Source organism: Pantoea sp. SGAir0215 (assembly GCF_043543215.1).
The window spans coordinates 3,514,046-3,629,388 of the sequence record NZ_CP028031.1; the positions used below are offsets into that span (position 1 = coordinate 3,514,046).

Annotated in this window: 107 protein-coding genes (2 of these 107 running past the window's edge); 32 read left to right on the plus strand and 75 right to left on the minus strand. The window is 53.3% G+C overall.

Annotation, left to right across the window (positions count from 1 at the left end; translation table 11 throughout):
* The 38 genes from C1N64_RS16355 to C1N64_RS16540 form a co-directional block, all read right to left on the minus strand.
* Positions 1–48 carry the 5' end (the start) of a hypothetical protein gene (locus tag C1N64_RS16355; RefSeq protein WP_394514968.1) on the minus strand. It extends 336 nt beyond the left edge of the window, so only the first 48 of its 384 coding nucleotides appear in the window; it begins with the start codon at positions 46–48; its stop codon lies off the left edge, out of view.
* Between the two features lie 83 nt (positions 49–131).
* Complete coding sequence (locus C1N64_RS16360; protein ID WP_394514969.1) at positions 132–755, minus strand: tail assembly protein; 624 nt, start codon at positions 753–755, stop codon at positions 132–134.
* A complete protein-coding gene (locus C1N64_RS16365) occupies positions 748–1,467 on the minus strand; it encodes a C40 family peptidase (protein ID WP_394514970.1) in 720 nt (239 codons plus the stop codon). The genes C1N64_RS16360 and C1N64_RS16365 overlap by 8 nt, the downstream gene beginning before the upstream one ends.
* 1 nt (position 1,468) lies before the next feature.
* Positions 1,469–2,206 carry a phage minor tail protein L gene (locus C1N64_RS16370; protein ID WP_394514971.1) on the minus strand — a complete coding sequence of 246 codons (738 nt, stop codon included), beginning with the start codon at positions 2,204–2,206 and terminating at the stop codon, positions 1,469–1,471.
* 51 nt (positions 2,207–2,257) lie between these two features.
* Positions 2,258–2,599, minus strand: coding sequence for a phage tail protein (locus C1N64_RS16375; RefSeq protein WP_394514972.1), 342 nt, complete (start codon positions 2,597–2,599; stop codon positions 2,258–2,260).
* Between the two features lie 2 nt (positions 2,600–2,601).
* Complete coding sequence (locus C1N64_RS16380; protein ID WP_394514973.1) at positions 2,602–5,943, minus strand: phage tail tape measure protein; 3,342 nt, start codon at positions 5,941–5,943, stop codon at positions 2,602–2,604.
* A 250-nt stretch (positions 5,944–6,193) separates the two neighbouring features.
* Complete coding sequence (locus tag C1N64_RS16385) at positions 6,194–6,559, minus strand: phage tail protein (protein ID WP_394514974.1); 366 nt, start codon at positions 6,557–6,559, stop codon at positions 6,194–6,196.
* A gap of 53 nt (positions 6,560–6,612) precedes the next feature.
* Complete coding sequence (locus C1N64_RS16390) at positions 6,613–7,065, minus strand: phage tail protein (protein WP_205956687.1); 453 nt, start codon at positions 7,063–7,065, stop codon at positions 6,613–6,615.
* Between the two features lie 32 nt (positions 7,066–7,097).
* Positions 7,098–7,499 (minus strand): HK97-gp10 family putative phage morphogenesis protein, encoded by a 402-nt coding sequence (locus C1N64_RS16395; protein ID WP_394514975.1) that lies wholly within the window; start codon positions 7,497–7,499, stop codon positions 7,098–7,100.
* A complete protein-coding gene (locus C1N64_RS16400) occupies positions 7,496–7,873 on the minus strand; it encodes a hypothetical protein (RefSeq protein ID WP_324030067.1) in 378 nt (125 codons plus the stop codon). The genes C1N64_RS16395 and C1N64_RS16400 overlap by 4 nt, the downstream gene beginning before the upstream one ends.
* On the minus strand, positions 7,863–8,207 hold the full coding sequence (locus C1N64_RS16405; protein WP_324030066.1) for a phage head closure protein: 345 nt from the start codon (positions 8,205–8,207) through the stop codon (positions 7,863–7,865). The genes C1N64_RS16400 and C1N64_RS16405 overlap by 11 nt, the downstream gene beginning before the upstream one ends.
* Positions 8,207–8,539, minus strand: a complete 333-nt coding sequence (locus tag C1N64_RS16410) for a head-tail connector protein (RefSeq protein WP_394514976.1) — start codon at positions 8,537–8,539, stop codon at positions 8,207–8,209. The genes C1N64_RS16405 and C1N64_RS16410 overlap by 1 nt, the downstream gene beginning before the upstream one ends.
* Before the next feature lie 34 nt (positions 8,540–8,573).
* A complete protein-coding gene (locus C1N64_RS16415; RefSeq protein ID WP_394514977.1) occupies positions 8,574–9,731 on the minus strand; it encodes a phage major capsid protein in 1,158 nt (385 codons plus the stop codon).
* A gap of 1 nt (position 9,732) precedes the next feature.
* Positions 9,733–10,410: an HK97 family phage prohead protease gene (locus C1N64_RS16420; protein WP_394514978.1), complete on the minus strand. Its 678-nt coding sequence runs from the start codon at positions 10,408–10,410 to the stop codon at positions 9,733–9,735.
* A gap of 17 nt (positions 10,411–10,427) precedes the next feature.
* Positions 10,428–11,702 carry a phage portal protein gene (locus C1N64_RS16425; RefSeq protein ID WP_394514979.1) on the minus strand — a complete coding sequence of 425 codons (1,275 nt, stop codon included), beginning with the start codon at positions 11,700–11,702 and terminating at the stop codon, positions 10,428–10,430.
* Complete coding sequence (locus tag C1N64_RS16430; RefSeq protein ID WP_394514980.1) at positions 11,702–13,216, minus strand: terminase large subunit; 1,515 nt, start codon at positions 13,214–13,216, stop codon at positions 11,702–11,704. Before C1N64_RS16430 ends, C1N64_RS16425 begins: the two co-directional genes overlap by 1 nt.
* A 6-nt stretch (positions 13,217–13,222) precedes the next feature.
* Positions 13,223–13,708, minus strand: a complete 486-nt coding sequence (locus C1N64_RS16435; protein ID WP_082999236.1) for a terminase — start codon at positions 13,706–13,708, stop codon at positions 13,223–13,225.
* A gap of 151 nt (positions 13,709–13,859) precedes the next feature.
* A complete protein-coding gene (locus tag C1N64_RS16440; protein WP_394514981.1) occupies positions 13,860–14,060 on the minus strand; it encodes a hypothetical protein in 201 nt (66 codons plus the stop codon).
* Positions 14,060–14,401: an HNH endonuclease signature motif containing protein gene (locus tag C1N64_RS16445; protein WP_324028809.1), complete on the minus strand. Its 342-nt coding sequence runs from the start codon at positions 14,399–14,401 to the stop codon at positions 14,060–14,062. The genes C1N64_RS16440 and C1N64_RS16445 overlap by 1 nt, the downstream gene beginning before the upstream one ends.
* On the minus strand, positions 14,398–14,988 hold the full coding sequence (locus C1N64_RS16450; RefSeq protein ID WP_324030652.1) for a hypothetical protein: 591 nt from the start codon (positions 14,986–14,988) through the stop codon (positions 14,398–14,400). Before C1N64_RS16450 ends, C1N64_RS16445 begins: the two co-directional genes overlap by 4 nt.
* The gene (locus C1N64_RS16455) at positions 14,970–16,427 is read right to left on the minus strand and encodes a glycosyltransferase family 2 protein (RefSeq protein ID WP_394514982.1); all 1,458 of its coding nucleotides are present in this window, start codon (positions 16,425–16,427) and stop codon (positions 14,970–14,972) included. Before C1N64_RS16455 ends, C1N64_RS16450 begins: the two co-directional genes overlap by 19 nt.
* Before the next feature lie 25 nt (positions 16,428–16,452).
* On the minus strand, positions 16,453–16,989 hold the full coding sequence (locus C1N64_RS16460; protein WP_394514983.1) for a hypothetical protein: 537 nt from the start codon (positions 16,987–16,989) through the stop codon (positions 16,453–16,455).
* A gap of 394 nt (positions 16,990–17,383) precedes the next feature.
* Positions 17,384–17,836: an Rz lytic protein gene (locus C1N64_RS16465; protein ID WP_394514984.1), complete on the minus strand. Its 453-nt coding sequence runs from the start codon at positions 17,834–17,836 to the stop codon at positions 17,384–17,386.
* Positions 17,833–18,258, minus strand: coding sequence for a lysozyme (locus tag C1N64_RS16470; RefSeq protein ID WP_394514985.1), 426 nt, complete (start codon positions 18,256–18,258; stop codon positions 17,833–17,835). The genes C1N64_RS16465 and C1N64_RS16470 overlap by 4 nt, the downstream gene beginning before the upstream one ends.
* Entirely contained in the window at positions 18,242–18,592 is a 351-nt protein-coding gene (locus C1N64_RS16475; RefSeq protein ID WP_394514986.1) for a phage holin, lambda family, read from the minus strand. The genes C1N64_RS16470 and C1N64_RS16475 overlap by 17 nt, the downstream gene beginning before the upstream one ends.
* Before the next feature lie 395 nt (positions 18,593–18,987).
* A complete protein-coding gene (locus C1N64_RS16480; RefSeq protein WP_082999240.1) occupies positions 18,988–19,389 on the minus strand; it encodes an antiterminator Q family protein in 402 nt (133 codons plus the stop codon).
* A 21-nt stretch (positions 19,390–19,410) separates the two neighbouring features.
* Positions 19,411–20,424 (minus strand): DUF968 domain-containing protein, encoded by a 1,014-nt coding sequence (locus C1N64_RS16485; protein WP_394514987.1) that lies wholly within the window; start codon positions 20,422–20,424, stop codon positions 19,411–19,413.
* Positions 20,421–21,299 carry an ORF6N domain-containing protein gene (locus tag C1N64_RS16490; RefSeq protein ID WP_394514988.1) on the minus strand — a complete coding sequence of 293 codons (879 nt, stop codon included), beginning with the start codon at positions 21,297–21,299 and terminating at the stop codon, positions 20,421–20,423. Before C1N64_RS16490 ends, C1N64_RS16485 begins: the two co-directional genes overlap by 4 nt.
* 123 nt (positions 21,300–21,422) lie before the next feature.
* Positions 21,423–21,788: a RusA family crossover junction endodeoxyribonuclease gene (locus tag C1N64_RS16495; RefSeq protein WP_394515511.1), complete on the minus strand. Its 366-nt coding sequence runs from the start codon at positions 21,786–21,788 to the stop codon at positions 21,423–21,425.
* Positions 21,788–22,084 (minus strand): hypothetical protein, encoded by a 297-nt coding sequence (locus tag C1N64_RS16500; RefSeq protein ID WP_394514989.1) that lies wholly within the window; start codon positions 22,082–22,084, stop codon positions 21,788–21,790. Before C1N64_RS16500 ends, C1N64_RS16495 begins: the two co-directional genes overlap by 1 nt.
* Entirely contained in the window at positions 22,081–22,707 is a 627-nt protein-coding gene (locus C1N64_RS16505; protein WP_394514990.1) for an MT-A70 family methyltransferase, read from the minus strand. Before C1N64_RS16505 ends, C1N64_RS16500 begins: the two co-directional genes overlap by 4 nt.
* A complete protein-coding gene (locus tag C1N64_RS16510; protein WP_394514991.1) occupies positions 22,707–23,528 on the minus strand; it encodes a ParB/RepB/Spo0J family partition protein in 822 nt (273 codons plus the stop codon). The genes C1N64_RS16505 and C1N64_RS16510 overlap by 1 nt, the downstream gene beginning before the upstream one ends.
* A complete protein-coding gene (locus C1N64_RS16515) occupies positions 23,525–23,647 on the minus strand; it encodes a hypothetical protein (RefSeq protein WP_394514992.1) in 123 nt (40 codons plus the stop codon). The genes C1N64_RS16510 and C1N64_RS16515 overlap by 4 nt, the downstream gene beginning before the upstream one ends.
* Positions 23,644–24,075: a PerC family transcriptional regulator gene (locus C1N64_RS16520; protein WP_394514993.1), complete on the minus strand. Its 432-nt coding sequence runs from the start codon at positions 24,073–24,075 to the stop codon at positions 23,644–23,646. Before C1N64_RS16520 ends, C1N64_RS16515 begins: the two co-directional genes overlap by 4 nt.
* A 9-nt stretch (positions 24,076–24,084) precedes the next feature.
* Positions 24,085–24,963, minus strand: coding sequence for a conserved phage C-terminal domain-containing protein (locus C1N64_RS16525; protein WP_394514994.1), 879 nt, complete (start codon positions 24,961–24,963; stop codon positions 24,085–24,087).
* Entirely contained in the window at positions 24,960–25,142 is a 183-nt protein-coding gene (locus tag C1N64_RS16530) for a DUF4222 domain-containing protein (RefSeq protein WP_394514995.1), read from the minus strand. The genes C1N64_RS16525 and C1N64_RS16530 overlap by 4 nt, the downstream gene beginning before the upstream one ends.
* Before the next feature lie 287 nt (positions 25,143–25,429).
* Positions 25,430–25,966, minus strand: coding sequence for a YmfL family putative regulatory protein (locus C1N64_RS16535; RefSeq protein WP_394514996.1), 537 nt, complete (start codon positions 25,964–25,966; stop codon positions 25,430–25,432).
* Between the two features lie 24 nt (positions 25,967–25,990).
* Positions 25,991–26,227 (minus strand): helix-turn-helix domain-containing protein, encoded by a 237-nt coding sequence (locus tag C1N64_RS16540; RefSeq protein WP_394514997.1) that lies wholly within the window; start codon positions 26,225–26,227, stop codon positions 25,991–25,993.
* Positions 26,228–26,324: 97 nt separating this feature from the next.
* On the opposite strand from C1N64_RS16540, the gene C1N64_RS16545 reads away from it, so the two are divergent.
* From C1N64_RS16545 to C1N64_RS16605, 13 genes are all read left to right on the plus strand, one after another.
* Positions 26,325–27,017, plus strand: a complete 693-nt coding sequence (locus C1N64_RS16545) for an XRE family transcriptional regulator (protein WP_394514998.1) — start codon at positions 26,325–26,327, stop codon at positions 27,015–27,017.
* A 517-nt stretch (positions 27,018–27,534) separates the two neighbouring features.
* Positions 27,535–28,053, plus strand: a complete 519-nt coding sequence (locus C1N64_RS16550; protein WP_394514999.1) for a hypothetical protein — start codon at positions 27,535–27,537, stop codon at positions 28,051–28,053.
* Positions 28,040–28,198 (plus strand): DUF1317 family protein, encoded by a 159-nt coding sequence (locus C1N64_RS16555; protein ID WP_394515000.1) that lies wholly within the window; start codon positions 28,040–28,042, stop codon positions 28,196–28,198. The genes C1N64_RS16550 and C1N64_RS16555 overlap by 14 nt, the downstream gene beginning before the upstream one ends.
* 11 nt (positions 28,199–28,209) lie before the next feature.
* The gene (locus tag C1N64_RS16560) at positions 28,210–28,674 is read left to right on the plus strand and encodes a hypothetical protein (RefSeq protein WP_394515001.1); all 465 of its coding nucleotides are present in this window, start codon (positions 28,210–28,212) and stop codon (positions 28,672–28,674) included.
* Complete coding sequence (locus C1N64_RS16565; protein ID WP_394515512.1) at positions 28,674–28,886, plus strand: hypothetical protein; 213 nt, start codon at positions 28,674–28,676, stop codon at positions 28,884–28,886. Before C1N64_RS16560 ends, C1N64_RS16565 begins: the two co-directional genes overlap by 1 nt.
* Positions 28,883–29,554: a hypothetical protein gene (locus tag C1N64_RS16570; protein WP_394515002.1), complete on the plus strand. Its 672-nt coding sequence runs from the start codon at positions 28,883–28,885 to the stop codon at positions 29,552–29,554. The genes C1N64_RS16565 and C1N64_RS16570 overlap by 4 nt, the downstream gene beginning before the upstream one ends.
* Before the next feature lies 1 nt (position 29,555).
* Positions 29,556–29,813: a hypothetical protein gene (locus C1N64_RS16575; RefSeq protein WP_394515003.1), complete on the plus strand. Its 258-nt coding sequence runs from the start codon at positions 29,556–29,558 to the stop codon at positions 29,811–29,813.
* Entirely contained in the window at positions 29,803–30,396 is a 594-nt protein-coding gene (locus tag C1N64_RS16580; RefSeq protein WP_394515004.1) for a hypothetical protein, read from the plus strand. Before C1N64_RS16575 ends, C1N64_RS16580 begins: the two co-directional genes overlap by 11 nt.
* A complete protein-coding gene (locus tag C1N64_RS16585) occupies positions 30,389–30,913 on the plus strand; it encodes an HNH endonuclease (protein ID WP_394515005.1) in 525 nt (174 codons plus the stop codon). Before C1N64_RS16580 ends, C1N64_RS16585 begins: the two co-directional genes overlap by 8 nt.
* Positions 30,906–31,250, plus strand: coding sequence for a hypothetical protein (locus tag C1N64_RS16590; RefSeq protein ID WP_394515006.1), 345 nt, complete (start codon positions 30,906–30,908; stop codon positions 31,248–31,250). Before C1N64_RS16585 ends, C1N64_RS16590 begins: the two co-directional genes overlap by 8 nt.
* Positions 31,251–31,300: 50 nt before the next feature.
* Positions 31,301–31,510, plus strand: a complete 210-nt coding sequence (locus tag C1N64_RS16595) for a hypothetical protein (protein ID WP_064365979.1) — start codon at positions 31,301–31,303, stop codon at positions 31,508–31,510.
* A gap of 1 nt (position 31,511) precedes the next feature.
* Positions 31,512–32,690, plus strand: a complete 1,179-nt coding sequence (locus tag C1N64_RS16600) for a phage integrase Arm DNA-binding domain-containing protein (RefSeq protein WP_394515007.1) — start codon at positions 31,512–31,514, stop codon at positions 32,688–32,690.
* A gap of 2 nt (positions 32,691–32,692) precedes the next feature.
* Positions 32,693–33,448 carry a hypothetical protein gene (locus C1N64_RS16605; protein ID WP_394515008.1) on the plus strand — a complete coding sequence of 252 codons (756 nt, stop codon included), beginning with the start codon at positions 32,693–32,695 and terminating at the stop codon, positions 33,446–33,448.
* Positions 33,449–33,689: 241 nt separating this feature from the next.
* Here C1N64_RS16605 and C1N64_RS16610 read toward each other — a convergent pair whose 3' ends face one another.
* The 3 genes from C1N64_RS16610 to C1N64_RS16620 all read right to left on the minus strand — a co-directional run bounded on the left by C1N64_RS16610 (position 33,690) and on the right by C1N64_RS16620 (position 37,251).
* Positions 33,690–35,204 (minus strand): arabinosylfuranosidase ArfA, encoded by a 1,515-nt coding sequence (locus C1N64_RS16610; protein WP_006119989.1) that lies wholly within the window; start codon positions 35,202–35,204, stop codon positions 33,690–33,692.
* Positions 35,205–35,245: 41 nt separating this feature from the next.
* On the minus strand, positions 35,246–36,649 hold the full coding sequence (locus tag C1N64_RS16615; RefSeq protein WP_394515009.1) for a glycoside-pentoside-hexuronide (GPH):cation symporter: 1,404 nt from the start codon (positions 36,647–36,649) through the stop codon (positions 35,246–35,248).
* A 395-nt stretch (positions 36,650–37,044) separates the two neighbouring features.
* A complete protein-coding gene (locus C1N64_RS16620; protein WP_044242209.1) occupies positions 37,045–37,251 on the minus strand; it encodes a hypothetical protein in 207 nt (68 codons plus the stop codon).
* On the opposite strand from C1N64_RS16620, the gene C1N64_RS16625 reads away from it, so the two are divergent.
* Together C1N64_RS16625 and C1N64_RS16630 are read left to right on the plus strand one after the other, a co-directional pair.
* The gene (locus tag C1N64_RS16625; RefSeq protein ID WP_039338178.1) at positions 37,250–38,503 is read left to right on the plus strand and encodes a mechanosensitive ion channel family protein; all 1,254 of its coding nucleotides are present in this window, start codon (positions 37,250–37,252) and stop codon (positions 38,501–38,503) included. The genes C1N64_RS16620 and C1N64_RS16625 overlap by 2 nt on opposite strands.
* Positions 38,504–38,756: 253 nt before the next feature.
* Positions 38,757–38,960, plus strand: coding sequence for a hypothetical protein (locus tag C1N64_RS16630; RefSeq protein ID WP_006119987.1), 204 nt, complete (start codon positions 38,757–38,759; stop codon positions 38,958–38,960).
* Between the two features lie 162 nt (positions 38,961–39,122).
* Here the strand turns inward: C1N64_RS16630 and C1N64_RS16635 are convergent, their stop codons facing one another.
* The 3 genes from C1N64_RS16635 to apbE all read right to left on the minus strand — a co-directional run bounded on the left by C1N64_RS16635 (position 39,123) and on the right by apbE (position 42,556).
* On the minus strand, positions 39,123–40,775 hold the full coding sequence (locus C1N64_RS16635) for a multidrug ABC transporter permease/ATP-binding protein (RefSeq protein WP_058708437.1): 1,653 nt from the start codon (positions 40,773–40,775) through the stop codon (positions 39,123–39,125).
* A gap of 85 nt (positions 40,776–40,860) precedes the next feature.
* The gene (alkB, locus tag C1N64_RS16640) at positions 40,861–41,502 is read right to left on the minus strand and encodes a DNA oxidative demethylase AlkB (RefSeq protein WP_110268202.1); all 642 of its coding nucleotides are present in this window, start codon (positions 41,500–41,502) and stop codon (positions 40,861–40,863) included.
* A 13-nt stretch (positions 41,503–41,515) separates the two neighbouring features.
* Positions 41,516–42,556, minus strand: a complete 1,041-nt coding sequence (gene apbE / locus C1N64_RS16645; RefSeq protein ID WP_033740598.1) for an FAD:protein FMN transferase ApbE — start codon at positions 42,554–42,556, stop codon at positions 41,516–41,518.
* A 145-nt stretch (positions 42,557–42,701) separates the two neighbouring features.
* Here apbE and C1N64_RS16650 point away from each other — a divergent pair, with 145 nt between their 5' ends.
* Both C1N64_RS16650 and C1N64_RS16655 read left to right on the plus strand, forming a co-directional pair.
* Entirely contained in the window at positions 42,702–42,815 is a 114-nt protein-coding gene (locus C1N64_RS16650) for a hypothetical protein (RefSeq protein WP_006119983.1), read from the plus strand.
* Between the two features lie 147 nt (positions 42,816–42,962).
* Positions 42,963–43,118, plus strand: coding sequence for a hypothetical protein (locus tag C1N64_RS16655; RefSeq protein WP_006119982.1), 156 nt, complete (start codon positions 42,963–42,965; stop codon positions 43,116–43,118).
* Positions 43,119–43,149: 31 nt separating this feature from the next.
* Here the strand turns inward: C1N64_RS16655 and ompC are convergent, their stop codons facing one another.
* From ompC to C1N64_RS16680, 5 genes are all read right to left on the minus strand, one after another.
* Positions 43,150–44,277: a porin OmpC gene (ompC, locus tag C1N64_RS16660; protein ID WP_006119981.1), complete on the minus strand. Its 1,128-nt coding sequence runs from the start codon at positions 44,275–44,277 to the stop codon at positions 43,150–43,152.
* Positions 44,278–44,860: 583 nt separating this feature from the next.
* The gene (locus tag C1N64_RS16665) at positions 44,861–46,030 is read right to left on the minus strand and encodes an HlyD family efflux transporter periplasmic adaptor subunit (RefSeq protein WP_033740600.1); all 1,170 of its coding nucleotides are present in this window, start codon (positions 46,028–46,030) and stop codon (positions 44,861–44,863) included.
* A complete protein-coding gene (locus C1N64_RS16670; RefSeq protein ID WP_033740601.1) occupies positions 46,027–48,165 on the minus strand; it encodes a type I secretion system permease/ATPase in 2,139 nt (712 codons plus the stop codon). The genes C1N64_RS16665 and C1N64_RS16670 overlap by 4 nt, the downstream gene beginning before the upstream one ends.
* 26 nt (positions 48,166–48,191) lie before the next feature.
* On the minus strand, positions 48,192–49,547 hold the full coding sequence (locus tag C1N64_RS16675) for a TolC family outer membrane protein (RefSeq protein ID WP_033740602.1): 1,356 nt from the start codon (positions 49,545–49,547) through the stop codon (positions 48,192–48,194).
* A gap of 502 nt (positions 49,548–50,049) precedes the next feature.
* A complete protein-coding gene (locus C1N64_RS16680; RefSeq protein ID WP_394515010.1) occupies positions 50,050–62,874 on the minus strand; it encodes an Ig-like domain-containing protein in 12,825 nt (4,274 codons plus the stop codon).
* A 680-nt stretch (positions 62,875–63,554) separates the two neighbouring features.
* Between C1N64_RS16680 and C1N64_RS16685 the strand changes: the two genes are divergently transcribed.
* From C1N64_RS16685 to rcsB, 3 genes are read left to right on the plus strand one after another with little or no spacing between them, the layout of a single operon-like run.
* Positions 63,555–64,709, plus strand: coding sequence for an MFS transporter (locus C1N64_RS16685; protein WP_394515011.1), 1,155 nt, complete (start codon positions 63,555–63,557; stop codon positions 64,707–64,709).
* Positions 64,710–64,728: 19 nt separating this feature from the next.
* Positions 64,729–67,392: a phosphotransferase RcsD gene (gene rcsD, locus C1N64_RS16690; protein ID WP_033740607.1), complete on the plus strand. Its 2,664-nt coding sequence runs from the start codon at positions 64,729–64,731 to the stop codon at positions 67,390–67,392.
* 1 nt (position 67,393) lies between these two features.
* Positions 67,394–68,044, plus strand: coding sequence for a response regulator transcription factor RcsB (gene rcsB, locus C1N64_RS16695; protein WP_006120001.1), 651 nt, complete (start codon positions 67,394–67,396; stop codon positions 68,042–68,044).
* A gap of 43 nt (positions 68,045–68,087) precedes the next feature.
* Here rcsB and rcsC read toward each other — a convergent pair whose 3' ends face one another.
* Both rcsC and gyrA read right to left on the minus strand, forming a co-directional pair.
* On the minus strand, positions 68,088–70,934 hold the full coding sequence (gene rcsC, locus C1N64_RS16700; RefSeq protein ID WP_033740958.1) for a two-component system sensor histidine kinase RcsC: 2,847 nt from the start codon (positions 70,932–70,934) through the stop codon (positions 68,088–68,090).
* A 221-nt stretch (positions 70,935–71,155) separates the two neighbouring features.
* Entirely contained in the window at positions 71,156–73,798 is a 2,643-nt protein-coding gene (gyrA, locus tag C1N64_RS16705; protein ID WP_058701328.1) for a DNA topoisomerase (ATP-hydrolyzing) subunit A, read from the minus strand.
* A 176-nt stretch (positions 73,799–73,974) separates the two neighbouring features.
* On the opposite strand from gyrA, the gene ubiG reads away from it, so the two are divergent.
* The 4 genes from ubiG to yfaE all read left to right on the plus strand — a co-directional run bounded on the left by ubiG (position 73,975) and on the right by yfaE (position 78,917).
* The gene (ubiG, locus tag C1N64_RS16710; RefSeq protein ID WP_058701327.1) at positions 73,975–74,703 is read left to right on the plus strand and encodes a bifunctional 2-polyprenyl-6-hydroxyphenol methylase/3-demethylubiquinol 3-O-methyltransferase UbiG; all 729 of its coding nucleotides are present in this window, start codon (positions 73,975–73,977) and stop codon (positions 74,701–74,703) included.
* A gap of 456 nt (positions 74,704–75,159) precedes the next feature.
* On the plus strand, positions 75,160–77,445 hold the full coding sequence (gene nrdA / locus C1N64_RS16715; RefSeq protein WP_033740614.1) for a class 1a ribonucleoside-diphosphate reductase subunit alpha: 2,286 nt from the start codon (positions 75,160–75,162) through the stop codon (positions 77,443–77,445).
* A gap of 78 nt (positions 77,446–77,523) precedes the next feature.
* Positions 77,524–78,654 (plus strand): class Ia ribonucleoside-diphosphate reductase subunit beta, encoded by a 1,131-nt coding sequence (gene nrdB / locus C1N64_RS16720; RefSeq protein WP_006120006.1) that lies wholly within the window; start codon positions 77,524–77,526, stop codon positions 78,652–78,654.
* A gap of 2 nt (positions 78,655–78,656) precedes the next feature.
* Positions 78,657–78,917: a class I ribonucleotide reductase maintenance protein YfaE gene (yfaE, locus tag C1N64_RS16725; RefSeq protein ID WP_006120007.1), complete on the plus strand. Its 261-nt coding sequence runs from the start codon at positions 78,657–78,659 to the stop codon at positions 78,915–78,917.
* 71 nt (positions 78,918–78,988) lie between these two features.
* On the opposite strand, the gene C1N64_RS16730 is transcribed toward yfaE, so the two are convergent.
* Positions 78,989–79,378 carry a RidA family protein gene (locus C1N64_RS16730; protein WP_006120008.1) on the minus strand — a complete coding sequence of 130 codons (390 nt, stop codon included), beginning with the start codon at positions 79,376–79,378 and terminating at the stop codon, positions 78,989–78,991.
* Positions 79,379–79,523: 145 nt separating this feature from the next.
* Between C1N64_RS16730 and C1N64_RS16735 the strand changes: the two genes are divergently transcribed.
* Positions 79,524–80,111, plus strand: a complete 588-nt coding sequence (locus tag C1N64_RS16735) for a TetR/AcrR family transcriptional regulator (RefSeq protein WP_006120009.1) — start codon at positions 79,524–79,526, stop codon at positions 80,109–80,111.
* A gap of 75 nt (positions 80,112–80,186) precedes the next feature.
* On the opposite strand, the gene C1N64_RS16740 is transcribed toward C1N64_RS16735, so the two are convergent.
* Positions 80,187–81,383, minus strand: a complete 1,197-nt coding sequence (locus tag C1N64_RS16740) for a nicotinamide mononucleotide deamidase-related protein YfaY (RefSeq protein ID WP_006120010.1) — start codon at positions 81,381–81,383, stop codon at positions 80,187–80,189.
* A gap of 170 nt (positions 81,384–81,553) precedes the next feature.
* The gene (elaB, locus tag C1N64_RS16745) at positions 81,554–81,865 is read right to left on the minus strand and encodes a stress response protein ElaB (protein ID WP_033740963.1); all 312 of its coding nucleotides are present in this window, start codon (positions 81,863–81,865) and stop codon (positions 81,554–81,556) included.
* Between the two features lie 332 nt (positions 81,866–82,197).
* Here elaB and C1N64_RS16750 point away from each other — a divergent pair, with 332 nt between their 5' ends.
* Positions 82,198–83,856, plus strand: a complete 1,659-nt coding sequence (locus C1N64_RS16750; protein WP_006120012.1) for a glucan biosynthesis protein D — start codon at positions 82,198–82,200, stop codon at positions 83,854–83,856.
* Between the two features lie 122 nt (positions 83,857–83,978).
* Here the strand turns inward: C1N64_RS16750 and C1N64_RS16755 are convergent, their stop codons facing one another.
* The 16 genes from C1N64_RS16755 to lrhA form a co-directional block, all read right to left on the minus strand.
* The gene (locus C1N64_RS16755; protein ID WP_039339662.1) at positions 83,979–84,440 is read right to left on the minus strand and encodes a GNAT family N-acetyltransferase; all 462 of its coding nucleotides are present in this window, start codon (positions 84,438–84,440) and stop codon (positions 83,979–83,981) included.
* 41 nt (positions 84,441–84,481) lie between these two features.
* Positions 84,482–85,387, minus strand: a complete 906-nt coding sequence (locus C1N64_RS16760; protein WP_394515012.1) for an alpha/beta hydrolase — start codon at positions 85,385–85,387, stop codon at positions 84,482–84,484.
* Between the two features lie 193 nt (positions 85,388–85,580).
* Positions 85,581–87,038 (minus strand): NADH-quinone oxidoreductase subunit NuoN, encoded by a 1,458-nt coding sequence (nuoN, locus tag C1N64_RS16765; RefSeq protein ID WP_006120015.1) that lies wholly within the window; start codon positions 87,036–87,038, stop codon positions 85,581–85,583.
* Positions 87,039–87,044: 6 nt separating this feature from the next.
* The gene (nuoM, locus tag C1N64_RS16770) at positions 87,045–88,565 is read right to left on the minus strand and encodes an NADH-quinone oxidoreductase subunit M (protein ID WP_033740623.1); all 1,521 of its coding nucleotides are present in this window, start codon (positions 88,563–88,565) and stop codon (positions 87,045–87,047) included.
* 209 nt (positions 88,566–88,774) lie between these two features.
* Entirely contained in the window at positions 88,775–90,610 is a 1,836-nt protein-coding gene (gene nuoL, locus C1N64_RS16775; RefSeq protein ID WP_394515013.1) for an NADH-quinone oxidoreductase subunit L, read from the minus strand.
* Positions 90,607–90,909 carry an NADH-quinone oxidoreductase subunit NuoK gene (nuoK, locus tag C1N64_RS16780; protein ID WP_028724970.1) on the minus strand — a complete coding sequence of 101 codons (303 nt, stop codon included), beginning with the start codon at positions 90,907–90,909 and terminating at the stop codon, positions 90,607–90,609. The genes nuoL and nuoK overlap by 4 nt, the downstream gene beginning before the upstream one ends.
* Entirely contained in the window at positions 90,906–91,457 is a 552-nt protein-coding gene (gene nuoJ, locus C1N64_RS16785) for an NADH-quinone oxidoreductase subunit J (protein WP_006120019.1), read from the minus strand. Before nuoJ ends, nuoK begins: the two co-directional genes overlap by 4 nt.
* 10 nt (positions 91,458–91,467) lie before the next feature.
* A complete protein-coding gene (gene nuoI, locus C1N64_RS16790; protein WP_006120020.1) occupies positions 91,468–92,010 on the minus strand; it encodes an NADH-quinone oxidoreductase subunit NuoI in 543 nt (180 codons plus the stop codon).
* A gap of 10 nt (positions 92,011–92,020) precedes the next feature.
* Positions 92,021–92,998, minus strand: coding sequence for an NADH-quinone oxidoreductase subunit NuoH (nuoH, locus tag C1N64_RS16795; RefSeq protein ID WP_394515014.1), 978 nt, complete (start codon positions 92,996–92,998; stop codon positions 92,021–92,023).
* Entirely contained in the window at positions 92,995–95,718 is a 2,724-nt protein-coding gene (gene nuoG / locus C1N64_RS16800; RefSeq protein WP_033740631.1) for an NADH-quinone oxidoreductase subunit NuoG, read from the minus strand. Before nuoG ends, nuoH begins: the two co-directional genes overlap by 4 nt.
* Positions 95,719–95,829: 111 nt before the next feature.
* On the minus strand, positions 95,830–97,170 hold the full coding sequence (gene nuoF, locus C1N64_RS16805) for an NADH-quinone oxidoreductase subunit NuoF (protein ID WP_394515513.1): 1,341 nt from the start codon (positions 97,168–97,170) through the stop codon (positions 95,830–95,832).
* Positions 97,171–97,172: 2 nt separating this feature from the next.
* On the minus strand, positions 97,173–97,688 hold the full coding sequence (nuoE, locus tag C1N64_RS16810; protein WP_006120024.1) for an NADH-quinone oxidoreductase subunit NuoE: 516 nt from the start codon (positions 97,686–97,688) through the stop codon (positions 97,173–97,175).
* A gap of 2 nt (positions 97,689–97,690) precedes the next feature.
* A complete protein-coding gene (nuoC, locus tag C1N64_RS16815; protein WP_006120025.1) occupies positions 97,691–99,490 on the minus strand; it encodes an NADH-quinone oxidoreductase subunit C/D in 1,800 nt (599 codons plus the stop codon).
* Positions 99,491–99,605: 115 nt separating this feature from the next.
* On the minus strand, positions 99,606–100,283 hold the full coding sequence (locus tag C1N64_RS16820) for a NuoB/complex I 20 kDa subunit family protein (RefSeq protein WP_006120026.1): 678 nt from the start codon (positions 100,281–100,283) through the stop codon (positions 99,606–99,608).
* A 15-nt stretch (positions 100,284–100,298) separates the two neighbouring features.
* Positions 100,299–100,742, minus strand: coding sequence for an NADH-quinone oxidoreductase subunit A (locus C1N64_RS16825; protein WP_006120027.1), 444 nt, complete (start codon positions 100,740–100,742; stop codon positions 100,299–100,301).
* 638 nt (positions 100,743–101,380) lie between these two features.
* Positions 101,381–102,304, minus strand: a complete 924-nt coding sequence (gene lrhA / locus C1N64_RS16830; RefSeq protein ID WP_033740635.1) for a transcriptional regulator LrhA — start codon at positions 102,302–102,304, stop codon at positions 101,381–101,383.
* 961 nt (positions 102,305–103,265) lie between these two features.
* Between lrhA and C1N64_RS16835 the strand changes: the two genes are divergently transcribed.
* Positions 103,266–104,483 (plus strand): pyridoxal phosphate-dependent aminotransferase, encoded by a 1,218-nt coding sequence (locus C1N64_RS16835; RefSeq protein ID WP_033740636.1) that lies wholly within the window; start codon positions 103,266–103,268, stop codon positions 104,481–104,483.
* Between the two features lie 70 nt (positions 104,484–104,553).
* Positions 104,554–105,153: a 5'-deoxynucleotidase gene (gene yfbR, locus C1N64_RS16840; RefSeq protein ID WP_058701323.1), complete on the plus strand. Its 600-nt coding sequence runs from the start codon at positions 104,554–104,556 to the stop codon at positions 105,151–105,153.
* A 30-nt stretch (positions 105,154–105,183) separates the two neighbouring features.
* Here yfbR and C1N64_RS16845 read toward each other — a convergent pair whose 3' ends face one another.
* The 3 genes from C1N64_RS16845 to yfbV all read right to left on the minus strand — a co-directional run bounded on the left by C1N64_RS16845 (position 105,184) and on the right by yfbV (position 106,943).
* Positions 105,184–105,843, minus strand: a complete 660-nt coding sequence (locus C1N64_RS16845) for a sugar phosphatase (protein WP_172912902.1) — start codon at positions 105,841–105,843, stop codon at positions 105,184–105,186.
* Between the two features lie 13 nt (positions 105,844–105,856).
* Entirely contained in the window at positions 105,857–106,351 is a 495-nt protein-coding gene (locus C1N64_RS16850; RefSeq protein WP_006120032.1) for a YfbU family protein, read from the minus strand.
* Positions 106,352–106,493: 142 nt separating this feature from the next.
* Positions 106,494–106,943 (minus strand): terminus macrodomain insulation protein YfbV, encoded by a 450-nt coding sequence (gene yfbV / locus C1N64_RS16855; RefSeq protein WP_006120033.1) that lies wholly within the window; start codon positions 106,941–106,943, stop codon positions 106,494–106,496.
* A gap of 333 nt (positions 106,944–107,276) precedes the next feature.
* Here yfbV and ackA point away from each other — a divergent pair, with 333 nt between their 5' ends.
* Together ackA and pta are read left to right on the plus strand one after the other, a co-directional pair.
* Entirely contained in the window at positions 107,277–108,479 is a 1,203-nt protein-coding gene (ackA, locus tag C1N64_RS16860) for an acetate kinase (RefSeq protein ID WP_033740641.1), read from the plus strand.
* 69 nt (positions 108,480–108,548) lie between these two features.
* Positions 108,549–110,696: a phosphate acetyltransferase gene (pta, locus tag C1N64_RS16865; RefSeq protein WP_006120035.1), complete on the plus strand. Its 2,148-nt coding sequence runs from the start codon at positions 108,549–108,551 to the stop codon at positions 110,694–110,696.
* Positions 110,697–110,751: 55 nt separating this feature from the next.
* Here pta and C1N64_RS16870 read toward each other — a convergent pair whose 3' ends face one another.
* Positions 110,752–111,837 (minus strand): ABC transporter ATP-binding protein, encoded by a 1,086-nt coding sequence (locus C1N64_RS16870; RefSeq protein ID WP_039339690.1) that lies wholly within the window; start codon positions 111,835–111,837, stop codon positions 110,752–110,754.
* 264 nt (positions 111,838–112,101) lie between these two features.
* Positions 112,102–113,595, minus strand: coding sequence for a MocR-like pyridoxine biosynthesis transcription factor PdxR (locus C1N64_RS16875; RefSeq protein ID WP_394515015.1), 1,494 nt, complete (start codon positions 113,593–113,595; stop codon positions 112,102–112,104).
* 117 nt (positions 113,596–113,712) lie between these two features.
* On the opposite strand from C1N64_RS16875, the gene C1N64_RS16880 reads away from it, so the two are divergent.
* On the plus strand, positions 113,713–114,975 hold the full coding sequence (locus C1N64_RS16880) for a 4-aminobutyrate--2-oxoglutarate transaminase (RefSeq protein ID WP_205956785.1): 1,263 nt from the start codon (positions 113,713–113,715) through the stop codon (positions 114,973–114,975).
* Between the two features lie 113 nt (positions 114,976–115,088).
* Positions 115,089–115,343 carry the 5' portion of an ABC transporter substrate-binding protein gene (locus C1N64_RS16885; protein WP_033740647.1) on the plus strand. It continues 771 nt past the right edge of the window, so 255 of the gene's 1,026 nt are visible here — the first part of the coding sequence; the start codon lies at positions 115,089–115,091; its stop codon lies off the right edge, out of view.

Below are 115,343 nucleotides of genomic sequence, written 5' to 3' on the forward strand. Positions count from 1 at the left end.
ACCGACTATCGTAAAAGATAAAATTAAAACTGAAATAATTTTATTCATATCCCTATCCCCATTAGTAGAAAATCAAATCCTACCATTAGTGGATAAAGTCGAAAGAATTATAAATAAAATCTGTTCAAATTTTATTGCTGATCGCTTGTAAAACTTCCTGCGCTGATTATTGCGCCACCAACCTCACGTTCTCCGTAAAGAACGGGTACAGGATATCCCATCGCAACGGTGTTAACTGGCGCGCCGAACGCATAGTTCGGCTTATTGTCAGTACTTGATGAAGCCCCAACGTTAAATTTAGGCTGTGGGGTCAGCATCTGAACCACACCGCCGAGCAACATACTGATACCCAGGCTGGTCAGTGCTGTTGTCGCTAACCCTGCTGCCGTCGCGGTGCCAAGCGCCGCGCCATAGGCTGCAAGAGATGCACCCGCTGTAAAAAATGCGGCCACAATAGCAACAGCACCAATAATAATTTGCAGCGTGCCGCCGCGCTTGGAGCCTTCAATAACCGGTTCCATTTCAAACTCAGCAGATGCTGAGCACATATCAAATTCCTGTAGCGAGATATTGTCTCTGCCACTGAAAAATGCGAAACGGACCCCGTTAAGATGCGCGTTAGATACGTACTTTTTGAAGCCCGGCACCTGTGAACACATAGCGCGGATAAGCTCGCGCAGGTCTGCAACGTGGAAACGGTGAACCGGCCCAAACTTTTTTGCCATGACCCCTTTCAAACGCATCGTTTTAAGCATCTGTAAACTCCTTTCGGCGCACGACACGCACGGTACGGTTACGCCAGTAATCGCCATAGGGAACGCGCGTGGATAAATTGCCCGAGTTATGATGAAGAATGAGGTTGTTACCCAGGTAAATTGCCGCATGATTGGTGACGGGCGACTGAATGCGCATCATGATCATGTCGCCTTCGCGCATGTCCTGAAATGGCACTTCGATAAATCCCTCAGCCTGCCAGTTATCGTCATAACGGTTTTCTTTGCCGTCCAGCCACCATTCATAATCCACCGACCAGTTATTCAGCGTGATGCCGTGTTCCTGACGGTAGTAATCCATGATAAGCGTCCAGCAGTCAGCAAAGCCCAGCACCCACTGACGCCCGACAAGCTCACGTTCACCCCGAGGGCTGATTGTGCAGAAATCGCCGTCCGGCCAGGACATGATCCCCCACTCGACGCCGGAATAGTCGCACTGCACCCGGTCGCGCTCAGACGGGATAAGCTGGGGCACATCAGGGTGAGAGTGAATAACCATCAGAACTGACCCCTGCTGCTCAGCCTGGCGCTTTTCCTCTGGTGAAATTGCAAAATGCTCGGTCGGATTATCTGAAATGTTTTTGCAGGGGATATATATCTGCGCCCTGCCTGACTGAACCACCAGCCCGCAGGCTTCTTTTGGGTATTCTGCGGCTACGTGTTCACGTATTGCCGTCATCAGCTTTTCGCGCATCCTATTTCCCCTGAAGGTTGGCAGCGGGGAAGCCCCCGAATGGCAGCGGTTCGCTGTCACCAAAGCGCGCCTTACAGTCAGCCAGGCGACCTCCGCAAACGTCCTTTGACGGGTCTGATGTTGCGGAGCCGTCTTTGGCAAAATAACGGGTACCGGCATAATCGCAGCCGGTTCCCGTCCGGTACCAGCCACGCATACACCAGGTACAGACGGGCGTAATCTGACGGGAAGGTAGTTGCAGGCTCTGAATATCAAAGGGGGAGCACAGCTCAAAATCAACCTGATTACGGTTTTCGGCGGTCTTGGCATTGACGTAGAAAACCTGAAGCCGTTCTTCCTGTGGGTTAGCGTTAGGGTTGCCCGCCGTCCAGTTTGCCGCATCCAGATACTTCACCATCGTGGTATGTATTTTGACTTTGGCCTTAACCAGGTCATCGAACTGAAGGCAAAGCGCAGTGACGTAGTTACCCACGTTTCCAACCGAAAGTTTTGGTGTTGGCTGCGTCCCTGAGCTGGTCATTTCAACCCCTGTCAGCTCATAGGGGTGAGGATCGTACTCATGTCCCTGCCAGATTATGGAGGGTAGGTTTTCAGCCGCGAAGGATTTCCACCCTTCTGATGCAATGTTGTAGGCGTGAAAGCGAAGTACGGTATCAAGCCCAAAACTGGTGCCGTCAATTTCAATCAACTGCACCAGACTGCCTGGCTCAAGGGTCTGTACATCCTGATTAAAACTCATGTTTCACCCATAAAAAAAGGACGCCGGAGCGTCCTGTGATATCGTGACCTGTCACGGAGCAAATGCCTGTTCAAAGGTAAAAGTGACCTCTACAAAATCACCGTTGATAAACTTAGGATTTATCGAGTCAAACTTTACCCTGAACAGCTTTTTCTCACCCCAGGGATTGGTCCACCAGAAAGAACGGGTAACGTGCGTTTTGAGAAATGCCCTCAGCTCAGCAATGACGGCCTTCATGCCGTTACAGGTAAGCGCCCAGCTTTCAGACTCATCATTGATACCGCGCCCGGACACCTGCTTGTAACCGTCGCCAAACTGCGCGGCATTGGTTGCCACGTTAATCTGCTCACTGGCCTGTATCCTGACTTCCCATGTAAAAGTGTCTGTCGCCATCGTTACTGCCGCCCGTTATAAAGCACCCCACCAGGGGTCATTTGTGATTTGGCCCAGTCGTTTACTTCTTTGCGGATTATGCCCTGTAGCTGTTTTGCGGCTGATGCAGTTTTTTCAGTGCCTGCATCAACAGTCTCAGACGATCCGCTTATATGAACAACCGTATCGCCAATATTGATTACCGGAGTGCCTCCACCAGAACGCGCTGTGCCGGACGCTACAGGCCTCTCTGTGGGTGCAGTAACCAGACCGCCGTCGGCATATCCGCGCATCATGTCGTAAAGATTTGAAACGCCAATACGCTCCGTTGCCTCTTTGGTGAAAACGAATTCACCTTTGTGTACCACACCCGCCGGATCGTTCTTGCCACCAACGCCAGTGAAGCCACCGACGTCATATCCCTGGAAACTTGTACCTAGCCCCATTGCACCTGTTGAAACTGACGATGCTGCCGAGCCAGCAACTGAAGCGCCTCCGCCAAAACTCATACATGAAGACAGAATAGTTTTGGTCAGAATTGCCTGTGTTGCCATTTCCACAAGGCTTTGAATGACGCTCTGAGCCAACGAAGCAAACAGATTTGAAAGGCTCTCTTTGAATGTCTGCGTTCCGGTAAGTAGCCCGGTAAGAGAATTAGTAGTTCTCTCACGGACGGCATCAATCAGGCTTATATAGCCCTTATGCAGTCTGCTTTGTCCTGAATACAAGTTCAGTGCAGCCTGATACTGCGCATCTGCTGAATCCTGACTAGATTTCTGCATCAGCGCTTCATAGGTTTCCTTACTGATTTTTCCGTTGGCATAGTAGGCATCGTAAAGACTTTGCTGCTGCACTAACTGATTCTGGAGCTGTGCGACCGGATCAACTTCACCCGCTATGTTCAGCTTCGGAGCAGCCGTGCGGCTGGCCTGTGCCTGAATGAGCTTTTGAGCGGATTCATTTGCAAGCGTAATACGCGCTGACTGATACTCCTGCTCAGTCATCAGAAGTGCAGCATAAAGCTGCTTAAGGTCCCTGCTTGCCTCTGACTCCTGACGCATTACCGCTTTGGCCGGAGAATACTGCTCAGCCAGTTCCTGACGCTGCTGCTGGTAGTTTGCTGTGTTGAGGGTCAGCACGCGCTGAATTTCAGCCTGACTAACACCCGACGCCTTAGCCTCCTTCAGGATTTTTTCCTGCGATACCTTTTCCTGAAGGTTGATTTTTTCCAGGCTGGACGCGTGCGCCTGCTCTATTTCATTGCGCAGCGACTGAAACTGCTTGAGCGCCTGCGCGGCCTTTTTATCAGCCTTAGCCGGGTCCTCACCGCTCCAGGGGGATTCAACTTTACCCGCATCAGCCGCAGCCGCTGTCGCCGCCTGAATATCGCTTTTCAGGTTTTTAGCAGAATCGGCTATGCCCGTTTTAACCAGAAAACGCGCCTTATCGACATTTTCCATGTTGTCTTTGAGCGTTTTGAGGCCAGTGTTTACCGACTCAAGGTCGGCTTCTGCGCGGGTCTTACCTTTCTCTACACCCGATAGCTGACCAAACGGATCAAATCCCTTCAGGCTGTCGATGCGACTGTCAGCATCCTGAATTTCTTTAATCAGTTGGTTTCGCTGAGTGACCTGATTTTCGTACTGGTCCTGCAGATCGAGCTGCTTAACTGAAAGCTGCTTGTCAGATAACTGCATAAGTGCAGCCGTTGTTTCAATAACCGCGCCCTTCAAATCAAGCGCTGACTGACGGGCCTGCTTCGCCTGCTCATGAAAATAAAGTAACGCAGAACCGGCGAGCATCGCCGCACCCACCGGGCCACCAATGAGTGAGAACGCCCCCCGCGCCAGCCCTGAAGCGACTGATGCCGCCCGCGCACTGAGAGAAAGCTGTGAATTAGCCGCCGCAAGCCGCTCTGTAGCCGTCGTTTCAGCGATTCTTGACTCTCTGATCGTGCGACTAAGCGCGACCTGTTCTTTCTGGTACCCGACATTGATGCCCGCTGCCGCGTTTGCCGCTGAACGCGTGCCAAGGTAACGGGCCTCTTCCTGAGCCTGCAACCGCGTGGCCTGCGCTGCCGCAATGGTCTGCTTAGCGATTTCGGCCTGCTGTAGTGCGTTTCTCCTGACGGCCATTTCGTTAGCAGCCCAGGAGGTCACGCTTTCCCTGAGCCCGGCTGTCAGTTTGGTTGAGATAACCGGAATCAGCGTATAAAGCGCGACTGAAGCAACCGTATTGAAGTTATCAGACAGGGCGTTGACGGATTCTGTAATGCTCTGAACACCGGAGCGCAGCGGACCATTACCAGACTGACCGACCTTGATGATCAAACCTTCAAAGGCACTCGTCAGCCCCATCAGATCGCCGTTCAGGTTATTAACCCTGACAGCGGCCTGTTCGTGGGCAGTCTGTGTGCCGGTAAGCGATTTGGTCAGCTCATCAAGTTTGCCTCGGTTGCTGGTAAGAATGGAGGCGGCGTTGATGTTTTCTACACCAAACAGCTTAACGGCCTGCGCCGTAGAGAGGTTTTTGCCTGCCAGATTCTCCAGCGCTTTGCTCAGCCCGACAACAGAGGGCTTTAGCGTCTTATCCGTGCCTTTTTCAAGGTTCAGGATGATGTTACGAAGGGCGGTACCCGCTTCACCACCTTTGATTTCACGCGATGCCAGCACCTGAATAGCGCCATTGAGCGTTTCAAATCCGATACCGGCCTGCGCGGCGGCCACACCACCATTTTTAATAGCGGCGGCGGTATCGTTGATTTCAGATGCACCGAATTTAGCACCCGCAGCCAGCACATTAATATAACGATCTGCCTGCTCCGCACCCGCGCCGAACTGGTTGAGGGACAGTGCAAGCGTGCGGGTTGCATCAGGCAGCGTACTGCCGCCAGCCTGAGCTAACAAGAGTGCGCTGTTAGTCGCCTTTTGCAGCCCGTCAGCCGTTTCAAGCAGTTCCGGCTTAGCCGAAGCCATCAGCTTCAGCGCCTCAACCGCCTGGCTGGCACTGTACTCTGTGGTCCGGCCCATCTGCTGCGCGGCCTGATCGAGGGCACGGAGCTTGTCACCCGTTGCGCCGGTAATAGATGACAGGTCAGACAATGCCTGTGAGTACTGCCGCGAAGTCTGGATAATCGCACCCAGCGAAAACCCGACGCCAGCCAGACCGGCGATGCGACCAGCAAGGCCACTTACCGTGGAGGTTACGCGCTTATAGGCCTCTTCAGTCTTTTTGGCATCATCCTGAGCCTGTCGGTTGAACTGGCGCGACTGTTTGTTGGCATCACCATACGCGCCGATAAGCTGCGTTTTGAAGTTAGCCGCATTGAGGTGAAGCCCTACGGCAAGGGAAGCGACATCAGCCATTACATTAACGCCCTCATGACAGCATCACACTGCTGACTGACGTCAGGTGCAGTTACGTCACCTGCCGGGTGATGCGGGGTTGCGACAGAAGAAGTGTTTTCAGGGCCTGGCTGTTTCAGAATTCCCTGTTGAAGAAAGTACGCCCGCCAGTGGTTTAGTACGTCACAGGGCAACGCCGCTATGACGGAGGGGTCAGGCTGCCCCCACCTGTCAGCCAGCCAGAAGATAAGCTGGAGCCACGACGAGCCCGTCAGTTTTTTTCCGCTTCTTCCAGCTTGCCGATAGCGTGCGTTTTAACGCGCTCAATCGCTTCCATCAGGGCTGGATTGTCATGCGATTCAATCAGCTCAGCCGCCGTTGGCAGTAGATGTGCGGGAATGGCTGAACCGTCAGCATTGACCAGACTGTCAATGACAAGCTGAACGCTCATTTCTGAGATAGCGCGGACGCTGCCGCTTTCCTGCGCCTTATCAAGTGCCTCTTCATAGCTGATAAGCTCGCCAGCGGTGCGGCGGCGGATATAAACAGGGGTACCGAACATTTCAGTTTTTACGGCGGTGTTCTTTGGCTGCAACAACAGTGACTTGAGCTTTGAAATATCGAAATTATCTGACATCAGATTTTACCTGCTGAGGGATTAAAGCCGCCATGACAGCGGCGATGTTAAAATTAAGAGCCGGAAGCAACGCCCCACTGGATGTTGTTTTGCTTGCCCTGAACGGTGATCTGAATGACTTCACTGGCAGGCGCGGTGATTTCATTCATCTGCCAGCCAGACAGCGCCAGCACCATGTTGGCGGTGCGACCGTTTGGGAGTTCGACGTAAAACTGCACCGTCTGACGGTTTTGCGCGGCGTTAAGGAAGGCCGCAAAATCGGTGTTAGACGGGTCGTCCACAAAGCCGAGTGACTTTTCAGGCCCTTCAGGCAGGTCAGAAATAAACTGTTTGCTGGTATCAATGAGCGTGGTGCAGTCAACGAAGCCGCCCGTCTGGCCCGTTGCGCCGAGCGCTTTACAGTTAATCAGCGGTTTCATCGCGGAAACCGCTGCGCCAGCCGCGCCCCACATGACCACGGTGCCAGCAGGCAGCATCGCGTATTCTGGCGAAGTTTTATCAGCCATGATTTATCTCTCTGTTGAAGTGGTAGCGGCTGCTACCCGTTGTTTTGAATGCGGTCCCGTATTTCAACCGCGAGGATTCTGAGGACGCGGGATTTGTTGTAATCCAGCGCCGGACGGATAAAGGGGGAAGGTACCTGTTTCACTGTGCCGAACTCCTGAGCCAGCGCTTTAATGAAGTGCTGCTTACTGGGTCCGACACGAAGCACGACGACTGCATTGCCTTTGGTACGGGTTGTGGAACGGATTTTGATGGAGTCACGCATGTGCGGGCCCTTTGCGGACTCGTCGTAACCTGCGTGCTCCTTCATGTCCTGCTCAACGATTTCAAGTGCAGCGCGGCCAGCGTCACGCAAAACTTTTGTACCGGCTTTTTCACCCAGGGCGATAAGCTGGCGTTCAAGCTCATCAAGCCCGGTTACCTGCATTGTGATCATGACGCACTCTCCGGGCAGTAAAAAATAAAGTCCCTTGCACGACGATACTTTCCACCATCATCAGGATCGAAACTTTCAGAAATCCCTCGCTTTTCGACATACTGAACCGGATACCCACCAATGTGACCGTGAACAACATTGCGCCAGGCAGACCAGAGAGCAACCTCCATTTCCTCTGTTCGCCTGTAGGAAGACGAAATGAAACTTATCTGAAAGCGAGCCGCTATTGGCCCGGTTCGTACCAGACCTGTTTCAACTGAGGGATCGCTGATTAACTGCATGGTGACAAACTCAGATTCACTCTGAGGACCGATGAGTGGATAGACCTTCACGCCAATCAGATGCTCAATATCACTTTTAAATTCACTGAACACGGCTGAAATCCTCCGTACAAAGTAATTCAATATTACGCCTGTCTCTTGTTGGAAGCGGCGCAGTGACGGTGAAAACCCTACCCTCTCCTTTACCTGTAAGTTCGACAAGACGCGTTGTCGTAGCACGAAAATCGAAAGCGTAACGCATATAAATTTTGGTTGTGACTGAGGACCTTTCCGCATTGCCGCTTATAAAATCACGCCCGGTAACAGAGCGAATATCAGCCGATACCACAGGAGCTATAACTTTCCAGCCAACAGGCTGGCCGTATTCATCCCTGTCATCACTTTTGACTTCTATCCTTACCCTGTGTCGTAAACGTCCAGGCTCCATCAGCTTCCCTCCTCTGGTCTGGTATCGGCAATACCACGCCAGTTACGGTGAGTAAACATCATTCGCTCAGCCGCTTTATTTTCGTAAAGCTGTACTTCTCCCTGCGCCGTGCGGTGTTCAAACATGTCAGCAAAAACAAGGAGGACTGCACCCTTTACAGCAGCGGGGATGTCAGAAGGAAGCTTCCAGGCAGGCTCATCACAGTACCGGACGCAGTAATCTAAAGCGGCCTGCCCGTAAAGTGTAATCAGCTCATTGCGATCATCGCCTTCAAACTCAATCTGCTGCTTCAACAGATTCAGGCTTATCACCTGTAGTACATCAATCGCCATACGTTAAAAAGGCGGGTTTCCCCGCCTTCCCTCATCAGGAGCCTGAAGCAAAAGAGCCCTTGATGATGGCTGTAGGGCGATAGTGAGCCAGAGCAAGACGCTCTTCACACAGGATGGTCAGCATGTTTTTAACAAAGTTGTCCCGGTCTTCACGGCTGACCTCAACCGTTGCATCCATGCGGTCCCAGACCTGCGAGGCCATATCAAAACCACCGACAGTAAATGTGCCGCTGACCTGAGAACGCGTAGGCACGACAGGCAGGCCCCACATGTTGTTGCTGGTGAACGCCTGCGGACCGCCAAAGATATAACGACCGTCACGGTCTTTTAGCAGTGCGATGCTGTGCCAGTCACGGGGGTTAAGGATAATACCGGACGCGCTGAACTCAGACTCAGTAACCTGGTAGATGGCATGAGCAATGATGTCAGCACGCGTATCCCCGGATGCATTCAGAGAAACGTCATACGCTGTGGCCACTGCGTTGAGACCTTCCAGGTTGTCGCCTTTGCCGTCTCCGTTCAGCAACTGACCTTCTTCTTTCAGCGCCAGCCCGTACATCAGGCGGTTGTTAACGTAAGACTGCAACATCGGCGCATCGTCCATCACCTGACGGGATGCCTGCACCCAGTGCGCGATGGTTTTTACGTTGGCGGTCTGTTTGCTGAAGGTGATATCGGATTCAGGTTTCAGCGCTTTTTCAGCAACAACATCGGCGTTGTTGGTGAACAGCTCTTCACGAACATACTCCAGGGAATTACTTGAAATACGGCCCTGCGCCAGTAAATCACGGATAGTCAGGCGACGCAGACCGGGCATAACAATGCCTGGCACCTGCATTGGCTGAATCAGGCTGCCAGCAGAACCCGCATCGCTCCCCAGCGACTTGTTAAAAGTTTTGGCGTCAAACGTACCTTTGCTGCCGTTCCATGATTTCTGTAGCTCTTCGGCGGCACGCTCCGAGAAAGATTTTTTTTCACCCGGATTTTCCGCCCCTGACGCAAGTTTCTGCTCTAGGTCAAAAAGACGCGAGCCTGACTTCTGCAACTCTTCGTTAACCTTTGACAGATCGTCCTGAAGCTGTTTGGAAATTCGGCCAGAGCTTTCGATTTCTGATTTCTGAGCATCGAAAAGTTGAGACATCTTCTGTTGTGACTCTTCGATAGCCTTCTGAATTTGAGCGAGTTCGGACATGTTATTTACCTAAATTTGATGGAAAAGATTTGATGCTCTGAAGCAGAGCGCTGATTTGTGCTTCGTTTTCGCCGCTCCCGGACTCGCTCCGAATCGCTGACTTAAACCGGGCGATTAACCCGACTGCCTGTGACTTAGTGAGGCCGACTGAATCCCTCAGCCAGTTCTCCACGTCACGAATGGTTTCGATGCCGTCAATGCTTTTCATGGCAGACACGCCAGCAAGCTCGTTGGCCGGAAAGGTGCAGACGCTGATTTCACGCAGCGCCGCGATGTTTTTGAAAATTCGCCCGCTGGTACCCAGCGAGTAATCGTCTTTGGTGACGGAAAAACCGACTGACATGCCGTCAACCGTGCCATGCTGCATTGCTGCCTTCAGGTCAGCCGCGCCGCTGTGCCCCGGCGTCAACTGGCCGCGTACATACAGCCCCTTATCGTCTTCCGCCAGGCTGTCCCACTTACCCACCGGCAAATCCCACGTTTTATGATTAAAAAACATGGCAACCTTGCGACTCTGGTTGGTCAGGGCATTTTTGAATGCGCCGGGCAGAATAATGTCGCCGTCTGAATCCGTGTTGTTGAACACGGAGGCGTAGCCCTCAAAAATCCCCTGCTTGCCGTCACCGGAAAACTTAATTTCGGTTTCTTCAAACGCCAGCGTTTTTACGATCTCAGCCATCACGGCCCCCATAAAAATTAAGCCCCGTCAGTGCGGGGCTCTTTGTTGGTACCTAAATCGGTGATTGGCACATACTGTGACTGGCGCATTGCCACATCTCCGCCTGGCAGCGGAGGCAGGTTATCAGTTCGCCGCATTTCGTTGATGGTACGTAACCCGGCCTCGCCCATGGCCTTCATGAAGGCGGCGCGTGAAGCGGAATCACCACGGAGCAGGCCGTCAAGATTATGCTCTGCGTGGTAACGGCCAACATCAGCAGGCGGAATAAGCCAGCGGAGGATGCTGTTTTCCCACCGAGATATGTATGGCTGTAGCGTGTACTGAAGAAACCCAAGGTTTTGCTGTTCAATGCCGCTGCCCCAGCTCGTGGATTTTTCCACATCGCCGACCAGGTGCGGCGGAACCCCAAAGAACCGCGCCAGCTCACTAACCTGAAACTTTCTGGAGGCCATCATTTCAGCATCCTGCGGTGTTACCCCAATTGCTGAGGTTGAAAACCCGGCTTCAAGTATCCAGAGGCGCTTTTTAACCGGTCCACCAGCAATCTCTTTAAAGTTTTCTTCAACCTGAGAGCGCTGCGTTTCGGTCAAAACTTTTTCACCCGTTGAGAGAATCTGCGGCGATTTTGCCCCGTTCGCAAAGAAGTCACGCTGCTGATCCTCCATCGCAACGGCCACGCCCGCCGATTTACAGGCAAAAGCTATTGGTGACAGTCCCGTAAGCCCGGTAAAGCCAAAACCTTTAAGATGAAAAATCTCTTTTTGCGCGAAGTCGGCATAACTACCGTCTCGCTGATAGCGGTAAACGAGCCTTTTACCGTCCATCCTTACGTCCATATTGGCCGACTGAAGCGGTAACAGGCTGATAACGTTTCCTGTACTGTTTCTTTCGACCAGCGCATACGCATTTCCGTAGAAGCAGAGCTGCATCGTCATGGCCTCCCGAAACTCCTGGGCGGTCATATACTGGTTAGGTGAATAGCGCAACAGCCGCGCCAGAGGGTTGCTCATATCAACCTTGTTTCGGTTGTTTTCTTTATCCGTCTCGAACACATCCAGTGGCAGACATGATGTCAGCGTTGAAATCAGACTCACACAACGCCAGACCGTCGATATCTGTAAAATTCGTTCGTCGTTGACTGCGGAATCGCCAAGGTGCCCGGATGCAGACACCGGACCCGACTGCGAGCCCTGATTAGGCGTAACTAAGCGCCCACCGACGAACCATGACTGAAGCTTTGCCCACAGACCGTTATTGGTCCGTAGATCAATTGTATATTTCGGTTCTTCCATCACATGCTCAGCGGTCTGAAAATGAAGTCTTCAAAGTCACCACCCTGCACAGTGACCTCCCCGTTAGCCGCGCCAATAGACATGGTCATTGCGACCATACCGTCAATGCGGCCTGTTGCTTTGGATTTGTCCAGCTTTCTGTTGCCCGCTGCGTCTTTGACGATCACGGCATTAACGGCGCACATCGTCAGCACCGGGTTCATGCCGTGCCGCACCCGCCCGTTAAGCATGAGCGATTCAAGTGTGTCTACTGCTGGTCCCATGTCTTTAAAGCCCTGACCAAACTCAACAAGAGGGAGTGTAAGCCCAATGTCGTCGGCTTCTTTCCTGAACTGGTCTATACGCCATCGGTCAAAGGCCATTGAGCTGATATCGAAATCGCTGATGATTTCGGCGATGTCGCTCACCACAAATGAGTAATCAACAGAAGCGCCGGGCGTTGTGCGTAACAGCCCCTGCCTGACCCATACGTCATAAGGGACGCGGTCAGTTTTGGCCCGCTCGGCCAGCGTTTTTTCTGGGGTCCAGAAGAAAGGGAATACATCCCATATGCCGTCTTCGGCCTCACCGGCTATCACAAGCGCGGTTAAGTCGTTCCGCGCCGACAGGTCCAGTCCCGCATACCACTTGCGCGGTGTATTTACCGCCTCAGCGCCGCACATCTCCCAGATGATTCGGGAAATAAACGGCGACACGGTAGACACACGCTGATTCAGGTTGAGATTACGGAAGGTGTTTTCAAAGCTCGGCATTCGCCCTGCTTTCTCAGCCTGGCGGGCCATGTCTTTCTCTGACCTGAAGGTGCCAAGCGCGGGATTAGCAGCCAGCCAGGATTCCCGCTTACTGATATCCGCTTCTTTTGGTGCCTCATAAACATGGCAGACAATATGCGGGTCTTTCGATTTGACCGCGTCGTCTATCCAGATGCTTAACAGGTCAGCGTCATTTGCTGCCTGCGTGCTGATGACAATAAGCAGTGGATTTTCATGTGCGCCCTGCGCAGTGGTGATCGCATCAATGAAATCGTCCTGCGACCCGCGCACCTGTCCGGTTTCATCCAGGATTGCGAGTATCGGGGAAAGACCGTGGGTAGTTTTTCCCTCAGCCGACAGAGCCTTATATTCGACGTTGCAGGGAAGCCCGATAAGCTTTTTACCACTTGGGGTAATATGCACAATGTCCTGAAGTTTTGGATTCAGGTTGACCATCTTTACTGCCAGGTTAAAAACGATTGCCGCCTGCTCACGACTGAGTGCGCCACTGACAATTTGTGAGTTCTGTACTGCCTCTGGACCAACCAGGTGCGCCAGAAGAATTCCGGCTATCAACCCTGTCTTGCCATTTTTACGGGCGATGCTGAGGATCGCCATATCGGTACCGACAGGATTATCGTAAATCGCCCGGATGAAATCTTTTTGAAACGGGTCAAGCCGCATTGGCTGACCTATGAGCTTGCCCTCCGGCACGATACAAAAGCGCTCAATGAACGCTATTACACGCTCACCTCGCGTCATAGAATTTTATCCGTGTTGGGGAAAGGCTATCAGGTTGTCGTCCTGATCTTCATGTTCATCTCTGGTATTACGCGCATCACGATCATTCTGATTGCGCTTCTGCTGGTCACGACTCTCGCCGTTGGTGGCGTGTGAGTGAATCTGCAAATCGCGCCGCTGCGCCAGAATTGTTCGCTGCAATTCGGTGATTTGTTTGCGAAGGTCTTTTATCAACGCTTCGTTACGTGCCTCACCTCGCACGCGCTCTTCTTTGCGCAAATCTTTGCGTAAAACGGTGATATAGAGCTGATTATTTGCCAGTTCCGCAGCGGCCAGAAGGTCAGCAGGCGTCCAACTGTCCAGAGCTTTTGATCTGATATTGTCGTGCCAGAATGGTTCGGCTTTTTTCTCCAGACCCGCATGAACCGGGGGCTGGATGGTGTCCACGGTTGCGTTTTGCATGGCCCGAACTGCCGCCGCCGAACTGTCGGAGCGGGTTCTTTTTTCTGCCATATGTCAACACCCTTAAAACTGAAAAAATCGGGTTAGCGTTAAAATCAAACTTTGGCGGCGGTCATTTGGGGACTTCATCCTGAAGTTTTGACCTCCCCCCCTGCCTTGATGATATTCATTCTCATTTTGATTGATTTCAGGGTGAATGATTTCACTTGGTAATCATTTCTGGTGCGTCACACTGTAGCTCTGCACCAATCAATCCCATCGCAATGGTTGCTTCGCCATCAGGATAGGCTGACAGCACTTCACGCATGGCCTGCTCAGCTTTCTTCACTTTCGCCTGACTCTCTTCAGGCAATGAAGCAATGAGCCCTTTGAACATCAGGATTGTCTGTTGGTCTTGTGTCATTACTTACTCCAGTGAGACGCGGGGTCCAGAGGGTAGCCATTAGCATCACAACCTATCGCTATCCCGCTCTTTTCCATTCTCTGTTTGGTTGAGTCGTGATGTGCTTTGCACAGTGGTTGCCAGTTCTCTTTACTCCAGAACAGGTGCTGTGCTTTCGATATAGCCAGCGGATTGCCGGACTTGAGCGCATCTTTAAGTTTGTGGGGTTCGATGTGGTCAACAACTGTGGCCGCTGTGATTCGCCCCTGCTCTTCACACATCACACACAGCGGATACTGCTGAAGGAATCTCAGTCTCGCCTTATCCCATCGGCTTCCGTAAATGCGAGGCTCTTTACTCATGCCAGCCTCCAGGCTCTGCGGCGCTCTGTTCGAGGCTCATTGTCCGGGTGGCGCTCCACCGTGGGCAGGTCTGCATGATCCACCAGCGAATAACACGGATATATAACGCGGCCACCATAAGCATCACCGACAGCGTAATCAGCGGCCAGCGTCCTGTCCCATCGTTCAAGTATCTGAGGAATCTTATGCTGTGGCAGGCTGTAACAGACGCCGTGAATCAGTCTGCTCATGACCAGATAATCGGCTCGAGTGCGGTCGGCATCCACCAGCATGCCCGCAATTTCATGCTGGTATTGAGGCGGTCTGCCGGTCCCAAGATAAAATGACAAAAGGTCATCAGGGAACCGACTCAGCCAGGCAGACACCTTATTAATGAAGCCATCAACCAGAACGGCGTCATCTTCCAGTATCACCACGCGACAGTCCTGCATGCTGGCCCACTCGATAGCGCGGCGGTGATTGGCATTGGCACCACCATCTTTATCATCAAGCAGGAAGTGAGCATTAAGCACGCGCTTCAGATTCATCACTGCTTCTAATCGTGAGTGATGCGCCACAATGGCAAACTTTACTTGTGCTTCCACCAGGCAAACTCCTTACCAAGGCCATCAGACTTAAACACGGTATGTATACGCGGGCCTGTCACCAGGCGGTCACGGTAACGATGAGCGACTATGCCGAAAGCGATCATGTCGCCTACTGATGCCGCTGAGTGTTCTTGGCTCCAGAAGCGCAACGATTCGATGTGGTAATACAGCCGGACAATCCCATGCGCTATTGCCATCACATCATCGCGGGTGCCACCCAGCAGGCCAGCGTTAAGCATCACATCGTTGCGATGCTCTTCAATGAATGCCTGACAGATGGCTTCGGGGTGATTCTGCTTAGCCCAGGTGTCGGCGTAAGTCTTAGGCTCAGAGCCAACGTAAATCTTGCCCTCTTCCATTCCCTGCCAGGGCTGCTGAAGCATTTCTACATCAGTACCATCGGTACACCAGACAAGGTGATATTCAGGGTGATCGCGTAAGTGATGCCAGATATGCAGCCAGCGCCGGAAGTAAACGTTCATCTTCACATCAGGCACACGGAATAACTCGGCATCTGCCGGAACAGTCTCCAGCTCATCAGCCAGGACGATGCGGCCACAACAACTGAGCGATAAAGCCCACTTAGCCAGCAGGTCAGGTGAAGGTGTTATCTTCGTTCCGCGCTGTGGGTCCGGCTGGCTGGTCAGTAACGTGGTGATAACCACATTGCGCTTGTCGCGGTACTCCGCATATCCGGTGTAGCCACTGTTACGGCGCTCGTTGTGAATCGTCACATTGCGCTTAACCTGTGCTTCACGGTCTGGCCTTGGTACAGAACGCTCAACGGCCTGATGCTCATCAAGCGAGTAAATAAACTTTTCCGAACCGACGACATCAGCGAACGCCCATGATGTGAGCCCGGCATTATGAATGCGTAATGCTAAATCTGAGTGTTCGTACATACCACGCTGATATATGGGGTCGAAACCACCCACCTTTTCGATCACGCTACGGTGGTAGTAAAGCATTACGCCGCGCTGGCCAGTATAGGCTACGTGCTTATCGTCGCGGTATAACACGGCTATGTCGTTAAGCTTCTGGCCTGTCGCGAAGTCCTGAAACTGATAGGCAAGATGCGGCTCAGGTGAATCAATATAGGGCCGCTCCCAACCACCAGCTACAGGGTGAGCATCGTCATCCCACAAAAATAAATGCTCGCAGCCTGCATCCATCAGCGCCTGAAGGCTGGCGTTCTTTGATGCCACGATTCCGCGTGAAACGTCACGGCGAATAACTTTGACTCCAGCCGGAGCATTTACCGGAACGCTTGAGCCGTCATCTATAACAACCACCAGCGCACCAGCAGGAAGAAACTTAAGCTGATGCTCAATGGCGCGGGATAAAACGTCATGGCGGTTATGGGTTGTTATGGCAATGCCGATATTTGATGCCCGATCAGTTAATGGCGCATAGGCAATACCATCAATAACAACCTTCATGATTAAGCCCCATGTTAAGTTTAAATTAGTTTACCTCTTTGCTTAAATCTTCAATGAGAGAACTTAGCCTCTCTTTAATAACTTCCATAAATTCATATACGTATTGACAAACATTGTCCTTTTCTAACTGAGACATTTCACGAGGAGCTATCTCACCAAATTGGCCCATGCCTGACATTGAGGAATCCAAATAAACTTTAATATCTTTAAGTTCTGGCAATAAATTGCGGAAATAAATTCCGACACTGGCTTCAAGAGCATCGTAATCGAAAGAAATGGCTTCACTTACCTTTTCGACAGATATGGTATCTATATTTATATCACCCTGAAAAATACCTATCATAGTTCGCTGGCTTTTATTTATATTATTTCTGTACTTGATAAGGGATAAATAGATTTCTTCCGACTTTTTCAATCTGGCCGAATCTGAATCTTTCTTTCTATCGAGATCATGTTGAATCCTTAAACGCCTTTCAGAAGCTTTATTTGCCCACCACGTAGCCGATAAAGAAGCCACGACTGAAAAAACACCTACAAGGATTGTTCCCACTAAGTTGCTCATGTTTCCTCCAGTTTTTAGAGAAACACTTTATCTCCATTTGCATGTTTATAACAAATGAAACTGCAACTCAGAGCAATCAACAACAATTTGAAAATTCAGTTAATAACGATTTCGCAACGCTTCACAGCGTGGCTAACCGTTATCCCTTGTCGGAGAGATTCGTAAAGCTTTGCCGCTTGTGCTTGTAATACAGATACCGGCTGTTAACATGAAAGGCACAATAAGAAATTGTTTTCCGCAAGTTAGGCCCTCATGGGGCCATTTTTTTTAGTTCTGCGCCTCAATCTTTCTAATTGCAGCTCGGTCGATATTGCACTGAGCCACTACGCCGTATAGCTCTGCATTGAGGCTTACGCTGTCACCAAAAGTCATCATTTCTGCCGGCGCTGGCGCTTCAATTTGACTTGTCAGTTCTGCCGGAAGGTTTAGCCGTGGCTGGTTGATTGTCCGGTACTCCACTTGCGGCTTTTGCTGCACTCCGCAACCTGTCAGCAGCATCAGCGGGAACAGTAGCAACAGCACACTTATCCGCTGCAAGATATTGCTTGATTTCATTCTGTAGTTTCCGGTTCTGCTGGGCTGTTACGGCGCGTTGTTCGGTGACCTGCCCCATGACTTCATTCTGGTGCTTAACGGCTGTCACAAGCTCGTTAACGCTGGTAGCGAGGCCGTCATTTTTTGAACGCAGGTCGTTAATCTGCTCGTCTTTGCTGTTCGCCAGCTTCTCAAGACGGTCATTAGTTGCTGATAACTGTGAGTTGCGGGCATTCAATCCCCACAAAGCAACGCATATCAGCCCAATGACGATTACCGGCGCGTAGTTTTTAATGGTCTGAAGGGGGTTCATGAGAGAAATACCTCACGCTCTGCGACACGTCGTTTAACAAGCCCGTTGAGTTTCTTACCACCAGCGTTAACCCACTTTCCAAACTCATCGGCTGCGCCTGCATAATCGCCAAGGTTGAGTTTTTTGAGCAGTGTTGATTTAACGAAGTTACCTGAACCAAGGTTGAACACAAATGACGCCAGGGCGTCGAACTGGTTCTGAGTCAGCTTCACCTTTACGTTAGTGTTGATGGTCAGTTCTGCTACCTGCAAATCCTCACGAAGAAATGCATCGGCCTGTTCTCCGGTAATGATATCGCCCATCTTTACGCCGTGAGTATGCCCATAGCCGATAGTCGGTATGTTTACACTGTCACGATATGCCTCAAGTTTCAGACTTTCGAAGCGCTTGATAAGGTTGATGCCGTTATTGCTGACCTTCATTGGTGCCCCCAGTCTTTTTGTCTATCCATCCGCGCAATCTGGCGCTGATGAAATCATTTCCGACATACCCGATATAAACCGCCAGTACCTGTGCAGCGGCATCCGGAATAGTCCAGTTGAATACTGAGCCTGCAACCTGAAGGGTTGGCGCGGCGAAGAACGCCAGCGCACTACAGGAAACAGCGTCGAGAACCCGCTTACTCAACGGGCTTTTTGCATAGGCACTGCGTAATAGTGAAAACATGCCTGCTACCCCGGCATATCCCCATTCGGTCTTGTGGCTGTAAAGCCAGAGTAAAACTGTGGCCCAGAAGCCAGGGTCTTGTGAGGACATACGTTATTCCCGCCACCGAAATGATGGCGGCTTGCTGTTGAGGAAAAGATTGCGCATCGCCACGGCGTCAAAATATGAGTGGGTGCTGATTGGCGAGCGCAAAAACGAAAAAAGGCCGCTCAATGGCGACCTCTTTAAATAAAACCCCTGACGCATTCCGCGATAGTTTCCTTGCCCGTCGGCAACAGGGTTAATCTTGCTGTGAATATCACAATATGAAAGGCGCTACAGGTTTGCAGTCCTGGACAGAACGGATAAACCGCCTGCGCTCAGTGCCTTTGGTATTGTGTGGAAATGAAAAAACCCCGCCAGTTGGCGAGGTTTCTAATTTAAGAAGCTATGCGTTGTTACCACTCTTAACAGATTACATAGAGAAATTCGTAACGAAAAGCAGATTAAGCGGTTTTTTGAAAAATAGTTTTCTGAGTGGCTTCATCCATCTCAAGCCGGGCATCTGTCATCAGTATGCAGGCATCAATAAACGTCTCTGCGATCATCAGCTTTTGACGCACTTTCCCCTCTGAGCATTTAAGCCAGCGGGCTATTGTCGATTTGGATACGTCATAACGGTAGTGCGCCATAATTAAATCCAGCTCATCCAGGCGACCAACCTTTTTGAGCATGCCGACTGCGGTATCAATAATCATGCCGTCATTGTCACAGCAGGAAGGACGGCTACTGGTGCTCTTAGGCAGCAGTGTAATAAACATAGGGCTGGTTGGATTCCAGCTAACCTGAGTGCCTTCACTTGCAGCCCAGCCGCCCCAACGTTCTAAAACCAGTTGAATGTCACGCATATTAAATCCCCTCCACACACTTTATTTTTTATCTGTCCCAATGACGCCAACTGCAATAGCGTGATCAAGAAACCGGAATAACAGTTCAATCTGACTGCCGTAATTCGACTCAAAAAGTTTTGCGTCGCGGTGTAACTCGTCGTGATGCGCCCTGCAAAGCGGTATCACGAATAAATCATGTGCCTTTGTTCCCATACCTCCCTGACCATGTCCAATAATGTGATGCGGGTCATCTGCCTGATTAGCGCAGCATGCGCATTTCTGAGACTTAACCCACTTAGTGTACTTCGGGCACTCCCAGCGCCTGCGCTTTGGTCGCCTCATGAATGACTCTGGCGATTCAGGGTCAGCCACCAGATCGATTATCTTTTTGACCTGCTCCGCTGCCTGCTGGATGACCTGCTTAGGCTGGCGTTCCGGCGCGATGTGAGACTCCTTAAGCTCTCCGATGACAACACTTGCTGGCATGCGGAGCACACGCCTTGCCGGGGCTTCAGGTATCAGGTCGATAAGGTCATTCAGTGAGGCCCACCAGCAAAGCTCTGGCAGGGTAAGCTGATGTTCGCCATGCAAACCAAGCTGGCTGCAAACCATCCTGATTATCCACAGCGCTGTGTTTCCCTTGGCGATGTTATCCAGCTTGCCGGGCGTACCATGCTCCCTGAAATGATTATCGTGGCCGTAGCACAAAGACACCAGGCCGGATTCAGTTTCGTGAAGCGTGAATTCATGATGATGCCATGTCGCATCGTCGTGCCACTGGCAGCATTCAAAGCCACGAACGAAACCAGCCAGGCCATTTGCACCACCAGCGGTGGCGATAACACGATGATGACTGAAGAACGGAATCAGGGACTGCTCATCAAGTAGCGGCTGTGTGCCGTCATTGATCCTGCCTGATGGAAGGTCGGCCACGTCCGGTGTTGGCGTGCTCACCAAAACGCGGCCACGAAACATACCTATCAGGTCTGAGCCAGGCTTGAGTAGCACTATCCCTGTGCGCGGAGCAACTTCGGGTGTAAGTAGTGCTCTCATTCACCACCTGCCAGCTCTTTGTCGTGAGTGTACTCACCGTTCCATGACTGCTTCATGGGCAACTGGCCTTTGAGATATTTGCGATATAGCCAGACAGCGCCATCGTGGAGCAATACCGGCTGGTAAGTGATAAAGCTCGCTGATGCGCTCGGACTGACCTTACTGCTCTTTTCTGTAAGATATTTGTCTCTGGCCTGAGAACGGACACGCCACTGAGCATGGTTTCCATTAGGGTTATCGTCATAGAGCCAGTTTGCATCCTGGAGGAATGCACTTATCTTACTGACGTTAACGCCGTTAAGACGCTTGCAGAACTGCACAGGAGACAGGCCATCGCTGAAAAGGTTTTCAAGGTGATCGATGTATTGCGCCTGGCGGTGCGTTAAAACTTCAGCCTGCTGCTTGGCTTCCATTGCATCTGCCCAGGCACGAGCCAGTTTTATAGGATCTGACATATCAGGCAGCATTACCCCATGGAACTCGCGCAAGCTGAAATAATTGTCTTCAAGCTGCTCGTAAAAATCCCAGGCCTGATCTGTTTCCAACATTTTTGCGTGACGCGATGCACCTCGCTCAGTCCAGAGAATGAGTGAAGTTGTATGTTTACTAACCGACTCGCTGAAAGATAGTCGGATGTTTTTTAACTCATCACCCGTTACTTTGAAAAAGTGTTTACCCTCTTCAAACCGGCTTTCATTGCGAACATGATTCTGTTGGATACGCACAGGAGTAGTGCCATAGCCCTTTGCCAGAAGGTCAGTGGTTATCACTCGCTGATCGCGATACATGATGACAGGAACGCTCAGTGAAGCGTTTGATGAAATTACTATTGGGTTTGATACAGGCGCAATACCGCCAGTTACATGATTAGGCATGTTTCTCTCCACACACTGTTTTTGAACGGTCCCGCCCCATCACCTGCAAGTGAACGGGACCAACCTTTACCAACGGCATCTGCAACATGCCCCCGGTATTCGCACTATAACCGCTATTTGAAATCATTTCCCCCCCGACGTGAACGGAGTGATAGTTACCTCTGCTTTTCCCTGCTTAACCTGATCTCCCCACTCTACAGTGAACCTCTTAATCTGCCTGTCATCGACCCATACGCCAGCATGCGTAAGGCTGTCGAACAGCGCTTTCTGGTAGTTATCAAGGTCGCGATTGCGCTTGTCTGGCGGGTACAGCAACACGGTAACTTCAACGTTCACAGTAATGGGCTGTGGGCGGCGCCTAAGCTGTGTCAGGATGGCTGCGATTGCGTTTGAACGAAAAGAGCGCCCGGAGGCGCTAATTTTCATACCCGTATTCGTAGCCCGCCAGTAACCGTTAACGCTTGGTGGAAATGGAAGCGTAAGACGAATCATGGCTTGCTCCAGTGGTCTTCAATGGAAACGCCCAGGCGATGCAGCCAGTCAGCCAGTTTCAGCATCGACTCACGCTCACCCAAACCTTCAGGAAAGTCATCAAGTGATATGCTCGGCTTAAACCTGCCGTAAGCATCGCGTTCGATTGTTACGCTTTGCTCCAGCGTTGTTTTCCAAACGTGGCTGTAGTGCTTGATCAGATAAACCGTTTTTGTATTACCCTCTTTCACATCAAGTCTGTAATCAGTGAGGATGACCTGGTTATTTCTCCGATAAATATTTCTCCAGCTCATGCCACCCTCCCGGCTATAAGTTGCACGCTGCTGTCACACTGGTTACCCCAGCAATCCCAACCCTCGGCGGCGGTTCGCGCAAATAACTCTATGCGTGACACGTCACCGTAAAGCTGCTCAAGGCGGTTTCGAACCTCCCACGGCTTAGCGCTGTGCTCGCCCAGGCATGAGTAAACAACCTGCTTAACCGATGCACTGGCACGTTCAAGCCCTGCGCCGCGAGTTGCAATCAGCACGTCTTCTGTGTTGCTGCGGGTATGGTTGCCGCCATTCATACGCGTCTCAGCGTTAAGCATGTCCAACAAGTCACTAAAATCATGGATGGACTGATCCACCAGCGCACGATTGAAACGTTGCTCGGCGAGTTGATTTAGCTTCACCCAGGTAAAGCCCTTCATCGTCCGAACGCGGAAGCCCCACGCCTCAGCCAGCTCTCTGGCCTCCTGGTTATGCGTGCCGGTGTACCACATGGCCAGCACCGCGTTTTCTTCCGAAAGCGCCCACACGGGCAGGCGCTTAAGATCGGTCATTGACATAGTGCTGTAGTGATTCTTTGCTGCACCGTTACTGATTTTGTTGCCGTATTCCCATGGAGGATCAGCGTAGATAAGCTGGTAAGGCATTATTCGGCCTCCCCTTTTTGCTGGCTGAGATATTCGCCAACAATTTTCATTACCTCGCTGATACTGTCAGATGGAAGCCACAGTGCAGATTCTCCTTCAGGGTCAGTTGTATGCTCAGCTTGGGTCATTAACTCCACCAGACGACGTGCGCGATTTGCATTGAACTGCGGCATCGCAGCGGCTTTAGTCAGTTTCTTTTTGCCACTGGCTTTTGCCTTTTCCATCTGCTGTTGAGCGACGCTGGATGCTTTAGCGCCATGCTCACGCTGCAAAGCAATCGCAGTGGTGGCGGCAACCTCGCCGGACCTGACCATATCAATCAGGCCATCACCAACGGTAAGAAGCTGTAAGTGCTGCTCTACGTCAGTGACCGAGCGCTTAACCTTCTTCGCTATCTCTGCCGGTTCCCAGCCCTGATTGACCAGGCGCTGATAAGCGGCGGCACGCTCCAGCGGAAGTAACGCCCTGCCCTGGCTGCTTGTCACCATGAAGGCGATGCGGTCTGCCTCGCTGCCAACGAAGTCTTTGCACTCAAGGCGTAGCTCATAACCCGCTTCCTGAGCCAGCTTCGCACCGAAGTAGCGGTGATGCCCGTCGATAACCTTGATGCCCTGCTCGGTGACCTGAACGGCAAGCGGCGGCACATGCTCACCAGCGATAAACGCATCACGGAATTCCTCAGCGTGGGCCTGGTCAATTTCGCGGACGTTGTAACCCGGCTCCACGTATAGCTCATCCACGCTCAGAAGATAGGTTTTGCGCGTAGTGATATTGATTCCAGTTTCGTCTTTGCCTTTATAAACATTAGATAAGTTAGTCATACTGTGTGTAACTCCATAACCAGAGTGATAATGAGTAACAGGAGGATCACCAGCACTTCCGGCAATGACCTGTAGAAATATTCGTTCTCTTCGAAGTGGCGCTTTAGGGATGATTTCATCGGTTCAGCTCCCTCAGCCCTGCATCGCTTACCCTGCCGCTGGCTATGCCGCCGTAATGACCACAACGCATCTTCGCCCTGGACATGCACTTGTCACGGCTTACCTTGGCGTTCTGCCGGTTGTCATCGAACTTTGCCAGGATCATTGCCTGTAACCAGTTATGGCTTGCCCTCTGCCAGAGGCCTTTAGTCTGCAACTCTGTGGCTGTCTTGACTGCCTCAAGGTAACCAGCGTTTTCTGGCGGGCGCTCATAGGGCGTTATCGAATACGTGTAATCCTTGTTTCGGCTCAGGATGTGCTGCTCATACAGGCCGGTTACCGAATACCTGACAGCGGCGTTGGATAAACCTGTTTTCGCGCAAATCTTCGTGATGGTCATTGACCCATGCTTACGCAGGCAGTCGAGAATGATTTCAACGTTGTCCATGAATCCCCCTTAAGCGCCACGGAAGCCATCAGGGATGGCGTAATCGGTTGAAGGAATATCCGTAACCTGACGAATCCATTTGCCGTTCTCGCACTTTGGGCGTCCTGCCTGATTCCATTTCTGAGCGGAACCCAGATACGCGGGGAACTTGCCGGGGCGGAAAATAGTCTCCGGGCGAACGTACTCACTCATTCTGCTGTCCTGCATCCACTTGGCGATGGTGTAATCCACAGTGAGGATGAGCTCATCAGCGGTGAAGTCTTCAGCCAGGCGGCCACGAATAGGACCGAGTGACGATTTTGATTTCTGAAAACGGAGGCCAGAGGCGCGGTTAAGATGCTCAAGAACCCGAAAAGCATCTTCAGAAGGATCACTGTCGGGTTTCGCAGAAACCGGACAAGAGTCTTTACCTGTAATCTCTGTAGTATTCTCTGTTGTATTCTCTGTAAGACGAGGGCAATTTGCCCTGATGGATGAGGGCATGTTGCCCTGATCGATGAGTGCAGCCTGCCCCTCTCGATTGGTGCAATTTGCATTCTTCGATGAGTGCAAATTGCCCTCATCGGTCAATAAAGGGTTTGCGTGGTTAATTGCGTAATAATTAGTCCGATCATGCTGAGTTTTTTTCAGTTGCTCGACGAAAATCAGGTCACGCTTTTTAAGCGACGTAAGAGCACGCTTAACAGTGTCTGATGACCAAAATGGAAACTGATTTGTCCATTCGTCGATAGTGTTATAAACCCAGCGTTTCCCGTCATATTCGACGCCAGATGTGGTGTCTTCCAGCCAGTAGCAAATCTGTTGAAGCACAATGGCTTCATTGAGGCCAATGCGGCTGGCAAGCTCAGGGCTCACCACAAGCGGCTTGACCTTAAGCAGTAAACTCATGGTGATACCTTCCTGAACTTCTGACTGAACAACACACGCGGCAGCATGCAATCGTGGGGATAATTTGGGCGGCGGAAGATCACACGGTGATTAACCGTATCAACGCCAATAGTTGTGACCGGAACACCGCGATTGTCGGTGTAGCGCTCCACCCAGGGCTTGATGATTTCAGTTTCCATGGTTCACCCCGGCATCTGCTGGACGACGATAAAACTCTGCCCAGGCTGATTCGACTACCAAACGCGGCACGCACTGGTAGTTGTGAGGCTTATCCGCTGAGGATATGATTTGCTCATAGACAGGGACGCCAGCCTGATATCGGCAGCGGAATTGCCCTGACAACGGTTTCTGTTTTACAATGCTCATGCGATGAGTCTCCACACACGTTGATTTACTCGCACCGAACGCCCTAGGCTGCAACCCGGGGCGTTCACCTTTTCTGACCCCTGCTAAATCTGTAACCACTTCAAATGTCCTGCGCGTCGAACTGCATTCCGGCCACATCAGCTTTTCTCCCGGTTGATACGAACATGTCCACGGCGTGATCAGCTGTGCCTGCACTGAAGAGCGCAATGAGGCCGAAAAATCCGTGAACCTGATGATTGAGTTTTTTGCGGAATAACGCTGACAGCGTTTTGCGCTCGTGATGGTCGATGACGCCATCTGCCATAGCTTCAAGCTGGGCTGTTGCCAGTTCTCCTTCCGCGGCTTTGGCCTTCATCTGCGTATCGAACAAATCAACCTTGTCCATTTCGCCAGCAGCCTTGATGTCCACCAGCAGCATTCCATGACGAACGGCCATGAATTCAGCCACGCAATGGGTGCCGGACAGAACTTCCATTTGCATCAGCTCATCAAGGGTGAAAAAGCGACTGCCACACTTGCGGTACAGATGGTTATGGAACTGATCGATGCTCATGCCTAAATCAGCAGCCATACCTAAGCGACCGTGCTTATGTGCTTTGCACATCTGGCGAATTGCTTGGTTTATCGTGTCTACCATTTTGCTTTTCCTTGGGTAGTTAAATTATTTTTTTTCTCGGGTTATGGTTGTGAATCTCTTAGGGTAAAGAATCTGCATTTCGGTGATTTTCCCCTGGAAATAGGTAGTCAGCCTTTCTGCTACATCTACTGATGCTGCTTGGATACCTCTCTCAATTCGACTTAGGTTTCCTACATCAAGCTGAACTGCAACTGCTACCTGACTTAAAGTGAGTCCATTAGCAAGCCGCACGGCTCGCAAAGGTGTTTGCGGGATTTGCATTTTTACCTCCTCAATTGCGTAATTCGCATATTATTAGAATGCATCAACTTGCGCAAGATAATTTGCGTATTTTGCAAATGAGATTTGTAATTAGCCCATGAACATAGGAAATAAAATTAGAAGCCTGCGCAAAGCTCGGGGCATGAAAATAGAAGAGCTTGCTGAAGCCGTTGGAGTTGACGGCGCTAATATCTCACGCCTTGAAACTGGAAAGCAGAAATCTTTTACAGAACAGTCAATTAACAAAATAGCTAAAGCTTTGAATGTTGACGTAAGTGAGTTATTTTCACCTGGAACTGCTGAATCCACTGTATATAATGACAGTAGGAATTTACAAAAGCAGGAGCCAGACACTATGTATCGTGTGGAAGTCCTTGATGTGAGTGCCAGTGCTGGGCCTGGTGCATTTGTATCGGGCGATGTTATAGATGTAATTCATTCAATCGAATATGTAAGCGAGCACGCGAAAACGATCTTTGGCGGACGCCCAGCGTCCTCAATCAAAATGATTAATGTTCGTGGTGATAGTATGGCCGGAACTATCGAGCCTGGCGACTTAGTATTTGTGGATGTATCGATACATAGCGTGGATGGAGATGGTATTTATGTTTTTGGATTTGATGAAAAAATTCACATAAAGCGACTTCAATCTGTCCCTGACAAACTTTTGGTTCTGTCTGATAACCCCCAGTACAGGGAATGGCAAATAGACAAGGATAATGAACATAGGTTTTATGTCTTTGGTAAAGTAATGATCAGCCAATCCCAAGCAATCAAGCGCCACGCATAACTCTTTCCACTCCCATTTAGAAGATGTCGCTTAATCCTGCGATGTCTTTTTTGCATCCTTTAATTTGCATTTTGCGCATTTTAATAATTGCGTATTGTGCAATTTTGTTTTAATGTTATCCCATCAGTAGCGAACAGGAAGGACGCCCACGAAGTAGCCGCCCGAGGCGTAAGAAGACCGGGATGATTCGCGAATATGCAGAGTTTCAGGAAAGAGAGAGTGTTGTACTTGGCGGTTACTCCGGGGCTTTCATCCCATAAGGAGAGCGAAGGTAATGTTCACCCGGTTTAACCGCACTTTTTTGCACAACGATGAGAGCATTTGGCGGGCGCTTCAGGCCGCGCCACAGAGGCGCTGAGTGTTCTCTTCGTTGTGACATGTCACAACAACCTTCAAGTGTGGAGGCCCGGCTCTGGGTTGTTGCAGTAGCCCAGCAGCCAATTAACTAAATCCCAAAAGTTTTATTGCCATCTTCGGCAAGGGATTAGTGCAACCAAAAATCGTGTGTGGAGACGATATGAGTCACTTCAAATACCAAACCCCAGAGGCATTAGCCGCATGGGATAAGTTGCAAGCCGACCAGAAGCAGATGCGTGATGAAGGCGCTCAGTTTGCAGCCCTCTTCGGTGGACGTCCTGTTTACAGCAACGATATCAGCCGTTCTCGCTTTCATGGCGTTAAGTTTGACGACGCATTTTATATCGCAAAAGAGCTTTGGACTAAGCCAACGAGCTCGACAGGGTTTGCAAGCTGGCCCAAAGCGCGTGCACCGAAAGGACTGATCGAAGAATACAAAGCGCTGACCGAACTCTGGAAAGCTAATCACCCTTCGGTATCGGTTGATATCGACGAATTTTACAAGGCTGTAGGTTTCGACTGGGGGATGCTCCTTATCTGCGGCTTTACCTATTTCGCTTTCGATGGCGCTGTTTATGTCTCTACTAAAGCCAAGCCCCAAGATGGTTTTGGTGCGGTGGAAATCGTAGGTAGTGAGTTTGATAAAGCAAAAGCGGGGTATCTCGATGCAAAAGCCTGACGATCCTATCACCGTTGGCCGTATCACCCTGCCCTATAGCCATCTGCTCAATGGCTGGCTGATGCCTGACGGTACCGTTATCAAAAACCCAATCAAGGCGCAGAACGAAGCTGAGCGCCTTAACTGCAACATCGTTTTTCACTGAGGGCCACCAGCATGTTATCGAATAAATCAAACAAAGAACTTGTTGAAGCAGGCCATCAGTTCGCTAAAGCGCTTGATGCGGAAATGCCACTTATTGAAATCGCAAAGCTTGTCTCTGCCCTTTCTACTCGCCTGGATTGCGCCATCGTGCGTGGTGATGAATTACAGCAGAAGCTGGATGCGATGGCGGCCGAATCCATCCCTGAAGGTTATGTCTTGGTTCCTCAGAGCATGAATGTTTCAGCCGATGCAATGGAGTCCATTTGCTTCCACGGCGGTGACGGCGACGGCCAATTTGGTGAATTCACTGACGTCATTTTATGGGTTGGCCATATTGAAAATGATGACGGCACAAAAACATACGGGCTGAATATCACTACTGCTGAATATCCAGAAGACGGTAGCGCCAACATTAGCGAGTTCGCAGAACGCATTGGCTCCGGCACCCATGACACTGCGGATAAGGAAGCAAAGTGATGAACAATCGCGAACCAATGCGCCGCTCTGAAATTGACAGAGAAAAAATGAATCTGCCGGTTGGCATGACCTGCGGCGATTGTGTGCACTCTCGTCGCTGCAAAATGATGTTTGGTCATATTCCTGAAGACGAAGTGTGCGACTGGGCTCCATCAAGATTTCGTATGACCATCGTCACCCATGACACTGCGGATAAGGCGGGTGACAAATGAAAGAGCGCCCAATCCTCTTAAACGCCGAAATGGTTCGTGCAGTTCTGGACGGCAGGAAGACGCAGACGCGCCGGATTATGAAGGTGCAGCCTGATTCGCCGGGGTATGGCCTCCGCTTCATCACGGAGTCATTCAACAACCGTGAAACCGGTAAGTATTTCTGGTCGCAATCAGATGGCTGCGGCACTAACAAACCTCGCTCCAAACCTTTTTCATGCCCATTCGGTGCAGTAGGTGATCGCCTTTGGGTGCGTGAGAGCTTCTACGAGCACGGCCATTGGCAAGGCGGTGGCTATGACCCAGAAGATTCATATTTCGTCAGCGATAAGCAGGTTTTGTATCCGGCAGACGGGATTCAGCGACCCTTTGAACGCAAGCGTGAAGACTTCTGGCGCTCCCGTCCATCAATCCACATGCCGCGCTGGGCTTCCCGCATAACGTTGGAGATTACCGGCGTTCGTGTGGAGCGGTTGCGCGAACTGAGCGAAGAGGATGCCAAGTCAGAAGGCGTTACGCCACCAGCTGGCGGAGTTCTGCCTGGATGGGAGCATCGTATTAACTTTCGCGAATTGTGGATGAGCATTTACGGCACAGATAATTGGGAAGCTAACCCGTGGGTGTGGGTCATTGAGTTTAAGCGTCTCGATAATGCGGATAAGGCGGGTTGATATGGCTATCTGGATAGAAATTAGATGCGAAAGGCGCGGTGCTGGCAGGTCTAAATACGATGGTTTCCGCTGCTGGTCAGATGATAACGAAGGTCCAGGTGTAATGTCTAACGACTCTCAGCGCGGTTTGATTTTCTCCCATAAAGAGTTAATAGACGATTGCAAATCAGCGGGATGGAAGAAAGTTCGTGGGGAAGGTTGGGTTTGCCCCGCCTGTATTGCTTACGAAGCCAAAAAGGAGGCCAACCATGACAACTAATTCCCCCAATCCAGTTGATGGTGATGTACTGAAGGAACTTCGCAGCCGATATGCGGAGCCTAAAATCCCAAGTTGTAGCATTTGCGGTGGTGAGCTTTCTGTTCAACGTTCAGGCGGTGGAAGCCCTACGATTTGGGCTTGCTCAGGGATGATTGACGACCCTACTGGTGAGCGAACCTGGATTTATGCTGAAGGTCGTAGCTGTGCTGATGAGCACTATGAGCGCTCACGCTGGACCGATTACAGGCGTGGTGGTGACAGCGATGTAATTGACCTCATTGATGCTTACCAGGCTCTTTTAGCTCTGCACCTTAACGCCACCGCACAGCCTGTAAGCGATGGGTTGGTTTCAGTTCCGCGTTCATTAACGGCTGAGAATGGCGCGAAGGCGGCATTACTTGGTGAGTTTAGCGTGCAGCAAAATATTGTATGCCATGAATGCCTTGGTGAAGGTTGTGATGATTGCAACGGGCAAGGTCACTGGATAAGCAGCATTCCCGTTGACTGGACGACCATCAAGGAAATATGGGCTAAAGGTGTTGAGCATTTCTCGCCAGCAGCGCCGGGAGGTCAGGATGGCTAAAGTGATTAATCGCCAAGCTATGTTGATTGAGCTTCCTGAGTTCACGCAATCGCCACGTAAAATAGATATTGGTGACGATAGATATTCAAAGCCAAAAAACAAGATAACCAAAGCTCAGCGTGCCGAGCTGCGCCTTAAATTCGGTGGCAAGTGTGCGTATTGCGGCTGTGATTTGCCCGAAAAGGGATGGCATGCAGACCACGTTGAGCCTATCAGGAGGGATTTTGATGTCGTCTACTCTCGCGCTCATGGTGCTCACATATCCATAAGCAACGGGAAGGCACTAAATCCAGAGTTGCACGCTATCGAAAACCTTTTTCCGGCTTGCGCACCCTGCAATCTGTTCAAGGCAACCTGGAGTATTGAGGGGATGCGGAAGGAAATAACCCGCCAAGTAGAGAGAGCGCGAGCATACAGCGTCAATTTCCGCACAGCAGAAAGGTTCGGGTTGGTTGAGGTAGTTGAGAAGCCGGTAGTGTTTTGGTTCGAAACTTATGAGGGTGATAACGATGCCTAAATCCCCCGCCGAACGCAAAGCAGAGCAGCGCGCCAGACAGGCCGCTGCCGGTGTCAGAAAGCTGGAGATTGTTCTTGATGAGCAGGAACTGGCGATGCTGGAGCAGAACTGCACCGCTCGCCGTCCAGGGCGTGAGCCCTACGAAATGGCAGAGTATATCGCTCTGCTTATTCGCCAGGACGATGCGCGGGTCCGTAGCCGGTTCAAATCGATGAGTAAGCGCAAGTGCGGTAAGTGTGGAGATTGCCTGCCTGTGCAGGATTGCCCACTGAAAGAAGAGTCAGCCTGTTGGGTTCGCCTTGGCTGGCATGAAACGAAGTTGGTTTTAGCGCCGTGATCCGTCACGGCTTTTTAAGCCTGTTGCAGCGGGAGTGTGTGGAGGGTTTTATGAGCAAGTTGATGAGGGCCAGCAAGTGGGGTCAGCGTGAATTCGAAGATGGTTCTCAACCTGATAACAGGACAATTAGGCGCTGGGTGGAAAACGGCAAGCTGAAAGGGAAAGTTGTAGACGGAGTTGTTTGGGTTTGCTCGTCTGAGCAATGGGGAATAAGCAGCGACGTATCTCATGCCGTCAGGCAATTAATCAACGAGGGTTAAAATGGCAGCGCGTCCAAGAAAAAAAGAAAACCGCCATTTGCCTGACCATCTGTATCTTGATTCAGCAACAGGCACATATCGTTTTATCCTGGTAACAGGGAAAAGGAAATCGTTAGGTACGGATCGAGCAATGGCTATAGCTATTGCTCGTGAATACAACAACCAGATGCGGCCAGAAACAGTCGTTTCGCTGGCCGGACTCATCCGGGAATCAGGTGGCGTGAATGGTGAGGCTAATCCGTTCTCGGAACATGCGGATAAACTGCTGGCTAGAGCTATCAGGGACGAGAAGCCAGCTCCGATTACGAAAGATGTTTGGCTCAATGACATTGTTAGGGTAAAAGAATTTTTTACAATGCCTGCGTGCGACATCGATTTAGAACATGTAAACGGGTTTATTCAAAAATATCACGCTGAATCTTCGGCCAATGTTCAGAACCGTAAGGTAAGTTTCCTGCGTAAAGTTTTCAGCTATGCAGTCGATGAATCGCTGATGTTAGATAACCCGGCGAACCGTAAAAAACTAAGGCCAAAGGATGCAAAAAAACGCCGACGCCTCAGTCTTGTTGAATTTAAACTAATGCGTGATTCCGCTGAGCCATGGCTCAGAACAGCAATGGATTTAGCATTGCAGACCACTCAGGCTCGACTGGAAGTCACGCGCATAAGGTATTCAATAAAAGCCCCTAAATCGGGTGTATGTGGCTGTCTTTGGTATGATTCTCCACAGAACGATATTTATGGTGTGCTATATATTCACAGGCAGAAGGTTCAAACGAAAGAATCATCGCACATAGCCATACCAATCGGTCCTGAGTTAAAAAGAATTATTGATGAAAGTCGAGACCGTGTTGCTAGTCCCTATGTTGTTCACCGCTTGCCGGATAAAAATAGCAACCCTATTAGTAAAGAGGTAAACCATCCCACGCAGGTAGTACCCTCTTACCTAAGCAGAGCTTTTTCTGCTTTGCGTGATAACTTGGGCGTGGCCGGTAAGTATCCTATTGAAGAAAGGCCAACATTTCATGAGATAAGAGCATTGGCAGCTCATCTATTTGAAAGCCAAGGGGTAGACCCACAAGCCAGGATGGCTCACAGCGATGCAAAATCTACTAAAATTTATACACAAAATCATTTAGAATGGGTTCACGTACCTCACGCAGAACTTGAATTAGGATAATTATGGACAATCCAAAGGTGTGGATGGAATTTGTAAGCAAATTAAATTCCATGAACTTAAGCTCGAGCGCATATATATTAATAGCTTTTTTATCACTAATAACCAGCATTATTGGTGGGTATTATGGGGCTTATTTTAAAGAAAAAGCAAAGATTGACACCATTACTTCTAACTTTGATAAATTAAAAACTCAATTGGAAGAAAATACTCAAGCAACAAAACGCATCGAATCAAGTTTCAATGAAAAACTTTGGATTTCCCAACAGGTTTGGCAAAAAAAATATGAAATTTACGAAAACATATTCAGAGAGTTGAGCAACATAAAAAAATGGGTAGACCACGAGGCTGAAAATATTGATTTACATCTAGAGCCACAATATTTACAAGGAATTCTTGATTCAGGATTAAATGAAATACACGAAAAACAACTTCTTCGGGACATAAAAAAAGCACAGATAGCACTTAAAGAAAAAACAAACTCTTCTGAATTTATAAAAAAAAGAGAAGAATACACAAATTTACTTTCGAAAAGCATCGAGACGCTGACCGACATGCTGATTATAAAATCATTCATTCTCAATGATAAAGTTGTGAAAATATTGGAATCACTGCCTGAAAAACTTGATTTTGAAATTGAAGATTGGCCGGGACTGGAAGATTACCAAGATCAAATCATTACAGCCACCAATGGAGCTCTTAGGGAAATAAAACAATGTGCAATTATAGAGTTGCAACTGCATGGTAAAACCCTACCTTAAGTCATTGATGTATATGATGCACAAAATGCATAAAAACATCTGTTTGTTTAGACAGTCAAACATCATCTAAACCCAGTACTGGCGCGGGTTTCGAGCAAAATCAAACATAGTCATGGGGTGTCAGGGGTCGGAGGTTCAAATCCTCTCGTGCCGACCAAATTATCCCGAAAAAACCAACCTTTACGGTTGGTTTTTTTATGTCTGTCTCCGGGCCCGCCAACCTGGCCGGCCCGACCTGTATTCAACCCCGCAGATCAATCAGCACCCGGTTCCAGCTCAGCGGCGGCAACGTCACCTGCATCTGACGACGTTCAGCCTCAGTGAGCGTGCGTGACGTTGGCACCACGTTGTCGGGCTGAGCAAAAGTGTTTTTTGCGTCCAGCGCATAACCTGCCAGTATGCTGTGTTCGGCTATCGTCCCTTCACCAAAGCCATCGAGCATAAAGGCCACATCCGCTGCATCATGCTCGTGCATATTGAGCGCGAAGAAGGCAATTTGCTGTTTCTCTTCGTTGTACACCGCCGCGCTCTGTATCTGCCGGGTTTCGCCGTGCACCGTATTCAGGGTGGGAACATTGGCAAAATAGCGTAAGGCATGCCCTCGCCCGCAATGGCTCACCATCTGGAAAGGCCAGTAGATCGTCTGGCGAATGGCCTCCCCTCCCGGACGGGTAAAGATGGGGGCAATCACATTAACTAACTGGGCCAGAGAAGCCATTTTTACGCGGTCACAGTGATTGAGTAACGAGCACATCAGCCCGCCAAACGTCAGCGCGTCAAGGAAGGTGTAAGACTGTTCAAGTAACGGCGGTGCTTCCTGATAGCGATTAGCGGGATCGGTAAAGTAATCCTGCCAGGGCTCGCCTTCAATGGACCAGATATTCCATTCATCAAACGACAGCATCATTTTTTTATCGCTACGCAGTTTGGCTTTCACATAGTCGGCTGTGGCCGTGATGGTATGAATAAAATCATCCATTCGCTGGAAAGACGCCAGGAAGTCCTGCGGATTGCCGGTGCTGTTTTCAAAATAGTGGTGGCAGGAAAGGTAATCGATCTGATGATAAAGCCCTTCCAGAACGATGCGATCCCATTCCGGATAACTGGCCTGTAACGAGTTTGAACTGCCACAGGCGACCAGCCTGATATCCTGATCGACCCAGCGCATGATTTTTGCCGTTTCACGGGCTTTTTTCACGTAATCTTCTGCACTCAGTTGCCCGGTTTGCCAGTCACCGTCCATCTCGTTACCCAGGCACCAGAGTTTAAAATTGTACGGCGCTGCCCGACCATGCTGGATACGCAAGTCGCTCAGCGCGGTCCCCGATGCCACATTACAGTACTCAATAAAGTAACCGGCCTCCTGCGGCGTGCCGGTGCCAAGATTTACGGCAATCATGGGTGTCAGCCCATAGCTTTCACACCAGGTCGCGAACTCATCAATGCCAAACTGATTGCTCTCTTTGGTAAGCCATGCGTAATCCAGCCGCACCGGACGCTCAGCTTGCGGCCCAATACCGTCTCGCCAGTTGTAACCAGAGACAAAGTTGCCACCAGGATAGCGTACGGTGTTAATCCCCAGATCCTGCACCAGGGCCCCCACATCCTGACGAAAACCGTGCCGATCCGCCGTGACATGACCGGGTTCATAAATACCGCTGTAGACCGCACGTCCAAGATGTTCCACAAAAGAGCCGTACAGCGCGTCATTGACCTGGCCGATGTAGTTTTGTTTTTGAAAAAAGTACTTAATCATTTTCTCCCCTTCTGTCTTCTCTGTGGCGAACGCGCAGAGGCTCACTCAGCATGCGTCGATAACAGGTCGTCTTCGATGGTTTTCATTTTGGCCGTGGTCAGTATGTAGCGCGTGCGGACCAGCCACACAGAAAGCAGATAACCCACGACCGGAATCCAGACCATCAGCGTATAAATGCCCGCAATCGCGCTAGCTTTTTGAATGGCGACATTGGCCTGATAACCGGTAACCGACAGCACTGCCCCCACCATCGCGCCACTGACAGCCAGCGCAATTTTGAGTGAAAACAGGTTACCGGAGGCACAGATGCCGGACAGACGTTTACCCGTTTTCCAGTCGCCATAGTCATCCACATCGCCAATAAACGACCACAGAATGGGCGCGCCAATCTGATGAATCACTGACAGAACAAAGAACCAGACAAAGACCACCAGCACACTCTGCGCGGGCAGAAAAAAGAACCCGACAGACATCATCAGCGCGATAGCTTTGCATACCTGGTAAACGGTGACTTTGCACCAGCGGTTGGTGAAATACGGTGTGATATAGGAACCCAGAATCCCGGCGACAATCCCGGTGCTCAGAAATAGCGTGGCATAATAATCGTTTAGCCCCATCACGTATTTGGCAAAATAAATACACGCGGCCCCGCGCACAAACGACGGAATACAATCCAGGAACATGGCAAAGACACAGACCACCCACTGATCGTTTTTCATGATTTGCCGGATAATGTTAAAGATGGAATCCCCGGCGTTGCTTTTGGGGATCACGCGCTCCCGTGTCGTAGCCACGCAAAAGACAAACAGGAACAGGGAAATCACGGCAAAAATCGTAATGACCCAAAAGAAGCCCATTTGCCGGTTGCCATTACCGAAGAAAGCCACCATCGGTAACAATGTCAGAGTACAGAATAAGCTGGCAAAGCCAGCGCCCATAAAACGAAACTGCTGACAGGACACCCGCTCCTGCGCATTGGTGGTGATAACACCGCCTAGCGAGCAGTACGGAATATTCACACCGGAATACAGCAGTGACAAAATCAGATAGGTAATAAACGCATACAGGATCTTTGCATTGCCCTGCAAATCGGGCGTGTAAAACATCACCATACAACTCATCGCAAACGGTACGGCGAAGCCAATGATCCACGGACGAAAGCGTCCCCAGCGTGTGGTGGTTTTATCAATCCAGGCGCCATAAAAAGGATCAAAAATCGCATCTGCAAAACGGACAACAAGGAAGATGGTCGCCACCACGCCCGGTGCCAGACCAAATATATCCGTATAAAAAAATGACAGGAACAGGGTTATCGGGTTGAACAGCATATTACAGGCTGCATCACCGGCCCCAAATCCGGCCTTCTCAATAAAGCCTACACGACCCGAGCGGTCTGACTGAACAGCGTAATCGGCATGAATGGTTGACGTTATGTGCGTTTTCATTTTCCACCTTCCTGAAAAGAGGTGGCGATAAGCATATGTTTTAGAGGTATTTTTAACCTACGATAACGCTCTCATAAGCAAAATAATAACCATATATTCCATGTATTCAGCGTATATGGGCATATATTCAGCCATCATCTCGCCTGGGATAAAACCGACAGCAGCCTGGTTAATACGCGTCAGTCACCATCAAAAATTTAATTTTCTGCAAGTATAAAACCTGACGCTAATCACCTTCCCTGTGCAAAGGAGAAAAACGCCGACGATATTATTCCTTCTCTGATTCGTCTCTCCCCTGGCTTTATCTGCAATGCGATTTGCTGCGATGGAGACCTCCGCGCATTACCCGCACTCACCTTCATGAGACAATGCGATGCATTGACAAAACATCGCGGTTAACGACCCACGCTGAAACAGATAGCCGCGCACGTCAACAACAGCAGGGTCATCACCTCCTGGCTGTCGCCGCGCGGCTTAGGTTCAGGCACAAACAACAATTTATTTAACCGCGGTCGCGCGAAGAGCAGGCGCACGCTACGCTTATCGCCATCAACAGGTTTGTGGTTGAATACCAGCAACATTTCCAGGCTTACGATTAACATGAATTATTTTAACGACATACAACACTTTATCGAGAATAAACCCGCCCTTTCTATTGCTGTTAACCTCCTGGTGTTGATTGTCGCGGGCCTGGTAGCCCATCTGATATGCAAATTTTTTGTGGTCAGAGTGGTGCGTAAAGTGTTCTTCAGCAGTCACAAGAATCAGGTGCCGCTGGATAAAGATGTCAGATTGTCTGAAAAACTATCCAATTTTATTCCGGTCATCACGGTCTACTTCCTGTTACAGTTTATGCCGGACCTGCCCGAGCACCTGTTAATCGCCATAAAAACCATTTGCGGCATTTTATTTATGGTTTATCTGTCGCTGTTTTTTAATGAAGTACTGGAGATTGTGAACATCTCCTATGTCAAAAAATCAAAACGTAAAAATCATTCAATCAAGGGCTATATTCAGGTCGGTAAGATTCTGGTCCACATTATCTCTGCGATAATGATCCTGGCCATTATGTCGAATAAGTCGCCAGCCATTATCATCTCCAGTCTGGGTGCCGTGGCAGCGGTTCTGATGCTGGTCTTTCAGCACACCTTGTTATCACTGGTGGCGAATATTCAGCTCTCATCGAATGACGTGCTACAGCTTGGCGACTGGATTGAGCTGCCCGCGAATAATATCAGTGGCGAGGTCATTGATATCGCGCTGCACACCATCACCATTCGTAACTGGGACAATACACTTTCGCGTGTGCCCACAAAAACCTTTCTGACCGAAACGTACACCAACTGGCAGGCAATGTTTTCCTCCGGGGCACGACGCATTATGCGGAGTTTCTACCTTGATCAAACGTCAATACGCTTTGTAGATCATGCCATGCTGGAGCCGATGGTCCAGGTCCGCGGCATCAGCGAACAACTGTCAAAGCTGATGGATGGTCGGGAACTGAGCGCAGTCGGTGACCGTTGGTTTGTTGAAAACGGCATGACTAACCTGATGGTCTTTCGTCACTATCTTACTGCCTGGCTGACACAGCGTGAGGATATCCACAAAGACATGTATATCGTGGTGAGATCGCTGAAACCTTCAGCCGAAGGGTTACCGATTGAGATCTACTGCTTTACCTCCTCCGTACTCTGGGTGGACTATGAAAATACGCAGTCGGCAATCTTTGAATATATCTATGCCATCGCTAACGTTTTTTCATTACGTATTTATCAGCGCCCGTCCGGCAGCGATCTCAGTTTTCTGTCGCAGGGGCCTGTCCGGCAAGCAGCAGAAAGTGAACCCCAACCGTGAAAGCGGAAAACGCAGAACAGATAGCATGGCAGTGAGCGGATAGTGAGTCGGGCCACGCTGAGGCGGTTTCCCTCTGGCTTGCCAGAAAAAGGCCTGAAAGGGAGATTCAGGAAAAAAGTCATTGGGTTAACGTGACATGCAAAGTGTTTGTGGCTTCACAAAACGGGCAAATATGACAGCCATTCATGAAATTGAAACAATTTTGTAATAAAAATAACTTATTCTGTTTCCTCCTGAAATCGAGGATACAGATATGGTCATCAAAGCTAAGAACCTGAAGGATGCAGAAGACTTACTGCATTCAGGCATCAGTAAGGTGGAGCTGGCATACGACATCGGTTGTGACGATTTCTTCCGTCTGGCAAGTCAGTGGTGCGATCGCGGTGCGCGCATCAGTAAAGGCCAACACCACTTTGTCGTGTCACTAAAAAACTTTGCCATCCCACCCAATGATTGATTATCTCAAGCGACCAACCCACCGTTGTTGACTCTGGCACTGTCAGGCCTGAGTGGAAGCTGAAAACGCCAACCCAACATTGAAAAGCCGCTGATTTGAGCGGCTTTATCTTTTGTCTTATTTCCGTTAATCGTCGATGCGCCGGCAACGGCTGCCACGCGTCTACAAGCCGGTGTCGGTAAGCTTTATCGCATCCTGCGTGGCCCGCTCGCGCTCACTGTCGGTTAACTCATACAGCCTGCCATCGCGCATCTCCAGCAGACGATCGGCATGAATGAAGTAGTGATCATCATGGCTGATTGCAAAGACGGTCTTGCCCGCCGCCTGCAACGCAGGCAGCAGTTCGCGGTAAAATACCCGGCGGAAATGCGGGTCCTGATCGGCGGCCCACTCATCCAGCAGCAAGACGTCGCGTTGTTCCGCCACCGCCAACAGTAACGCCAGTCTTTTGCTCTGCCCCTTCGACAGTTGCAGATTAAGTATCTTATTCCCCTCAATCTTCAGCTTGTCCTGCATTTTTAGCTTTTCAAGCCATAGCTGGACGCGGGCAGGCGAAGCCGGTTCGCCCTGACTGTCAATCAGGCGATCAAACAGGTGCACATCGGTAAAGACGGCTGAAAAATGCTGCCGCCAGGCATCCCGGTCGCCAGCATCGACCGGCTGACCGTCGATCACCAGAAAACCGGACTGGGGCTGATACAGACCTGTCAGCAGCATCGCCAGCGTCGACTTACCGCTGCCGTTACCGCCAATCAAAAACACCAGTTCGCCACGACGAAGCGTCAGGTTGACCGGCCCCACCCGAAACCCGTTTTCACCGTAATGAAAGGTGACGTCGCGCAACTCAAGCGTTTGCCACGGAGTTGTTGCTGCGGGGACAGGAAAATCAGGTTGATAAGGTGCAAGTTCAAACAGCGCGAGTTTGCGAAAGGCCACCTGCGCGCTGAGCAATGTCGGCAAGGCCCCTACCGCCGACAGCAGCGGCGTGCGCAGAAACAGCAGCGTCAGGGAAAACGTTGCTGCGACAGCCGTATTCGCCCAGCCCAGACTGTTTGCCATGAAAAAGACCATGCCGATAGCACCCAGCGTCATGATATTGGACCAGTTGACGGCACTGAGGTGGAAAGTATCGGCGCGCACAATGTGGTGCCGGTAAGCGCGGGCATCCTGCTGATAAACCGTGTCATAAATCAGTCGGGCACGCGCGCGGTTAAGCTGCAGCTCTTTACGTCCTTCAATCACCGTCTGGTAGTCACGGTAAAGGTTGTCTTCAACTTCACGCAGTTTCGCCATGTGCTGATAAACCCGGGAAACCAGCATCCAGCCGCCCACCAGCGTCACAGCCAGCCAGCCGCTGGTCACCAGCAACATTTTCGGCGACAGCCAGGCAAGATAGAGCGCTGACCCCAGCGTGATAATGATGCCCTGAATCAGCTCCGGCAGACGCACAAACGCAAGGGTAATGGCCCGGATATCGCTGGTTAATCCTGCCAGCAGTTGCGCACTGCCTGTTTGCTCAATGCGCTCCACGCGCGTATCCAGAATACGTTTGATAAATTCGCCGCGCAGCCGCCAGACAAACTGATGCCCCAGCCAGGTCAGCGACAGCTGTGAAGCCAGGGTCACTGCCATCAGCAGCGCGACCTGAGCCAGAAAAGCCGGCAACACGCTTAGCGAGGTATTCACCGCAACAATCATCTGGCTGTTAATAAACGCAATCATGCCTAATCCCAATGCCGCACTCAGCAGGGTGAGCAAAATCACGCCAATAAACGGCCAGCGATACTGATTAAAAACAACCTGTAACAACGCCATAAAACCTTACCCGGCAATCCAGTGAGCCTGCAGTGTAAAGTGATGGCAAATGATAGCAATAGTTATTCGCACTAACTTGCGCACGTTAAAACGCCCGGCGAAATGTCAGGTTATAGCGGAACGCGCCAGTCAGCGGATGAATACCGGCTTTCAGCGGCAATATTCCATGGTAACGCAGGCGAGACGGGCCGCCCCAGACCACCACATCGCCGTGTTCAAGTAGCACCCGCTGCGCCTGATCGCTGCGTTCAAAGCCACCAAACTGAAATACAGCAGGCAACCCCAGCGACACAGAAACGATCGGCTGACGCAGATCTTTCTCGTCTTTATCCTGATGCAAAGTCAGTTTTGCCCCAGGTTCATAGCGGTTGATCAGGCAGGCATCCGGATTAAACGCCGGAAAGCCCGCCTCTTCTGCCGCCTGACGGGCCAGTAGCCGGAACGTCTCCGGCATCGCAGGCCACTGGCGTTGATGTGTGCTGTCCTGCTCACTGTAACGGTAGCCGCGCGCATCCGTGGACCAGCCAAAATCACCACAGTTGGTCATGGCGACGGACATGCGGTGTCCTCCCGGCGTAATACGGTGTTCAAACGGATTGCTCGCCGCAATCGTCATGATCGCCTCATACAGTGCGTCGGCCTGATCGCGGGCACGTCGCCGCAATATCACGGCGCCGTCCGCCAGCGGTTCCTGCCAGGGTGAAGCGTCACTAAACAGATCCAGCATGCGTTTCTCTCTGTCAGTCAGATGGAATAATGAAAGCGGTAAATTGTGGCGACATCCAGCTCACAAATTTGTCCCCTTCCTTCGTAATCAGGTACACCGCCAGCTTCTCTTTCAGAGCCAGCGCTTTGGCTTTTTCTGTGCCTAGCACCATAAGCCCGGTATCCCAGCCGTCGGCTTCCATCGCGGTCGTGGCAATCACGGTTGCCGAAACCAGCTTGTGATCGACAGGCCGGCCTGTGGCCGGATCAATAATGTGGGAGAGGCGTTTACCGTCCAGTTCATAATAGTTGCGATAGCTCCCCGACGTACTGATCCCATGGCCCTGCAGATCGACTCTGGCCTGAACCGCATTTTCTCTGTCGGTCGGTTTTTGAATCGCAACCCGCCACGGCTGGTTCTGTGCATTCATTCCGCGGGATAAGACGGCTCCCCCGACCGACACCAGATAGTTATTGATGCCTTCCTGCTCCATCAGGCGAGCCAGATGATCGGTGGCAAATCCTTCGCCCATAGTGGAGAGGTCGACATACAAGCCTGGCAGATCTTTCTGCAGCCATTGTCCGTTGCTGCCCTGTATGACGCGCAAATGCTGTAAGCCGGTCAACGCTCTGGCCGCAGCAATCTGTTGATCATCGGGAATATGCACGGGCTGTTTATCCGGCCCAAACCCCCATAAATTCACCAGCGGTCCCACCGTAATATCCATGGCGCCTGCTGTTTTTTTACCGATACGTAAAGCCATCGTCACAATATCAGCCATGTTTTCACTCACCGGCTGCGGCGTGGTGGCGCGGCTCTGATTAAAGCGAGAGAGCACGGAGGTAGCCTTCCAGGTTGAAAGTTCGGCATCGTCGGCATCCAGTTGTTGCTGAATGCGCTGCTGCAGATCGGCTTTACGCGTTTCATCCACGCCCGCCAGGCTCACCCGCCACACCGTTCCCATCGTTTTCCCTTCCAGCACCATTCCGTCTTTGGTTTTTGATGCGGGATGATCACATCCTGCTACCAGCAGGACCGCCGCCACTAACAGCAGATTAATCTTACTTCTCATCATTATTCATCCATAACGGGCGTTTTATGCCTGTTTCAAAGCATAAACATTAAGTAAATTAAATTAAAACTGGTTGATAAAGCTGAGTGAGTCGCACAGACTGGATCGTTCTCCTCAATACTGAGGGCGTAAGCATAAGGAGCAACAGATGATTTATATAATCCTTGCCGTTGCGCTGGGCCTGTTCGTTATTGGCAGTTATAAAACCTGGCAACAACGCCGTCACCGCCACATGGTTACGACTTATCTGCGCCGTCGTTGATCACGTCTGCACCATCAAAGGTCATTCTCTTCCCCTGAATCGCCGGCCATTGTAGCAAAACGGGCGAGATGTCCGTGGCTATGAGAGCGGTCAGACTGGCATGAATTCTGCACGTGTAATGCTATCTGCGTTGCCGGGAGAGAGAGGATGGAAAAGCCAGAAATCGGAATGACGGCGTTACAACGCTGGTTGAGTTACGCCGCGTTTACCTTGTCAGGTGTGGCGTTTGAAGGGGCGAGATACGGCAACGTTCTTGTGCCGTCAGACGAAAACCATCCGCCAGCCTCGGTGGGTGAGGAATAACGCAGGGAGCGCATAGCGCTCCCTGCTTTTATCAGAACTGGTAAACCAGTCCTACGCCCACCACATCGTCGGTATTGATACCGGCCGCTTTGGTAAAGTCATTATCGTCCAGCAGGTTGATTTTATAATCAACATAGGTCGACATGTTTTTGTTGAAGTAGTAAGTCGCCCCTACGTCGACGTATTTCTTCAGATTTTGTTTGCCCCAGTTCTGGACATCAGTACCGCGTGAGTTGATGTACGCCAGAGACGGACGCAGACCGAAATCAAACTGGTACTGCGCCACCAGTTCCCAGTTGTCGGCTTTATCGGCGTATCCGTAAGCGGTGTTCGCCTGGTTGCCGCTGGTGCTGTCGCCAAAGCTGATGGCGTTATAGGCGCGCGTGTACATCGCGGCCAGGTAAATATTGTTGGCGTCGTATTTCAGGCCACCGGTATAGGCTGCAGCTTTATCACCGCGTCCCAGAATGCCTGGCGCATTGCCATTTTGGTTATTAGTACGATCGGACTGGAAGGTCGCGGCACCGATGCCGAAGCCCGATCCCAGATCGTACGTGGTGCTCAGGCCCCAGCCGTCGCCGTTCTCACCCAACACATCACGACCGCCTGACGTTTCAGTGGGGTTATCGTTCTTGCCTTGATACTGAACCGCAAAGTTCCAGCCATCGACCAGTCCGAAGAAGCCGTTGTTACGGTAGGTTGCCATGCCGTTACCGCGCTGGAACATAAAGTTATCCGCGCCATAGGTATCGCCACCGAATTCAGGCAGCACGTCTGTCCACGCGCCAATGTCGTAAGCGACACCGTAGTTACGGCCATAGTCGAATGAGCCCGCATCGCCGAATTTTAACCCGGCAAAGCCAACACGGGTATAGCTGTCAGCTGTTCCCTGGGCTTCTGAATTGTTGAGCGCGGCCTGGTATTCCCACTGGCCGTAGCCGCTCAGTTGATCGGTAACCTGGGTTTCACCCTTGAAGCCAAAACGCACATACGACTGATCGCCATTGCTACTGTCGTTGTCCGAGAAATAGTGCAGGCCGTCTACCTTGCCAAATAAATCTAATTTATTGCCGTCTTTATTATAGATTTCAGCCGCATTTGCCGATCCTGCCGCTGCGAGTAAAGCAGGGATCGCCAAGGAGAGAATGTGACGCTTCATTTTATTACCCTCTGTTATGTGCCTTTTATATTTGCCACTGCTGACCGATGATAAATCGGTTGAAGGCCCATTGTTATTTCAACAAGCGTAATAATCCATCGCTAAAATGATACGAAATTTCAGAAAGTGTTTCTTTAACTGTAAAATTTATTTCAGGATATGAATATTACGGAACTAATTAGCCGCACAGAGTGATAAAAAATAAAGCACAAATTGATAATCCCTTACTTAATAATAGTTACTCCTATGATTTTAGTGGGAATATTCCTAAGCACTCAATGATAAAACATCTTTCCCATAATCCCTATAATTACACCCGCTATCATCATTTATTTCTTATCTTCATTCACCCCCGAATGATTTCTTAAATGCTAATTAAGCGCCGGGCATATTGCCCGGCTTTTTTTTGCCTGCTGTTCAGTGTCTGGTCAGCTGTGCGGAAAATAGCACCGCTAAGTGCTGAATTATTCGTCACTTATGCCGCTTCGCCCTCGCCAAATTAACCCGCGCCTCTTACAAAGTTTCCCCTGTATTTTATCACGGACCGAAACCAGCTAGGTTACCGGTCCGGTTCCACGCCTTATTAACGTTCACGCATCGATTCTTTGACCTTATTCAACGGCTTAAGCAAATAATCCATGACAGATTTCTGCCCTGTCTTGATCTCTACATTCGCCACCATGCCCGGCACAATGGGGAAGCGTCGTCCGGCCCGGTTTGTCAGCTCCGCTTTTTGTGTGCGGACATAAACACGGTAATAAAACTGATCGCGCTTAACCTCATCCTGCAAGGTATCCGGCGAGACCGTTTCCACCACGCCCGGCAGGTCACCGTAGATGGAAGAGTCATAGGCGGTCACTTTCACCACGGCTGGCAGGCCGGGCCGAATATAGGCGATATCACGAGGATTGATACGGGTTTCGATTAGCAGTTGATCTTCCAGCGGCACGATTTCCATCATCTTACCGCCCGGTTCGAGCACACCACCGACCGTGGTGACCTGGATATCCTTCACGATACCCCGAACGGGTGAAGTGAGCGTGGCACGCGTCAGCAGGTCTTCTTTGCCTGCGGCAACCTGTAGCTGGGCATCCAGTTCCGCATTGTTTTTTACCTGCTCTTCATGGGCACGGACCAGATAATCGTTACGTGCCTCATCAATTTTACCGCGCAGATCGCTGACCTGACGGCGCAGGCGAATGACTTCCACCTGCCCTGCGGCGCCCTTCGCCACCAGCGGTTCCGTTAAACGCAGCTCATCCTGAACCAGCCGTAAAGACTGTTGCAGGTTGCTGATCGTCTCTGTCAGATTACGGCGACGTGATTCGTACAACTGCTTCTCACGCGCCACCAGTTGCGGCTCTTTTAGCGTCTCTGCGCTGAAGGTGAGCGGTGTACCAGACAGCTCTGCGCTCAGTCGCTCAGACGAAGCGCGCAGCGTCCTTACCCGTGCCTGCACTTCACCAAAGTTAGACTGAAAACGGGTGGGATCCAGAGTGGCCAGAATCTGGCCTTTTTCGACGATATCGCCCTCATGCACGTTAAGCTGCTTCACGATGCCGCCGTCCAGACTGTCAATTACCTGCGCACGGGTTGACGGCGTCACTTTTCCGGTGCCGACCGTGACTTCATCAAGAATGGCGAAATGCGCCCAGATCAGAAAAAGCACCAGCGCGGCGGTGCACAACCAGATGATGGTGGATGTGCGTCGCTCATGTTTGGCCAAATCTTTGTCTAACATGACGATGCTCATGCTGCACCTCCCTGACCGGCATCCACGGTCGCGCGCCGCAGGATCTGCTCTTTTGTCCCATCCGCAATGATGCGGCCGTTTTCCATCACCACGATACGATCAACCATCTTCAACAGTGCGGGACGGTGCGTGACCAGGATTAACGTTCGTCCACTGATCCAGCTCTGCATCTGGCGGATCACATGATCTTCAAGTTGCTCATCCATCGAGGCGGTGGGTTCATCCAGCAGCACAACCTGTGGCTGGCGCAGAATCATCCGGCTGAGCATAATCATCTGGCGCTGGCCGCCCGACAGCCCACGGCCACCTTCATTAATAATGCGATCCAGACTGGCCGCATCCTGCTGAACCAGCGACAACGCACCGCTGATACGCAGCGCCTGCAGCATCTCCTGTTCACTGGCGTGCGGATTCCCCAGCAGCAGATTCTGACGTAACGTGCCGAAGAACAGTCGCGAATCATGAGAAAGCCAGCCGAGCTGACGGCGGAGATCCGTGGGGTCGATTTGCGCCATATCCACGCCATCGACCAGCACTTTCCCCTGCGTGGCCTGTGCCTGACCGGCCAGAATTTTCAGCAGGGTGGATTTACCTGCACCGACCTTGCCCAGAATGGCGATTTTTTCACCGGGCCTGATGGTTAACTGCTGCACGTTGAGTACGTTCTTTTCGTTCTCTTCATCATAGGTGTAATGCACGTTGCGCAATTCATAGTGCCCGGTCAGCGTCGGACAGTGGGCCAATGTCGCGGTCTCAGGTTTATCGAGTGGTTTTTTCAGTAGCTCATCCAGCCCTTTCATTGCGGTTTTCGCATGCTGCCAGCGGGAAAAGACCATGGTGAGTTGCATCAGTGGCGCGATGGTGCGCGAGGAAAGCAGGCTACAGGCGACCAGCGTCCCGGTCGTGATTTGTGCGTCCAGCACCAAATAGACCCCAAAGACCAGCATGCCCGCATAGGTCAGCTGCTGCACGGTCGATGCCCAGCCCGTGAGTCTGGCCCCCCACAGGCGTTGCTGATTACCGATTGACGCACTGACCTCATGCGTTTGCTCCCACTGGCGTTGAAAATACGGCTCTGCCTGCAATGCCTTGATGTCTTCAATGCCTTCGATGGTCTCGACCAGCACCGCATTACGCAGTGCCCCTTCACGTAAGCCGGCTTTCGCCAGCCGGGCCATAGGAAACTGTACCAGCAGGCCTGGGATAATAATGAGGGGAATGGCGGCCAGCGGAATCAGGACCAGCCAGCCGCCAATAAACGACATAATAAACAGGAAAAGAATGACAAAAGGTAAATCCGCCGCCGCGCCGACGGTCGTGGAGGTCAGTAACTCGCGCACCTGATCGATCTCGCGCAGTTGCGAGATAAAAGAGCCGGTTGATTTAGGTCGGGATTCGTTACGAATATTCATCGCCCGGGCAAACAGCATGGCAGAGACTTTCAGGTCAATGCGTTTCCCCATCAGATCGGATACCTGCGTGCGCATCAGACGAATCAAATATTCAATGGCGGCGGCAATCAGCACGCCCACAAACAGCACCCACAACGTAGCTTCGGACTGCGCAGGAATGACCCTGTCGTAGACCTGCATGGAAAACAGAATCCCGGCCAGCGCCAGAACATTACTGATGATCGATGCCAGGGAAATCTCAGCAATACGGCGGCCCATGCCCCGAAAGTTTTTCCAGAACCAGTGCGGCTCATAGGGCTGAACAAACTCATCAATGCGGGCATCCCGCCCACGAGCGGCAACGCCAATAACGCCCACATCTCCTTGTGTACGCGAAAGCAGGCCCGCCAGCTCACCTTCGCGAATCACGTCACCGCCTTCGCTGAGCCAGTAACGTGCGCTTCCCTCCCCATCAATGCCTTCCAGCACCGCCACGCTATGGTTTTCCATAACCAGCACGACAGGCGTGATGTCCTGGCGCCAGCGCAGTTTGTTGGGGGACACCATGGTCAGGTGCAGGCCGAGCAAACCGCAAAGCCGTTCAAGTTGCTGTTCAGCAGGGAGATGTTCGAACCAGCGCATCTGCTGACGCAGCGTTTTGCCATCGGCAGGCTTGCCGAAACGCGCCGCCACACGCAACATCGCGGCAATCCAGTTTTCCGTCTTCAGGTTTTGTACACTCATTATTCACGCCTTTTAGTGCAGACTGGCTATTGCAGCGAAGGAAGAAGATCACCACTGTTTTTCTGGCGGTCGATGCCCATGATATCGAGCAGGTTGTCAACGGCGGCCGCATAGCGGACGGTGGCATCCCAGCCGTCGTAGAGGGCGATGATGCGGGAACTGTCGGCCTGAAAGACATCCTGCTCAACGCTGAGCAGATCGTTCAGGCTACGTTTGCTGAGCCGGTATTCATCGGCGTAAACATTGCGCGTGTGCTCCGCGCTGGCCAGTTGCACTTCCCCCGCCTGCTGGCGTTGCTGGGCGCCAATCATATCGGCGTAAGCCGTGGAGGCGCTTTGATTAATGGCCAGTTTGGCTTGCTGCACCGCCGCCTGTGCGGCCAGACGCTCACCCTCGGCGGCCTGCGTTTTGGCATTGACCAGCCCGCCCTGATAGAGCGGCGCCTCAACCTGGAGCTGCACTTCGTCGTCCCAGTATGAGCGTTGATCGTTTTCATAACGCGTCCGGCCCGCCTGCACTTTGATACTGGGCCAGTGGCCAGACTGGGCCTGCCTTACCCGCTCACGCGCGGCTTCCTGCTTAGACTGCGCGCTGCGCACCGAGGCGCTGTTTTCATAGGCAATACGATCAAGAGTGACCTGCTGCCTGAGCAGCGCCTGAGGAAGTTCAGGCAGCATCGCCGGTACCACGCCGGTCAAGACCGTAAGCTGGGCTTTGGCCGAGCGAAGCTGTGCCAGATACTGTTCACGAGTCGCCTGCATCGCAGCAATGCGGGTTTCCGCCTGCAATACATCGGACTGAGAATTGAGACCGGCATCCGCCCGCATTTTGGCAATTTCGCGAACGTGCTCAAGCGACGCGATGTTTGTCTGGGCCGTTATGGCAAGTGACTGATAGCGTTTGACCTCAAGATAGGCCTGTAACGTATCTTTCGCGGCCTGCGTCATGGCATCGAACAGGCCAAAGCGATATGCCTCTGAAAGGGCATGCTGTTCATCGATGGCGCCGTTGGTGCGGCCAAAATCGTACAGGAGCTGACTGAGCATAATGCCGCCAGAGCCGTTGTTGTTCAGACTGCCGGAGGAATCCGTTTGATGTGAGCGCCCCGCTGCGCCCTGAAGCGATATCTGGGGATACCAGGCGCTCTGGGCCGCACTGAGATCCCCTTCCCCTACGTAAATCTGAGCGGCCGCTTCCGAAATCTTCGGATTGCGGGCAAACGCGCGTAGAATCGCCTCACGCAGGGTTAAGGTTGCCACCTGTTCTTCACTGGGCGCGGCACGCCAGTTAAATTCGGCTTCGGGTAAAGGCGCAGCCAGGGCTGCAGGGAGTACCATGCCATTTAAGGCACAACAGATCAGGACCAGACGCGCGTTCTTCATTCTTCATACCAACAGGGCTGTTTATCATCGTTAGAGGATTACCTGGTGATTTGGGGCGTAAAAAACAGCAATGCGACAGCAGAACACGCACTTTATTGTTAATTTGATTTATGTTTTTGAAAGCCTACCGCTAAGCGCGCGTTAATATTAATAGTATAAATTGGCGAGAGGTTCATGATAAAAATCGCCAGTTATCAAATATCTCGTCTGAAAGCTGTTTTTTTAGCCAAATTCAATCCCAAAAAGTCATTAGCATAAGTAAACAACCTGCCAGTTAATAAAGTTAAGGAATTACTCTATCCGTTGATGGACGAGGCGTCAGGACAGGGCGTGACGTTATATACCGCTTTATCCCGTGCCAGTCCTCCCCCTGGGGGATGGATGACCGACACGCACTATCGAATGCGGCGCATTAACTGCGGTACGGTCAGTTAAAACGGATTAAAAAAGCGGGTGCTTGCGCACCCGCTGTGTTCTGCGTGTAACCATCAAACCGCACCGTTTAGACGATGGCGACCTGCAGGTTATGCTGGACCAGCACATCACCCAGCGTGTTGTCATTGGCAAGCGCCGAATTATGGTAGACCTCATAGGCCTGGCCATTCAGGATACGCTCACCACTGATTTCCCAAACGCCACCATCGCTATTGACCAGCGTGACCTGACTGCCGTCTGCGCCTTTAATCATCAAATCATCGCTCTGGTTGTCTGTAAGCGTAAGCGCCTCATTCAGATCAAGTTTGACCGAATTGGTGCCACTTTTACCCAGATCGAGAATTTCAATGTTTTCGAATTTCAGGCCAAGCGCAGTCAGATCCAGCGTGATGTGATCACCGCCCAGCACCAGGGTATCGGTACCGGCACCGCCATCAATATGGCTGAAATTCAGATCGTTGACGGTCACGGTATCGGCACCACTGCTGCCACTTACCGTCGCCCCTTCAATCTGTCTGCCATCTTCCAGCGTAATCACCACCCCACCAATACTGTAAGCCTCCTCCGTTATGGGGGTTTCAGGCACGACAACGGCTTGCTCCGCGACATTCACCGACTCGGTACTGCTGGTCGGCACCACCGTATCGGCTTCCGTGGTCAGTGTAGAGACGGCATGGAGCGCCGGTGCTGTTTCCTCGCCAGACTGACTGTGATGCTGCGTTTCCAGACTGGCCGCCGTAACACTTTCGTCCGACACCGCGAAGGTGGCAAACGACTCCGCCGACAGCGTGGTCGTGGCAGGCAACAATGACCCCAGCAACAGCGTGTTTGTGGTGGTAAAGCTGTTACCGGCCACATCCGTAATGGTCACTTTCGCCAGCGTATTCACTGACAGCAAGAGTCCCCCTACAGAAAGCAGTGACGAGGCAAAATTAGCCGAGTAACGTCCCAGAGCATCGGTAGTCGTATTGATGGTTGGCCCGTTACTGCCGTTCGCCAGCAGCAGCGTCACGCTGACTCTGGAACCCTGGGCTGCGTTCAGCGATCCGCCCTGCACCGTCAAACCCGTCAACAGTGCGGTCACGACGCTGAGCACCGGATCCACCCCGACGACAGGCTGGTTGTGCGACAACGCGGTAAAGGCACTGGTCGTCGTGGTGCTGTTACCGCCGATATCCGTGACGGTGACCGCGACCGAATGGCTGCCGTCCGATATGCCTTTCAGTGTGGCTGACGGTACGCTAACGCTCCAGGTGCCGTTTGCGCCTACAGTGGTGGTCAGAATATTACCTGCCACGTTAACGGTTACGCGCCCGCCGACAGCATTACTGCTGGTGCCGCTGATGGTTTCAGCAATATTGGATTCAGAGATGTTCAGATAACCATCACCGCCAAAGTAGCTGTTCACCCCAACGGTCGGCGTACTGCGGCTGGCGACGCCCAGCGAAGCAGACGCGCTGCCGCTGTTGCCGATACCATTGGTGACGCTGGCGGTAACGGTATAGAGTCCGTCCGCAATCGCCGCCAGGTTTGTTGCGGAGATCGGCAGGCTCCAGGTCCCGTTACTGTTTACCGACGTGGTAAACGTCTGGGTACCGATGGTGACCTGCACCAGCGATCCTTCCGCGTTAGTGGCCGTCCCGCTAATCGTCTGCGTGGTTTTCACATCTGCGACGCTCAGCGCGTTGTCACCAAACAGGGAGGTAATGGTTAACGCCGGCGCACTGTTACTGATGACGCTCAGGTTGCCCGAACCGGACACGGTATTACCGTTAAGGTCGGTCCCTGTCACGGCAACAGTTTTCGCACCATCGCTGATGCTCAGCAGATCGGCCTTCGGTATGCTGATCGTCCACCCACCGCCGCTCACCACTTTGGTGGAGTAGGTCACGCCGTTTAACGTGGCGCTGACGGTTGCGCCCGCTGACAGTGACGACGACCCACTGATGGTCTGGTTAGTTGAAAGGTCTGCGGCGCTCAGGACACCGTCGCCAAACACCGTATTGACCGTCAGGGTTGGCTGCGTCACGGCCAGCTGCACGCCTGCGCTGGTGGAGGTGGTGTTACCGACCGCATCCGTTACCGATGCACTGACCGTAAAGTTGCCGCCAAGCAATGTCGAAAGAACTGCCGGGCTTAACGAAGCAGAGAACGTGCCGTCCGCATTCACCACCGCCGTCGCCGTGGTGTTGCCAATCGCCAGGCGCACGGTGCTGCCCGCCGCCACGCCGGTTGCGGTCCCCGTAATGGTCTGTGTCACGAGCGACTCGGCAATATTAAGCACACCGTCGCCAAACAGCGGGTTCAGCGTCACTTTCGGCAGATTGTTAATGCCTACGGTCGCCGTGGCCGAGCTGCTGCTGGTATTGCCTGCGGCATCGGTGACGCTGACGCCTACAGTGAGCGTGCCATCGGACAAGCCTTTCAGCAAAGTCGGCGTTAAGCCGAGGCTGAAGTTGCCGCTGGCATCGGTAACGGTCACGAGCTGCTGCCCCGCAATCGTCACAACCACGCGAGATCCGGCTTCCGCCCCGGTTACCGCGCCGCTAATCGTCTGCCCCGCCAGGGCATCAGCTACATTCAGCAACGTATCCCCAAACAGCGGATTGAGGGTGATGGTTGGTACCACGGTATCGACGCGAATGCCCGCGCTGGTCGAGGCCGTATTCCCGGCAGCATCGGTAACCGTTGCCCCGATGGTGAGGTTGCCCTGCGCCAGCGTGCCGAGGATATCTGGCGTCACCGTTGCGGAGAAGGTGCCGTTCGCTCCCACCACTGCGTTAATCTGCGAGGCGCCTACCGTAAGCGTGACTGTCGAACCTGCTGCGACGTTGTTGACCACGCCGCTGAGCGTCTGACTGGTCGCAATGTCGGCCAGGTTAAGCACACCATCACCGAACAGTGAGGTCAGACTGATAGTCGGCGTCTGGGTGAAAATGCCAATGGTGGTACTGTTGCTGGCCACGTTGCCGACAGCATCAATCACGCTGACGCCCAGTGTCTGGTTACCCGCCGTCAGCGCCGTCAGGTCGGCAGCAGGCAGCGTCAGACTCCAGCTTCCATTGGTGCCCACTGCGGTGGTGTAGGTGCGGGTGCCTAACGTCACCGTCACCTGCGATCCCGCCGCCGCATTTTCGATCGTACCGCCAATCTGTTGGTTGACAGCCGCTTCGGCAATATTCAGCAAGTTGTCGCCACCAAACAGGCCGGTCAGGGTTCCCACAACGGGTACGGCATCGACAATTGCCGTCACGGTTTCCCCCACGGTACGGACGTTGCCCGCAGCATCTGTCAGGGTGACGTCCAGCGCCAGCTGACCATCACTGATCAAACCCAGTACATTCGGTGGAACCACAATGGCCCATTTGCCATCCTGTCCGACCGCGCTGGTCAGCGTTGTGCCACCAATCGTGACCGCGACGGTCGCGCCCACGCCGGCCGATGTGGCCGTGCCGGTAATGGTCTGTGCAATCGTGGTATCGATCGCACTGAGTGTGCCGTCACCAAACACAGAGTCGACCACCAGATTTAACGCCGCGTTCACCACCTTGTTGACGGTGATCGTCGCATCGGTTTGGTTGCCTGCAACATCGCTGACACGAAGACCAAAGACCAGCGGACCATCGTTAAGGCTGGCCAGCACGTCAGGCGTTAAGTCAATGCTCCAGGCGCCGTCAGCACCGATAACCGCCGTAGCGATCGGCGCACCATCACCCACGAACAGGGAAATGGTTTGGCCCTCTTCTGCGCCCGTTGTGCGACCGGTCAGGACCTGACTGGTTGTGATATCGGCTGCATTAATCAGGTTGTCGCCCAGGAAGGCGTCAGTCTGAATCAATGGTGCGGTCGTATCTACAGTCACGGTGCGGTCGACGGAAGTCACGTTGCCCGCAGCATCGCTGAGCTGGGCATTGATGACCGTTTGACCCTCGGCGAGTGCCTGCATATCACTGGCCGGTACGCTGGTTGACCAGGTGCCGTCAGTCTGCACGACGGCGGTGTAGGTTTTGCCGTTGAGCGTCACCGTTACTGCGCGGCCCGCCTCACTGGTGTCCGAGGTACCGCTAATGGTCTGGCGTACCTGAGTTTCGCCGTCGTTAATGACATTGTCACCCGCAAAGTCATTGATAGTGAGTGACGGCGGTGTCAGATCCAACTGCACGGTGCCAGTGGCCGTGACGGTTTCCGAACCATTGGTCGCGTTGACCGTAATGGTGACCGGCCCGTCGGTGGTGCCGAAATCGGCGACGGACAGCGCTCCCGTCGTCCAGTTGCCGTTCGCATCCAGCGTGGTGGCGTAAGGGGTCCCGTTGATGACAATGCTGACCTCGCCGGTAGCACCCAGGTTTTGCGATGTTCCGCTCAGCACGACACCATTTGCCTGATCGACCGTACTGATGATGTTGTCACCCGATACGGTGCCCAGCGTGACCAGCGGTCCCGGCGGTGGCGTCAGATCAACCGGAACTGACAGTTCCTGCGTCACCGGGTTACCGGCCTGATCGCTGACGGTCAGCGTCAGTGTGGTAGTCGGCTGCGTAAAGTCACGCATTTGTTCAGGCGTCAGTGTGAGGCTCCAGCTTCCGTCTGCCCCAACGATGCCCGTGCCCAGCACCGTGCCCGCAAGGGAAACGGTCAACGAAGTCCCGATTTCAGCCCCTGTTACTACGCCACTCAGCACCTGCGGCTGAACACTTTCGGCGTAATCCAGCCCGTCATCCCCTGCAAAGGCCACCGTGGTGATCACAGGTGCGGTAGTATCAATGGTCAGCGTCTCTGTAAGGGTGGCACTGTTGCCAGCCGCATCCGTCGCGACCACAGAAAGACTGTAATTTCCGTCGGTATAACCTTGCAGATCGGCTGTGCTCAGGGCTAATGTCCAACTGCCATCTGCCTGTACCACCGCATCGAAGCTTGTCCCTCCTAAGGTGACCACAACCGTCTGCCCTTCACCGGGTTCCCCTGTGCTACCGGTCAGGGTGACGCCATTCGCGACATCCGCTGAATTAATAAAACCGTCACGTGCGAGCGGGGCCACGGTTGGCACCGGTGTCGTCAGATCGGCCGTGAAGTTAAACTGGGCAGTACCCGGGTTGCCGGTAGCATCAACGACGTTAACGGTGACGGTATACGGACCGCTCCCTAACGAATTTAACGCATTAGGCGGAATCGTCACGCTCCAGTTGCCATCGTTATCGACCGTACCGGGATAGCTGATGCCGTCCAGATTCACGATAATGCTGACGGCCTGATTTGCGCCGCTGCTGCCCGTCGTTCCCGTCAGCGTGACGCCAGCGGCGGCCTCACTGATGCTCAGCACATTGTCGCCACCAAACTGTGTGGCCGCAAAAGTCGGCACGGGCGCCGTCACCGCGGTCACCACGTTTAATGTGGTGTTGTCGGTGTTCCCCGCACTATCGGCTGCACTCACCGTAATGACATGGCTGCCGTTAGGAATTTGCGCCATCTGATCCGGGGTCAGCGTGAGCGACCAGCTTCCGTCATTCTGCACGACCGCATTCAGCGGTTCGTCATTGTTGAAGCCGCTGATCACCACCGTGACGGTTTGCCCCGCGCCACTGATGCCGGTGGTACCGGTCAGGGTCTGGTCCTGTGTCGCCTCAGTGGCATTCAGCGCACCATCGCCAAACGGCAGATTGAGACTCACATTCGGCAGCGTTTGCACAGCGACAATGATGTTGTCAACGGTGCTGGCCGTATTGCCATTCACGTCGGTGACGGTGATCGTCACCGGCCAGGTCCCATCCGGCAGCGTTTGCAGGACGCTCGCGGGCAGATCCAGTGACCAGGTGCCGTCGCCGTTAATGGCAGCCGCATAGAGCGTCCCGTTGACCGTAACGGTCACGGCGGCGGCGTTATCATTATTCAGATCGCCACTCAGGCTACCGCCAGCCTGCGCCTCGGCAGCGTTAATGCGTCCATCGCCAAACGGCGTATCAAGCGTAGGCGCGGCAATCGGTGCGGTTGCCGTCGTGAAATCCTGTGTGGTCGTCACCGAGGTATTGCCTGCCCGATCGGTCGTCACGATACTCAGGGTATGGCTGCCATCGGCCAGCCCCGCCATGACTTCCGGCGTCAGGCTGGCTGTCCAGTTACCCTGGGCGTCAACGGATACCGTCAGCGGTGTGCCGTCCACAGTCACGTTCACGGTTTGCCCGTCGCTCAGTGGTGTGGTGCCGTTAATCAGCTGTACTGACGCAGCTTCACTGGCATTGATGACGTTGTCGCCAAACAGCGTTTCCGCAACCGTTGGCGTCGCTGGTGGCGTCAGTAAGATCTCAACGCCGACGGATGCTTCTGCCGGATTGCCCGCCACATCACTGGCCGTCACCTGCACCTGCGTCACGCCATCGGGTAAACCGCTGAGCGCGTCCGGTGCCAGATTGAGCGTCCAGATACCGTTGGCAGCGACCGTCGTGGTAAAGGGTTGATCCCCAATTGTGACGGTGATTTCGCTGCCTTCGGCCAGATTGGTGGCTGTGCCCGTCAGCGTCAACGCCCCCGCAGCCTCTGCCTGACTCAGCAGGCCATCGCCAAACGGGACGTCCAGCGTCAGGACAGGTACGTTTCTGATCGCCACATCCAGCGTCGTGCTGCTGTCGGTCACGACGTTACCGCTGGTGTCCGTTGCCGTCACGGTGACAGTCTGAACACCATCAGTCAGCGCTTGCAGATCCGCTGCCGGGATGGCCAGCGTCCAGGCACCGTTTCCGTCGGCCAGGGCGGTGTAACTGATTTGATTTAGCGTCACGCTAATCTGTGCGCCAGGCGCACTGTTACCGGTGACCGTCAGATCCTGGAGCGATTCGGCCTGATTCAGCGACGTGCCTGCGCTCAGGGTAATATCGACCAGCGATGGCAGGGTCGTTTCGATGGCGACATTATGGCTGGCCTCCGCAGGATTGCCCGCAGCATCATTCGCCGTCACCACAAAGGCCTGTTCTGTCCCGGACGGCAGATCAGCAAGGGCATCGGCGGGCAAGGTTACGCGCCAGTTGCCGTTGGCATCAATGGTGGTCGGGTACGCAATACCATTAACGGTCAGCGTAACAGGCGTCCCTTCTGCCAGTAGCCTGCTGCTGCCCGTCACCTCCAGCGCCGTTCCGGCTTCGGTTGCGTTGATGATGTCGTCCGCTGCCACTACATCTACGCTAAGCGTTGGCTGCGCCGCCTCGCTGGCGATGACAGTGAGGCTGGCAGTGCTGCTGGCAGGATTGCCCGCCGTATCGCTCGCCACCACCACCACAGACAACGCACCATCTGGCAGCGCGCCAGCATCACCCGCAGGAACGGTCACGTTCCAACTGCCGTCTGCCTGAACGGCACCGGTGTAGCTCTGACCGTTCAGGGTGACAGTCACAACCTGCCCCGCCGTCAGGTTCGTGCTGCCACCGCTGATGGTGAAATCCGCAGCGGCTTCTGCCCGGTTCAGTAAGTTATCGCCGCTGACGGTATCGACTGTCAGCACGGGCAATGACGCGCTGTCGGCGACGCGGGTCAGATTTTGCGTCAGCGTGGTCTGGTTACCCGCCGCATCTGTCAGGGTAATATCCAACGCATACGTGCCATCCGGTAAGCCCTGCATGACGCTGGCAGGAATATTGACCTGCCAGCTTCCATCCTGAAGCACCAGCGTCTGATAAGTCTGGCCTTGTAAGGTCACGGTAACCGTTTGCCCTTCATCAGCCAGCGATGCCGTGCCGGAAACCGGAATGGTCTGCAGCACCTCCACTGCATTGATTTGATTATCTCCGGTAACCGGCGTCAGAGTCAGTTCAGGCGGTGTGAAATCCACGGTGATGTTACTGTCCAGGCTGCCCGTGTTACCCGCCGCGTCAGTCACATTGACGACAATGGGATTGACGCCTTCTGTCAGTGCCTGAAGGACATCACTACCCAGAGTCAGAGACCAGTTACCCTGTGCATCCACTGTCGCGCTGTAATCATTTCCCCCCACGGTCACCGTGACGGTCTGACCTGCGCCAGAAGCGCCGGTGGTGCCGCTGAGTGTCTGGTCAGTCGTGGACTCGATCTGGTTCAGATAGCCGTCTGTGAAAGGTGTAACGATACTGATCGGCAGACTGTTCGTTGATACGGTAATCTCGCGGGTTTCTGTCACGCTGTTTCCGGCCAGATCGCTGACGGTCACGGCCAGTGCATAGCTGCCTGCGGGAATACCTTCCAGTGCGCCAGCGGGCAATGTAAAGCTCCAGTTGCCTTCGGCGTCAACTGCCGTGGTCCATACCTGATTGTTTAAGGCGATCGTTACCACCTGACCTTCCCCGGCATCACTGCTGCCGCTGAGCACAATCGGTCCGGTGCTCTCGGTCGGGTCGACAACATCATCACCTGTCACCGGATCCAGCGTCAGGCCTGGCGGGGTGAGATCCACCTCGACAGTGCCCGCAACGGAACGGCTGTTACCGGCCGCATCCGTGACCGTCACCGTATAGCCGGTGCTGCCCTCAGTCAGAGCGGTAAGCGCATCAGCAGGCAGCGTAACGCGCCAGTTGCCGTTTGCGTCCACGGTTCCGCTGTAGATATTACCGTTAAAGGTGACGTTAACGGTTTGCCCAACGCCACTCACGCCAGTTGTGCCGTTCAGCGCCTGCGCACTGGTGACATCGTCTGCATTAATCACGCCGCCATCAAAAGCATTAATAACGACAGGGTTGGGTACATTGTTAATGGCCACGTTCAGCGTGCCTGAGCTGCTGAGTACGGCCCCCGTGGTATCCGTAGCCGATACGGTCAACGTGGTCGGCCCATCCGTCAGGCTTGCCAGATCGGCAGGTGGGATCACAATGTTCCAGGTTCCGGTGGCTGAAACCGTGCCGGTATACGTGACACCATTGAACACCAGCGTAACCGTGCTGTCGGGCGCGACATTGACCGTGGTTCCGCTAACAATCAGCGGGTCGGTTGCCTCACCGGCATTCAGATAGTTATCGTCGCTCAGGGGAGCCAGCGCGATGCCCGAAGCATTGCTGTTGAGCGTCAGATCCAGACTGCCAGTGGCGGTATTGCCTGCGGCATCACTGACGGCCACGGTGTAACTGGCGCTGCCGTCAGCCAGCGAAGCGAGGACCTCTGCCGGAACAGTCAGTTGCCAGGTGCCATCCCCCAATACTGTGCCGCTGAAAACATCGCTGCCTACAGTGAGGGTGACGGTCTGACCCTGCTCGACATTCGTGGTGGTGCCGGACAGCACCTGACTGACCTGACGCTCTGCGCCATCGACGACATTATCGCCTGCGAAGGGATTCAGGGTTAACGTTGGCAGCGAAGCCGCATCCGCTTTTACCGTCAGGTTACTGGTATTGGTAGAGACGTTACCGGCACTGTCTGTCGCCGTCACCGTTAAGGTATAGCTACCGTCAGACAATCCACTCAACGCAGCATCCGGTACATTCAGCGTCCAGGTGCCATCTGTATTAGCCGTTGTTGTGACGGTTGTACCATTAAACGAGGCGACGATGGTCGCACCGTTTTCACTGGTGCCGGTCAGCACAAGAGGCTGCTGAATTTCCGTGGCGTTGAGTACGCCATCGCCAGAAGGCGTGGCAACCTGCAGCACCGGCGGCACGGTATCCACCGTGACGGAGCCAGAGGCCGTACTGGTGTTGCCGGCAATATCGGTGAGCGTGACGGTATAAGGTACCGTTCCCTGATCCAGCGCAGCGAGGATGCCTGACGGAATGCTCACCTGCCAGTTACCTGCACCATCTACCGTGCCGTTATAGTCAACCCCATTGAAGTTGACGACGACGCCTTGCCCGGCACCGGTCACACCGCTGTTGCCCGTAATCGTGCCGTTGGCCGTGGCTTCAGCGCCATTCAGCACGCCATCACCAAAGGCGACGCCAGCCGTTGCGATCGGCAGATCGGTAGCAAAGACGTTAATATTCGTTGTATTGGTGGCAAGCGTGTTACCACCGGCATCGGTGATAGTGGTAATGACCGGCAGAGCACCGTTTGGCAGTTCAGCCAGTGAACCGGCAGGCAGCGTCACCGTCCAGTTGCCCTGCGCATCGACCGTGCCGGTATAGCTGGTGCCATTAACACTAACGGTCACCTGACTGCCCGCAGGAATGTTGATTGTGGTGCCACTCAACACGACATCGCTGGCCACATCCTCAACATTGAGGTAGTTATTTGTCCCTACGGGCGACAGCGCAACGCTGCTGCCCGTATTGTCGACCGTAAAGGTCAGCTCCGCACTACTGGTGTTCCCGACGGCGTTTACGACCTCAACGGTCAGCGACTGCGCACCATTCGGCAAGCCGGACAATGCGGTGGACGGCAGCGTGATTTGCCAGTTACCGTTGGGCTCTACTGTCCCCGTGTAGGTCACGCCATTTAGGGTAACGCTAACCTGTTGTCCCGCCTCAACATTGGTTGTGGTGCCGGTAAGGGTTTGTGGCTGCTGCTGTTCGGCACCATCCAGAATGCCATCGCCAGCAAAACTACCCGAATTAACCGTAATCGTAGGCTGGACTTCTGGTGCCGTCGCGACATTCAGATCGCTGGTGAACGTCGTCTGGCTGCCATTGGCATTCGTCACCGTGACCGTAAACGGATTGCTGCCTGACGGTAATGCAGCGAGATCAGACTGGTCAACTCTCAAAGACCAGCGGCCATTGGAGGCCACCAGCGTCCGGTAAAATCTGCCGTTGAGCGAGAGTGTGACCTGATCGCCATTCTGGCCGGTACCATTCAGGATCAGTGGCTGTGTCAGATCGCTGACGCTTAGCGTGTTATCGCCGCCCACGGGATCAACGCCCAGCACAGGTGACTGGGTATCCACCGTGAGGTTATTTGTCTGGGTAACCACGTTGCCAGCCTGATCAACCACACTGACAACCAGTGGGTTATTCCCCTGCGGTAAGGCAGACAGATCGGTGGCAGGAATCGTCGTACTCCAGCTGCCGTCCGTATTAACCGGAACGTTGTAAGTGTTGCCGCCGAGTTGAATCTGTACCTGTTGTCCGTCACCGGTAATGCCGGTATTCCCGCTCAGTACCTGATCGCTGGCGGCGTCCAGATTATTAAGGACACCATCGCTGATCGCGCCGCTGTCGAGGTTAACAGCAGGCAATGTTGTGGCCTGCAGGATCACGTCAGCTGTGCCGGTCACGAGGTTACCGTTAGCATCCACGGTGCTGACGGTAATCGATTTCAGCCCGTCTGCTACGCCGTCAAAAGCGGCTGCAGGCATCGTGACCGACCATAATCCGTCGCCATCTACGGTACCGTTGTAATTGACACCGTTAAAGTTAACCGCAATCTGCTGACCCGGTGTCCCACCAAGGAACGCACCCTTAACGATAACGCCCTGGCTGGCCTCCAGCGCATTAATAAAACCATCTCCGCCCAGCGGTTGGGTAATCGTCAGCGATCCCGGCGTCCCCGCTGCGGGTTCAACGATAATGTCCTGGTTGCCCGTCGCGATGTCTCCGGCATTGTTAGCCACGCTGACGGCAATTGTCGTCGTGCCCGCCGCTAATGCGCCCAGCGCTGCCGACGGCACCGTCACGCTCCAGCCGCCGTCCTGGCCCACCGTGGCGGTGTAGGTCTGCCCGCCCAGGGTCACGGTCACGGTCTGGCCCGGCTCCACGTTGCTGGTAACGCCTGAAATGAGCTGATCCGACGTTTTTTCGTCGTTATCCAGTACGTTGTCCCCGGCAAACGGCGCAAGGGTCACCGTCGGATCGCCCGGCGAGGTCACCGGCGCTTCCACGGTGATGGCCTGGGTCTGGGTGGCCGCGGTGCCCGCCGCGTTGCTCACCGTCGCCTCAATGGTCGTTGTGCCCGCCGCCAGTGCCTGCAGCGCCGCCGCCGGCACCGTCACGCTCCAGCTGCCGTCCTGGCCCACCGTGGCGGTGTAGGTCTGTCCGCCCAGCGTCACGGTCACGGTCTGGCCCGGCTCGACGTTGGCGGTGATGCCCGAGACGGTCTGATCCGTGGCCTTCTCCGCGTTGTCCAGAATGTTGTCCCCGGCAAAGGGCGCAAGGGTTACCGTCGGATCGCCCGGCGAGGTCACCGGCGCCTCCACGGTGATGGTTTCGGTAGTCGTGGCTGCGGTGCCCGCCGCGTTGCTCACCGTGACCGCGATGGTCGCCGTGCCCGCCGCCAGCGCCTGCAGCGCCGCCGCCGGCACCGTCACGCTCCAGCTGCCGTCTGTTCCTACCGTGGTGATGTAGGTCTGTCCGCCCAGCGTCACGGTGACGGTCTGGCCTGCCTCCACATTGGTTGTGGTGCCCGAAAGCGTTTGATCTGACGCCTTCTCGGTGTTGTCCAGCACGTTATCCCCGGCGAAAGGGTTGACGGTGAGCGTTGGCGCACCGGGCGTTCCCGGTGCGGCCGGGTTGTCACCACCACCACCACCTCCTCCGCCCCGACTGGTACCCAGTGCAACGCCCGCCAGACCAAGCAGGCCCACACCGCTGGCGGTCATTAGTCCGGTAGAAATATTGCTGTTATCAGCCAGGAGAAGGGGATCGACACTGTCGAGAGATTCATAGGTGGGCGTCATGGTTGTGGCGGCGTAATCTGTTGCGTCAACCGCCGTGGGGAAAAGCGCATGCTCTGGGGGATTCACACCATCGTCAAACACCAGTTCACTGTGATCGCCGGCAGCATCATCCAGAAAGAAGTTTTTATAGCGAACCGTGCTGCCGTCACGCATCTGAACGATAAGGTCATCACCCTGCCGTTGAAATTGCGTCACCACTTCACGTGTGCCGTTAATACGGACAACGCTGGGTTCACTGAGGGTAATCGTTTGTGCTGAGACGCCATCGACCTGTGAAATGAGCGTACCATTTGCACGGGAAATGATATCCACCCGAGTTTGAGTGATTTCTGCCATCTTGACCTTACTCCACCAGAGAAGCTAATTAACTGAAATGAAAACCATAAAAATAATTTATGGGTAACCTTTCCACGTTTTACTTGCTGCGAATCTGAAAACGTTTCAACCTGGCACGACAATAGGTAAAAAAATCAAGAGCGATGGCAAAAAAATCTAAGCGAAGCGTAATAATTGTTTAAATTTTAATTAATCCGAACTTACTTTTGGCAACATCATGAAAATAATATTCATCAGAGTCAGGGCAAAAATCAATCGCAATATGCAGTTTTATTTATGATTTAACCAAGATAACATTAGCCAAATTTTGGTTTTGTCAGTAAAAAAGTGGCAAAAATGTGCCGCGCATCGCTTTCAGATGTTGCTAAATGTTTCTAAAAAATGCGCAAAGTTACGGATTAACCTGTTTTTTTTAGGCCTTGACAGGCTGAAGGCATACTCAAATTTAACTAAGCAATACACGTAGCGAAAATGTGACCACGGTCATACAACGTCGCGGCAGGAGGGAAAGTAAGCCAGGAAAGTTCTGGAAAAATCATTGGCACCGCTAAAAGTCGGTACACTGGCGCTGCGCGAAAATCATCTACGTAAAATGATGAACTGTTAAGCCTGTGTTCTCACAGCGTTTTGCAGCAATTTGATGCTACACTTTTTGCTTCGATACAGATGAAATAAGAGCCATGACAGCACTGGATGCCGCAAAATCAACCTGTTCTGAACGCCGCCTTAACGCCGGTACGCGTACCATTTTTTTAATTAATGGACTGGGCATGTCAGCCTGGGCACCACTGGTACCTTATGCGCGCGATCGCTTGCAATTAGAAGGAGCATCCCTCGGTGCCCTGCTGCTCTGCCTGGGGATTGGTTCACTGCTTGCGATGCCCGTCACAGGCACGCTGGTCGCCCGCTTTGGCTGCCGGCGGGTGATGATGAGTTCGACGCTGCTGGTCCTGTTAATGCTACCCGTGCTGGCAACCGCGCCTTCCCATCTGGTGATGGCCGCAGCACTCATGCTGTTTGGTGCCGGGTTGGGGATGCTGGACGTTGCAATGAATTATCAGGCGGTGGAAGTAGAAAAAGCCGCAGGACGCCCCATGATGTCAGGCTTTCACGCGTTTTTCAGCCTGGGAGGCATTTTAGGTGCCGGTGCGGTAAGTCTGCTGTTAGGTCTGACATTGACCCCTCTCTTATCGGTTCTGATCGTTATGGCGGTGATGGTCGCATTGCTGCTGTGGCGGCTGTCCGGCTATATGAACCAGCGCTTACATCAGCCTGATCAGCCCTGGCTGGTGATTCCGCGCGGGCGTGTCGCCTTTCTGGGCGTACTGTGCTTTATCCTGTTTCTGGCAGAAGGCGCAGTACTGGACTGGGGTGCCCTGTTGCTGCTGCAAAATCCGTCAATGTCGACGGCACATGCAGGTCTGGGCTATGCCGTATTCTCTGTAGCGATGACGGCAGGACGCTTTACTGGCGATAAGATTATTCAACGTTTTGGCCGCTATCCGGTGATGGTCATGGGCGCGCTGGCCGCGGCGTCGGGCCTGGCGCTCGCCGTCCTGCTGCCCTGGCCGGAAGCGTCATTACTGGCTTTCTTACTGGTGGGATTTGGTTTATCCAATACCGTGCCTATGTTATTTAACGCGGCGGGTAATCAGCATGCAATGCCCGCTAACCTGGCGATTTCAGCCATGACAACGTTGGGATATGCAGGTATTCTTTCTGGTCCGGCGTTGATCGGGTTCATCTCTCAATGGATTAGCCTTAGCGGTGCATTTTTACTGATTGCACTGCTCTTGTTGGCTGTGGCTGTCAGTGCGCGCAACGTTGCGCGATAAATCAGGTATCTGAGACGCTATGTTGTATAAGTTTCCTCTGACATCCAGCAATGTCACCCGCTTTTTTATCGTATTTAACCTGGTACTGTTACTGGCGCTGGGTTGTATGGTGCAAAATTCAATTAATGCTTGGCTAACCGATAAACGCTATGCCATGGCCGATATGGCGCACGACGTACAAAAACGTATTGATACCTATCGTTTTGTGACCTGGCAAATTTATGAAAACCTCTCGGCCAGTGCGGCAGGTTCCGTCCCTGCCAGCAATTTACAAGAGACGCGTCTGCGTCCTGATGTCTATTACCTCGAAAAAACCCGACGTAAAACCGAAGCGCTGATCTTTGGTTCGCATGACAGCAGCACGCTGGATATGACGATGCGGATGTCCAGTTATCTTGATACGCTGTGGGGTGCCGAATCGCCGACCTGGTCGATGTATTTCTTAAATGGTCAGGACAACAGTCTGATTATGATATCGACCCTGCCGCTGAAAGATTTGGCCACTCGCTATAAAGAGAATGCGTTAAGTTCATTAGTGGATGCGCGCCGTGCTGAAATGCTGCAGCAGGCGAATGCGCTGGATGAACGCGAAAGCTTTTCGCCTCTGCGTCACCTTGCTTTCCAGAACGATCACTACTTTACCCTGCGTACGACGTTTAATCAGCCCGGCCATCTGGCTACTGTCGTCGCGTTTGATTTGCCTGTGAATGACTTAATCCCGCTTAATATGCCGGTAGAGAACTTCCAGTTGCGTCAGGATGCCAGCTTTACCAATAACACCAGTACAAACCAGGAAGGCCTTGAGACAACCCAGGTTTCGCTGGTCAGCCACGACATTGAGATAGCCGCAGCCCTGCCCAGCACCTCGCTGCAGCTGGTTTACCGGGTCCCCCTTGTTCGCCTGCTGCTCGACAGTGCGCATAACCTGATGTGGCCACTACTGATTAACCTGGTGCTGTTTTTACTTTCACTGAGTGGCGTATTGTTACTACGCAAACAATCGCTTCGTCCCAGTGAAAACCAGAGTGCTGAACTGGACTCCCTTCGCGTACTCAATCAGGAGATTGTGGCCAGCTTACCTGTGGGCCTGTTGGTGTACGACTTTGCGAGTAACCGTACCTTGTTAAGTAATAAGATCGCCGAGCATCTTTTGCCTCACCTGAACCTGCAAAAGATCATCAATATGTCCGATCAGCATCAGGGTGTATTACAGGCTACGATCAACAACGAAGTGTATGAAATACGCCATGCGCGTAGCGTTTTATCGCCGCATACACAGCTGTTTATGATGCGCGATCAGGATCGGGAATTACTGGTCAACAAGAAACTGCAAAAAGCACAGCAGGTGCTGGATCGCAACCACCAGATGCGTCAGCAGTTGCTGCATCACCTTGGCCATGCGTTAAACCAGCCGCTGGAAAAAATCGTCTCGCAGTTGGTGCAGTTGAGTCAGCGTGATAATGACGAAAGCGTGCTGGATATTCTGGATGAGAGCCAGTCACTGGCTCGTCTGGTGGACGATATCGTGCTGCTCAATCGTCTTGAAGCGCATGACTGGTCACCTGATGCGTCGGTATTTAACCTGCAAGAGTTACTGGACGAAATTACGCTGGAGAGCCTGCCGCTGCTGCGTCGCAAAGGCCTGTCCCTGGTGGTGAATAATCATCTGGCAAATGACGAGATGCGCTTTGGCGATCGACGTGCATTGCGCAAAATCCTCACCACGCTGATGCATTATGCGCTGATTACCACCCGCTGGGGCAAGATTACCCTGGCGGTGAAGACGGCAGAGAACCAGCCTGACCGGGTCTATATTGAACTGGTGGATACCGGTGCCGGACTGACCGTGGATGAACTGGCGAACGTGGACTTCCCGTTCCTGGGCGATACCAGTCAGGATCGTTATGGTCAGGCGTCCGGTATGGCGTTTTTCCTGTGCAAGCAGTTATGTAAACAAATGGGCGGTAGCCTGGAGATTGTGGCGAAAGCCGATATCGGCACACGCTATAACATTCAACTGCCCCTCACGCTTGAGGAACAGCGTGATGAGGAGGAAGAGAAAATCCTGGAAGGCGTAACCGCGCTGGTGGAGATCGCCGTTGAAGATGTCCACAAAATTGTTTGTCGCCATCTGGAAAACTGGGGCGCGCGCTGCCTGACGCCTGATGAACGTATTTCGGGTCAGGATCACGACGTACAGATCACCGACGATCCGGGCAAACTGAGTGGCTGGGCATTGTTACTGGCAGAAGACGAACCGGGCCATCATGCGCTGAACGATCAACAGTATCGCGTCAATTTCAATCTCAGTAATGCACTACTGGATGCATTACTGGCACTGATTGAGAAGCAATTGTCCCACGATGTAATGGAGGATAACACTGAAGAAGATGACGCCAGCACGCCACTGCTAAGTGGAGGCTATTTCCAGCTGTTTACTGAGACAGTACCGGATGATGTAAAGAGATTGTATACTGAGTCAGCGATAAACGATTATGCCTCGCTTGCTCAGACTGCCCATCGCCTTAAAGGCGTGTTTGCTATGCTTAATTTGACACCGGGCAAACAGCTTTGTGAAGAATTAGAACACCACATCAAAGTGTGTGACGATTCAAACATTAAAAATACCACCAGTAATATTGACGCTTATGTCAATCAACTGCTGCAGCAAGGTAACCAATAAGATGAATAACCTGAATGTAATTATTGCCGATGATCACCCAATTGTTCTTTTCGGTATCCGAAAATCTCTGGAACAAATTGAGTGGGTTAACGTTGTGGGTGAGTTTGAAGACTCAACAGCACTGATTAACAACCTGTCCAAGCTTGATGCCAATGTGCTGATCACCGACCTCTCTATGCCGGGTGAAAAGTATGGTGACGGTATTACGCTGATCAAATATATCAAACGCCATTATCCTGATCTGTCGATCATTGTTCTGACCATGAACAACAACCCGGCCATCCTCAGCTCCGTGCTTGATCTGGATATCGAAGGTATCGTTCTGAAGCAAGGTGCGCCAACCGATCTGCCTAAAGCGCTGGCTGCGCTGCAGAAAGGCAAGAAATATACGCCGGAAAGCGTGGCGAAACTGCTGGAGAAAATCAGTGCCGGCGGTTATGGCGATAAGCGTCTGTCGCCTAAAGAGAGCGAAGTATTACGTCTCTTCGCTGAAGGCTTCCTGGTAACGGAAATTGCGAAGAAGCTGAACCGCAGTATTAAGACCATCAGTAGCCAGAAAAAATCGGCCATGATGAAGTTGGGTGTGGATAACGATATTGCCCTGCTCAACTATCTGTCATCGGTCAGCGCGACCCAAATCGACAAAGAGTAAGTTTTCAGGCGGTGCACTCGCACCGCCTCCTTCCGCTTCTCTTTTATCCCTGCCGGGCTTTACGTACCCGCTCTGCATAGAGACCCAGCGTTGATTTCAGCACATCCAGCGTCACGGGCTTCGACAAGCAGTTGTCCATCCCTGCGTCCATACAACGCTGCTTTTCTTCGGCCAGCGCGTTCGCCGTGACGCCTATCACCGGGAACACATGCCCTAACTGACGCAGGCGCTGAGTCAGACGATAACCGTCCATATTGGGCATGTTCACATCGGTCAGCACAATATCAATTGTATTACGGCTTAAGACATTTAAGGCGTCAACACCGTCCTGGGCGGTTTTCACCTGATAACCCAGCGTGCCAAGCTGCTCTGACAGCAGCATGCGGTTGATAGGATGATCGTCAACGATCAGCACCATAATGTCGTCATTATGGATTTTCTCTTCGACCGGCCCGCTCAGAGAAAGCGCGTCCGTGCTCTCGGTTTCCACGGCAATGCGGTAAATACGTGCCAGTAAAGTCGGCAGTTCATGCAGGGTTGCCGTGCTGTGGATCCAGCGCCCTGCCTGCGGCTCACGCGGCATATCCACATGCGCGCCGTCAAACGTGATAACCGCACGCACCTGGGGGAATGTCTCCATTGCATAGTCGGTTAACACCACATCATCACTGCCAGGGTTTGCCAGCATATCGGCGACCTGGAAGCCATGTTGCTTCAACAGCCTGTCCAGATACTGGGCCAGGTACTCATTGCGCATTGCCAGCCAGATTTTCTTATCCTGCAGCCCGTCAAGCAGTGGAATGGACGGCTGCTTACCATTGTAGATGGGGATACGCACGATAAACTGGCTTCCCATTCCCGGCTCTGACTCCACCTCGATATCACCGTCCATCATGTTGATCAGCTTTTCACAAATCGCCAGGCCCAGCCCGGTGCCCTGGAAATTGCGCTGGACGCCATTTCCGACCTGGAAGAACGGATCGAATAACCGGGTGAGCTCTTTTGCCGGAATCCCGACGCCGGTATCACGCATACGAAAGGCCAGATAGCCCTGGGTGACGTATGCATGCAGGATAATGCAGCCGGTATGCGTAAATTTGATCGCATTATTGAGCAGGTTAGAAATCACCTGTTGCAGACGCAGGGGATCGCCATCGAGGAACTGCGGAACATCGTGTTCAATATAGCAGTACAGTGTCAGGCGTTTTTTCACCACCAGCGACAGATAGTTACCGACAATATGGGTAATCACTTCACGCGGGGAGAAAGGACGCGGTTCAATCTTCAACTGTTCCGACTCGATTTTCGAGAAATCGAGAATATCGCTGATGATTTTTAACAGCAGACTGGAGGAGTTGTTCATGGCGGTGACCAGCGAGTCGATACCGCTGGGCAACTGTCGTGTCTGTAATAAATCCAGATTACCAATAATGCCGTATAACGGCGTGCGCAGTTCATGGCTGACCGTGGCCAGAAACATCGATTTCGACTGGCTGGCCTGTTCAGCGGCATGCGCCATCTCCTGCAATGACTGCTCCATACGAACGCGCGCGGACACGTCAACCAGCACGCAGATGGCGACGTTTTCATTGCGATATCGGGAATGCACAAAGCTGATTTGCAGATTGGTGTTGCTGCCCGTCAGGACATCCACAAAGTTGACCTGTTGGCCGCCGATAATTTCATTTAACCGCTTGCGGTCTTCCTGCGTCAGCAACGTAAGATAGTTATGCGCCAGCTCATTACTCAGAATGTTGGTGCCATCGCTGGTGCGCAGAATACAGATCCCGACCGGTGCTGACGCCACGATCTTACGGTTAAACTGCTCATGCTCTTCCAGCCTGTGTGCATTCTCTTCCGCAGGCAAAAACATGCGCCGCTCAAATAACCAGGCCAGCGTAAACAGCAGTACCGCACTCATGATATTGAGCAGCACCGCGTTAATCATCATGAGCCTGAGCTGATCGACCAGGACATCCGTTGACACCGACCAGATCACATTGAGTTCTGATGGCGGCAAGGGTTTCTTGAGCACCAGCTGGCGATAACCGTCCAGATAACCAAACCAGGTTTTATCGTCGGGTAATTCGTTTAGCGAGAAACCTACGCCTCCCCGGCGTGACGTCAGCAACGGCGTATAATTTTCGTCGGTTATGGTCGCGGTCACCGGCAGGCTGCCGGGCTGGATAAATTCATCAAGGCGGATATTTTGCTCTACGCCCAGCAAAGCCTGCAGTTTATCGGCCACATAGACCGGCATCACCACAGAGAAGCTGCCTACACCAGGCTGAGCGGAGCTGCTCACCCAGTAAGCCGGATTACGCTGGTCCTCTTCCGGGCTGTTACGGTAACGCTGCAGGTTTTCCCGCAGAAGCTTCAGACTGCGATCGCGACTGACATTATTATTGTTATTGCTGACGGTAAAGTCAGCCAGGCACCTGTTATCGCCGCCAATGAGGAAGACCCGGTTCAGCTCGTAGGAGGAGGCGAAATTGCTTTTCCAGTAGTTAATGTAGTTGCCTAAGGAATCAAGCGAGTTGCGCCAGGTGGTGCTCATGGAGGCACAGTCGTCACCGGAATATAACGGCATAAACTGTGGCTGAATCAGATTGTCCGCCTGGGACTGACCGATGGGTGCAGGTCTGGCGAGCCGGTTTTCAGCAATATATTTGAGTTCACGCATCATGCCCGCAGAATGACGGACGTACCAGTCAATGGTGCCGTAGTTACTGGCAAACTCCTGACGTACCTTGTTCTCTTTGTCATGCAGGACGCTGATAATATAGAACGTCGTCAGAACAGCGCCCAGCAACCAGATGAGCAGTGCCAGCGCGCGAAACAGATAGCGCGAAATGCGCAGCGTCGTGCGGAAAGAAACTAGATATTTCAAAGGTGACTCGCAGGTGGCAAGGTTAGTCGCATTGTTGGATTTTTGATGTTCATACACTAGCTTTATCGCAGCGAAAAAGCCAGTCGACTCCGGGCTCAGGGCGCAGTTTGAGAATGTTTGACCTGCCGCCCACCTCTCCTCTCGCTGTCTTCACAGCCAAAAAAAACGGCAGGCCGGGTTACCCCTGACCTGCCGTTGCGGTTTAACGTACGACGGGTAACTTACTCGTCGTCGTCCACTGCCGGTTCATCATCGTCGTCATTGTCGACTTCAGGTACGATATCATCGTCCCCTTCCGCCACGCTGCCATCGATAGCATCCAGCTCTTCTTCTTCCACCGGTTCCGCTACGCGCTGCAGACCGACAACATTCTCGTCTTCGGCTGTACGAATCAGGATCACACCCTGAGTATTACGGCCCACGATGCTGACTTCGGAGACACGGGTTCTTACCAGTGTGCCGGCATCGGTGATCATCATGATCTGATCGCTGTCGACAACCTGTACCGCACCAATAACCGGGCCATTACGCTCAGTTACTTTGATGGAAATCACGCCCTGCGTTGCACGGGATTTGGTCGGGTACTCACTGTTCGCGGTACGCTTACCGTAGCCGTTCTGCGTAACCGTAAGAATAGCGCCCTCTTCACGCGGCACGATCAGCGAAACTACGCGATCGTTTTGCGCCAGCTTAATGCCCCGTACGCCCGAAGCCGTTCGGCCCATGGCACGTACCGCGGATTCTGCAAAGCGCACCACCTTACCGGCCGCAGAGAACAACATCGCCTCATCGTTACCGTTCGTCAGCGCCACACCGATCAGCTCATCGTCATCACGCAGGTTAATCGCGATAATGCCTGCGCTACGTGGGCGGCTAAACTCCTGCAGACCCGTTTTCTTCACGGTCCCGCTGGCGGTAGCCATGAAGATGTTAAAGCCTTCGGTGTATTCACGTACCGGCAGAATCGCCGTAATACGTTCGTTGGCTTCCAGCGGCAACAGGTTGACGATAGGACGCCCACGTGCACCACGGCTGGCTTCAGGCAACTGGTAGACTTTCATCCAGTAGAGCCGGCCACGGCTGGAGAAGCACAGGATCGTGTCGTGGGTATTCGCCACCAGCAGACGATCGATAAAGTCTTCTTCTTTGATTCGGGCGGCAGACTTGCCTTTACCGCCACGGCGCTGGGCTTCATAGTCGCTCAGCGGCTGATATTTCACATAGCCCTGATGCGACAATGTCACCACAACATCTTCCTGATTGATCAGGTCTTCGATGTTGATGTCGGCGCTGTTAGCCGTAATTTCAGTGCGGCGGTCGTCGCCGAACTGATCGCGCATCAGCTCAAGCTCTTCGCGAATGACTTCCATCAGACGTTCTGAGCTGGACAGGATGTGCAGTAATTCTGCAATCTGATCCAGCAGCTGTTTGTACTCGTCCAGCAGCTTCTCATGCTCAAGGCCGGTCAGCTTCTGCAGACGTAAGTCCAGAATGGCCTGCGCCTGGTGTTCTGTCAGGTAATACTGACCATCACGGATACCGAACTGCGCTTCCAGCCACTCTGGACGGGCCGCGTCATCGCCTGCACGTTCCAGCATCGCGGCCACATTGCCCAGCGCCCACGATTGCGAGATCAGACCCGCTTTTGCTTCCGCTGGCGTTGGTGCGCGGCGAATCAGTTCGATAATCGGATCGATGTTAGCCAGCGCAATCGCCAGACCTTCAAGGATATGTGCCCGATCGCGCGCCTTGCGCAGTTCGAAAATAGTACGGCGTGTCACCACTTCACGGCGATGGCGAACGAAGGCTTCGAGAATCTCCTTCAGCGCCATAATCTTCGGCTGGCCCTGATGGAGAGCGACCATGTTGATACCGAAAGAGGTCTGCAACTGAGTCAGGGAATAGAGGTTATTGAGAACCACTTCACCAACGGCGTCACGCTTGATTTCAATGACGATACGCATGCCGTCTTTATCAGACTCATCGCGCAGCGCACTGATTCCTTCGACGCGCTTTTCTTTCACCAGCTCGGCAATCTTTTCTATCAGGCGCGCTTTGTTCACCTGATAGGGCAGCTCGTGAATGACGATGGTTTCACGTCCGGTTTTGGCATCCACTTCCACTTCACCACGGGCACGGATGTAAACTTTACCGCGACCGGTGCGATAGGCTTCTTCAATGCCGCGACGCCCGTTGATAATGGCCGCCGTCGGGAAATCAGGCCCCGGAATGTGTTCCATCAGCCCTTCAACGCTGATGTTTTCATCTTCAATATAAGCCAGGCAGCCGTTAATCACTTCGCGCAGGTTATGCGGCGGAATGTTGGTGGCCATACCGACGGCAATACCGGACGATCCGTTGACCAGCAGGTTAGGGATTTTGGTGGGCAGAACTTCAGGGATCTGCTCGGTACCGTCGTAGTTCGGTACGAAATCAACGGTCTCTTTTTCCAGATCAGCTAACAGGTCGTGGGCGATTTTAGACATGCGCACTTCGGTATAACGCATCGCCGCAGCGGAGTCGCCGTCGATGGATCCGAAGTTGCCTTGACCGTCCACCAGCATGTAACGCAGGGAGAAAGGCTGGGCCATACGTACGATGGTGTCGTAAACGGCAGAATCACCATGCGGGTGATATTTACCGATAACGTCACCGACGACGCGGGCAGATTTTTTATAGGGTTTGTTCCAGTCATTACCCAGTTCGCTCATCGCGTAGAGTACGCGGCGATGTACTGGCTTCAGGCCATCACGCACATCGGGTAAAGCTCGGCCAACAATGACCGACATGGCGTAATCGAGGTAAGAATTTTTTAACTCTTCTTCGATATTAACCGGTGTAATTTCTCTCGCAAGGTCGCTCATGGAGCCGCTATCCCTCTACTAATCCCGGATTTTAAAGGTGCGAAAGTATATCACACCGCAATTCACTGGTGAACGTTAACCACCTTATTAAGGTGCTTTTACTCATGTTGATAAGGTGCGCCATGATAAGTTAAGCGTTTATACTGATGTCACATTTTGTCAGGAGTCACGATTCAATGAATGCACAACCACAGAACCCTCAGCACAATGTCGATGCACAGGAAATTGCCAAGTTCGAGGCCGTTGCCTCGCGCTGGTGGGATCTGGAGGGCGAATTTAAACCGCTGCACCGTATTAATCCCCTGCGGCTGGGCTACATTGCGCAACACAGTCACGGGCTGTTCGGTAAAAAAGTGCTCGATGTCGGCTGTGGTGGCGGTATCCTGGCGGAAAGCATGGCCCGGGAAGGTGCAATCGTCACCGGGCTGGATATGGGCGCGGAGCCACTTGAGGTGGCACGACTGCATGCGCTGGAGAGCGGCGTGACGCTCGACTATGTGCAACAAACGGTCGAGGAGCATGCCAGCCAGCATGCAGGCCAGTACGATGTGGTGACCTGCATGGAGATGCTTGAGCACGTGCCGGATCCACGTTCGGTGGTGCACGCCTGCGCGCAGCTGGTTAAACCCAGTGGCGAGGTGTTCTTCTCGACCATTAACCGTAATCCCAAAGCCTGGCTGATGGCGATTTTCGGTGCGGAATATGTCCTGCGCATGGTGCCGCGTGGGACGCATGATGTGAAGAAATTTATCCGTCCCTCTGAGCTGCTGGGTTGGGTGGATGAAACCCCACTGCGTGAACGCAACATGACAGGCCTGCACTACAACCCGCTTACCGATCGGTTCCGTCTGGGCAAAGGTGTGGACGTGAACTACATGATCCACACGCATCACGGCGAGGCGTAATTCCTGTGCAGCGTGCGGCTTTGCCCACGCTGCTGTCATCCCACTGTCATCACAAAACGCTATCCTCCCTGCCGCTACGCGTTAAGCCCTGTGGCACGACGGCTATGGCTCAAAACAGGCTTTCGCATAGACCAATGCTGGAAAAAGTCGCGCAATGTTTGAAAAATCAGCGGTCGATCATAAATCGCAATATTTTCTCAGACTGGTTGACAAGACCTGCGGCCTTACGAGACGCGGCCTAAGAAAACCCGCAGAAAATACAACCCCCGCAGACATCATTTTTTCCTCTTGTTAAGCGCCAGCAAAATACTAGAATAAGCCTCCATATTGTTATACTTATCTTCGACAACCCCAAGATGTAGTGTTTATCCACAACATTATTCACAATGAATATGCTGTGTATAAATCGGGATTTCTTTTAATTATTGGATACTCACGCAAAGGTAAAAACGCGACATGAACCAAAGTCTGCTCGTTACTAAACGCGATGGCCGCCAGGAGCGCATTGATCTCGACAAAATTCACCGTGTCCTCGACTGGGCAGCTGAAGGGCTGAACAATGTGTCGGTTTCACAGGTAGAGCTGCGTTCCCACATTCAGTTTTATGATGGCATCAAAACCTCTGACATCCATGAAACGATCATCAAGGCCGCTGCAGACCTTATTTCTCGCGATGCCCCTGACTATCAGTATCTTGCCGCCCGTCTGGCGATCTTCCACCTGCGTAAAAAAGCGTACGGCCAGTTTGAGCCACCCGCACTGTACGATCAGGTCGTTAAGATGGTTGACCTGGGCAAATACGATCGCCATCTGCTGGAAGACTACAGCCGTGAAGAGTTCGAGCAGATGGACGGCTTCATCGACCACTGGCGCGACATGAATTTCTCGTACGCGGCCGTGAAACAGCTGGAAGGCAAATATCTGGTTCAGAACCGCGTCTCCGGTGAGATCTATGAAAGCGCCCAGTTCCTGTACATTCTGGTAGCCGCCTGCCTGTTCTCAGGCTATCCGCGTGCGACCCGCATGGATTACATCAAGCGTTTCTACGATGCGATTTCCACGTTTAAAATCTCCCTGCCGACGCCAATCATGTCGGGAGTGCGTACGCCAACCCGTCAGTTCAGCTCCTGTGTCCTGATTGAATGTGGCGACAGCCTGGATTCCATCAACGCGACCTCCAGCGCTATTGTGAAATACGTTTCACAACGCGCAGGTATTGGTATTAACGCGGGTCGTATCCGCGCGCTGGGCAGCCCGATTCGCGGCGGTGAAGCTTTCCATACCGGTTGTATCCCGTTCTACAAGCACTTCCAGACGGCGGTGAAATCCTGTTCGCAGGGCGGCGTCCGTGGCGGCGCAGCGACCCTGTTCTATCCGATGTGGCATCTGGAAGTGGAAAGCCTGTTAGTCCTGAAAAACAACCGTGGTGTGGAAGGTAACCGCGTGCGTCACATGGACTACGGTGTGCAGCTCAACAAAATGATGTACCAGCGCCTGCTGAAGGGCGAGGACATCACGCTGTTTAGCCCGTCAGACGTACCTGGCCTGTACGATGCGTTCTTTGCCGATCAGGACGAATTTGAACGTCTTTACACCAAATACGAACAAGACAGCAGCATTCGTAAGCAGCGTGTGAAAGCGGTGGATCTGTTCTCGCTGATGATGCAGGAACGCGCCTCTACCGGCCGTATCTACATCCAGAACGTTGACCACTGCAACACACACAGCCCGTTTGACGCCAGTATTGCGCCAGTACGCCAGTCGAACCTGTGTCTGGAAATTGCGCTGCCAACTAAACCGCTCAATGACGTCAACGACGAAAACGGTGAGATTGCGCTCTGTACGCTGTCAGCATTTAACCTTGGTGCGATTGACAGCCTGGACGATCTGGAAGAGCTGGCAACGCTGGCCGTACGCGCGCTGGATGCACTGCTGGATTATCAGGATTACCCGATTCCGGCCGCGCAACGGGGTGCGATGGGTCGTCGTACGCTGGGCATTGGCGTCATTAACTTTGCTTACTACCTGGCGAAGCACGGTGTGCGCTACTCCGACGGCAGCGCGAATGGCCTGACGCACAAAACGTTTGAAGCCATTCAGTACTACCTGCTGAAAGCCTCAAATGAGCTGGCTAAAGAGCAAGGCGCCTGCCCGTGGTTCAATGAAACCACCTATGCACAGGGCGTGCTGCCGATTGATACCTACAAGAAAGATCTGGATGCGATTTGCAACGAGCCGCTGCACCTGGACTGGGAAACCCTGCGCGAGCAGATTAAAACCCACGGCCTGCGCAACTCGACGCTTTCTGCCCTGATGCCGTCTGAAACCTCGTCGCAGATTTCAAACGCCACCAACGGTATCGAACCGCCGCGCGGCCATATCAGTATTAAAGCGTCTAAAGACGGTATCCTGCGTCAGGTGGTGCCGGAATATGAGCGTCTTAAAGATCAGTACGAACTGCTGTGGGATATGCCGTCCAATGATGGCTACCTGCAACTGGTTGGCGTAATGCAGAAATTCATCGATCAGGCGATTTCGTCAAATACCAACTACGATCCGTCGCGCTTCCCGAATGGCAAAGTGCCGATGAAGCAACTGCTGAAAGATCTGCTGACCGCCTACAAGTTTGGCGTGAAAACGCTCTACTACCAAAACACCCGTGATGGTGCGGAAGATGCGCAGGACGATCTGGCACCTTCTATTCAGGATGATGGCTGCGAAAGCGGCGCCTGTAAGATCTGACGGTCGGGCGGGAGCCTTTCCCGCCCACATTTTTCCGCGAGGCCGGTGCTGAGCCTCGTCTACCATGGACAGTTTTTTATGGCTTACTCCACTTTTTCACAAAACAAAAATGACCAGCTGAAAGAGCCTATGTTTTTCGGTCAGTCCGTTAACGTGGCGCGCTTTGATCAGCAGAAATACGATATCTTTGAAAAACTGATCGAAAAGCAGCTTTCGTTCTTCTGGCGTCCTGAAGAAGTCGATGTCTCGCGCGATCGCATCGACTACCAGGCCCTGCCCGATCATGAAAAGCATATCTTCATCAGCAACCTGAAATACCAGACGTTACTGGACTCGATTCAGGGACGCAGCCCGAACGTGGCACTGCTGCCGCTGATCTCGATTCCGGAACTGGAAACCTGGATCGAAACCTGGGCGTTCTCCGAAACGATCCACTCTCGCTCGTACACCCACATCATTCGCAACATCGTGAACGATCCGTCTGTAGTGTTTGACGATATCGTCACCAACCAGCAGATTCTGGCGCGTGCGCAGGACATCTCTAAGTACTACGATGACCTGATTGAGATGACTAACTACTGGCATTTGCTGGGTGAAGGTACGCATCAGGTCAATGGTAAGTCCATTACGGTTAACGTGCGCGCGCTGAAAAAGCAGCTGTATATTTGCCTGATGAGCGTCAATGCGCTGGAAGCGATCCGCTTCTACGTCAGCTTTGCCTGCTCTTTTGCGTTTGCTGAGCGAGAACTGATGGAAGGCAACGCCAAAATCATCAAGCTGATTGCACGCGACGAAGCTCTGCACCTGACCGGCACCCAGCACATGCTGAATCTGCTGCGCACCGGTGAAGACGATCCTGAAATGAAAGAAATTGCCGCCGAATGCCGTGAAGAGTGCTTCGAGCTGTTTAAGAAAGCGGCCTTACAGGAGAAAGAGTGGGCAGATTACCTGTTCAGCGGCGGCTCCATGATCGGTCTGAACAAAGATATCCTGTGCCAGTATATCGAATACATCACCAACATTCGTATGCAGGCGGTTGGCCTCGATCTGCCGTTTGAAACGCGCTCGAACCCGATTCCCTGGATCAACGCCTGGCTGGTGTCCGATAACGTTCAGGTTGCCCCGCAGGAAGTGGAAGTCAGTTCTTACCTGGTGGGTCAGATTGATTCAGAAGTGGGCGAAAACGACTTCGACGACTTCCAGTTATAACGATGAGCCGTTCTGTTGTTATTCTGCGCAGTTCCGGCACCCGACTGGAGTGCGCAGACGATCATCCTAATCTGTTGACCATGCTGGAAGCCAACAACCTGTGCGTGGAGTTTCAGTGCCGGGAAGGTTACTGCGGCTCCTGCCGTATGCGGTTACTGCGCGGCGAGGTCGACTACGCGGAAACCCCGCTGGCCTTTATTGAACAGGGGGAGATCCTGCCCTGCTGCTGTAAGGCGAAAGGTGAAATCGAGCTTGAACTCTAGTGGTTGAGCCAAAGCGTTTAAAAAAACCGTCATCCCAACCGGATGACGGTTTTTTTTCGCCGGGTGCTGACTCAGGGGATACGGGCAATGACTTTGATTTCAAAATCGAATCCTGCCAGCCAGTTAACGCCGACCGCCGTCCAGTTAGGATAAGGTGGCTGCGGAAATATCGCTTTTTTCACTTCCATAATGGTAGCGAACTGCGTTTCAGGGTCGGTATGAAACGTGGTGACATCAATAAGATCATCGAACGAACAGCCTGCCGCCGCCAGTGTCTGGCGCAGATTCTCAAAGGCCAGTTGCACCTGAGCAGCAAAATCCGGTTCAGGCGATCCGTCCGTGCGACTGCCAACCTGACCCGAGACGAACAGCAGGTCGCCCGAGCGGATCGCAGCGGAATAGCCATGCCTTTCATACAGCGCATGACGGCCCGCCGGGAAAACTGCTTCACGATTGCTCATTGTTTTACCCTCTGGTGAGTTGTTATCAGGAAATCATGCGCCTCATGACGACATGATTTAATCTACTTCCCGTATGTGAAATAAACCACACATACGCCCCGTATGTCAATTTCAGATACGCGACGTATACGAAAAGGAGAGAACCATGGCAGGACGACCTCGTGCGGTCACGATGGAAGAAAATCGCCTTAAACTGATTGCCGCCGCACGTAAAGCCTTTGCCGAAAAGGGGTTTGCTGCCGCGTCCATGGATGAGCTGACGGCGAGCGTTGGTTTAACGCGCGGTGCGCTTTATCACAATTTTGGCGATAAACGTGGCCTTCTCGCCGCTGTGGTCGCGGAAGTCGACAGTGAAATCGCCCAGCGTGCAAAAGCGCGCGCGGCCAGTGCGGGCGACAGCTGGAACCAGTTGCTGGCGGAAGGTATCGCCTATATCGAGATGGCGCTGGACCCCGAAGTGCAGCGTATTGTATTACTGGATGGCCCGGCCTTTCTTGGCGATCCCTCCCTGTGGCCCAGCCAGAACGCCTGCCTGACCGCAACCCAGCATGCACTGGAGGAGATGGTCACGAGCGGCGTGCTGAAGCCCGTGGATGTTGAAGCCGCTGCCCGCTTGCTGAATGGTGCGGCGTTTACTGCCGCCTTGTGGGTGGCCGCCAGCGCCGAGCCCCAGGCCACGCTGGCTAAAGTCACAGCGACCTTTACCGTGCTGGCGACGGGGCTACGGCGCTAAACAGCGTGTTAGTTGAGGAAACGCGGGGAGCAGAAAAAGAAGGCGGTCGGTGCCGTTTGGCACCGGTCCGTTTTTTTAATGCTTGATAGTTTCAAGCACATCAATCCAGCCGTGCCCTGTGCTGACCTCGCTGCCGTGTAACCAGCGCCGCAGCATGTTCATTGCCATCATCGCCACCACTTTCTGACGGGTTTCCAGGTTGTGACGTCCACTATTGAATTTAACACGTTGTCCCCAGGTCGCTTCCGGTGTATGGAGCGCCACAGAGATCGCGTCTTCGCTCAGGCTGCCGACGGACAGGGCAAGCTGAGTCTGCAAGCGCGTCGCCAGCGCCTGGGTGCGCATGACCTGAACATCCAGACTCTCGTCCTGCTGCGGCAGAATTTCGCTGGCGCTCAGGGGCACGTCAGCCGAAGCCAGTTGCCAGTGAAGTAACCCTGCGGTGTACTGTTCGCTGATCGCCAGCCGCCAGTGACGTTGATGCAGTTCCCGCGCCAGCAGTGCAGGCAGCCCCTCAGTGCCTTCAAATATCGTACACTCGGCCAGCAACAAACGTACCTGCTGCCAGACCTGCTCCATCGCGACGCGCTGTTCGGCTGGCCCCGTAAGTTTGATTTCGATAATCGGCATGGAAGAACGGTAGCCCATCAGCACGTTCTCTGGCAGCGGCAAGGGTTCCAGTTCATTCGCAATGTCGCTTTCTCCCCGGCCAAAGGTGGTCAGCCGCAGGCAAACGGGCGGTTCAGGCAGGTCGAACTTCGCTTTCAGACGCGGAATGATTTGTTGTTCGACCATCACCTTGAATTCAGAGGGAACGCCTGGCGTAAAGAACATCCAGCAGCGATTGAGTTGCAGGGCAAAGCCACAGGCGGTGCCGACCGGGTTATCCAGCATTTCGGCGTTAGCGGGAATTTCTGCCTGTTTACGGTTGCTCTCAGCCATAACCCGTCCGCGGCTGGCAAACCAGGCTTCCATCGTTTCCAGCCAGGCTTCCTGCATCACCAGCCCTACCCCGCTCGCTTTGGCCGCGGCCTGGGCGCTAAGGTCGTCAGTGGTTGGACCCAGTCCACCATTCACGATGAGCACGTCCGCCTCAAGACTGCGGGCCTTTAGCGTTTCCACCAGCGACGACATTGCGTCACCCACCGTAGTCCGGCTGGTCATTGGCAGCCCGTGTTGAAATAACACATCAGCCAGCCAGGCGGCGTTGGTATCGACGATTTGTCCATGTAACACTTCATCGCCCGTGGACAGCATTTCAACTCTTATCACATTCATTCTCCTTGTGCCTGTCGCTTTACTTTAGAAAGCCCCTGAACAAAACACAATCTGCGGACAGGAATTAACCGGGTAACGGCATTTTCAGGCAGGTGACAGAAGTGCGGAAGAACCAGAAAGGGAGAACGGACAGGACAGCGCCTGCCCGTTTTAGGCGATTGAGATTAGCGACGCGCCAGCAGCAGGCCTAATACCAGCCCTGCAGTAGCACCGATGCCAATGCCCTGCCACGGTTTTTCATGGACGTAATCATCAGCACGGTACGCGGCCTGTTTGGCACGGTAGTAATAGCTATCTGAGGCCTGGCTGACACGTGATTTAACATCTTCCAGCGCGCGTTCAGCTTTGGTTTTCAGTTCGATATATTTCTGATCGGCCGGATCACCTGATGACTTCAGCACTTCTTCCAGCGTTTCAGTCAGCAGTGCGATATCGTCGTCATAGCCCGTGTCGAAAGATTCAGTCTGTTTTACCATCATTTCCTCCATGTGAATTGCAATGCACCTGGTTAACTATAGCCATAAATGAGGGCTTTGCGCGGCCCCTTACCAGGAATCACCTGAAAATCGGCGCAAGGAAAGCGCACGCGCGTCAACTTATGGCAGGCTGTGATTACGCAAAGAAGTGTAAGAGATGACTTGCTTAAAGCAATTTCGCTTCGTTTATTTGATTTATCTGATAAATTTTCAGCGAACTGAATTTTTATCTAAGCCGACTGTCGTACCCTGCTGTTGCCTGTAATAATCAGGCTCTGTGCTTCGACACGACAGTCACAACAAACTCGAAAAGCTAAGGAATGATCTCCGGCATGAATCGAAGAATGTTTATGAAAGCGTCAATGGCCTTCTCCGCGGTGAGCGGTATGACAGGCTTATCAACGCTATTCGCGCAATCCGCCTGGGCAGATGATGGCATTGCTGACGGAATCGCAGTGCGCTTCGATTTCGACGAGTTAAAAAAGAACGCGGCCGCACTGGCCAAAAAGCCGTGGGGTGGTCCACCGGGCCCGCTGCCGCAAACGCTGGCTAACCTGACGCCGCAGGCTTACAACGATATTCAGTACGATGCTAATCACTCGCTGTGGAACAACATTCCGAATCGCGAGCTTGATGTGCAGTTTTTCCACGTCGGCATGGGCTTTAAACGCCGCATCCGCATGTTTTCCGTCGACAGTGCCAGCCGTGAGGCACGCGAAATCCACTTCCGCACCGAGCTGTTTAACTACAACGATGCGAAAGTCGACACTAAACAGCTGGAAGGCAAAACCGATCTGGGGTTTGCGGGCTTCCGTGCCTTTAAAAAACCCGAACTGGCCCGCCGCGATATCGTCTCCTTTCTCGGTGCCAGCTACTTCCGTGCTGTCGATGATACTTACCAGTACGGCCTGTCCGCGCGTGGCGTCGCCATTAACACCTTCAGCAATGGTCAGGAAGAGTTTCCGGACTTTACGGCGTTCTGGTTTGAAACGCCGAAAGCCGAAGACACAACCTTCACCTGCTATGCCTTACTGGATGGGGCCAGCATCACCGGCGCATACAAGTTTGTGATTCACTGCGAAGCCGAACGCGTGGTGATGGACATTGAGAATCATCTCTTTGCCCGCAAGGATATTCGTCAGTTAGGCATTTCGCCGATGACCAGTATGTTCAGCTGCGGCACCAACGAGCGTCGGATGTGTAACACCTACCATCCCCAGATTCACGACTCCGATCGTCTGGCAATGTGGAGCGGGAAAGGGGAATGGATTGCCCGTCCGCTGAATAACCCTCAGCGCCTGCAGTTCAACGCCTACGAAGATGAAAATCCGCGTGGTTTTGGTCTGCTTCAGCTTGATCATGACTTTGAGAATTATCAGGACGTGATTGGCTGGTATAACAAGCGGCCAAGCCTGTGGGTGGAACCGGTTGGTAAGTGGGGTAAAGGTGCCATCAACCTGATGGAAATCCCCACGACCGGTGAAACGCTCGATAACATCGTCTGCTTCTGGCAGCCCGCCGAACCGATCAAAGCGGGCAACGCGTTCAGCTTTTCGTACAAACTCTACTGGAGCGCACTGCCGCCCGTACAGAGCCAACTGGCGCGCGTGGATGCAACCCGCACCGGCATCGGCGGCTTCCCCGAAGGCTGGGCGCCAGGCGAGCACTTCCCGGATGTGTGGTGCCGCCGTTTTGCTGTCGACTTTATCGGCGGCGATTTGCAGGCCGCCGCACCAAAGGGCATTGAACCGGTGATTACCGTGTCCTCCGGCACCTTTAAGCAGGTTGAGATTCTGTATGTTGAGCCGATCAAAGGGTACCGTATCCTCTTTGACTGGTATCCTGACAGCGACAGCGTACAGCCCGTAGAGATGCGTCTGTTCCTGCGCACCAAAGACGAAACGCTGAGCGAAACGTGGCTCTATCAGTATGTGCCGCCCCCGCCAGACCAGCGTAAATACGTTGACGATCGCCAGATGACCGTCAGCTAACACGGCCATCTCACGGCATAATGCATCTCAGGCCTGGCGCCGGGATGCATTTTTTTTGCGTGCGTGAAAAGAACACGCGACAGTCTGAGGGAGGAATAAAACCGTCAGGCCGTTAGCGCGGTTTATTTCCCCCCTGCTCTGCGCATATCAATATGGGGAATACCGTCCTCAAGGTAGCTGTCGCTGACCGCGACAAAACCGTGACGCTGATAAAACCCCGCAAGATGTGCCTGGGCAGAAAGAAACTGTGCATGCTCCGGCCAGTGCTGTTCACAGCTGGCTATCGCCTGCATCATCAACTGGTTACCTAAATTCAGGCCACGGGCTTTGCTGGAGATGATGACGCGCCCAATTTTTACCTCTGTCTCGGCGCGCCGGGGCGACAGGATGCGCGCATAGGCCAGCAGGTCATCCTGCGCCATGCCGAGGAGGTGACGATTCTCGCCCTGCAAATCCTGACCATCCACATCCAGATAGGCGCACTGCTGCTCCACGACGAAGACTTCACAGCGCAACGCCAGTACTGCATAAAGCTGCGGGACGCTTAATGCCTGCTGGTGCAGATCCAGCCAACTGATATGCATGTCTCATCCTCATTCAATAACCGACCCCTCACTGTAGCCTGCTAGCGGCTTTGCAGCCAGTGTTGATAACGCGCAGGCCAGGCCATGGTGGGTGTGCCGGGTTTCCCCATACCAAAACCGTGCCCGCCGGTTGGGTAGCGGATCATCTCCACATTTACGTGATGTTGCTGACAGGCTCGCGCCATGATCAGCGTGTTGTGGGGATCGGATATCGGGTCATCTTCGGCCTGCACCAGAAAAAAAGGCGGTGATGCTGCTGTCACCGTATTCTGCACCGACCAGGCGGCGTCTTCTGCCGCCGTAGGATGCGCCCCCAGCAAAACGCGGTGAGTAGATGTGTGCGTATAAGGCGCTTCCAGCGTAATGACGGGATAAATCAGCGCGGCACCGTCAACCTGAACAGGTGCGCTGTCCTGTGCCTCTGTCACCGCCCCCATGCGCGCGCCCATCGGGCTGATGGCCATCCCGAGCAAATGCGCACCGGCCGAAAACCCCAGCACCGTTAACCCTGTTGCCTGCGCTTTGACCAGTTGCAGGGCACGCAGCGCATCCTGCAGGGCAACCCGGTTACCATCGCCCCAGTGTTCGGACGGCAGACGATAACGCAATATCGCCGCAGTGTAGCCGCGCGCCGTTAACCAGCGAGCCGCGGGCCAGGCTTCTTTTGCCACTTCTATCCGTTTATAGCCGCCACCGCCGGCGATCAGGACAACGTGACCGTTCCCCATGCCCGGCCGTAAGACGGTTAAGGTGGGTACGGCGATATGACGCTCTGCGCCTGAAGGCGATGTCTCAACCGGCCCCTCTGGCCCGCCACCGCCGGGTGGCGTGCCGGGCCAAAGGGGAATAACGGTTTGGGCGACAGCGGCCCGCGCGGCGAATGACAGTGTGCTTTTTGCCGTCAGCAGCGTTGCGGTACACCCCAGCAGAAAATGTCGGCGATCCATAAGCAATGCTCCCCCTTATCTGTTCGCCCCATTTCAGCACGAAACTGTGGAAACAGAATGAAGATGCAGAATGAAAACGAAGAGAAAAGCGGACGCGACGTGATATTGCGAAGGCTATGCAAAAATCACCTGTGTCGATTTTCAGACAAAAAAAATCAGGCCCGAAGGCCTGATTGATCGCAACAGCGTGACATTACATCAGCGGCTGGGCCATCTGCACCAGTCTGATTAATGGCTGCGGATAAACGCCCAGCACCAACACCAGAATCGCGGAGATCAAGACAACCACGCCACCGGCGGTGAAGGCCCAGTTGGCTGGCGTATCGCGGCTCAGCAATTCAGGCGGGCTGAGATAAAGACTGACGGTAACGCGTAGATAATAGTAAAGACCAATCGCACTGCCGACCACCACCGCACCGGTCAACCACCACAGGTTGGCGCTCACGCCAGAGGCAATCACGTAGAATTTACCGATAAAGCCCAGCGTCATGGGGATACCCGCCAGCGACAGCATCATCACGGTCATCACGGCCGACAGAATCGGACGGTGCCAGAACAGCCCGCGATAGGAGTAAAGTGAATCGGCATCCGGGCCACGATAAGGACTGGACATCAGGCTTACCACACCAAACGCGCCGAGGCTGCTGAACAGGTAACCGGCCAGGTAAACCCCTGCGGTTTCCAGCGACAGCTGATGATCTTTCACCGCAATCAGCGCGACCAGCAGATATCCCAGATGCGCAATAGAAGAGTAACCCAGCAGGCGCTTGATATTGCTTTGCGAAATCGCCATCAGGTTACCGAACAGGATGGAGACAAAGGCAATCACGGCCAGTACTGTCCGTACGGCTTCGCTGTCGGTCACCGGCGCGTACATAAACAGGCGCATGATAACACCGAAGATCGCAATTTTGCTGGCGGTAGCAAGGAAAGTAGAAACCGGTGCGGGTGCGCCCTGATAAACGTCCGGCGTCCACAGATGGAATGGCACCAGTGACAGTTTAAAGCCCAGACCGATAATCAACATGCCCAGACCGACCAGCAGCAGCGGCTCCTGAATCATGCTGTCCGTCAGACTTTTACCCAGGCTGACGAAGCCCAGGTTGCCCGAGTCAGCGTAAATCAGCGCGATACCAAACAGCAGGAAAGACGATGCCGCCGCCGACAGGATGGTGTATTTCAGGGCCGCTTCCAGCGAACGTTTCTGACGGAAGGCGTAACCAATCAAACCAAACAACGGCAGTGACAGCAGTTCAATCCCGATAAACAGTGATGCAAGGTGGTTAGACGCTGACAACACGATACCGCCCAGTGCAGCAATCAGAACCAGCAGATAAAACTCGTCCTTGTTGTCCGGGAACGTGGCCAGCCACGGATAGGCAAAAGTACAGGTTGCCAGGCTGGCGAGCATCACCAGGGCGGTATAGAACATCGAATACGCGTCTACACGCAGCAGCGGCGTGACATCCATCGCGCCAACCTGACCGACAAAATACAGTGACAGCAGCGCCAGGTTCAGGCCAACCACTGTTAGCGTGGCGTTAACAAAGTGGTTGCGTCGCCAGGCAATGGACAGCATCACAACCACCACCGTCAATCCGACGATTAACAGCGGCAGCAACGCGATCAATTGTTGAGGAGTTATTGTCATGGCGAATTACGGCCTTGTAGTTGAAATTGAAGCGGTAAACCACTGCTGAATATTGCTCATTGCAGCATGTGAGGTATCCAGAATCGGCTGAGGATAAACACCCAGCAGCACCAGCAGGACCACGAGCACCCCAATGGTCAGGAATTCACGCGCCGACATGCCCGGCAGCGGATCTTTCGATTTCGCTTCACCGTAGTAGGCACGTTGCATCATCACCAGCGAATAGACCGAGGCGAAAACCAGGCCAAAGGTCGCAATCACGATAATGACCGGAACGATCTGGAAACTGCCGGTCAGGATCATGAATTCCCCGACGAAGTTACCCGTACCTGGCATACCCAGATTGGCGACAGCAAAGAACAGGGATAACCCTGGAATCCATTTAATGCGCGACCACAAACCGCCCATCTGACGCATATCACGGGTATGCAGACGTTCGTAAAGCTGTCCGCACAGGATAAACAGCGCCGCTGCTGACAGGCCGTGCGCGATCATCTGTACAACCGCGCCCTGGAAGGCCAACTGGCTACCGGTGTAAATCGCAATCAGGACAAAGCCCATGTGCGAAATCGAGGTGTAAGCGATCAGGCGTTTGATATCCGTCTGCGAGAACGCCATCCAGGCACCGTAGAAAATCCCGATGATCCCTAACCACATCGCGATCGGTGCAAACTCTGCCGAGGCGTTTGGAAACAGCGGCAGGCTGAAGCGCAGTAAGCCGTAGGCGGCAGTTTTCAGCAGGATACCCGCCAGGTCAACTGAACCTGCGGTCGGAGCCTGACTGTGCGCATCAGGCAGCCAGCCATGAAGCGGGACAACCGGCATTTTCACCGCAAACGCGATGAAGAAGCCCAGCATCAGCAGGTACTCCACGGTGTGCGACATTGGCGTCTTCAGCAACTGCTCGTAGTTGAACGTCCAGACGCCCGTGGCGTTGTAGTGAACAAACACCAGCGCCAGAATCGCAATCAACATCACCAGACCGGATGCCTGAGTATAAATAAAGAATTTGGTCGCGGCGGTAATACGGGTTTTACCGTCCGATGCTTTATGTCCCCACAGCGCGATGAGGAAGTACATCGGCACCAGCATCATTTCCCAGAAGAAGAAGAACAGGAACATGTCAATGGCGAGGAACACGCCGATAACGCCGCCCAGGATCCACATCAGGTTCAGATGAAAGAAGCCCTGATACTTTTCAATTTCGTTCCAGGAACACAGCACTGCCATCAGGCCGAGCAGTCCGGTCAGCACCACCATTAACAGCGAAAGGCCATCAAGCGCTAAATGGAAATTAATGCCGAAACGGGGAATCCAGGGTACTGAGAAGCTCGATTGCCACTGCGGAATACCCGCTGCCTGCGTCAGTGAATAGCCCCCCTGCAACCAGAGTTGCAGCGAGAGCGCCAACGTCAGCCCCATGGTGATCAGTGCGATCCAGCGAGGCACCTTCGCGCCGAAGCGCTCGGTGAGCCAGCAGACGAAACCACCGAAGAAGGGTATGAAAATTAGCCAAGGTAATAACACGGCATACTTCCCTTTTTTTTGTCCTGGCTCGGGCTATCTCACTTACCCGTTTCGCCCCCGGCAGTGCTCGCAATCCTCACGTACTTCAGTACGCTCCGGTTGCTGTGCGCTGGCGGTGGCAAAACGGACTGCGCCGATTACGCCCTTACATCAGACAATCTTTGACATTCTTAATGGGTAAGTTTTCACACCTACCCGCTCATCAATCTTTAAATTACCAGCAGCAGCGCCAGCACAACGACGGCACCAACGCTCATCGACGCGACATACCAGCGCAAATACCCGTTTTCACTGACCACCAGACCTTTATTGGCGATACGTGAAAGCAACGCAGGCAGGTTCATCAGGCCGTTAAGAGGATCGCGTTTTAACAACCACGCAATGCCCAGATACGGTTTGACGAAGACTTTGTCGTAGAGCCAGTCAAAGCCCCAGGCGGCGAACCACCAGGTGCCTAAGAAACGGCCCGGCGCACTGTTGGCCACGCTGCTGACCAGCTGACGCTTGCCCAGCCAGAGGGCAGCGGCGATAACGATGCCCGCAACCGCGACCAGGCCGGACGCGATCTCCAGCGTGACTTTACCGTTCTCACCAAACTCATTGGCCGGTAAAACGCCCGCCAGCGGTGGGGTAATTAATGCCCCCACAAACGTTGAGAGCACCAGCAACACAATCAGTGGCAGATGATGGGTAATGCCTTTGCCCGCGTGTGCATGGATTTTCTCTTCGCCGTGGAAGACGATAAAGATCATGCGGAAGGTGTAGATTGAGGTCAGGAACGCCCCTACCAGACCCGCGACCATCAGGTTCAAATGGCCGTTCGCCAGTGCACCAAACAGGATTTCATCTTTACTGTAGAAACCGGCGGTAATCAGCGGCAATGCGGCCAGGGCAGCACCGCCGACCAGGAAGCAGGCGTACACCAGTGGGATGCTTTTACGCAGTCCGCCCATCTTAAAGATGTTCTGCTCGTGGTGGCAGGCCAGGATAACCGAACCTGAGGACAGGAACAGCAAGGCTTTAAAGAAGGCATGGGTCATCAGGTGGAAAATGGCGGCATCCCACGCCTGCACACCCAGCGCCAGGAACATGTAGCCGATCTGACTCATGGTAGAGTAAGCCAGTACACGTTTGATATCCGTCTGGACCAGAGCAGCAAAACCCGCCAGTACCAGCGTAATCGCACCGATAATGCCGACCAGATGCAGCACTTCAGGCGTCAACAGGAACAGGCCGTGGGTACGGGCAATCAGGTAAACCCCTGCCGTCACCATGGTGGCGGCGTGAATCAGCGCGGAAACCGGCGTCGGACCTGCCATCGCATCGGCCAGCCAGGTCTGAAGCGGCAGCTGCGCAGACTTACCTACTGCGCCACCCAACAGCATCAGCGTGGCCCATTGCAGCATGTGGTTGTCCGCCGCAAAGTGTGCCGGAGCCAGCTCCGCCATTTCGCGGAAGTTGAGCGTACTCAGTTCGTTGTAAAGGATGAACAACGCAAATGCCAGGAAGACATCACCGACGCGCGTGATGATGAATGCCTTCATCGCCGCCTTGCCGTTTTCCGGATTGCTGTAATAGAAGCCGATCAGAAGATAGGAGCACAGCCCTACCCCTTCCCAACCCAGATACATCAGCATCAGGTTATCCGCCAGAACCAGAACAACCATGCTGGCGATAAACAGGTTGGTATAAGCGAAGAAGCGTGAATATCCCTCTTCTCCACGCATATACCACGAGGCGAACATATGGATCAGGAAGCCGACACCGGTCACCACCGACAGCATGGTGAGCGACAGGCCATCCAGCGTCAGATTGACCTGAATATTAAAATTGCCGACATGAATCCAGGTCCACAGCGCCTGAGTGAAGACCTGCTGCCCGTGGGCAAAGAAGTCGAAACCCACAAACACCGTGGTGAGCGCAGCCAGCCCGACCGATCCCATGCCCACGGTCGCGGACAAGTTTTCTGACCAGCGGCCACGGGAGAACGCTAACAGCAGAAAGCCGATTAGCGGAAATAAGACAGTTAAATAGAGAAGGTTCATCCGCGCATCTCGCTCACAGTATCAATGTTCAGCGTCTGACGACGACGATAGAGCTGAAGCAGCAGGGCCAGCCCAATACTGGCTTCCGCTGCGGCGAGACTGATAGCCAGAATATACATCACCTGACCGTCAGCCTGTCCCCAGTAGCTGCCTGCAACAACCAGCGCCAGCGCCGCGGCATTGATCATGATTTCCAGGCTTATCAGCATAAACAGCAGATTACGGCGCAACACCAGCGAGGTCAGCCCCAGCACAAACAGCACCGCCGCCAGAATCAATCCATGTTGTAAGGGAATCATGCTTGCTCCTTATTCGCCTGCGCGGCATCGTTTGAACGGTTGCTCAGGACTTCGCCCTGGCGCTCTTCGCGGCCCAGGTGGAAAGCCACAACCAGGCCGGCCAGCAGCAGCATTGATGCCAGTTCAACCGCCAGCACATACGGGCCAAACAGACTGATGCCCACCGCTTTCGCATCGATAATTTTGCCGTCAATGCCCTGGTCATGTGCCGTCATGATGGCGTAGATCATCACTGCCAGCAGCAGCAACGAAACCAGGCCCGGACCAATCCACAACGACGGACTTAACCATTCACGCTCCTGTTTCTGCGTGGCTTTGCCCAGGTTAAGCATCATCACAACGAACACGAACAGCACCATGATGGCACCGGCATACACAATAATTTCCAGCGCACCTGCAAAGTAGGCACCCAGAGAGAAGAAGACGCCAGCCACCGATAACAGCGAAACGATCAGGTACAGCAACGCATGTACCGGATTAGTGTGGGTGATCACGCGCAACGTCGTCACCACCGCCACCAGTCCGCAAAGATAAAACGCAAATTCCATGCCCTGCTCCTTAAGGTAGTAAGCCTTTGACGTCGATAGGTTTCGCTTCGTTCTCTGCGTCACCCTTATCTTTACCGTCAATTGCCATACCTGCCATACGGTAGAAGTTGTACTCCGGATATTTACCCGGCCCCGAGATCAACAGGTCTTCTTTTTCGTATACCAGATCCTGACGCTTGAACTCGCCCAGTTCGAAATCCGGCGTCAGCTGGATAGCGGTGGTTGGGCAGGCCTCTTCGCACAGGCCGCAGAAAATGCAGCGTGAGAAGTTGATACGGAAGAACTCTGGATACCAGCGGCCGTCTTTGGTTTCCGCTTTTTGCAGCGAAATACAGCCTACCGGACAGGCTACCGCACACAGGTTACAGGCAACACAACGCTCTGCACCATCAGGATCGCGGGTCAACACAATACGGCCACGGTAACGCGGTGGCAGGTAGACCGGCTCTTCTGGATACATCTGGGTTTCGCGTTTCGCGAAGGCGTGCATGCCAATCATCCAGATACTGCGCACTGTCGTGCCGAAGCCTACGACAATATCTTTTAACGTCATTTGTTACCCCTTACTGCGCTGTATAAAGAATCACTGCGGCGGTCGCCAGCAGGTTCAACAGCGTCAACGGCAGACACACTTTCCAGCCGAACGACAGCACCTGGTCATAGCGTGGACGCGGAAGCGCAGCACGAATCAGGATGAACATCATCATAAAGAACGCCGTTTTCAGGGCGAACCAGATGAACGGCGGCAGGAAAGGCCCGTGCCAGCCACCAAAGAACAGCGTCACAATCAGCGCTGAAACGGTGGTAATCGCGACATATTCGCCGACAAAGAACAGACCAAATTTCATACCGGCATATTCAATGTGGTAACCGTCAGCCAGTTCCTGCTCGGCTTCGGGCTGGTCAAACGGATGGCGGTGACAAACGGCCACGCCCGCGATACAGAAGGTCACAAACCCAAAGAACTGCGGGATGATGTTCCACAGATGCGTCTGACTGTTGACGATATCGGTCATGTTGAACGAACCCGCCTGCGCTACCACGCCCATCAGTGACAGCCCCAGGAACACTTCGTAACTCAAGGTCTGCGCAGAGGCACGCATCGCACCTAACAGCGAGTATTTGTTATTACTCGACCAGCCCGCAAACAGCACGGCATACACAGCCAGGCCCGCCATCATCAGGAAGAACAGCAACCCGATATTAAGATCGGTCACCACCCAGGTCGGTGAAACCGGGACGATAGCAAAGGCCAGCAGCAGGGAAACAAACGCGATGACCGGCGCCAGCGTAAAGATAAAGCGATCGGTGAACGGGGGAACCCAGTCCTCTTTAAAGAACATCTTGATCATGTCAGCAACCAGCTGCAACGATCCGCTCCAGCCCACACGATTTGGCCCATAGCGGTTCTGAAACAGGCCGAGCAAACGACGCTCGGCGAAGCTCATAAACGCACCGCAGGCCACCACGACCAGTAAAATCACCAGCGCTTTACCAATGGCGATCAGAATGTCGATAACATCCGGTGTTAACCAGCTCATTGCGCCGCCTCCTGCAGAGAATCAATTTTTGCATTCGCCAGGAAGGGCGGGACACCCGGCATACCGAGTGGAAGCCCAACCTGCCCTGCCTGCAAAGAAGCCGAGAAACGCACTGGCAAACGTACGGTTTCACCTGCACAGGTTAATTCCACCGCTGCACCGTTATTCACGCCCAGCTTCGCGGCATCTTCCGGGTTCAGAACCAGGGTTGGTGCCGACATGCGCTGCTGGATAACCGGCGCACGCTGCGTCATTTCTTCACTTCCGAATAACTGGTAGTAAGGCGCGACGCGGAACTGACCTTGCGTGGCATAGGCTTCTGGCACGCTGCTGAACCAGGCAAGCTGCGCATCGCTGGCTTCGAACAAACGCACACCGGGATCGCCATGACGCAGTTTCCCGCCCACTTCATCCTGGAATTTGTTCCACGCCTGCGGTGAGTTCCAGCCTGGTGCCCACGCAAACGGAATTTGCGAACGCGGTGCGCTCGGCTGGTTGTTTCCTTCCATCGAGAAGGCAAACATGGTGTCCTGATCCTGCGGCTGACGCGGCTCATGCACGCTGATATTCGCGCGCGCAGCAGTACGCCCACTGGCACGGTGCGGAGAACGCGCCAGCTTCTGACCACGAATACGGAAGCTGGCATCCGGCGCCGCATCCTTGATCCCTTTCAGTTGTGGCAGACTTGCCACAACGGCATCAATGACATGGTCCAGTTGCGTCCAGTCAACGTGACGGCTTTCCAGCGCGCTGTGCAGCGAGTGCAACCAGCGCCAGCTTTCCAGCATCACAATGCTGTTATCGTAGTAGGCAGGATCGTACACCTGGAAGAAGCGCTGTGCGCGGCCCTCATGGTTAATTGACGTACCGTCGCTTTCGGCAAAACTGGCGGCGGAAAGCACCAGTCCGGCTTTTTCCACCGTGGCGGTGCGCTGATGATCGACCACAATCACGTTAGCCGCATGGTTCAGCGCCGCATCGACCTGCGCTTTTGGCGCATGGCGATACAAATCGTTTTCCAGCACCACGACCGCATCGGCTTCGCCATTCTGCAGTTGTTCCAGTGCCTGATCCAGCGTATTGCCACCCATCAGGCCCAGGCCCATGCTGTTAGCATGAGCAGCCAGCAGGGTGATACCGACGTCTGCACCGCGCGCTTTCAGGGCTTTGGCCACGTTCGCGGCCGCTTCGATCATGGCACTGCTGCCTGAATGCACACCGGAAATGATTAGCGGTTTTTTGGCACCGGCCAGCGCCTGTACCACCACATCCAGCTTACCGTTCAGCGCACTGTCGAAATCGCTGACGGCTGGCGCACTGTCGTCCAGCGCGTGGGCAATCGCAAAGCCAAGACGCGCCTGTTCTTCAACCGGGGCACGGTAGCTCCACGCCGCGATGTCGTCCAGACGGGTTTCATCGACGTTGGTGACAAATAACGGATGCTTAGCGTGCTGACCGATATTGAGGATCGCGGCGATCTGCCAGTCTGCGACTTTCTGCGCAGCGGCCATTTCGCGGGCTTTGCCTTTTACTGCCTGACGCACTGACAGGGCCACGCGTGCGCCAACCTGTGTCAGGTCTTCGCCTAACACCAGCACCGCGTCGTAGCTCTCGATCTCGCGCAGTGAAGGCGTATAAATGCCGCCTTCACGCAGCACTTTCAGCAGCAGTTCAAGACGCGCCTGTTCGCCCGCGGGCATACCGGTAGAGAAGTTTTCCGCACCGACCAGTTCGCGCAGAGCAAAGTTACTTTCGATGCTGGCACGCGGCGAACCAATACCAATGACGCGCTTCGCCTGACGCAGGACATCGGCTCCGGCGTTAACGGCCTGTTCGGCATTCAGCTTCACGCTGTCGTTGCCACGCAACTGGACCGGATGGCGAGGACGATCTTTCAGATTGACATAACCGTAGCCAAAGCGACCACGATCACACAGGAAGTAGTGGTTAACGCTGCCGTTATAGCGGTTTTCGATACGACGCAGTTCGCCGTAGCGCTCACCGGGGCTGGTGTTACAGCCTACGCTGCACTGCTGACAGATGCTTGGCGCGAACTGCATATCCCATTTACGGTTATAGCGTTCGGAGTGAGTTTTATCGGTGAACACGCCGGTCGGGCAGATTTCGACCAGGTTACCGGAAAACTCGCTTTCCAGCGTGCCGTCTTCCGGACGACCAAAATACACGTTGTCGTGCGCACCATACACGCCCAGATCTTTACCGTCGGCATAATCTTTGTAGTAACGCACGCAGCGGTAGCAGGCGATACAGCGGTTCATTTCGTGCGAGATGAACGGACCGAGATCCTGATTGCGGTGAGTACGTTTGGTGAAGCGATAGCGGCGGAAGCTGTGGCCTGTCATGACCGTCATATCCTGAAGATGACAGTTACCGCCCTCTTCACATACCGGACAGTCATGTGGGTGGTTAGTCATTAACCACTCCACCACGCTTTCACGGAACTCTTTCGCTTCGCCATCATCAATTGAGATGAAGGTGCCATCGGACGCCGGTGTCATACAGGACATGACAAGGCGGCCGCGGGTGTCTTCAGCGTTCTGGAATTGCTTCACCGCACACTGGCGGCAGGCACCCACGCTTCCCAGCGCCGGATGCCAGCAAAAATAAGGAATATCAAGGCCCAGAGACAGACATGCCTGTAGCAGGTTGTCCGCTCCGTTCACATCATATTCTTTACCGTCTACATGGATTGTAGCCATAGTGACATGCTTCCGTCAGGCTCGTCAGAAACGAGCGTTAATCAAATTCTTGCCCCTGCACACTGCAACAGGGACGGCGGCACAGGGCCAGCTCCCGTGGATAACGGCGAATTACCAGCGCGCTTTCAGCAGGTTTGGCTGAATACCGCCGATAGATCGGGTATTGCCAAACACCTGCGGCGCAATGCCGGCTTCAAACTCTTCACGGAAATATTTAATGGCGCTCTGCAGCGGCTCGACCGCACCCGGCGCGTGGGCACAGAAGGTTTTGCCCGGGCCAAGCTGGCGGCAAAGCTGCTCCAGGGTCTCAATGTCCCCCGGCTGGCCTTTTTTTTGCTCCAGCGCGCGCAGAATCTTCACGCTCCACGGCAGGCCATCACGGCATGGCGTACACCAACCGCAGGATTCGCGGGCAAAGAACTCTTCCAGGTTACGCACCAGTGAAACCATGTTGATTTCATGGTCAACGGCCATTGCCAGAGCGGTACCCAGACGGCTGCCGGCTTTACCAATGCTGGCAAATTCCATGGGCAGATCGAGGTGCTGCTCCGTTAAAAAGTCGGTCCCCGCGCCGCCCGGCTGCCAGGCTTTAAAACGCAGGCCGTCGCGCATACCGCCGGCATAATCCTCAAGGATTTCGCGTGCGGTGATGCCAAATGGCAGTTCCCACACCCCAGGGTTTTTCACCCGGCCGGAGAAGCCCATCAGTTTCGTACCGGCGTCGTCGCTTTTTGACAGACCTTTGTACCACTCGACGCCGTTGGCCAGAATAGCCGGCACGTTCGACAGCGTTTCAACGTTGTTCACGCAGGTCGGCTTGCCCCACACGCCCGCGCTTGCCGGGAAAGGCGGCTTGGAACGTGGGTTGGCACGGCGACCTTCCAGGGAGTTAATCAGTGCCGTTTCTTCACCGCAGATATAACGTCCCGCACCGGTGTGGACGAACAGTTCAAAATCAAAACCGGTACCCAGAATGTTTTTGCCCAACAGGCCTGCTTCAGTGGCTTCCGCAATCGCACGACGCAGATGCACTGCGGCTTCAATGTATTCGCCGCGCAGAAAGATGTAGCCCCGGTAAGCTTTCAGGGCAAACGCACTGATTAGCATGCCTTCCACCAACTGATGCGGCATCTGTTCCATCAACAGGCGGTCTTTATACGTGCCAGGCTCCATTTCATCGGCGTTACACAGCAGGTAACGGATGTTCATGGATTCATCTTTCGGCATCAGGCTCCACTTCAGGCCCGTCGAGAACCCGGCACCGCCGCGCCCTTTCAGGCCGGAATCTTTTACCAGTGAGACGATTTCGTCAGGTGCCATCCCTTTCAGGGCTTTTTCCGCGCCGGCATAGCCGTTTTTGCTGCGATACTCATCAAGCCATACCGGCTGCTGATCCTCGCGCATGCGCCAGGTCAGGGGATGGGTTTCAGCAGTACTAATTATCTGTTTGATTGTCATTGATACTGCTCCAGCAAAGAGGCGATGCCTTCCGGCGTCAGATGAACGTGGGTATCTTCATCCACCATCATGGTTGGACCTTTATCACAGTTACCCAGGCAACAGGTCGGCAGTAAGGTAAAGCGACCGTCGGTTGTCGTCTGGCCAGGCTTAATATTCAGGTTTTCTTCCAGTGCCGCCTGAATCCCCTGAAAACCGGTGATGTGGCACACCACGCTGTCGCAGTAGCGAATCACGTGGCGGCCAACAGGCTGACGGAAAATCTGACTATAGAACGTTGCCACGCCTTCTACGTCGCTGGCAGGAATCCCTAACACTTCTGCAATCGCATGGATCGCACCGTCAGGCACCCAGCCGCGCTGCTTCTGCACAATTTTCAGTGCTTCAATGGAGGCAGCGCGCGCATCTTCGTAATGGTGTTTTTCGTGCTCAATCGCATGGTGCTCTTCCGCACTCAGCACGAAGACCTCGTTAGGGTCGATCGTTTTAATAGCAATGTGTTGATCGTGCATAATTAGCGGTCCACGTCTGACATAACAAAGTCGATACTACCGAGGTATACGATCAGGTCGGATACCAGGCTGCCACGGATTACCGATGGAATCTGCTGCAGGTGCGGGAAGCTCGGTGTACGCACACGCGTGCGGTAACTCATCGTGCTGCCGTCGCTGGTCAGGTAGTAACTGTTGATCCCTTTGGTCGCCTCAATCATCTGGAAAGATTCGTTGGCCGGCATGACCGGGCCCCAGGAAACCTGCAGGAAGTGGGTGATCAGGGTTTCAATGTGCTGCAGCGTACGCTCTTTCGGTGGCGGCGTGGTTAACGGATGATCCGCCTTAAACGGCCCTTCCGGCATGTTGTTCAGGCACTGCTCCAGGATACGCAGCGACTGCCACATCTCTTCCATTTTCAGTTGTACGCGCGTATAGGCATCACTGATGCCGGCGCCCACAGGAACCTCAAAATCGAAGTTTTCATAGCCTGAGTAGGGGCGCCATTTACGCACGTCAAAATCGAGACCCGTTGCACGTAGTGCGGCACCGGTTGTGCCCCAGGCCAGCGCTTCTTCCATGTTATAGGCGGCTACGCCCTGCGAACGGCCCATCAGTACGGTATTGCGCAGCGCCGCTTTGTCATACTCTTTCAGACGTTTTGGCATCCAGTCCAGGAAGTCACGCAGCAGGCGTTCCCAGCCTTTCGGCAGGTCATGTGCGACGCCGCCAATACGGAACCAGGCCGGATGCATACGGAAACCAGTAATCGCCTCCACCACGTCATAAATTTTCTGGCGGTCGGTAAAGGCAAAGAACACCGGCGTCATGGCCCCGACGTCCTGAATAAAGGTGGAGATGTACAGCAGGTGACTGTTGATGCGGAACAGCTCTGAAAGCATCACGCGGATTACGTTAACGCGATCGGGCACCACGATGCCGGCCAGTTTTTCTACCGCCAGCACATAAGGCATTTCGTTGACGCAGCCACCGAGGTATTCGATGCGGTCAGTGTAGGGAATATAGCTGTGCCAGGACTGACGCTCGCCCATCTTCTCGGCACCACGGTGGTGATAACCAATATCCGGAACGCAGTCGACAATCTCTTCACCATCCAGCTGCAAAATGATGCGGAACGCACCGTGCGCGGAGGGGTGGTTAGGACCCAGGTTAAGGAACATGAAGTCTTCACTGGCAGTACTGCGTTTCATGCCCCAGTCTTCTGGCTTGAACGTCAGCGCTTCCATTTCCAGATCTTCTTTCTGTTTGGTCAGCGTGAAAGGATCGAATTCGGTGGCGCGCGCAGGGTAATCCTTACGCAGCGGGTGCCCTTCCCACGTCTGCGGCATCATGATGCGGGTCAGGTGCGGGTGACCGTCAAAAGTGATGCCGAACATCTCCCAGGTTTCGCGCTCATACCAGTTCGCATTGGCGAAAATTTTCGTGATGGTCGGCACGTGCATATCGTTTTCAGACAATGCCACCTTGAGCATGATGTCGCGATTGCGTTCAATCGAAAGCAGGTGGTAGAAAACGGAAAAATCCGCGGCAGGTAACCCGGCGCGGTGGGTGCGTAAACGTTCGTCCATACCATGCAGGTCATAGAGCATGACGTAAGGCTTGGGTAATTTACGCAGGAAAGTGATGATTTCCAGTAGCTGTTCACGCTTAACCCATACCACCGGAATCCCGGTACGTGTTGCCTGAACAGTAAAGGCATCCGGCCCAAAACGATTACGCAATTCGCCAATTACCGGGTCATCCAGATGATCCCGGGTTTGCCATAGCGGCTGAGCGAGATCTTGCGTGGTCAAATCTGTCATACGTTACTCACCATTCCGGCCTGCTAACAGGCGCTCAAATGAAGGCGTCAGGATGGTGCCATGCATTAATTTGTGTATTGTCGCTGCAGGCACTGATTCCATCCATACGGTTAACTTAAACTTCGTCTGGTGTACGCAGGTTGGTTACTGCAATACGCTCGCCACGCTTACGTTCACGCTCAGACTGCATATTGGCACGGTAAACGCCCTGATCGCCGACCACCCAGGACAGAGGACGACGCTCTTTACCAATCGACTCCTGCAGTAACAGCAGAGCCTGCATGTAGGCTTCAGGACGCGGTGGGCAACCTGGAATGTAAACGTCAACCGGCAGGAATTTATCCACGCCCTGCACGACAGAATAGATATCGTACATGCCGCCTGAGTTAGCACAGGCCCCCATGGAAATGACCCATTTCGGCTCCAGCATCTGATCGTACAAACGCTGAATCACCGGGGCCATTTTAGTGAACGGCGTACCGGCAATAACCATAAAGTCGGCCTGACGCGGTGAGGCACGCATAACCTCAGCACCAAAACGCGCCACATCGTGCACGGCGGTGAAGGAGGTGGTCATCTCAACGTAGCAGCAGGAAAGACCAAAGTTGTAGGGCCACAGGGAATTCTTACGTCCCCAGTTCACCATGTCGTGCAGGGCATGTTCGAGCTTGCCCATGTAAACGCTGCGATGAACGTGCTGCTCCAGCGGATCGCTGACGATTTCCTGCTTTTGCAGAGGGTAACGGTCGTTCTCACCACCGTTCGGGTCTATGCGGGTGAGCGTATAGTCCATCTTATTGCCTCTCTTTTACTGCTTGTGAGGATTGGTGTGACTTACCGTGGGAGTTTTAACCACGATTCGGCGGCGTGCAGGAGTCCAGTCCAACGCGCCAATGCGCACCAGATAAACCAGGCCCGCCAGGAGCACCAAAATGAAAATTGCGGCTTCCACAAAGCCGACCCATCCACTTTCACGGATTGAGGTCGCCCATGCGTATAAAAAGAGAGCTTCGACGTCGAAAATAACGAAGAACATCGCCACCAGGTAGAATTTGGCGGATAAGCGGATGTGAGTATCACCCACGGATTCAATGCCGGATTCGAAAGGCGTGTCTTTATGACGGGCACGAGCTCTGCCGCCTAACAGCCATCCTCCGGTCAACATAAACGCACAGAGGCCAAATGCGATGACGATAAAAACGATGAATGCCCAATGCTGAGCGATGATTTCGGTGGTAGTTGACATACTCATTGCTTACTCATCAAAAGTGGCGCTGGCATCCTGCTCTGGTTCTGGCAGCAAACTCACCACATCGATTCAAAGGGAAGGATAAAAACCTTACAAATTTTGCTGTTACTGTGCAATAAGCAGCAATTTTATGTGGTTTTTTACTCCTTTCTATAACCTTTTGTCAACTTTGACAAAAGTATCCAAACATTATTTTACACCTGCATCATATTATTAACATATGACGCGCGTGTTTCCAGCTAAATCGCTTCAGTCTGTAGGGGTAATTTCAGTGTAGCGGGTATTTCAACGTGTGGATCGCGTTATCAACGCGCATAGTTTGACAGGATTCGGCGGGATTGCCTTGCTTTTAGAAGGGCTATTTTGTTGATCCAGAACACAGAATTATCATTTTTGTGTTAAATTTAATCAGTTATCAGCCTGATTCGCATCAACAAATCTCCACTTCGTGCTTTCCCTTCCCCACTCGCCCTGTTGACCAGAGTATGAACAGGTAATTGACAGAACAGGACTGAAAAAGAAAACCACGGGTCAGAAAAGCAGCAAAAAAAAGCCTCTTGTTCCGGTTACAGAACAAAAGGCGCATTTACTCAGATTAACGTGCCGGCAGATTTCGCATTTTTTGCGAAAGAAGACGGGATTTACTCTTCGTCGTCCAGCAGTAAGGCACCATCGGCATTGCCGATCATGTTGTAGGGATCGTGGGTAGACTGCATGGCGTTGAAAATGGCCAGCGCCAGTTCGTTGTCGTTGTCCGCGTTGCGGCACAGCAGATACTGAGTATCTGGCAGCACCGGTAATCCTTCTGCTGCACCCATTACGCGCAGTTCAGGGCTCATCATCTCCACCGGACGCGCGGTCACGCCTAAACCAGCTTTAACGGCAGCACGCACCGCTGCCAGCGTTGAAGCGACGTAAGAGATGCGCCAGGGAATGCCTGCTTCGTTCAGATGGTCAATCGCCATATCACGGTAAGGGCTGGGTTCATCCAGCAATACCAGTGGGATCGCTTCCCCACGCTGGAACACATAGTCCGCTGCGCAATACCACAGGGTTGGCGATGTCCGCAGTACCTGATGTGTAAAGTTACCCGGACTGGAGGTGGTAACAACCAGATCGACTTCGCCCTGATTCAGCATTTCCATCATAAATGGATTGCGTTTCACACGAACGTCAATGGCCAGTTTGGGATAAACAGAGGTAACGCGGTTTAACAGGAACGGCAGAATGGTATCGGACGTATCGTCTGACGCCCCGATTGTCAGAACGCCCTGAATATTGCTGTACATCAGCGATGTGCAGGCTTCATCGTTAAAACGCAGAATTTTTCTGGCATAACCCAGAAGCTGAATGCCATGTTCTGTTAATAATTTGTTGCGGCCATGCCTGGCAAACAACTCTTTACCGACCAGTTGTTCCAGACGCTGCATCTGCTGACTTACTGCCGATTGCGTTCTGCATACCGCAGCAGCCGCGGCTGCAAAGGTGTTTAAATCCGCAACAGCAACAAAAGTTCGAAGCAGATCGAGATCGAGATTAAGTATCGGACGATTTGCATTAGTCATGTTTTTCTTCACTTATTAGAGTTTTAAGAACTACTATCCTGGTGTTATTACAAGCTTATCAAAGCGATAAGCGGTAATGATGCTTCATGCCGTCCCAACACAGGGCCGACATAAAATTTACTTACGAAGGCGCACGGCACGTTCCTGTAAAACACGGGAGCCGTGACCTGAAGACAGAGACAACTTCTGTACCGAAGGCACTGGATGCAAAATTGCGGGAAGCTGTGTAGTTGTCTTTTTCAACCCCAAAAAAGTCATTACGCCGGGGTAAATGGGTCTGTCATACACACACGCTGTATCGCGTTTAATCACATCAAATAGTAAATTATACTTAATCATTTTTGACCGCAAAATGGAAATGTTTTTATGAAAAGCATTGCAAATTTTGATCGGATCGCATTTTCCAACACATCCCGCACGTCCTGTGCGCATTCAACCCGCCCAAAAACAGTGAATAAGACTTTTAGACAGGTAAACCTGTACTAAAGATGCTCTCTGTTTTTTAGCCTGGCTTCAAAAAACGGAAAAAAGTCCTTAGAGATAAAATAGTTAACCGTATTAACGATTAATGCACGGCTGTCACACCCTACTTACGCTATGCACTATCGTGCAAAATTTATGCATCAATAAAGCATAATTAAACTATTTCATTTATGACGCATTAGGCCTGTTCTGATTTCACTATGTCGATTACGTTCCCTGTCGGCATAAAAAAAACAGCAACGCGCCAAACAAAGCCTTTTTATCAGGTAGCATAAAAAACCATTAATGATGACTCAAGCAGACTTTTAAACCATACAGGGTCATAAGCAATATGCATTACGTCGTCTGGACGGAGACAAAGATGCTGAAGACGCCAAAACCACCTCGCGCCCTTCTTTTGTGTTCGTGAGGAGAGTACATTGTGCAGGTTTGTTTTCAGCGGCAGGCAAAAGGATTCTGCATATTAAGGCGGCCAAAAATGACTTTTCAAATTGATAAATCCGGCAAACTGGACAATGTGTGTTATGACATTCGTGGGCCGGTTTTAAAAGAGGCCAAGCGCCTGGAAGAAGAAGGTAATAAAGTTCTCAAGTTGAACATCGGTAACCCCGCGCCGTTTGGCTTTGAAGCGCCCGATGAAATTCTGGTGGATGTGATCCGTAACCTGCCCAGTGCACAAGGTTATTGCGATTCCAAAGGGCTCTATTCCGCCCGAAAGGCCATCATGCAGCATTATCAGGCGCGGGATATGCGCGATGTCACAGTAGAAGATATCTACATTGGAAACGGTGTCTCAGAACTGATCGTTCAGGCGATGCAGGCGCTGCTGAACAGCGGAGATGAAATGCTGGTTCCGGCACCAGACTATCCGCTCTGGACGGCAGCCGTGTCGCTGTCGAGCGGAAAAGCCGTGCACTATTTATGTGATGAGTCCGCCGGCTGGTTCCCGGACCTGGATGATATTCGTAGCAAAATTACGCCACGCACTCGCGGCATTGTTATCATCAACCCCAATAACCCCACCGGCGCGGTTTACAGCAAAGAGCTGCTGATGGACGTGGTTGAGATAGCCCGTCAGCATAACCTGATTATATTTGCTGACGAGATCTACGATAAGATCCTCTACGATGCCGCACAGCACCACTCTATTGCCGCACTGGCACCGGACTTGTTAACGGTCACGTTTAACGGCCTGTCAAAAACCTACCGCGTGGCGGGCTTCCGTCAGGGCTGGATGGTGCTGAATGGCCCGAAAAAGCACGCAAAAGGCTATATAGAAGGGCTGGAAATGCTGGCTTCCATGCGCCTGTGCGCCAACGTTCCGGCGCAGCACGCAATTCAGACCGCCCTGGGGGGATATCAGAGCATCAGCGAGTTCATCGCACCAGGTGGTCGTCTCTACGAACAGCGTCAGCGAGCCTGGGAACTGATCAACGATATTCCCGGCGTCAGCTGTGTGAAGCCGGAGGGAGCGCTGTACATGTTCCCGAAAATTGATGCCAAAAAATTCAATATTCAGGACGACCAGAAGATGGTGCTGGACTTCCTGTTACAGGAAAAAGTGCTGCTGGTGCAGGGCACCGCGTTTAACTGGCCGTGGCCCGATCATCTGCGTATCGTAACCCTGCCGCGCGTCGATGACCTGGAAATGGCCATCAATAAGTTTGGCCGTTTCCTGCAAGGCTACCGCCAGTAGTCCTGTTGCATCTATACTGATGTCATTTTGGGGAGAGTTAACCTCTCCCCTGTCGTAAACAGGAATGACCATGACTCAAAGCCATTTCTTCGCCCACCTCTCACGCCTCAAACTGATTAACCGCTGGCCACTGATGCGTAACGTGCGGACCGAAAACGTCTCTGAACACAGTTTACAGGTGGCGATGGTCGCCCATGCGCTGGCCATCATCAAGAACAAAAAGTTTAACGGTAACCTGAATGCCGAGCGCATCGCGATGATGGCGCTGTACCATGATGCCAGTGAAGTGCTCACGGGCGATTTGCCTACCCCGGTGAAGTATTACAACGCGCAAATTGCCCATGAATACAAAAAGATTGAGAAAATCGCGCAGCAGAAGTTGATTGAGATGCTGCCCGAGGAGTTGCAGGACGTTTATCGCCCGCTGATTGATGAACATCTGCACAGTGAAGATGAGAAAGCGGTAGTGAAGCAGGCCGACGCACTCTGCGCCTACGTTAAATGCCTGGAAGAGTTGTCAGCAGGCAACAATGAATTCTTACTCGCCAAGGCGCGGCTGGAAAAAACCCTGACTCAGCGTCGCTCGCCTGAGATGAGCTATTTTGTTGAGGTGTTTATCCCAAGCTTTAGCCTGTCTCTGGACGAAATCTCGCAAGATACACCGCTCTGATTCGGGCGGCCCGATGCCGCCACTCTGCACTTAAGGCTGGCTGTGAAAGGCAAACTTACCCGCTGGCTGGCTGGTAATGATTAGTGACGCCAGTGAAGTCAGGCGCAGCGCCACGTCATCCAGTCGCGGTGTCTCGTCTGGCGCATTGACAGCAATGACGGCACAGCCCGCCGACAGCCCGGCGATCACGCCAGCAGGCGCATCTTCAACCACAACACAGTCGGCTGGAGACAGTTTCAGCCTTTCGGCACCCAGCAGGTAGGGATCGGGTTCAGGCTTACCCTTTGCTACCTGCTCAGCCGTAATGAAGACCGCAGGCAGAGGCAGGCCCGCCGCTTTGTGGCGGGCATGAGCCACTGGCACAGAACCTGAAGTAACAATCGCCCAAGGGATCTGCAGTTCATTAAGCTGAGTGAGCAGCGCCAGGGCACCTGGTAACGCCTTCACACCGTCCGTATCTTCCGCTTCCGTTTTTTCCAGTGCCAGGAACTCGGCCTGAATCGCGGCCTCTGACTGACCGGCCATAAAATGACGCAGGGAGGTGATTGCCTGTTTACCGTGAATGAAGTCCAGAATCTCATCAGCCGCAATGCCATGACGTGCGCCCCAGTTAGACCAGGCACGTTCAACCGCCGGTAATGAATCCACTAAGGTGCCGTCTAAATCAAACAAAAAACCACTGTACTCCACACGTCACTCCTCATCAGGCGTTAATGATTTGCGCAATCTCGTTTACGCTTAAATGGTACTGGCGGGGACAAGTCTGCCATAAAGCCAGCATGCGTTGATACTTTTCCCACATCGGTGTTTGTGCATTGAAGCCGTGCGTGCCGGAATCAAAATGCGTGTAGCGCCCTTCCGTATTCACCATAAAGCGCACATAGCCAAGGTAGCGGGATTCCGTAGCCGCATCAAATCCCAGAAACGCCAGGCGCCGGGTATCGATCTCTCCTTCGGTTTTCAGATTAGACCAGGAAATCTGTAGCGCATGGTGCATTTCCATGATGTCGATGAGCGTACGGCAGGTGGCTTCAGAGAGTTCGCCGAACTCTTTATCCAGTTCACGCATCTGCAGGCTGTAGCCGCGCTCAATAATGGTCTGATAACGCCGAAAGCGCTCCGCATTCTCAGGCTCCAGCATCGCCATCATTTTGTACTGGTTCGCCAGAATTAAGCGTTGTGCGTGGGTCATTTCCATCTTTCTCTCCCTCAGCCCAGAGGCTGTTCAGGTTTTATACGATGGAAGGATGATGACACAGGGGGAGCGATGCGGAGGTTGCCACATCGCTTTTCATTGATTTAACCACAGATTCACATGCAATATTTCGGCACGCTGCAGGTTAGAGATCGTCCAGAAAAGTCCGGTCCAGTTGCTTAAAGGCGCGCTTCAGCAGATCGGCAAGCGCCTGATAGGTTGGCGTGCCTTCAACCGGCGCAATCGCCTGCCCTGCGGCTTCCAGTTTGGTGCGCACGTCATGAAACCAGCGCAGAAGCGTCGGCGGCAGTGGCGTGACCGAACGTTTGCCCAGCCACCACAATCCCTGCATCGGTAAACTGCAGGCGAAAAGCGCTGTCGCGACGGCAGGGCCCAGTTGCCCACCCATCGCGATCTGCCAGGTCAGTGTAAACACCGCCAGCGGGGGCATAAAGCGAATGGCAAAACGCGTGGCCGTTGATACCCGGTTTTCGGGAAAGACTGGTGCCAGACGTTTATCATTGGGCCACGTCTTCATATAATGCTGTCCGCGCTGAAACATCCGGAACCAGCCCGTGTTAGATTGATTCGCCATGGCTCGCCTCAACTAATGCTGTATTTTTTGAAAAATAACTATAACGACACAACTTTACGTAACATCCTTCAAATCTTTTTGTCTTTAAAGGTGACTCCGGCTATTCTGACGCCGTTTTAGTCGCGTCAGTGTCGCAACCTTCTTTGTCACAGAGGCGATAAGACCCGTTTTAAGCGTGATTTAAAATTTATGCGTAAAAACTCAACTTTTTTTGCGTATAACGCATTATTTTGACCCGGGTATGACTTTTGTCATTAATCTGGCAGCTTCAATAGGCTACGCTGTATGTCTGATTGCGTTTTTTTTAGCCACTTTTAACAAATAGGTACTTCCATGTCGAGTAAGTTAGTACTGGTCCTGAACTGCGGCAGCTCATCCCTTAAGTTTGCCATTCTGAATCCCACCACCGGAGACGAATTTCTGTCAGGTCTGGCTGAATGTTTTCACCTGCCCGAAGCGCGGATCAAGTGGAAGCTTGACGGCCAAAAACAGGAAGCACCTTTAGGTGCTGGCGCTGCCCACAGCGAAGCACTGAATTTTATTGTTAAAACAATTCTGGCACAAAAACCAGAGCTTTCGGCACAAATCGCTGCAATAGGTCATCGCATCGTCCACGGCGGTGAAAAACTGACGCAATCGGTCGTGATCTCTGACGCTGTCGTTCAGGGTATCAAAGATGCCGCTTCTTTTGCACCGCTGCATAATCCTGCGGGCCTGATCGGCATTGATGAAGCGATGAAAAACTTCCCTCATTTGTCTGACAAGAATGTGGCGGTTTTTGACACCGCTTTCCATCAGACAATGCCGGAAGAATCCTATCTCTATGCGCTGCCCTATGCGCTCTATAAAGATCACGGCGTGCGTCGCTACGGTGCGCACGGTACCAGCCACTACTATGTGACCCACGAAGCGGCAAAAATGCTGAATAAGCCGCTGGAAACCCTGAATATCATCACCTGTCACCTCGGTAACGGTGGATCGGTTTCTGCCATCCGTAACGGCGAATGTGTGGATACCTCCATGGGGCTGACGCCGCTGGAAGGCCTGGTGATGGGCACCCGCAGCGGTGATATTGATCCGGCCATCATCTTCTTCCTGCACGATACATTGGGCATGAACGTGGATGCTATCAACAAGATGCTGACCAAAGAGTCCGGTCTGTTAGGGCTGACCGAAGTCACCAGCGACTGCCGCTACGTTGAAGATAATTACGCCACGAAAGACGATGCCAAACGCGCAATGGACGTATTCTGCCATCGCCTCGCCAAATACATCGGCAGCTATACTGCGCTGATGGACGGCCGTCTTGATGGCGTGATCTTCACCGGTGGTATCGGTGAAAATGCGGCGATGGTCCGCGAGTTAACGCTGAAGAAACTGGCTCTGCTGGGCTTTGAACTCGATCATGACCGCAACCTGGCCGCGCGTTTTGGTAAAGCGGGCTTCATCAACAAAGAGGGCACGCGTCCGGCACTGGTTATCCCAACGAATGAAGAGTTAGTCATCGCCAGGGACGCCGCGCGTCTTACCGCCTGATATCCTTTCTCCGTCAGCTCAGGCTGACGGTGTTATTTTGACACCCAGTGAACTCTGAGAGGTGCAATCGTGTCACGTACAATTATGCTCATTCCGACCGGCACCAGCGTCGGCTTGACCAGCGTTAGCCTTGGCGTTATTCGCGCCATGGAACGTAAAGGCGTTCGACTGAGCGTTTTCAAACCCATTGCTCAACCACGCGCCGGTGGCAATGCGCCCGACCAAACCACCAGCATCGTACGCAAAAATTCCGGTATTCCTGCGGCAGAACCGCTGCCCATGTCACGCGTTGAATCCTTGCTGGGATCCAATCAGCAGGACGTGCTGATGGAAGAAATCATTGCCCGCTATCATGCAAATACGCAGGATGCAGAAGTGGTGCTGGTGGAGGGCCTGGTGCCCACGCGCAAACATCAGTTTGCCAGCGCCCTTAACTACGAAATTGCTAAAACGCTGAACGCTGAAATTGTGTTTGTGACCGCGCTGGGTAATGACTCGCCGGCCCAGCTTAAAGAACGTATCGAACTGACGCAAAGCAGCTTTGGCGGTGCGAAGAATAAAAACATCACCGGCGTCATTATTAACAAGCTGAACGCGCCGGTCGACGAACAGGGCAGGACGCGTCCCGACCTGTCTGAAATCTTCGATGATTCCACGAAGGCCAGCATTGCCAATATCAATCCCGACCAATTGTTTGCCAACAGCCCGTTGCCCATCCTGGGTTGCGTGCCGTGGAGCTTTGATCTGATCGCGACCCGCGCGATTGATATGTGCCGCCACCTGAACGCGCGCATCATTAATGAAGGTGAAATTCAGACGCGCCGCGTGAAGTCGGTAACCTTCTGTGCCCGCAGCATTCCTCATATGCTTGAGCACTTCCGTCCAGGCTCGCTGCTGGTCACCTCCGCAGACCGTCCGGATGTACTGGTTGCCGCCTGTCTGGCCGCCATGAACGGCGTAGAGATTGGGGCTATTCTGTTAACCGGTAACTACGAGATCGACGAGCGGATCGCCAAACTGTGCGAACGCGCGTTCCAGACCGGTCTGCCGGTCTTTATGGTCAAAACCAATACCTGGCAGACATCACTGAGTCTGCAAAGCTTCAATCTGGAAGTGCCGGTAGACGACACACAGCGCATTGAGAAAGTGCAGGAATATGTCGCAGGCTACATCAATGCAGACTGGATTGAGTCGCTGACCGCCACCTCTGAACGCAGCCGTCGTCTGTCCCCGCCGGCATTCCGTTATCAGTTGACCGAGCTGGCACGTAAAGCCGGTAAACGCATCGTCCTGCCAGAAGGCGATGAGCCTCGCACCGTGAAAGCGGCCGCGATCTGTGCCGATCGCGGCATTGCTACCTGCGTGCTGTTAGGTAACCCGGATGAAATTCAGCGCGTGGCCGCAGTACAGGGCGTTGAGCTGGGTAAAGGCATTGAGATTGTTGACCCTGAAGTGGTTCGCCAGAACTACGTTCCGCGTCTGGTTGAACTGCGTAAAAACAAAGGCATGACCGAAGTGGTGGCGCAGGAACAGCTGGAAGACAACGTGGTGCTCGGTACCATGATGCTGGAGCGTGGCGAGGTAGATGGCCTGGTTTCAGGTGCGGTGCATACCACGGCCAATACCATTCGTCCGCCGTTACAGCTGATTAAAACCGCCCCGAACAGCTCTCTGGTCTCGTCGGTATTCTTTATGCTGCTGCCGGAGCAGGTGCTGGTCTATGGCGACTGCGCGATTAACCCGGATCCTACCGCTGAACAGCTGGCTGAAATTGCTATCCAGTCTGCCGATTCCGCCAAAGCCTTCGGTATTGATCCGCGCGTGGCGATGATCTCCTACTCGACCGGTAACTCCGGGGCAGGAAGCGACGTCGAAAAAGTGCGCGAAGCTACCCGTCTGGCACAGGAAAAACGCCCGGATTTGGTCATTGACGGTCCGCTGCAGTATGACGCGGCGATTATGGAAGACGTCGCGAAATCGAAAGCGCCAAACTCGCAGGTCGCGGGTCGCGCAACGGTATTTATCTTCCCGGATCTGAATACCGGTAACACCACCTATAAAGCGGTGCAGCGCTCAGCCGATCTGATTTCTATCGGGCCGATGCTGCAAGGGATGCGTAAACCCGTTAACGACCTGTCGCGCGGTGCGCTGGTGGACGACATCGTCTATACCATTGCCCTGACAGCAATTCAGTCACTCCAGGCGGAAGGCCAGTAACAAACCGCCTGACCGGTAGTGAGAACAAAGAGCATGCAGCCCGCATGCTCTTTTTTTATTGCAATGTCACATCCAGTGCACGTAAATGCTGTGGCTGCCAGGAAAGCATAACCTCGCTCCCCGGTTTCCACTCAGGCGCGACATCGGATGAGGCCAGTTTCACCATAAAATTCCCCTGCCCGGCCACGTCGGTCAGCATGCGGACATGATCACCCAGATAGATAAACTGTTGAATGGTAGCCTGCACAGACTGGTCGCCCGGTTTTGGTGCGTTCACGTTGATGCGTTCGGGCCGGATGCTGAGCTGGATACGTTTGCCAGGCGAACTGGGTCGGACTTTCAGCGCGTCCAGATGAACGCCATTATCCAGTGCCACCTGATAATACTCGCCCTTTTGGCCCGATTGTGTGGCTAACAGGCAGTTATTTTCGCCGATAAACTGTGCAACAAAGGCATTATCTGGCTGCTCATAAAGCTTACTCGGGCTGTCCATCTGCTGAATCATGCCATCATTAAACACCGCGACCCGGTCTGACATGGTCATTGCTTCGCTCTGGTCATGCGTGACGTAAACGATGGTCAGCCCAAGCAGGTTGTGCAGTTGCTTGATTTCCATCTGCATATGCTCACGCAGCTGTTTATCCAGTGCCCCTAACGGTTCATCCATCAGGATCAGCCTGGGTTCAAAAACCAGTGCCCGCGCCAGCGCTACACGTTGCTGCTGGCCACCCGACATCTGGGCAGGATAGCGATCGGCCAGCGAGGTCAGTTTAATCATATCCAGCACGCGCTTAACCCGCACTTTGATATCCGCTTTGCTCAGGCGACGTATGGATAGGGGAAATGCCAGATTCTCCGCCACGGTCATATGGGGAAACAGCGCATAATTCTGAAACACCATGCCGATATCACGCTGATGGGGCGGCAGCGTGTGCAGGGGTTTATCACGCAGCAGAATCTCGCCATCGGTGGGCGTTTCAAAGCCCGCCAGCATCATCAGGCTGGTGGTTTTCCCCGATCCTGAGGGCCCTAACAGCGTCAAAAACTCCCCTTCTGCCACGTCCAGATTAAGGTTGCGCACCACCAGCTTGTCGCCGTCGTAGCTCTTTTTGATATTCCTGAAACTGACAAAATTTCTCATGGCGTACTCTCGAAAACAGGATGGAAAGGGTTTCGGCACGATTCATGCATCATCCGTTTGACATGCGAATCCTGGCGGGCCTTTTTTAGCACTACCATAACGCCGCTGATTCGCACAAGCAGAATTTGACAAAATAAAACGAACGGGCTTGCAAAAACTTCTTTCAGGCCATTGTTTTCTATTGACTTTTTAAATTTAACATTACATTAACGTGAATGAGATCACAGAATCAGGCAAGGTAAGAGGTTGCACACTTGTGGTGCCTCAGGGGGAAACTGAGGCGATTTGCAGGTGGTGTTCCAGACGGGCAAGGACAGGCGCGAACGCATTGGGGATATCCGCTTCGTCAACGCAGGCATAGCCCAAAAGTAACCCACGCTGCGGCGTGCCTTGCAGGTAGTAGGAAGACAGCGGGCGCGTCAGCACACCGCACTGTTCAAGCTCAGCGCTGAACGCCACATCGTCGATGCTGTCGGGCAGTCTGAGCACCAGATGCAGCCCCGCATTGCTGTGATGCACAATCCAGTCGGCCCCCAGCGACTGGCTGATCACGGCGACCAGCGCCGCGCGGCGACGACTGTAGATCTGCCGCATCCGCCGTACATGAGCCGCATAGTGCCCTTCGCGGATAAACGCGGCCAGCGTGAGCTGCACCAGCCCATAACCGCCGCGATAGAGCTCGGAGTGCGCCATTTTCATACGCGTAGCCATGGATTTAGGCACCACCATGTAACTGAGTCGAATGCCGGGATACAACGTTTTGCTGAACGTCCCCAGGTATATGACAGGCGCATCCGCCGCCAGCCCTTGCAGCGCGGGCATCGGGCTGCCAGAAAAACGGAACTCGCCATCGTAGTCATCTTCCACCACCCAACTGCCGCTGCGCTTCGCACGCTCCAGTAACTCATGCCGCCGTTGCAGGCTCATCACCGCACCCAGTGGATACTGATGGGAAGGCGTCACGCAGATTAAACGCGGCGCAGGGCTGTCAGGCTGCTCCGGGGGCAGCACCAGCCCCTGCTCGTCAACCGGCGTAGGGATCAGCGTAACGCCGTTCACCGCCAGCACGTTACGAATGCCCCAGTAGCCAGGTTCCTCTACCAGCGCCCGGTCACCCGGATCGCACAGCATCTTTGCCAGCAGATCCAGCGACTGATGCGTGCCTGCGGTCACCAGTACCTGCTCGGGGCTGCAGTTGACGGAACGAATCACCCGCAGGTAATCGGCCAGCGCCTGTTGCAGCTCGGTGCAGCCGCCGTGGCTGGCATAGCTCAGGTTCTCAACGGGCAGGCGTCGGCTCAGACGAAGCTGGATTTTGCGCCAGATGTCGTGCGGCATGTGACTGACATCCGGTACGCCGGGCATAAACGCCCCCCACTGATGGCTTCCGGCACCGCTGTTTGCCAGTAATCGCGATCCCCGACGGGACAGCCTGACGGGCTTCATTGGCGCCGAAACCGGCCTGACCAGCGGCCCGCCTGGCACCTCTTCAGGCAGCACCGCACTGACAAACGTGCCGCTGCCTGTGCGGGTTTGTAAGTACCCCTCTGACTGCAACTGTTCATACACGGCCAGTACGGTATTGCGTGAGACCGCGAGTTCGCGAGCAAGGTCGCGGCTGGCGGGCAGCCGTGTTGCGGTGGCAATGGATCCATCCTGAATCGCCGCCTGCAGCGCGTCATACAGTCGCTTATTCAGCGTACCGCCGGACAGCGCGGCCAGCCGTTGTGCAAGCAGGTCACCGAGTAAGCTTCGCAAAATTGGTACCTCAAAATAAAAAAAACTGGCTCTGGATTATAAAACCCTGAAAACGCTAAAACCAAGAAGGCAAATTCCACTGTAACAATATGGAAACAAACACCACGAGGTCGCGTTATGAGTAACAGTGAAGTGCAGGTCCGTCGTCTCAATGCCACGCCACGCGGCGTGGGCGTCATGTGCGATTTCTATGCGGTGAAAGCTGAAAACGCCACGCTGTGGGATCACCAGGGCCGCGAAATCATCGATTTCAGTGCCGGCATTGCCGTACTGAACACCGGACACCGTCATCCTAAGGTCATCGCCGCCATCAAGGAACAGCTCGACTGTTTTACCCATACTGCATTTCAGATCGTGCCCTATGAAAATTACATCGCCCTTGCGGAAAAACTGAATGCGCGGGTGCCCGTCAACGGCCCTGCTAAAACCACCTTTTTCTCCACCGGCGCGGAAGCGGTTGAGAACGCGGTAAAAATTGCCCGCGCGGCGACCGGCCGTCCCGGCATCATCGCGTTTAGCGGCGCGTTTCACGGGCGCACCAACATGACGATGTCGCTGACCGGCAAAGTGACCCCGTACAAAACCGGTTTCGGTCCTTTTGCTGGCTCAGTATTTCATGCCCGCTACCCGAATGCACTGCATGGCTGTAGCGTCGAGGACGCGCTGGAGAGTGTACAAACGATTTTTCGCTGCGATATCAGCCCGCAGCAGGTCGCAGCGATCATTTATGAGCCGATCCAGGGTGAAGGCGGTTTCAATGTCGCACCGGCGGCCTTCGTCACCGCGCTGCGTAAGCTGTGCGATGAACACGGCATCCTGCTGATTGCCGATGAGATTCAAAGTGGTTTTGCCCGCACCGGGAAACTGTTTGCCAGTGAGTACTATTCCGATGTGCAGCCTGACCTGATTACCATGGCGAAAAGCCTGGCCGGCGGGATGCCGTTGTCGGCCGTGTCCGGACGGGCTGAGATTATGGATGCCCCGTTACCCGGCGGGCTGGGTGGCACCTATGCGGGAAGTCCTCCTGCCATTGCAGCCGCACTGGCCGTACTGGAGGTGATTCGTGAGGAGAACCTGTGCGAGCGCGCCCTGCAACTGGGCGGGCAGCTGGCCGAAACGCTGAAAGGCGCGGGTTGTAACACGCTGGCGGACGTGCGTGGGCGGGGTTCGATGATTGCGGCTGAGTTCTGCGACAGCACAGGAAAACCGCGCGCGGACATCGCCAAAGCCATCCAGCAGGCGGCACTGGACGAAGGCTTACTTCTGCTCACCTGCGGTGTCCACGGTAACGTGATTCGCTTCCTTTATCCGCTGACCATCCCGGATGCGCAGTTCCGCACGGCATTAAATCTGCTGAATCGCATTCTCGGTCAACACTAAGTTGAGCTGGCTGGCTGCCCGTTCCGCAGTCAGCTGAGCTGATGGCATCAGGATTGCAACGCAAACACCAGGCAGTGAGTTCTGCCTGACAAGAATAATTCAGGAGTTCGGGGATGATGAAAAAAATAGCGGCAATGGTGCTGGCAGCCGTGGCGCTGCAGGCACAGGCGGAAACCCTCACGGTAGTGTCCTTCGGCGGGACGAATAAAGACGCACAGGATAAAGCGTTCTATAAGCCGTTCATGGCCGCGGGAAAAGACAGCATCGAAGCAGGCGAATATAACGGTGAGATGGCCCGCATCCGCGCCATGGTCGAAACCAAACAGATCGGCTGGGACGTCGTCGAACTGGAAACTCCGGAACTGGAG

Bases quoted from the DNA above. Each gene is read 5' to 3' on its own strand.
- C1N64_RS16360 (WP_394514969.1), bottom strand. From the start codon at position 755: ATGCTTAAAACGATGCGTTTGAAAGGGGTCATGGCAAAAAAGTTTGGG.
- C1N64_RS16365 (WP_394514970.1), bottom strand. From the start codon at position 1,467: ATGCGCGAAAAGCTGATGACGGCAATACGTGAACACGTAGCCGCAGAA.
- C1N64_RS16370 (WP_394514971.1), bottom strand. From the start codon at position 2,206: ATGAGTTTTAATCAGGATGTACAGACCCTTGAGCCAGGCAGTCTGGTG.
- C1N64_RS16375 (WP_394514972.1), bottom strand. From the start codon at position 2,599: ATGGCGACAGACACTTTTACATGGGAAGTCAGGATACAGGCCAGTGAG.
- C1N64_RS16380 (WP_394514973.1), bottom strand. From the start codon at position 5,943: ATGGCTGATGTCGCTTCCCTTGCCGTAGGGCTTCACCTCAATGCGGCT.
- C1N64_RS16385 (WP_394514974.1), bottom strand. From the start codon at position 6,559: ATGTCAGATAATTTCGATATTTCAAAGCTCAAGTCACTGTTGTTGCAG.
- C1N64_RS16390 (WP_205956687.1), bottom strand. From the start codon at position 7,065: ATGGCTGATAAAACTTCGCCAGAATACGCGATGCTGCCTGCTGGCACC.
- C1N64_RS16395 (WP_394514975.1), bottom strand. From the start codon at position 7,499: ATGATCACAATGCAGGTAACCGGGCTTGATGAGCTTGAACGCCAGCTT.
- C1N64_RS16405 (WP_324030066.1), bottom strand. From the start codon at position 8,207: ATGGAGCCTGGACGTTTACGACACAGGGTAAGGATAGAAGTCAAAAGT.
- C1N64_RS16410 (WP_394514976.1), bottom strand. From the start codon at position 8,539: ATGGCGATTGATGTACTACAGGTGATAAGCCTGAATCTGTTGAAGCAG.
- C1N64_RS16415 (WP_394514977.1), bottom strand. From the start codon at position 9,731: ATGTCCGAACTCGCTCAAATTCAGAAGGCTATCGAAGAGTCACAACAG.
- C1N64_RS16420 (WP_394514978.1), bottom strand. From the start codon at position 10,410: ATGGCTGAGATCGTAAAAACGCTGGCGTTTGAAGAAACCGAAATTAAG.
- C1N64_RS16425 (WP_394514979.1), bottom strand. From the start codon at position 11,702: ATGGAAGAACCGAAATATACAATTGATCTACGGACCAATAACGGTCTG.
- C1N64_RS16430 (WP_394514980.1), bottom strand. From the start codon at position 13,216: ATGACGCGAGGTGAGCGTGTAATAGCGTTCATTGAGCGCTTTTGTATC.
- C1N64_RS16435 (WP_082999236.1), bottom strand. From the start codon at position 13,708: ATGGCAGAAAAAAGAACCCGCTCCGACAGTTCGGCGGCGGCAGTTCGG.
- C1N64_RS16440 (WP_394514981.1), bottom strand. From the start codon at position 14,060: ATGACACAAGACCAACAGACAATCCTGATGTTCAAAGGGCTCATTGCT.
- C1N64_RS16445 (WP_324028809.1), bottom strand. From the start codon at position 14,401: ATGAGTAAAGAGCCTCGCATTTACGGAAGCCGATGGGATAAGGCGAGA.
- C1N64_RS16455 (WP_394514982.1), bottom strand. From the start codon at position 16,427: ATGAAGGTTGTTATTGATGGTATTGCCTATGCGCCATTAACTGATCGG.
- C1N64_RS16460 (WP_394514983.1), bottom strand. From the start codon at position 16,989: ATGAGCAACTTAGTGGGAACAATCCTTGTAGGTGTTTTTTCAGTCGTG.
- C1N64_RS16465 (WP_394514984.1), bottom strand. From the start codon at position 17,836: ATGAACCCCCTTCAGACCATTAAAAACTACGCGCCGGTAATCGTCATT.
- C1N64_RS16470 (WP_394514985.1), bottom strand. From the start codon at position 18,258: ATGAAGGTCAGCAATAACGGCATCAACCTTATCAAGCGCTTCGAAAGT.
- C1N64_RS16475 (WP_394514986.1), bottom strand. From the start codon at position 18,592: ATGTCCTCACAAGACCCTGGCTTCTGGGCCACAGTTTTACTCTGGCTT.
- C1N64_RS16480 (WP_082999240.1), bottom strand. From the start codon at position 19,389: ATGCGTGACATTCAACTGGTTTTAGAACGTTGGGGCGGCTGGGCTGCA.
- C1N64_RS16485 (WP_394514987.1), bottom strand. From the start codon at position 20,424: ATGAGAGCACTACTTACACCCGAAGTTGCTCCGCGCACAGGGATAGTG.
- C1N64_RS16490 (WP_394514988.1), bottom strand. From the start codon at position 21,299: ATGCCTAATCATGTAACTGGCGGTATTGCGCCTGTATCAAACCCAATA.
- C1N64_RS16500 (WP_394514989.1), bottom strand. From the start codon at position 22,084: ATGAGCTGGAGAAATATTTATCGGAGAAATAACCAGGTCATCCTCACT.
- C1N64_RS16505 (WP_394514990.1), bottom strand. From the start codon at position 22,707: ATGCCTTACCAGCTTATCTACGCTGATCCTCCATGGGAATACGGCAAC.
- C1N64_RS16510 (WP_394514991.1), bottom strand. From the start codon at position 23,528: ATGACTAACTTATCTAATGTTTATAAAGGCAAAGACGAAACTGGAATC.
- C1N64_RS16515 (WP_394514992.1), bottom strand. From the start codon at position 23,647: ATGAAATCATCCCTAAAGCGCCACTTCGAAGAGAACGAATATTTCTAC.
- C1N64_RS16520 (WP_394514993.1), bottom strand. From the start codon at position 24,075: ATGGACAACGTTGAAATCATTCTCGACTGCCTGCGTAAGCATGGGTCA.
- C1N64_RS16525 (WP_394514994.1), bottom strand. From the start codon at position 24,963: ATGAGTTTACTGCTTAAGGTCAAGCCGCTTGTGGTGAGCCCTGAGCTT.
- C1N64_RS16530 (WP_394514995.1), bottom strand. From the start codon at position 25,142: ATGGAAACTGAAATCATCAAGCCCTGGGTGGAGCGCTACACCGACAAT.
- C1N64_RS16535 (WP_394514996.1), bottom strand. From the start codon at position 25,966: ATGGTAGACACGATAAACCAAGCAATTCGCCAGATGTGCAAAGCACAT.
- C1N64_RS16540 (WP_394514997.1), bottom strand. From the start codon at position 26,227: ATGCAAATCCCGCAAACACCTTTGCGAGCCGTGCGGCTTGCTAATGGA.
- C1N64_RS16545 (WP_394514998.1), top strand. From the start codon at position 26,325: ATGAACATAGGAAATAAAATTAGAAGCCTGCGCAAAGCTCGGGGCATG.
- C1N64_RS16550 (WP_394514999.1), top strand. From the start codon at position 27,535: ATGAGTCACTTCAAATACCAAACCCCAGAGGCATTAGCCGCATGGGAT.
- C1N64_RS16555 (WP_394515000.1), top strand. From the start codon at position 28,040: ATGCAAAAGCCTGACGATCCTATCACCGTTGGCCGTATCACCCTGCCC.
- C1N64_RS16560 (WP_394515001.1), top strand. From the start codon at position 28,210: ATGTTATCGAATAAATCAAACAAAGAACTTGTTGAAGCAGGCCATCAG.
- C1N64_RS16565 (WP_394515512.1), top strand. From the start codon at position 28,674: ATGAACAATCGCGAACCAATGCGCCGCTCTGAAATTGACAGAGAAAAA.
- C1N64_RS16570 (WP_394515002.1), top strand. From the start codon at position 28,883: ATGAAAGAGCGCCCAATCCTCTTAAACGCCGAAATGGTTCGTGCAGTT.
- C1N64_RS16575 (WP_394515003.1), top strand. From the start codon at position 29,556: ATGGCTATCTGGATAGAAATTAGATGCGAAAGGCGCGGTGCTGGCAGG.
- C1N64_RS16580 (WP_394515004.1), top strand. From the start codon at position 29,803: ATGACAACTAATTCCCCCAATCCAGTTGATGGTGATGTACTGAAGGAA.
- C1N64_RS16585 (WP_394515005.1), top strand. From the start codon at position 30,389: ATGGCTAAAGTGATTAATCGCCAAGCTATGTTGATTGAGCTTCCTGAG.
- C1N64_RS16590 (WP_394515006.1), top strand. From the start codon at position 30,906: ATGCCTAAATCCCCCGCCGAACGCAAAGCAGAGCAGCGCGCCAGACAG.
- C1N64_RS16595 (WP_064365979.1), top strand. From the start codon at position 31,301: ATGAGCAAGTTGATGAGGGCCAGCAAGTGGGGTCAGCGTGAATTCGAA.
- C1N64_RS16600 (WP_394515007.1), top strand. From the start codon at position 31,512: ATGGCAGCGCGTCCAAGAAAAAAAGAAAACCGCCATTTGCCTGACCAT.
- C1N64_RS16605 (WP_394515008.1), top strand. From the start codon at position 32,693: ATGGACAATCCAAAGGTGTGGATGGAATTTGTAAGCAAATTAAATTCC.
- C1N64_RS16610 (WP_006119989.1), bottom strand. From the start codon at position 35,204: ATGATTAAGTACTTTTTTCAAAAACAAAACTACATCGGCCAGGTCAAT.
- C1N64_RS16615 (WP_394515009.1), bottom strand. From the start codon at position 36,649: ATGAAAACGCACATAACGTCAACCATTCATGCCGATTACGCTGTTCAG.
- C1N64_RS16625 (WP_039338178.1), top strand. From the start codon at position 37,250: ATGAATTATTTTAACGACATACAACACTTTATCGAGAATAAACCCGCC.
- C1N64_RS16620 (WP_044242209.1), bottom strand. From the start codon at position 37,251: ATGTTAATCGTAAGCCTGGAAATGTTGCTGGTATTCAACCACAAACCT.
- C1N64_RS16630 (WP_006119987.1), top strand. From the start codon at position 38,757: ATGGTCATCAAAGCTAAGAACCTGAAGGATGCAGAAGACTTACTGCAT.
- C1N64_RS16635 (WP_058708437.1), bottom strand. From the start codon at position 40,775: ATGGCGTTGTTACAGGTTGTTTTTAATCAGTATCGCTGGCCGTTTATT.
- alkB (WP_110268202.1), bottom strand. From the start codon at position 41,502: ATGCTGGATCTGTTTAGTGACGCTTCACCCTGGCAGGAACCGCTGGCG.
- apbE (WP_033740598.1), bottom strand. From the start codon at position 42,556: ATGATGAGAAGTAAGATTAATCTGCTGTTAGTGGCGGCGGTCCTGCTG.
- C1N64_RS16650 (WP_006119983.1), top strand. From the start codon at position 42,702: ATGATTTATATAATCCTTGCCGTTGCGCTGGGCCTGTTCGTTATTGGC.
- C1N64_RS16655 (WP_006119982.1), top strand. From the start codon at position 42,963: ATGGAAAAGCCAGAAATCGGAATGACGGCGTTACAACGCTGGTTGAGT.
- ompC (WP_006119981.1), bottom strand. From the start codon at position 44,277: ATGAAGCGTCACATTCTCTCCTTGGCGATCCCTGCTTTACTCGCAGCG.
- C1N64_RS16665 (WP_033740600.1), bottom strand. From the start codon at position 46,030: ATGAGCATCGTCATGTTAGACAAAGATTTGGCCAAACATGAGCGACGC.
- C1N64_RS16670 (WP_033740601.1), bottom strand. From the start codon at position 48,165: ATGAGTGTACAAAACCTGAAGACGGAAAACTGGATTGCCGCGATGTTG.
- C1N64_RS16675 (WP_033740602.1), bottom strand. From the start codon at position 49,547: ATGAAGAACGCGCGTCTGGTCCTGATCTGTTGTGCCTTAAATGGCATG.
- C1N64_RS16680 (WP_394515010.1), bottom strand. From the start codon at position 62,874: ATGGCAGAAATCACTCAAACTCGGGTGGATATCATTTCCCGTGCAAAT.
- C1N64_RS16685 (WP_394515011.1), top strand. From the start codon at position 63,555: ATGACAGCACTGGATGCCGCAAAATCAACCTGTTCTGAACGCCGCCTT.
- rcsD (WP_033740607.1), top strand. From the start codon at position 64,729: ATGTTGTATAAGTTTCCTCTGACATCCAGCAATGTCACCCGCTTTTTT.
- rcsB (WP_006120001.1), top strand. From the start codon at position 67,394: ATGAATAACCTGAATGTAATTATTGCCGATGATCACCCAATTGTTCTT.
- gyrA (WP_058701328.1), bottom strand. From the start codon at position 73,798: ATGAGCGACCTTGCGAGAGAAATTACACCGGTTAATATCGAAGAAGAG.
- ubiG (WP_058701327.1), top strand. From the start codon at position 73,975: ATGAATGCACAACCACAGAACCCTCAGCACAATGTCGATGCACAGGAA.
- nrdA (WP_033740614.1), top strand. From the start codon at position 75,160: ATGAACCAAAGTCTGCTCGTTACTAAACGCGATGGCCGCCAGGAGCGC.
- nrdB (WP_006120006.1), top strand. From the start codon at position 77,524: ATGGCTTACTCCACTTTTTCACAAAACAAAAATGACCAGCTGAAAGAG.
- yfaE (WP_006120007.1), top strand. From the start codon at position 78,657: ATGAGCCGTTCTGTTGTTATTCTGCGCAGTTCCGGCACCCGACTGGAG.
- C1N64_RS16730 (WP_006120008.1), bottom strand. From the start codon at position 79,378: ATGAGCAATCGTGAAGCAGTTTTCCCGGCGGGCCGTCATGCGCTGTAT.
- C1N64_RS16735 (WP_006120009.1), top strand. From the start codon at position 79,524: ATGGCAGGACGACCTCGTGCGGTCACGATGGAAGAAAATCGCCTTAAA.
- elaB (WP_033740963.1), bottom strand. From the start codon at position 81,865: ATGGTAAAACAGACTGAATCTTTCGACACGGGCTATGACGACGATATC.
- C1N64_RS16750 (WP_006120012.1), top strand. From the start codon at position 82,198: ATGAATCGAAGAATGTTTATGAAAGCGTCAATGGCCTTCTCCGCGGTG.
- C1N64_RS16755 (WP_039339662.1), bottom strand. From the start codon at position 84,440: ATGCATATCAGTTGGCTGGATCTGCACCAGCAGGCATTAAGCGTCCCG.
- C1N64_RS16760 (WP_394515012.1), bottom strand. From the start codon at position 85,387: ATGGATCGCCGACATTTTCTGCTGGGGTGTACCGCAACGCTGCTGACG.
- nuoN (WP_006120015.1), bottom strand. From the start codon at position 87,038: ATGACAATAACTCCTCAACAATTGATCGCGTTGCTGCCGCTGTTAATC.
- nuoL (WP_394515013.1), bottom strand. From the start codon at position 90,610: ATGAACCTTCTCTATTTAACTGTCTTATTTCCGCTAATCGGCTTTCTG.
- nuoK (WP_028724970.1), bottom strand. From the start codon at position 90,909: ATGATTCCCTTACAACATGGATTGATTCTGGCGGCGGTGCTGTTTGTG.
- nuoJ (WP_006120019.1), bottom strand. From the start codon at position 91,457: ATGGAATTTGCGTTTTATCTTTGCGGACTGGTGGCGGTGGTGACGACG.
- nuoI (WP_006120020.1), bottom strand. From the start codon at position 92,010: ATGACGTTAAAAGATATTGTCGTAGGCTTCGGCACGACAGTGCGCAGT.
- nuoH (WP_394515014.1), bottom strand. From the start codon at position 92,998: ATGAGCTGGTTAACACCGGATGTTATCGACATTCTGATCGCCATTGGT.
- nuoG (WP_033740631.1), bottom strand. From the start codon at position 95,718: ATGGCTACAATCCATGTAGACGGTAAAGAATATGATGTGAACGGAGCG.
- nuoE (WP_006120024.1), bottom strand. From the start codon at position 97,688: ATGCACGATCAACACATTGCTATTAAAACGATCGACCCTAACGAGGTC.
- nuoC (WP_006120025.1), bottom strand. From the start codon at position 99,490: ATGACAGATTTGACCACGCAAGATCTCGCTCAGCCGCTATGGCAAACC.
- C1N64_RS16820 (WP_006120026.1), bottom strand. From the start codon at position 100,283: ATGGACTATACGCTCACCCGCATAGACCCGAACGGTGGTGAGAACGAC.
- C1N64_RS16825 (WP_006120027.1), bottom strand. From the start codon at position 100,742: ATGAGTATGTCAACTACCACCGAAATCATCGCTCAGCATTGGGCATTC.
- lrhA (WP_033740635.1), bottom strand. From the start codon at position 102,304: ATGACTAATGCAAATCGTCCGATACTTAATCTCGATCTCGATCTGCTT.
- C1N64_RS16835 (WP_033740636.1), top strand. From the start codon at position 103,266: ATGACTTTTCAAATTGATAAATCCGGCAAACTGGACAATGTGTGTTAT.
- yfbR (WP_058701323.1), top strand. From the start codon at position 104,554: ATGACTCAAAGCCATTTCTTCGCCCACCTCTCACGCCTCAAACTGATT.
- C1N64_RS16850 (WP_006120032.1), bottom strand. From the start codon at position 106,351: ATGGAAATGACCCACGCACAACGCTTAATTCTGGCGAACCAGTACAAA.
- yfbV (WP_006120033.1), bottom strand. From the start codon at position 106,943: ATGGCGAATCAATCTAACACGGGCTGGTTCCGGATGTTTCAGCGCGGA.
- ackA (WP_033740641.1), top strand. From the start codon at position 107,277: ATGTCGAGTAAGTTAGTACTGGTCCTGAACTGCGGCAGCTCATCCCTT.
- C1N64_RS16870 (WP_039339690.1), bottom strand. From the start codon at position 111,837: ATGAGAAATTTTGTCAGTTTCAGGAATATCAAAAAGAGCTACGACGGC.
- C1N64_RS16880 (WP_205956785.1), top strand. From the start codon at position 113,713: ATGAGTAACAGTGAAGTGCAGGTCCGTCGTCTCAATGCCACGCCACGC.